The sequence below is a fragment of the Vibrio sp. 10N.261.52.C2 genome (assembly GCF_041471425.1).
Classification (GTDB): Bacteria; Pseudomonadota; Gammaproteobacteria; order Enterobacterales; family Vibrionaceae; genus Vibrio; species Vibrio crassostreae_C.
Genome location: NZ_JBFROH010000016.1, coordinates 35449 through 150791, shown reverse-complemented (window position 1 = coordinate 150791; position 115343 = coordinate 35449). Strand labels below are relative to the sequence as shown.

General features: G+C 44.8%; 94 protein-coding genes, 1 tRNA gene, 1 other RNA gene, 2 pseudogenes and 1 riboswitch (1 of these 99 running past the window's edge). Of the genes and pseudogenes, 45 read left to right on the top strand and 53 right to left on the bottom strand.

Annotated features, from left to right (window positions below):
* The 4 genes from AB4307_RS06355 to AB4307_RS06340 form a co-directional block, all read left to right on the top strand.
* Positions 1 to 746, top strand: partial view of a M15 family metallopeptidase gene (locus tag AB4307_RS06355; RefSeq protein WP_372131449.1) — the 3' portion only. The gene continues 64 nt to the left of window position 1, outside the view; only the last 746 of its 810 coding nucleotides appear in the window; its start codon lies off the left edge, out of view; the stop codon is at positions 744 to 746.
* A gap of 305 nt (positions 747 to 1051) precedes the next feature.
* The gene (locus AB4307_RS06350; RefSeq protein WP_372131447.1) at positions 1052 to 2932 is read left to right on the top strand and encodes an ATP-dependent zinc protease family protein; all 1881 of its coding nucleotides are present in this window, start codon (positions 1052 to 1054) and stop codon (positions 2930 to 2932) included.
* Positions 2933 to 3169: 237 nt separating this feature from the next.
* Positions 3170 to 4234 carry an HlyD family secretion protein gene (locus AB4307_RS06345; protein WP_017059741.1) on the top strand — a complete coding sequence of 355 codons (1065 nt, stop codon included), beginning with the start codon at positions 3170 to 3172 and terminating at the stop codon, positions 4232 to 4234.
* Positions 4224 to 5237 carry a DUF2955 domain-containing protein gene (locus AB4307_RS06340; RefSeq protein WP_017059742.1) on the top strand — a complete coding sequence of 338 codons (1014 nt, stop codon included), beginning with the start codon at positions 4224 to 4226 and terminating at the stop codon, positions 5235 to 5237. Before AB4307_RS06345 ends, AB4307_RS06340 begins: the two co-directional genes overlap by 11 nt.
* Positions 5238 to 5350: 113 nt before the next feature.
* Here the strand turns inward: AB4307_RS06340 and AB4307_RS06335 are convergent, their stop codons facing one another.
* Together AB4307_RS06335 and yfcC are read right to left on the bottom strand one after the other, a co-directional pair.
* Entirely contained in the window at positions 5351 to 6358 is a 1008-nt protein-coding gene (locus AB4307_RS06335; protein ID WP_017059743.1) for a succinylglutamate desuccinylase/aspartoacylase family protein, read from the bottom strand.
* A 128-nt stretch (positions 6359 to 6486) separates the two neighbouring features.
* A complete protein-coding gene (gene yfcC, locus AB4307_RS06330; RefSeq protein ID WP_017059744.1) occupies positions 6487 to 7965 on the bottom strand; it encodes a putative basic amino acid antiporter YfcC in 1479 nt (492 codons plus the stop codon).
* 398 nt (positions 7966 to 8363) lie between these two features.
* On the opposite strand from yfcC, the gene AB4307_RS06325 reads away from it, so the two are divergent.
* Complete coding sequence (locus tag AB4307_RS06325; RefSeq protein ID WP_372131445.1) at positions 8364 to 8906, top strand: recombinase family protein; 543 nt, start codon at positions 8364 to 8366, stop codon at positions 8904 to 8906.
* A 7-nt stretch (positions 8907 to 8913) separates the two neighbouring features.
* Here the strand turns inward: AB4307_RS06325 and AB4307_RS06320 are convergent, their stop codons facing one another.
* Positions 8914 to 9831: a DUF6236 family protein gene (locus tag AB4307_RS06320; RefSeq protein WP_372131443.1), complete on the bottom strand. Its 918-nt coding sequence runs from the start codon at positions 9829 to 9831 to the stop codon at positions 8914 to 8916.
* A gap of 537 nt (positions 9832 to 10368) precedes the next feature.
* Between AB4307_RS06320 and AB4307_RS06315 the strand changes: the two genes are divergently transcribed.
* Positions 10369 to 11190: a hypothetical protein gene (locus AB4307_RS06315; protein ID WP_372105065.1), complete on the top strand. Its 822-nt coding sequence runs from the start codon at positions 10369 to 10371 to the stop codon at positions 11188 to 11190.
* 319 nt (positions 11191 to 11509) lie between these two features.
* Here AB4307_RS06315 and AB4307_RS06310 read toward each other — a convergent pair whose 3' ends face one another.
* The 5 genes from AB4307_RS06310 to smpB all read right to left on the bottom strand — a co-directional run bounded on the left by AB4307_RS06310 (position 11510) and on the right by smpB (position 14447).
* The gene (locus tag AB4307_RS06310; RefSeq protein ID WP_065583807.1) at positions 11510 to 11809 is read right to left on the bottom strand and encodes a hypothetical protein; all 300 of its coding nucleotides are present in this window, start codon (positions 11807 to 11809) and stop codon (positions 11510 to 11512) included.
* Between the two features lie 326 nt (positions 11810 to 12135).
* Entirely contained in the window at positions 12136 to 12633 is a 498-nt protein-coding gene (locus tag AB4307_RS06305) for a site-specific integrase (RefSeq protein WP_372131441.1), read from the bottom strand.
* Positions 12572 to 13432, bottom strand: coding sequence for a DUF6538 domain-containing protein (locus AB4307_RS06300; RefSeq protein WP_372131439.1), 861 nt, complete (start codon positions 13430 to 13432; stop codon positions 12572 to 12574). The genes AB4307_RS06305 and AB4307_RS06300 overlap by 62 nt, the downstream gene beginning before the upstream one ends.
* A 96-nt stretch (positions 13433 to 13528) precedes the next feature.
* Positions 13529 to 13895: a transfer-messenger RNA gene (ssrA, locus tag AB4307_RS06295) on the bottom strand.
* A 66-nt stretch (positions 13896 to 13961) separates the two neighbouring features.
* A complete protein-coding gene (gene smpB / locus AB4307_RS06290) occupies positions 13962 to 14447 on the bottom strand; it encodes an SsrA-binding protein SmpB (RefSeq protein ID WP_004735156.1) in 486 nt (161 codons plus the stop codon).
* A gap of 119 nt (positions 14448 to 14566) precedes the next feature.
* Here smpB and AB4307_RS06285 point away from each other — a divergent pair, with 119 nt between their 5' ends.
* Together AB4307_RS06285 and AB4307_RS06280 are read left to right on the top strand one after the other, a co-directional pair.
* Positions 14567 to 14995, top strand: coding sequence for an SRPBCC family protein (locus AB4307_RS06285; protein ID WP_010438915.1), 429 nt, complete (start codon positions 14567 to 14569; stop codon positions 14993 to 14995).
* 3 nt (positions 14996 to 14998) lie between these two features.
* Complete coding sequence (locus AB4307_RS06280) at positions 14999 to 15307, top strand: RnfH family protein (RefSeq protein WP_016796754.1); 309 nt, start codon at positions 14999 to 15001, stop codon at positions 15305 to 15307.
* 171 nt (positions 15308 to 15478) lie between these two features.
* Here AB4307_RS06280 and bamE read toward each other — a convergent pair whose 3' ends face one another.
* From bamE to nadK, 3 genes are all read right to left on the bottom strand, one after another.
* Positions 15479 to 15838: an outer membrane protein assembly factor BamE gene (gene bamE / locus AB4307_RS06275; RefSeq protein ID WP_010438918.1), complete on the bottom strand. Its 360-nt coding sequence runs from the start codon at positions 15836 to 15838 to the stop codon at positions 15479 to 15481.
* A 167-nt stretch (positions 15839 to 16005) separates the two neighbouring features.
* Entirely contained in the window at positions 16006 to 17670 is a 1665-nt protein-coding gene (recN, locus tag AB4307_RS06270; protein WP_017059862.1) for a DNA repair protein RecN, read from the bottom strand.
* 292 nt (positions 17671 to 17962) lie between these two features.
* Positions 17963 to 18847, bottom strand: coding sequence for an NAD(+) kinase (gene nadK / locus AB4307_RS06265; protein WP_017066747.1), 885 nt, complete (start codon positions 18845 to 18847; stop codon positions 17963 to 17965).
* 143 nt (positions 18848 to 18990) lie between these two features.
* Between nadK and grpE the strand changes: the two genes are divergently transcribed.
* From grpE to dnaJ, 5 genes are all read left to right on the top strand, one after another.
* Complete coding sequence (grpE, locus tag AB4307_RS06260; protein WP_017069543.1) at positions 18991 to 19572, top strand: nucleotide exchange factor GrpE; 582 nt, start codon at positions 18991 to 18993, stop codon at positions 19570 to 19572.
* A 388-nt stretch (positions 19573 to 19960) separates the two neighbouring features.
* Positions 19961 to 21235: a dicarboxylate/amino acid:cation symporter gene (locus tag AB4307_RS06255; protein WP_019823920.1), complete on the top strand. Its 1275-nt coding sequence runs from the start codon at positions 19961 to 19963 to the stop codon at positions 21233 to 21235.
* Between the two features lie 256 nt (positions 21236 to 21491).
* Positions 21492 to 22529: a polysaccharide lyase family 7 protein gene (locus AB4307_RS06250; RefSeq protein ID WP_017059866.1), complete on the top strand. Its 1038-nt coding sequence runs from the start codon at positions 21492 to 21494 to the stop codon at positions 22527 to 22529.
* A gap of 389 nt (positions 22530 to 22918) precedes the next feature.
* Positions 22919 to 24832 carry a molecular chaperone DnaK gene (gene dnaK, locus AB4307_RS06245; RefSeq protein ID WP_017059868.1) on the top strand — a complete coding sequence of 638 codons (1914 nt, stop codon included), beginning with the start codon at positions 22919 to 22921 and terminating at the stop codon, positions 24830 to 24832.
* 284 nt (positions 24833 to 25116) lie between these two features.
* Positions 25117 to 26265 carry a molecular chaperone DnaJ gene (dnaJ, locus tag AB4307_RS06240; protein WP_136975828.1) on the top strand — a complete coding sequence of 383 codons (1149 nt, stop codon included), beginning with the start codon at positions 25117 to 25119 and terminating at the stop codon, positions 26263 to 26265.
* Positions 26266 to 26395: 130 nt separating this feature from the next.
* Here dnaJ and AB4307_RS06235 read toward each other — a convergent pair whose 3' ends face one another.
* Positions 26396 to 26833, bottom strand: a complete 438-nt coding sequence (locus AB4307_RS06235) for a type IV pilin protein (protein WP_017059870.1) — start codon at positions 26831 to 26833, stop codon at positions 26396 to 26398.
* 102 nt (positions 26834 to 26935) lie between these two features.
* Here AB4307_RS06235 and AB4307_RS06230 point away from each other — a divergent pair, with 102 nt between their 5' ends.
* From AB4307_RS06230 to tadA, 7 genes and pseudogenes are all read left to right on the top strand, one after another.
* The gene (locus AB4307_RS06230) at positions 26936 to 27484 is read left to right on the top strand and encodes a GspH/FimT family pseudopilin (protein WP_017059871.1); all 549 of its coding nucleotides are present in this window, start codon (positions 26936 to 26938) and stop codon (positions 27482 to 27484) included.
* 28 nt (positions 27485 to 27512) lie between these two features.
* Positions 27513 to 28094 carry a PilW family protein gene (locus AB4307_RS06225; RefSeq protein WP_372131475.1) on the top strand — a complete coding sequence of 194 codons (582 nt, stop codon included), beginning with the start codon at positions 27513 to 27515 and terminating at the stop codon, positions 28092 to 28094.
* Positions 28091 to 29401 (top strand): hypothetical protein, encoded by a 1311-nt coding sequence (locus AB4307_RS06220; RefSeq protein ID WP_017059873.1) that lies wholly within the window; start codon positions 28091 to 28093, stop codon positions 29399 to 29401. The genes AB4307_RS06225 and AB4307_RS06220 overlap by 4 nt, the downstream gene beginning before the upstream one ends.
* Positions 29391 to 29840, top strand: a complete 450-nt coding sequence (locus AB4307_RS06215; protein ID WP_372131437.1) for a type IV pilus modification PilV family protein — start codon at positions 29391 to 29393, stop codon at positions 29838 to 29840. Before AB4307_RS06220 ends, AB4307_RS06215 begins: the two co-directional genes overlap by 11 nt.
* 298 nt (positions 29841 to 30138) lie before the next feature.
* A complete protein-coding gene (locus tag AB4307_RS06210) occupies positions 30139 to 31701 on the top strand; it encodes an AbgT family transporter (protein WP_017059875.1) in 1563 nt (520 codons plus the stop codon).
* Positions 31702 to 31931: 230 nt separating this feature from the next.
* Positions 31932 to 33221: a hemolysin family protein gene (locus AB4307_RS06205; RefSeq protein WP_017067641.1), complete on the top strand. Its 1290-nt coding sequence runs from the start codon at positions 31932 to 31934 to the stop codon at positions 33219 to 33221.
* 79 nt (positions 33222 to 33300) lie between these two features.
* A pseudogene (tadA, locus tag AB4307_RS06200) lies at positions 33301 to 33905 on the top strand (tRNA adenosine(34) deaminase TadA).
* 50 nt (positions 33906 to 33955) lie between these two features.
* Here tadA and AB4307_RS06195 read toward each other — a convergent pair.
* The gene (locus tag AB4307_RS06195) at positions 33956 to 34087 is read right to left on the bottom strand and encodes a hypothetical protein (RefSeq protein ID WP_017059878.1); all 132 of its coding nucleotides are present in this window, start codon (positions 34085 to 34087) and stop codon (positions 33956 to 33958) included.
* A gap of 316 nt (positions 34088 to 34403) precedes the next feature.
* Complete coding sequence (mltF, locus tag AB4307_RS06190; protein ID WP_017059879.1) at positions 34404 to 35972, bottom strand: membrane-bound lytic murein transglycosylase MltF; 1569 nt, start codon at positions 35970 to 35972, stop codon at positions 34404 to 34406.
* Positions 35973 to 36301: 329 nt separating this feature from the next.
* Here mltF and purL point away from each other — a divergent pair, with 329 nt between their 5' ends.
* The gene (gene purL / locus AB4307_RS06185) at positions 36302 to 40210 is read left to right on the top strand and encodes a phosphoribosylformylglycinamidine synthase (protein WP_017068539.1); all 3909 of its coding nucleotides are present in this window, start codon (positions 36302 to 36304) and stop codon (positions 40208 to 40210) included.
* Positions 40211 to 40582: 372 nt separating this feature from the next.
* On the opposite strand, the gene AB4307_RS06180 is transcribed toward purL, so the two are convergent.
* From AB4307_RS06180 to AB4307_RS06140, 9 genes and pseudogenes are all read right to left on the bottom strand, one after another.
* Positions 40583 to 43687, bottom strand: a complete 3105-nt coding sequence (locus AB4307_RS06180; RefSeq protein ID WP_372131435.1) for an efflux RND transporter permease subunit — start codon at positions 43685 to 43687, stop codon at positions 40583 to 40585.
* Positions 43684 to 45006 carry an efflux RND transporter periplasmic adaptor subunit gene (locus AB4307_RS06175; RefSeq protein ID WP_032545691.1) on the bottom strand — a complete coding sequence of 441 codons (1323 nt, stop codon included), beginning with the start codon at positions 45004 to 45006 and terminating at the stop codon, positions 43684 to 43686. Before AB4307_RS06175 ends, AB4307_RS06180 begins: the two co-directional genes overlap by 4 nt.
* Before the next feature lie 124 nt (positions 45007 to 45130).
* Positions 45131 to 45481, bottom strand: a complete 351-nt coding sequence (locus AB4307_RS06170; RefSeq protein ID WP_017059884.1) for an EF-hand domain-containing protein — start codon at positions 45479 to 45481, stop codon at positions 45131 to 45133.
* A gap of 516 nt (positions 45482 to 45997) precedes the next feature.
* Positions 45998 to 47029 carry a 2,3,4,5-tetrahydropyridine-2,6-dicarboxylate N-succinyltransferase gene (gene dapD / locus AB4307_RS06165; protein ID WP_017059885.1) on the bottom strand — a complete coding sequence of 344 codons (1032 nt, stop codon included), beginning with the start codon at positions 47027 to 47029 and terminating at the stop codon, positions 45998 to 46000.
* A gap of 258 nt (positions 47030 to 47287) precedes the next feature.
* Positions 47288 to 47920, bottom strand: a pseudogene (locus AB4307_RS06160) (MarC family protein).
* A 228-nt stretch (positions 47921 to 48148) separates the two neighbouring features.
* The gene (locus AB4307_RS06155; RefSeq protein WP_372131433.1) at positions 48149 to 49138 is read right to left on the bottom strand and encodes a GGGtGRT protein; all 990 of its coding nucleotides are present in this window, start codon (positions 49136 to 49138) and stop codon (positions 48149 to 48151) included.
* Positions 49139 to 49161: 23 nt separating this feature from the next.
* Entirely contained in the window at positions 49162 to 49854 is a 693-nt protein-coding gene (locus tag AB4307_RS06150; protein ID WP_372131431.1) for an iron-sulfur cluster assembly scaffold protein, read from the bottom strand.
* 194 nt (positions 49855 to 50048) lie between these two features.
* Positions 50049 to 50133, bottom strand: a riboswitch (Fluoride riboswitch).
* A 155-nt stretch (positions 50134 to 50288) separates the two neighbouring features.
* Complete coding sequence (locus AB4307_RS06145) at positions 50289 to 50582, bottom strand: YebG family protein (RefSeq protein ID WP_008223840.1); 294 nt, start codon at positions 50580 to 50582, stop codon at positions 50289 to 50291.
* Between the two features lie 88 nt (positions 50583 to 50670).
* Positions 50671 to 51567, bottom strand: coding sequence for a LysR family transcriptional regulator (locus tag AB4307_RS06140; RefSeq protein WP_017059889.1), 897 nt, complete (start codon positions 51565 to 51567; stop codon positions 50671 to 50673).
* A gap of 163 nt (positions 51568 to 51730) precedes the next feature.
* Between AB4307_RS06140 and AB4307_RS06135 the strand changes: the two genes are divergently transcribed.
* The 4 genes from AB4307_RS06135 (at position 51731) to recD (ending at position 62624) form a co-directional block, all read left to right on the top strand.
* Positions 51731 to 52726, top strand: coding sequence for a TDT family transporter (locus AB4307_RS06135; protein ID WP_524540945.1), 996 nt, complete (start codon positions 51731 to 51733; stop codon positions 52724 to 52726).
* Between the two features lie 127 nt (positions 52727 to 52853).
* Entirely contained in the window at positions 52854 to 56330 is a 3477-nt protein-coding gene (gene recC, locus AB4307_RS06130) for an exodeoxyribonuclease V subunit gamma (RefSeq protein WP_372131429.1), read from the top strand.
* 409 nt (positions 56331 to 56739) lie between these two features.
* Positions 56740 to 60414 carry an exodeoxyribonuclease V subunit beta gene (gene recB, locus AB4307_RS06125; protein WP_372131427.1) on the top strand — a complete coding sequence of 1225 codons (3675 nt, stop codon included), beginning with the start codon at positions 56740 to 56742 and terminating at the stop codon, positions 60412 to 60414.
* Positions 60414 to 62624, top strand: a complete 2211-nt coding sequence (recD, locus tag AB4307_RS06120; protein WP_372131425.1) for an exodeoxyribonuclease V subunit alpha — start codon at positions 60414 to 60416, stop codon at positions 62622 to 62624. The genes recB and recD overlap by 1 nt, the downstream gene beginning before the upstream one ends.
* A gap of 81 nt (positions 62625 to 62705) precedes the next feature.
* Here recD and AB4307_RS06115 read toward each other — a convergent pair whose 3' ends face one another.
* Both AB4307_RS06115 and argA read right to left on the bottom strand, forming a co-directional pair.
* Positions 62706 to 62897 (bottom strand): hypothetical protein, encoded by a 192-nt coding sequence (locus tag AB4307_RS06115; protein ID WP_046224581.1) that lies wholly within the window; start codon positions 62895 to 62897, stop codon positions 62706 to 62708.
* A gap of 283 nt (positions 62898 to 63180) precedes the next feature.
* On the bottom strand, positions 63181 to 64518 hold the full coding sequence (gene argA / locus AB4307_RS06110; RefSeq protein ID WP_017064194.1) for an amino-acid N-acetyltransferase: 1338 nt from the start codon (positions 64516 to 64518) through the stop codon (positions 63181 to 63183).
* 161 nt (positions 64519 to 64679) lie between these two features.
* Between argA and AB4307_RS06105 the strand changes: the two genes are divergently transcribed.
* The 4 genes from AB4307_RS06105 to csdE all read left to right on the top strand — a co-directional run bounded on the left by AB4307_RS06105 (position 64680) and on the right by csdE (position 67739).
* Complete coding sequence (locus AB4307_RS06105; RefSeq protein ID WP_017064193.1) at positions 64680 to 65153, top strand: DUF2850 domain-containing protein; 474 nt, start codon at positions 64680 to 64682, stop codon at positions 65151 to 65153.
* An 81-nt stretch (positions 65154 to 65234) separates the two neighbouring features.
* A complete protein-coding gene (mltA, locus tag AB4307_RS06100; RefSeq protein ID WP_372131423.1) occupies positions 65235 to 66347 on the top strand; it encodes a murein transglycosylase A in 1113 nt (370 codons plus the stop codon).
* 113 nt (positions 66348 to 66460) lie between these two features.
* Positions 66461 to 67270, top strand: a complete 810-nt coding sequence (gene tcdA, locus AB4307_RS06095; protein WP_017059899.1) for a tRNA cyclic N6-threonylcarbamoyladenosine(37) synthase TcdA — start codon at positions 66461 to 66463, stop codon at positions 67268 to 67270.
* Positions 67271 to 67307: 37 nt separating this feature from the next.
* Complete coding sequence (gene csdE / locus AB4307_RS06090) at positions 67308 to 67739, top strand: cysteine desulfurase sulfur acceptor subunit CsdE (protein ID WP_372131421.1); 432 nt, start codon at positions 67308 to 67310, stop codon at positions 67737 to 67739.
* 332 nt (positions 67740 to 68071) lie between these two features.
* Here csdE and csdA read toward each other — a convergent pair whose 3' ends face one another.
* From csdA to AB4307_RS06075, 3 genes are all read right to left on the bottom strand, one after another.
* Entirely contained in the window at positions 68072 to 69283 is a 1212-nt protein-coding gene (csdA, locus tag AB4307_RS06085) for a cysteine desulfurase CsdA (protein WP_372131419.1), read from the bottom strand.
* Between the two features lie 87 nt (positions 69284 to 69370).
* Positions 69371 to 70264: a 2-dehydropantoate 2-reductase gene (panE, locus tag AB4307_RS06080; protein ID WP_372131418.1), complete on the bottom strand. Its 894-nt coding sequence runs from the start codon at positions 70262 to 70264 to the stop codon at positions 69371 to 69373.
* A gap of 110 nt (positions 70265 to 70374) precedes the next feature.
* Entirely contained in the window at positions 70375 to 71199 is an 825-nt protein-coding gene (locus tag AB4307_RS06075) for a nucleoside-specific channel-forming Tsx family protein (protein ID WP_372131416.1), read from the bottom strand.
* A 585-nt stretch (positions 71200 to 71784) separates the two neighbouring features.
* Here AB4307_RS06075 and AB4307_RS06070 point away from each other — a divergent pair.
* Positions 71785 to 73131: a DUF4397 domain-containing protein gene (locus AB4307_RS06070; RefSeq protein WP_372131414.1), complete on the top strand. Its 1347-nt coding sequence runs from the start codon at positions 71785 to 71787 to the stop codon at positions 73129 to 73131.
* A gap of 66 nt (positions 73132 to 73197) precedes the next feature.
* On the opposite strand, the gene AB4307_RS06065 is transcribed toward AB4307_RS06070, so the two are convergent.
* The 4 genes from AB4307_RS06065 to AB4307_RS06050 all read right to left on the bottom strand — a co-directional run bounded on the left by AB4307_RS06065 (position 73198) and on the right by AB4307_RS06050 (position 76945).
* Positions 73198 to 74556, bottom strand: a complete 1359-nt coding sequence (locus tag AB4307_RS06065; RefSeq protein WP_372131412.1) for an AmpG family muropeptide MFS transporter — start codon at positions 74554 to 74556, stop codon at positions 73198 to 73200.
* A 53-nt stretch (positions 74557 to 74609) separates the two neighbouring features.
* A complete protein-coding gene (locus AB4307_RS06060) occupies positions 74610 to 75158 on the bottom strand; it encodes a peptidylprolyl isomerase (RefSeq protein ID WP_017059906.1) in 549 nt (182 codons plus the stop codon).
* A complete protein-coding gene (locus AB4307_RS06055) occupies positions 75158 to 75727 on the bottom strand; it encodes a YajG family lipoprotein (RefSeq protein WP_017059907.1) in 570 nt (189 codons plus the stop codon). Before AB4307_RS06055 ends, AB4307_RS06060 begins: the two co-directional genes overlap by 1 nt.
* A gap of 66 nt (positions 75728 to 75793) precedes the next feature.
* Positions 75794 to 76945, bottom strand: a complete 1152-nt coding sequence (locus tag AB4307_RS06050) for a methyltransferase (protein WP_372131411.1) — start codon at positions 76943 to 76945, stop codon at positions 75794 to 75796.
* Between the two features lie 174 nt (positions 76946 to 77119).
* Between AB4307_RS06050 and bolA the strand changes: the two genes are divergently transcribed.
* The 9 genes from bolA (at position 77120) to nqrM (ending at position 85239) form a co-directional block, all read left to right on the top strand.
* Positions 77120 to 77428, top strand: a complete 309-nt coding sequence (gene bolA / locus AB4307_RS06045) for a transcriptional regulator BolA (protein ID WP_017064186.1) — start codon at positions 77120 to 77122, stop codon at positions 77426 to 77428.
* Positions 77429 to 77949: 521 nt separating this feature from the next.
* Positions 77950 to 79290 (top strand): Na(+)-translocating NADH-quinone reductase subunit A, encoded by a 1341-nt coding sequence (locus AB4307_RS06040; protein WP_032545690.1) that lies wholly within the window; start codon positions 77950 to 77952, stop codon positions 79288 to 79290.
* A gap of 5 nt (positions 79291 to 79295) precedes the next feature.
* The gene (locus tag AB4307_RS06035) at positions 79296 to 80540 is read left to right on the top strand and encodes an NADH:ubiquinone reductase (Na(+)-transporting) subunit B (RefSeq protein ID WP_010439046.1); all 1245 of its coding nucleotides are present in this window, start codon (positions 79296 to 79298) and stop codon (positions 80538 to 80540) included.
* The gene (locus AB4307_RS06030) at positions 80530 to 81297 is read left to right on the top strand and encodes a Na(+)-translocating NADH-quinone reductase subunit C (protein ID WP_017059911.1); all 768 of its coding nucleotides are present in this window, start codon (positions 80530 to 80532) and stop codon (positions 81295 to 81297) included. The genes AB4307_RS06035 and AB4307_RS06030 overlap by 11 nt, the downstream gene beginning before the upstream one ends.
* Positions 81297 to 81929 carry an NADH:ubiquinone reductase (Na(+)-transporting) subunit D gene (locus tag AB4307_RS06025; RefSeq protein WP_008223083.1) on the top strand — a complete coding sequence of 211 codons (633 nt, stop codon included), beginning with the start codon at positions 81297 to 81299 and terminating at the stop codon, positions 81927 to 81929. Before AB4307_RS06030 ends, AB4307_RS06025 begins: the two co-directional genes overlap by 1 nt.
* A gap of 7 nt (positions 81930 to 81936) precedes the next feature.
* Complete coding sequence (gene nqrE, locus AB4307_RS06020; RefSeq protein WP_009848375.1) at positions 81937 to 82533, top strand: NADH:ubiquinone reductase (Na(+)-transporting) subunit E; 597 nt, start codon at positions 81937 to 81939, stop codon at positions 82531 to 82533.
* A 29-nt stretch (positions 82534 to 82562) separates the two neighbouring features.
* Complete coding sequence (nqrF, locus tag AB4307_RS06015) at positions 82563 to 83789, top strand: NADH:ubiquinone reductase (Na(+)-transporting) subunit F (RefSeq protein ID WP_017059912.1); 1227 nt, start codon at positions 82563 to 82565, stop codon at positions 83787 to 83789.
* Between the two features lie 174 nt (positions 83790 to 83963).
* The gene (locus AB4307_RS06010; RefSeq protein ID WP_017059913.1) at positions 83964 to 84968 is read left to right on the top strand and encodes an FAD:protein FMN transferase; all 1005 of its coding nucleotides are present in this window, start codon (positions 83964 to 83966) and stop codon (positions 84966 to 84968) included.
* A gap of 16 nt (positions 84969 to 84984) precedes the next feature.
* The gene (gene nqrM, locus AB4307_RS06005; protein WP_009848378.1) at positions 84985 to 85239 is read left to right on the top strand and encodes a (Na+)-NQR maturation NqrM; all 255 of its coding nucleotides are present in this window, start codon (positions 84985 to 84987) and stop codon (positions 85237 to 85239) included.
* 135 nt (positions 85240 to 85374) lie between these two features.
* Here the strand turns inward: nqrM and AB4307_RS06000 are convergent, their stop codons facing one another.
* On the bottom strand, positions 85375 to 86613 hold the full coding sequence (locus AB4307_RS06000) for a GGDEF domain-containing response regulator (protein ID WP_102333772.1): 1239 nt from the start codon (positions 86611 to 86613) through the stop codon (positions 85375 to 85377).
* 163 nt (positions 86614 to 86776) lie between these two features.
* Here AB4307_RS06000 and dinB point away from each other — a divergent pair, with 163 nt between their 5' ends.
* A complete protein-coding gene (dinB, locus tag AB4307_RS05995; protein WP_029235195.1) occupies positions 86777 to 87853 on the top strand; it encodes a DNA polymerase IV in 1077 nt (358 codons plus the stop codon).
* Positions 87854 to 87917: 64 nt separating this feature from the next.
* On the opposite strand, the gene AB4307_RS05990 is transcribed toward dinB, so the two are convergent.
* Complete coding sequence (locus AB4307_RS05990) at positions 87918 to 89852, bottom strand: RecQ family ATP-dependent DNA helicase (RefSeq protein WP_017059916.1); 1935 nt, start codon at positions 89850 to 89852, stop codon at positions 87918 to 87920.
* A 145-nt stretch (positions 89853 to 89997) separates the two neighbouring features.
* Here AB4307_RS05990 and AB4307_RS05985 point away from each other — a divergent pair, with 145 nt between their 5' ends.
* The 3 genes from AB4307_RS05985 to AB4307_RS05975 all read left to right on the top strand — a co-directional run bounded on the left by AB4307_RS05985 (position 89998) and on the right by AB4307_RS05975 (position 92969).
* Positions 89998 to 90471, top strand: coding sequence for a GreA/GreB family elongation factor (locus AB4307_RS05985; RefSeq protein WP_017059917.1), 474 nt, complete (start codon positions 89998 to 90000; stop codon positions 90469 to 90471).
* An 88-nt stretch (positions 90472 to 90559) separates the two neighbouring features.
* Complete coding sequence (locus AB4307_RS05980; protein ID WP_372131409.1) at positions 90560 to 91318, top strand: YggN family protein; 759 nt, start codon at positions 90560 to 90562, stop codon at positions 91316 to 91318.
* Positions 91319 to 91607: 289 nt separating this feature from the next.
* The gene (locus AB4307_RS05975) at positions 91608 to 92969 is read left to right on the top strand and encodes a sodium-dependent transporter (RefSeq protein WP_372131407.1); all 1362 of its coding nucleotides are present in this window, start codon (positions 91608 to 91610) and stop codon (positions 92967 to 92969) included.
* 204 nt (positions 92970 to 93173) lie between these two features.
* Here the strand turns inward: AB4307_RS05975 and lipA are convergent, their stop codons facing one another.
* The 12 genes from lipA to leuS form a co-directional block, all read right to left on the bottom strand.
* Entirely contained in the window at positions 93174 to 94139 is a 966-nt protein-coding gene (gene lipA, locus AB4307_RS05970; protein ID WP_017064177.1) for a lipoyl synthase, read from the bottom strand.
* 4 nt (positions 94140 to 94143) lie between these two features.
* Positions 94144 to 94803 carry a lipoyl(octanoyl) transferase LipB gene (gene lipB / locus AB4307_RS05965; protein ID WP_004737632.1) on the bottom strand — a complete coding sequence of 220 codons (660 nt, stop codon included), beginning with the start codon at positions 94801 to 94803 and terminating at the stop codon, positions 94144 to 94146.
* Between the two features lie 195 nt (positions 94804 to 94998).
* On the bottom strand, positions 94999 to 95277 hold the full coding sequence (gene ybeD / locus AB4307_RS05960) for a DUF493 family protein YbeD (RefSeq protein WP_026084358.1): 279 nt from the start codon (positions 95275 to 95277) through the stop codon (positions 94999 to 95001).
* A gap of 232 nt (positions 95278 to 95509) precedes the next feature.
* Positions 95510 to 96691, bottom strand: a complete 1182-nt coding sequence (locus AB4307_RS05955) for a serine hydrolase (RefSeq protein ID WP_017068508.1) — start codon at positions 96689 to 96691, stop codon at positions 95510 to 95512.
* Between the two features lie 93 nt (positions 96692 to 96784).
* The gene (locus tag AB4307_RS05950; protein WP_372131405.1) at positions 96785 to 97624 is read right to left on the bottom strand and encodes a septal ring lytic transglycosylase RlpA family protein; all 840 of its coding nucleotides are present in this window, start codon (positions 97622 to 97624) and stop codon (positions 96785 to 96787) included.
* Positions 97625 to 97627: 3 nt separating this feature from the next.
* Positions 97628 to 98749 carry a rod shape-determining protein RodA gene (gene rodA, locus AB4307_RS05945; RefSeq protein WP_017062334.1) on the bottom strand — a complete coding sequence of 374 codons (1122 nt, stop codon included), beginning with the start codon at positions 98747 to 98749 and terminating at the stop codon, positions 97628 to 97630.
* Positions 98749 to 100641: a penicillin-binding protein 2 gene (mrdA, locus tag AB4307_RS05940; protein ID WP_017068507.1), complete on the bottom strand. Its 1893-nt coding sequence runs from the start codon at positions 100639 to 100641 to the stop codon at positions 98749 to 98751. Before mrdA ends, rodA begins: the two co-directional genes overlap by 1 nt.
* Before the next feature lie 6 nt (positions 100642 to 100647).
* Positions 100648 to 101118 carry a 23S rRNA (pseudouridine(1915)-N(3))-methyltransferase RlmH gene (gene rlmH / locus AB4307_RS05935; RefSeq protein WP_017068506.1) on the bottom strand — a complete coding sequence of 157 codons (471 nt, stop codon included), beginning with the start codon at positions 101116 to 101118 and terminating at the stop codon, positions 100648 to 100650.
* 3 nt (positions 101119 to 101121) lie between these two features.
* Positions 101122 to 101439 (bottom strand): ribosome silencing factor, encoded by a 318-nt coding sequence (gene rsfS, locus AB4307_RS05930; RefSeq protein WP_004735247.1) that lies wholly within the window; start codon positions 101437 to 101439, stop codon positions 101122 to 101124.
* 66 nt (positions 101440 to 101505) lie between these two features.
* The gene (gene holA, locus AB4307_RS05925) at positions 101506 to 102531 is read right to left on the bottom strand and encodes a DNA polymerase III subunit delta (protein WP_017068505.1); all 1026 of its coding nucleotides are present in this window, start codon (positions 102529 to 102531) and stop codon (positions 101506 to 101508) included.
* Between the two features lie 12 nt (positions 102532 to 102543).
* Entirely contained in the window at positions 102544 to 103182 is a 639-nt protein-coding gene (locus AB4307_RS05920; RefSeq protein WP_017068504.1) for an LPS-assembly lipoprotein LptE, read from the bottom strand.
* A 179-nt stretch (positions 103183 to 103361) separates the two neighbouring features.
* Positions 103362 to 105938 (bottom strand): leucine--tRNA ligase, encoded by a 2577-nt coding sequence (gene leuS / locus AB4307_RS05915; RefSeq protein WP_048614215.1) that lies wholly within the window; start codon positions 105936 to 105938, stop codon positions 103362 to 103364.
* A gap of 263 nt (positions 105939 to 106201) precedes the next feature.
* Between leuS and AB4307_RS05910 the strand changes: the two genes are divergently transcribed.
* The gene (locus AB4307_RS05910) at positions 106202 to 106672 is read left to right on the top strand and encodes a zinc ribbon-containing protein (protein WP_372131403.1); all 471 of its coding nucleotides are present in this window, start codon (positions 106202 to 106204) and stop codon (positions 106670 to 106672) included.
* A gap of 90 nt (positions 106673 to 106762) precedes the next feature.
* Here AB4307_RS05910 and lnt read toward each other — a convergent pair whose 3' ends face one another.
* The 5 genes from lnt to miaB form a co-directional block, all read right to left on the bottom strand.
* Complete coding sequence (lnt, locus tag AB4307_RS05905) at positions 106763 to 108280, bottom strand: apolipoprotein N-acyltransferase (RefSeq protein ID WP_017064170.1); 1518 nt, start codon at positions 108278 to 108280, stop codon at positions 106763 to 106765.
* A gap of 32 nt (positions 108281 to 108312) precedes the next feature.
* Positions 108313 to 109203, bottom strand: coding sequence for a CNNM family magnesium/cobalt transport protein CorC (gene corC / locus AB4307_RS05900; RefSeq protein ID WP_012603382.1), 891 nt, complete (start codon positions 109201 to 109203; stop codon positions 108313 to 108315).
* Positions 109204 to 109323: 120 nt separating this feature from the next.
* Positions 109324 to 109785, bottom strand: a complete 462-nt coding sequence (gene ybeY / locus AB4307_RS05895) for an rRNA maturation RNase YbeY (protein WP_012603383.1) — start codon at positions 109783 to 109785, stop codon at positions 109324 to 109326.
* Positions 109786 to 110907, bottom strand: a complete 1122-nt coding sequence (locus tag AB4307_RS05890) for a PhoH family protein (RefSeq protein WP_372131401.1) — start codon at positions 110905 to 110907, stop codon at positions 109786 to 109788.
* Positions 110908 to 111070: 163 nt separating this feature from the next.
* On the bottom strand, positions 111071 to 112495 hold the full coding sequence (gene miaB, locus AB4307_RS05885) for a tRNA (N6-isopentenyl adenosine(37)-C2)-methylthiotransferase MiaB (protein WP_065584439.1): 1425 nt from the start codon (positions 112493 to 112495) through the stop codon (positions 111071 to 111073).
* Between the two features lie 308 nt (positions 112496 to 112803).
* On the opposite strand from miaB, the gene AB4307_RS05880 reads away from it, so the two are divergent.
* Positions 112804 to 113979: a 2-octaprenyl-3-methyl-6-methoxy-1,4-benzoquinol hydroxylase gene (locus AB4307_RS05880; RefSeq protein WP_371725104.1), complete on the top strand. Its 1176-nt coding sequence runs from the start codon at positions 112804 to 112806 to the stop codon at positions 113977 to 113979.
* Between the two features lie 68 nt (positions 113980 to 114047).
* On the opposite strand, the gene AB4307_RS05875 is transcribed toward AB4307_RS05880, so the two are convergent.
* On the bottom strand, positions 114048 to 115094 hold the full coding sequence (locus AB4307_RS05875; RefSeq protein WP_372131399.1) for a lactonase family protein: 1047 nt from the start codon (positions 115092 to 115094) through the stop codon (positions 114048 to 114050).
* Positions 115095 to 115252: 158 nt separating this feature from the next.
* Positions 115253 to 115337, bottom strand: a tRNA-Leu gene (locus AB4307_RS05870).
* Between the last annotated feature and the right edge of the window lie 6 nt (positions 115338 to 115343).

Sequence of the window (115343 nt, the reverse complement as noted above, 5' to 3'; positions counted from 1 at the left end):
CCCCTATATCTCAATGGCAATGCGACATGATGAAAAAGAACAATGTCTTGAGTAGTGGTGCGCCCGTTGGTTGTGAGCGACTATCCAAAGTGGATTTCGATTTCATTAGTTTCAAAGGGGAAACGCAACAGGGCAATATGATCGTGCTTGATGTTATTGCGCCTGCTGTTGAACAAATCTTTTCAGAGCTCAAACAGCGCAATTTTCCTCTTCATTCCGCTCGCCTAATGCGTGAATTCAGAGGTGATGATAGCGCCTCAATGGATGCGAACAACAGCAGCGCCTTTAACGCTCGTCCTATTACAGGCGGAGGAGGTTGGTCGAAACATGCCTATGGTGTGGCAATCGACATCAACCCAGTTCAAAACCCTTTCTTAGAGTTTGATAGCAACGGAAGAATCACGGTAAAGCCTTCACAATCTGCGACTCGTTATGTGAACCGTACTCGTTTTCGTGCTCGTGATGAAATTGAACGCCGCGGCATGGCTGAAGATGTGGTGGAGCTGTTTGCCCATCACGGATTTATGATCTGGGGAGGGGATTGGAATAGCCCAATCGATACTCAGCATTTTGAGGTTGGATCAAGAAAGTTCGTTAACCAACTGCTCTCTAAACCACAACCTGAAGCCGAGGTGTTATTTGAGCGCTACGTCAAATCTTATCGACAGTGCTATCTCAAAAATAAAGGTGAGGACGCAGAAAAAGCTCGAGCTATCTGTGCAAAGAAAACAGTCGGGACTTTTTAGTGCTATGTTTATCTAGAACCGTTTGTGTTTTAGCAAGTTAAACTCGCTTCAGGTGTGTTTTGAATAGCTAAGGTCAGCGCTCGTCGTTGGCCTTTTTTGTATTCATTTCTTCAATAGAACACCGAGCATTGAAAAGGTTATTGGGTATCCATTAGTCAATAATCGATAAGCGAATGCAGCGCAAAGTCATCGGTTTGTCATTTAAAAACTCATAGCGTTAACGTTATGTGAGAACCATTGCTGGTGGGGGAACTCTTCGCGCAAACGCCAGTATTATTAGTGAACTGATCACAACGGACCAACTAATGAAAAAGATACCTTTGGCTCTAACTCTTTTAAGCACTCTACTTTTTTCACAATACACTTTGGCTACTGACACTTCACCTACCACTCAAAATCCCACTTACGAACTCGATGGTAAGGCGGTATTAGGCCGTACAGAGAACGTGTACCTCTCTAGTGTTCAAGGGCTTAAAGACGTTCCTTTCATTGGTAAAATTGATACCGGTGCGGAAACCACTTCTATGCATGCTGAAGACATTCATGTGAAGAGCTCTAATCCCGATTACCAAAATCTCAAAGACCAAGAGTTGATGGCGGCGTTAACCGAAGACCTGTTGAACAATTCCGATGTTGATTACGATGATTGGGATGGCAGTACCTTTGCGAAATATGAGGCTGTGGTGTCTTTTAAGGTTCAAAACCCGCGGACGGGAGACATGGTATTAATCGAAGCGCCTTTAGAGCGTGTCAGCATGATACGCAGCCGCACCAGCAGCACGCCTTTGCATCGCCCTACCGTAAAAATGTCGCTCACCATTGCAGACCAAGAGCTAAAAACCGACGTTAACCTGACCGACAGAAGCCACTTCTCTGCGCCAGTGCTGATTGGTAAAACCTTCCTTGCGGATAACGCGCTGGTGTTTGCAGGTTATGACTATTTACAAGAGCAAGAGAACGCGACCGTTGTTGGCCGAAAAGAGGTGGTGTCTATCTCTGGAATGGCGATGAACGCGACCTTCTCATTAAAAAATCGCTACAGCATCCTTCATGCAAAAGACATCGATATAGATAAGAAGAACAGTGAAGTGACGTTTGATATGTTCGACAACGACGGCAAGCAAAAAGAGATGACATTGCCGTTGGTTCGTATGTTAAGCGTGAGCGGTAAGAAGAGACCTTTGGTGTATGTGCCTGTTCAACTCGATGAAAACACGACTAAAGACGTTCTGGTGTACCTACGTGAGCGCTCGAGTAGTGAGTCGCAGTTGAGATTTGGAACCAACACCGCCAGCGAACTCTTCATGATTGACACCAGTGCTGAGAATATTTTATTAGAAGGTTCAGAGAACTTTAGTGATGTGGCTGAGTCTGGTGAGCCTATGATTATCTCGCCGGAAGAGGACATCACCCTAGATGACTTCCCGCTTAAGGCTGTGGCTTCTTTCACTGTCAATACACCTTTGCTGAAGGTCGACAGTTTTGAAATGACAGGTAAAGGCAAAGATGCTTCCGTTGAATTTTATCTTACGGATGTAAATGGTGAGAAGCAGAAGGTGACCAAGCCAATTATTAAGAAGCTTAAAGTCGGGGATGATACTCGCCCTGTTGTAAGTGGTGAGTTTGCGGTGTCTGGAAAAGTGCGTACGCAAGAGTTCGCCATCGACGTGCTCAATACAAATGAGAAAGAAGCGTACTTTATTTTAGGCAAGAAGATGGCAAAAGAGGGCGTTTACGTTAATACGCGTTCTGATTACCTTCTGAAAGCCGAACCACTGTTTAAAGTTGGGCATATTGAAGTAGTAGAAGTGAACGGCATGAAGTTCCCGGCCAAGCTCGACACTGGTGCGGATGTAAGCTCAATGAACGCAGTCAACATCAAACGATTTAAGAAAGATGGGCAAGACATGGTGAGCTTTACCTATCAAAACAACCAAGGCGATAAGCAAGATTTCACCAAGCCAGTGATTGATGTAATGCGTATCAAAGCCAAGAAAGGCGAGAAGGTGAACATTCGCCCTGTGGTAGAAATGAAGGTTAAGCTCGGAGACCTAGAGAAAGAGGTGAGGGTAAACCTTCAAGACCGTTCTCGCTTCGAATACAGCATGATCCTAGGTAAGAACTTCTTGAAGCACGGCGCAGTAGTGAGCAGCGATGAAGATTACTTGTTAGGTGATATGGAGTAACCCCTAAACTTATCTAAGTTCGTAGCAGAACAGATCTAAACAGCCACACATTTCATTAATGGGATGTGTGGCTTTTTGTTGATTGTTAATTGTTGCCGTGACAATATTTCAAGTAATCGTTTGTTTTTACTCAAGAGACAGATCGACTAGACTACAATGAAGTGGAATTCACTTTAATTTTTAAAACATCGTATTCGGCAGGCGAGTAAATCGTGCTGTCGGATCGAGAGAGAGAGCATGTCAAAAGCAGAAAAATCTTCGCGTAAGCTTAGTTTAATTATTATTTCGGTTATTTTAGTAGTGTGGCTTTACAGTTTGTGGGCCGACCGCGTCACACCAATGACGGGGATCGCCCGTGTTCACTCTTATATTGTGCGTATTGCTCCTGAAGTTTCTGGCAATATCACGTCTGTGCAAACTGAAAATAATCAGGTCGTTGAAACGAACCAAGTGTTGTTTGAAATTGATGCTCGAAACTATCAGATCAGTTTGCGTTCCGCTGAAGCGAATCTTGCTCAAGTAGGCCAAAATATTGGCGCAAGCACAGCGGCGGTTAACGTTGCACAAGCGAAAGTGACCGAGGCGGTTGCGGCTCGGGATAATTCTCGAGAGCAAGCGAGTCGAGTGAGTGAACTCGCCAGTAAAGGGCTGGTTAGCCGCTCTGAATTAGACAACGCCATAGAGAATCGTGATCGTGCTGAAGCGTCATTGAAAGCCGCAGAAGCCTCTTTGGTTCAGGCAAAACAAGCGTTAGGGCCAGAAGGGAGTGATAATCCACAAGTGTTGGCGGCGATTGCAGCCCTTGAGCAGGCTCAGCTCAACTTACAGAAAACCCAAGTGATGGCTCCTTCTCATGGCGTGGTGAGTAACCTACAACTGACGGTAGGCCAGCGAGCAACCGCAGGCTCACCTGTTTTGACCTTTGTTGATCCGCGAGAGGTGTGGATATCTGCGTTATACAGAGAAAACTCGCTAGAGCATATACAAGTCGGGCAAAGAGTTGAGATCGTATTGGATGCGTTACCGGGGCGAGTGCTATACGGCACGGTTGATAGCATTGGTTGGGGAACGGGTGGCAGCAATAGCACTGACCAAGAGACTGGCTTTTTAAATTCAGACACCAATTCTATTGCCGCGCAGCGCTACCCAGTCAATATTGTGTTTGATCATGGTGAGGTTCCAAGCAACATTCGTTTTGGTTCACAAGCCACAGTGGCTGTCATGACAGAGCAAAGTACCCCAGGTGAGTGGCTTGCTCAGCTTTGGATGAGAATTCTAAGCGTGTGGACTTATGTTTCATAGCTCAGCTAACTCCATTATTCGATTGGTGTTACTGCCGCTTTCGCTATTGTTCTACCATCAACAAAGTGGGCAGATGCTCGCTGTTTTGTCGCCCATATTTGTTGTGATGTTCATGACATTGATGCCATCCAAACCACCGATTAATTTAATATTAAAGGTGATTGTTGCATTAATCTTAATCAGCTTTGGTGTGGTGTTTTTTGGTAGTGTATTGGTCGATTCGCCAACCGGTTTTGTCCTCTATTGCTGGCTATTGCTGTTCTGGAGTTATCAGCGTAGCCATCAGAATACAAAAGATATCATCGCGACACTGACCATTATCGTGGTCATCGTGATGGTGGTGGTCAACAAGCAGATGCATCTCCCAATGGCGGGATTGCCCCTATTGTTCTTTGAAAAGCTGGTGATAGCTTTGATCGTCACTTACTTGGGGTTCTGGTTGTTCCCGGGGGATGAAGTGAATGTCCTTCCGACTGCGGCCGTTTCCGATGCGCCCACTACTGGTGACTATATCATGGTTGCATTTAAAGCGACCGCGGTTGTGGTTGTGCTGGCGATTTTGGTAGGAAATTCGGTGTCACAAACGATGTTGATTGCGATTACGCTTGGCAGTATGTTGAAAAGCCCATCGAATCACGACCACCGTACATTCAGCCGAAACAAGCTTGTCACCACTGGCGTTGGCATTCTGTTTACGTTACCTGTGATGATCATGATGGTGTCAGGCGCTCCAATCTTGGTTATTTATGGCGTGAGTTTGGTGTGTGGTTTGCAACTTGCGTGTTTTGCTATCAGGCGGCAGGCGAATCTGACGATTTATCAGCTCTTGTTTACTAATTTTACGACCTTGGCTTATCAGATCATCAGCCACCCAGGATCTGCGTCCCTCTCGGCACAAATGACACGTCTATTTGCCATTGTTTGTGCAGTCATGGTTGGCGCAGTGGTACTGGGCTTTCTCAGCAGTAATACTAATCATAGTCATACCGATCACAGTAAGTGATTAATATTTATAAGTAATAATAAGGGGATAGCTCTGCCGAGTTATCCCCTTTTCACAATATGGGTTAACGACTCAAATGCCATCAGTAAAGAGCCATTTGATGAAGTGACGTGTTACTTCAATAGTCTGACTAACAAAGCGCCCGGTTCACGCATCGGATCTTGATTGACACTGAGTACATAGCCATCAGCAGGGGCGTAATAACGTTGTTTCTCAGAACCAAAACTATCATATTGAATTGAAATCAATTGTTTTGATTGTACTGATTCACTGACCTTAACTTGAGGGAGAGCGAAACCACCGACATTGGCTCTAATGGTCACCGTTTCTTTGCCTTCAAAGCAGGCATAGTGAGGCTGATCTATCTTTGTAGAGATGATATTTTCCGAGTGCAGGATATTCATCACGCCATTCACTGAACGCTCAATGAGGTCGGGTTGTAAAACCTTTCCAGAACCAACCTCGACGGTGATAGCGGGCGTACCACTTTTATTGAGCTGCGTTTCTAAAACGCCATCATCACCTGGATCATCAAAAATACAGTCAGGATTGATCAATCGAGCCATTTTGATTGCTGCGGGGATTCGATAATCGGCAAAGACATACAAAGGATACTCTGCTCCGCGAGTTTGGGTATGCAGATCGATAGCAAGATCCGCATTATGGCTGAGTAGGTTCTGCCAAATTGAATGTGTAAAACGTTGTGAGGCATCACCGTTCGGGTTTCCAGGGAATATACGGTTAAGGTTTGCTGGGGATGCATCCGGATCCGATGAAATAAAATCTCGGCTGTGCATCAACATACCTGACACATTAATCATCGGAATAATGATGACTGTGCCGTGTATCTCCTCGTTTACGAGCTTTTGAATGACCTTCTGTGCGGTAATAACTCCATTTAATTCATCACCATGAACGCCTGCCGTTACCATTATTTTGCGAGCATTTTGACTTTGCTCACCGCGATAGACGACCACAGGTAAATGATGATTTTGACCAACACCGTTAGTTTGTGCCTCAAACCAGAAACGATGGCATCCCATCGGTAAGTCATCAACATTGAGTTGAGATATTACAGGGTGTCCATTTAGAACATCATTGGTATAAGTAGTTTTTCTCACACTAGTTTCCTTTGTCTCTGGTTCACAATCTATTCTGAGTCTGTGTTGGATGATTGTTATTGAAAGCTGTGATTAAAAATGGGCAGTAAACTGCCCATTGAGATACACGTAAATATTGAAAGGCGCTGTTATGCAAAACCCAGCAGGTGAGCCGCAACAATAATAACGCTCGACAAGCAGAATAGCAGCACGATAAAGCGCCAGCAGAATTTTGCCCAATCACCCCAGTCAATGCGGCATACACCTAGTGTTGCCATCAAAGAAGCTGATGTTGGGACGATGATATTGGTAAAGCCATCACCTAGCTGGAATGCTAAAACTGCGACTTGACGAGTCACACCTGCTAAATCGGCGAGTGGCGCCATTAATGGCATCGTTAGAGCTGCCTGCCCTGATCCTGACGTTACAAAGAAGTTGAAAATAGCTTGGAAGGCGAACATCAGCCAAGCAGCCATCGCTTCTGGCAATGCACTAATCACACCGCCCGCACTGCTTAAGATTGAATTCAGTACGCTTGGCTCGGTTGCATCGCTGCCGCCGCCTAAAATCAGCAAGATACCTTTAGCACTACCCACAAGAATAGCGGGCGCTAGCATCACACTTGCGCCTTCCTTAAATGAATCGGCCATGTCGTTGATGGTCATATCATTTAATCGGAAAATAACACCGATTAAGCCAGCAACAAATCCCATAGTGAAAAACTGAGAGGCAATTTCAGGAATGTACCATGCGTGAACCACTACACCCCAAATAACCCAGGTCATGCTCGCTATCACGGTGAGAATCACCAACGTATCGCCGATATTCCAACGTGATTGAGTCAAGTCTCCTTGTTGCTTCTTGAAGTAAACATCACCAGCTTTACTGTAAGATTTCGAAGGGTCTTTCTTTACCGAATTCGCATACCACATCGTAAAAGCGATGCCGAGCGCGGTGAAGAAAACCCATAGAGCGATACGCACCGATGCCCCAGATAAGACAGGTACACCAGCAATGCCTTGGGCAACAGCAACAGAAAATGGGTTCATCCAAGAAGCAGCAAAACCAATCTGAGTCGCTACGTACGTCACCATTACCGTAGTAATACCATCATAGCCAATACGTACCATTAGCGGCGCGATAATAATGGCAAAGGCGACGGCTTCTTCACCCATACCAAATACAGCCCCACCGAGCGAGAACAGTGCAAATAATACTGGAATGAAAAGCGATTGACTGCCCTTGGTTTTGTCTATGAGACGCAAGATACCGTTATCAATAGTACCTGTGCGCATCACAATGCCGAAAGCACCGCCAATCACAAGCATAAACATGATAACGCCGATTGCTGAACCCCACTTAGATCCAGACACTAAACCTTCAAATACGAAGTTCATTAAGCCGATATCACCACCGCTGGCGAATAGTCCGACAGTATTGTAAATCGGGTTGCCTTGGGGGTCGGTGTGATAGGCAAATGAAGCTGGATCTAGAACGGTACGAGTTTTCTCTGCACCATCAGAAACATAGCTGATGTCTTGTGTTTCAAACATGCCTGCAGGTATGACATATGTCATTGCAGTCGCAAGCAACGCGATAAAGAAAATTAGCACCAGAGTATCTGGCATTTTCCATGTCTTATTTTGGATGGTATCCGATGTTGTGGTTGTCGTGCTCATTGTCAGTTTTTAGCTATAATTAAGATTGGCATAAAATATCACTAATTAAGCATATAATGTCAATTTTAAGTTGGTTTTTGGCTTGTTTGGTGGTGTTATGTTCTTGTTTTTGCGTGGCATGATGGTTTTTATTTTTAACTTGTTATTGCCTGGTTTTATTTAGAGGTAAAAAGTCCTAGCTCAGGTGCTTTTTAAGCAGTGCGGTAAGTTTCATAGAGCGACTCTGGATATATAAAAAACTATACCTTATGAGACTGTATCTAAGGTTGTCTCAAAAGCATTGAATTAGAGTTTTGATACATGCAATCCTGTAAGTGTTAAGAGGTTTTGAGACACTAGGAGTAAGCATGGCGAACGTAGGTTACATTCGAGTTAGTACAGCAGAGCAGTCCACCAGCAGACAGTTAGCAGATGTGAAACTGGATAAGGTGTTCGAGGAAAAGGTATCAGCTAAGACAGTAGACAGACCGCAGTTACAGGCATGCTTGGATTATGTCAGGGATGGAGATGTACTACATGTTCACAGTCTAGACCGTATCTGTCGTAGCGGTGCAGGTGATGCTGTTGGGCTGGTGGAGCAGATGAATAAGAAAGGTGTCTCGGTTCAATTCCATAAAGAGGGTATGAGATTCGATGGTGCTATGAGTGCAGCACAGAAAGGCGTACTGGGAATACTGGCTGCCGTTGCTCAAATGGAACGTGAGCTAATCAAAGAGCGTCAAGCGGAAGGCATAGCAGCAGCCAAGGCAGCAGGTAAACACATCGGCAGACCGAAAGCGCAAGTCACTAGGGATGATGTCCAGAAGCTATTAGATAACGGTGTACCAAAAGCTAAAGCAGCCAAAGAGCTAGGTATAAGTAGGGCTACGCTGTACAGGCTCTTTGACTAGAGTAATGCTATCGGAAGTTGCTGCGTAAGCTCTTTAGGTACGTCAGGTCGTTCTTGGTAGTGCCCTTTGATTGAGGAATCATCTTTGTACCAGCAATCACAGCAGCACTAGCTAAACCAGCTACTAATGGGGGTACCCCAAAAGAGGCTGCCGCTACAGTACCGCCTACAGCTAAACCTGTGCCAACGATGCCATCAAGACCTGACAGGACAGACCGTAAGGAATCAGGGAAGACTCTTATCCTAGATTCACGCATTGTTCTATCCACGTCTCTGACAGCTTGCTCTAGCCTGTTTAGCTGGCTGTTACGCGCGCTCGGTATGTCAGCAGCACCAATAATCTGTTGATACATTTCATCTAGATAACACCTAAACGCTACTAGTTCATCGTGGTGCTGAAGTTTGAATTCTAGTATGTCTTCCAGAGGTGTGTTGGCACTAGGTACTGGAAGCATGTTGTACAGTTCTATCTCGATAGCTGGCTTGTCTTCTGGGTCGAATGACAGGAGGGATGTAGAAACTTGAGCCTTTGACCATTGCCCCGGCTCTTTACCTGATTGCAAAAGGTAGACATCCTCATGCGCCTGTAGGATTTGGTCACCACAAGACCTGTTTAAAGTCATGTTGGTACAATCGTTAATGCGAGCTGACATTGCATTGCCAAGATAGAGTTGCCTGACGTTGGAAAGGTCAACAGCTCGGAATGATTGAGGGCTGCCATAAGGAGTGCGAATCAGGTGACCAGAAGACTCTAGGGTTCTGAATTGTTGGCAATCAAATTCGATGAATGAACTTTTAGGAATGTCTATTTTATCCCAATACGTGAGGTACTTGCGCAGCTCGAAGTCATCTACCGCCGACTTAAAGAGAACTTGCCCCGTGGGTAAGTACGAGAACTGGGGTGATAATACAACGCCTCTTTCCATTGGCAAGCACCTATTAATCAGATAGTTAGATAACCATGATAATGCAAGGTGTTGAATAGGAGAAGGGGAGAGTTTAGACTTTATGAGGTGTGGCACTTTAGTGTGGCACTCATACAAAAACAGCGCTATCCCAAAAGGCGCTAACCTATTGAAATAACGCTGTTTCCAAACGTTTGGTGGAGCTGGCGGGAGTCGCCTTCAACTGCCTTAAAAAACAGTGACTTCAATAGCTTAGGGCGCTTGTGATTTTTGAGAATAACCCTTTAGTACCTCATCTTAGTACCATATGAAGCAAGTATCAAGAAGGAAGCCTATTTTCTTAAATAAGGATGTCAGTTCAGCTTTGCTTGTGAGTTGCGGCGTGTTTTCAATTTTGTTAGTTGATCTACCTCAAGCTAATTTATTCTTTAGAAACAAATATTTGCAAATTTATTTTTGTGTCACTGTGTAACTATAAATTAATATACACCCAATGTTTAATTCTAATAGTTGGTATCAAATTATTAGGTGTCCGCAACATACATTGAAAGGTAAAAAATGAAAAAGTACATCCTCTTATTATTAAGCTGTATAGTCATTTCTGGCTGCGACGACGATGATAAGGAAAAAACACTTTCAGAATCAGAAATCTCAGCACTTGTTGAGTGCACTAACCTAGCAGAAGGCTATCCTTGTACTAGAAACGTATATGGCTCTTGGGGTTATCTTATTTCAGATGATTATAGAGAATTTTGCAGCTCCAAGTTTTGTTTTGCTGATGGCAGTGCATCACCAGAATACCCTGCTCTAACTAGGTTTAGAGATACTGGTGAGCTTATACCTGTTTATTATTTAGACGCAAAAGACCCTCGCTTTGAGTACGCCTTAAACAAAGCTGAAGAGATCATTGGGTATCAAATATTTGATAGAAAAGGAATTGTCTCACTTGAAATAGAAAGAGATGATCCATTTTTTGAGATCGACTACTCAGATATGCCTACAGATTGGGGATTCATTTGGAGCCAAGGAACAGTATTAGGAAGCTGTAGTGCGGGGACAGTTTCAAACGCGCCATACAGTAACAGCCTTGCTTCTTATGCTGTAGGCAACGATTATGGTATAGATAAAACCAAGTGGAATGGGGGGTATGCATGGATAAGTATTGATAGTGAATCCCCTGCTGATCCGGGTTGTACGACAATCGCGAGTAATGACGTGAGTTTACATGAGCTTGCGCATGCTCTGGGAATGGGTAATCACTTTGACGGGTTCGGAAACGGCCCTGCGTTTGATAAAAATGCAGAGCGAGTTTTACGCACTATGTACAGTAAGCAAAATCCCGCTGGCCAACCATTTGATTCGTTGAATATTGAACCATAGTTATAAACAACTATTTTGTTTAAGTAACAACGCTAATTAGGGAAGGCTATTGTCGACCGAAAGGTCACAGCAGCCTCCTTTCTAAAGCCACTCACACTTTGTCATCTTAGCTTGGGATGTGTTTTCTTAGCTGATACCTGTATGTTCTTATCTAACAGCTCAAAAATAGCCTCTGAATTAAGCATGTTGGAGAGTTCTTCCTCTACAGTGAGTTGATAGTCATAGATTAGCTGCGCTCTAGTCGGTTCCTCTAACTTACACTCAGTTAACTGGATTCAGCTCCCTGTTTGGGAGTTGAACCGAAGTTTGAACTTTACATTTACACCTTCTTTTTCTTCTGTCGAGCAACACGCTCAGCCATTGCCACTTGAAATTTTTTGGTTTTCTCGACTCTTGCTATAAGAGTGCGTTTATAAGCTTTAATTTTCCCTGCATCTTGTTCTTTTCCTTCAAGGAAGTTTTTTATCATAGAGTCAGTCCAGTTGTGGCACTGCTTTAATCCAGTTTTTGAAATCCATGTTTTGTGCCAGATTTGGCTAAGGTGTTCACGCTGTTGGCGACCATAGTCACGTCGTTCTGATTCCGAGTAGCGGTGCCACTTTCCGTTGTAATAAGGCATAAGTTCTATTTTATTATTTGTTTTATTTTACTTAATTGCTCTTGCCCGATTACTTCGTTTGAGGCTGAGGCTGAAGTTGCTATAGACATTATTTATCCTTTTTTACTTAATTAATGCGTCTTCAATTAATGTAAGTAAAAGGGGGGATGGCTGTAAATGCCGCACTTATTCACTGTAAGTTGTTGTTTTTCATTGGGAAAACATAAATCAAGAAATATTCCCTTTACTGATTTTGTTAACTATCTGTTTTGTAAGGATTTTGTGGTGAAATTTGGGCGTGAAATCACGCCCAAAACTAAGGCTTTTTTACGATTTACCCGATTTTCTTAGGTTGGTGGCGTTATATTGAGCAATTTTACAATTGCTTCTATCTCAATCAGGTTAATTACCTCTTGAAGCTGACTAACATCTAGCTCTTTTCCGTAATGATCGTAGGTAATGTTGTTTAAGGTGTGGCCTAAGATTGCACCAGCGGCAATATGTGAAACCTGCTTTCGTTTGAACTGCGTAGCAACGGTATGCCTAAAAGAATGGAAATCATGGCCTCTACTAAAGCCGAGCTTGGTTTTAAATCGGCCATACCACTTAGAGGCGGCGCCACCAAAACCATCTCGTGAGTCCTTCAGCTCAGGAAAAACACGTTCGTGTTTAACTGAATGCAGGTAATCAATGAAGCCTAGTTCTATTAATTGTCGGTGAATTGGAATCACACGACGGCTCGTTAAGTTTTTGAGTTTCTGCCCTTCGTACTTGTCATCGATTTCAATAACCCATATCCCATCGCCATTGGCGAACGTCCGATTTGTAAAGCTGGCAGAGTTCATTCAGTCTGGCACCCGTTAGACTTGCAAGAAGTGGTAGCCAATAGTAGTAGGGGTGTTTGAACTGTCGCTTAGTATGAATCTCGGAACTAAAGATTTTTTGTAAGTCTGTTTTCGTATATGCGTTTTTGGCTTCACTGTCTTTGCGCTGTTTTCGAAAGCGGATTGCTTTGAATGGGTTGATATCGGTGAGTTCGTTTAAGAGACACCACTCGAAGAAGCCTGACATTTTTTGGCAGTAATCTTTTACGGACTCTTCGCTCAGTGTCGGCATATCAAGGCTCTTATTGAGTTCAATCGCTCCCTTTGCCGTTAGCCCCTTAAATTGGGCGTGCTTTCTCATATTGACGGGATACATTCGTAAGAGGCGCACTGCATCCTCGGCATTACCTCTCCGTATATCGGTAAGGCTTGCCTTTCCTATTAACCCTAGAGCGGTTTGGCACTTAGCTTTCAGCATTCCGACGGCCTTTGGCGATATATGTTGGGCTTTGTAGAGACAAAAGCGTTCCAGTATCTTTTCAGGAGACAGCGTTTTAGTTTGTTTGGCTTTCGTTGCGGTGTGTGTTTTATCTTGGTTGAGAGGTTTTACTTGAGGTGATGTTGCGTTGGTAGTTGGCGCTAAAATGGTACGACGAACCTGTATCTCTAGCTCTAACGCCAAAAGAATAGCTTTGTCTTTGTTGGATGTTTTCAGCGAGCGCTTGATCTCATGGAATCCATTAAACCGATGTCGATGCTCAGAGGGGATCTGATATCGGAACTGCCAAATACCGGATTTCGAGATAGATAAATAGTGCATGCTTTAGTACCAAAACGTAGTACAAACAGCCTAATATCGAAGTTTTAGATACAAAAAGGGCGGTAAATCAGTGACTTACCGCCCTTTCCAAACGTTTGGTGGAGCTGGCGGGAGTTGAACCCGCGTCCAAAAATCATTCATCATTGGTACTACATGCTTAGTCGATCTTTAATTTCACCAGCAACCTGCGAACCGACACGCTAGTTAAAGGCTAACCTGAATTATAATTCGCGCTTTTCCTCTCAGGTGGGAGAAGCCACGCTAGCTAGTTTGGGTTTGATCTCTTATTGGTCCCCGTCTTACGAGCGGAAGCTAGGGTAAGAGAGCTCTGAGCAGGTTATTAAGCTGCTAGTGCGTAGTTTTCGTCGTTTGCGACTATTTTTTTGCGGCTTTTAACGTGGCCAACCGCCCCACGGCATGCACCTCAGACTTCAAAATTCCTGTCGAATCCTAAATCAGCCCCAAGTGTTATTTGCATAGTACCAGAAAAGCTTACCCTGTCTAGCACTGTGCGTTTAAGTGCTTAAAATTAACGCAAATTACTCTTCATAATTCGTGCTTTATCTCTCGCCCAATCTTTTTCTTTCATATCAGTACGTTTATCGTGCAGCTTTTTACCTTTCGCTACGCCAACTTTAATCTTCGCCCAAGAGCGAGACCAGTAAAGTGCGGTTGCGACAAGCGTCATGCCTTCACGGTTAATACGACCGATAAGGTTGTCGAGTTCTTTTCTCGACATTAATAGTTTACGGATACGTGTTGGGTTCGCCACGATATGAGTACTCGCTTGAGTTAGCGGAGTAATCGTCATACCACTGATGAATGCTTCGCCATCTCGGATGTATACGTAGCTTTCTGCGATATTGGTTTTGCCTTCACGTAGGGATTTTACTTCCCAGCCTTGTAGCTCAAGCCCCGCTTCTATCTCATCATCGATGAAATATTCGTGGCGAGCTTTCTTATTAAGCGCAATGGTATTACTACCGGCTTTTGATTTTGATTTATTCTTTGCCATAATGGCCTCATTATACGGAATGCGCCCTAGATGGGGAATCCTTTTTATTTGCGCTCTGGCCCAATACAATTAAAATTGCAGTTTGTGTTAATGTAACGCTGTCTTTAACAGGAGTCTATATGCCAAAGGTTACTCGTTCAGCATTAGTGTCTTTTAGTGCCGACCAGATGTTCAGCTTGGTCAATGATGTTGCTCGTTATCCTGAGTTTTTGCCAGGATGTTCTGGTTCTCGTGTGATCGAATCTTCAGATTCCGCGATGGTGGCTTCGGTTGATGTCTCTAAAGCTGGTATCAGTAAAACATTCACTACGTCGAATCGAATGGCGGATGGTGCTGAAATTTTAATGGAGCTGGTAGATGGCCCGTTTAAGAAGCTGGAGGGGGGCTGGTATTTCACTCCTCTAGACGACCAAGCATGTAAGGTTGAACTTAAACTAGAGTTTGAATTTTCTAGTCGAATGATTGAAATGGCATTTGGCAAGATTTTCAATGAACTGACAAGCAATATGGTCAGTGCTTTTACTCAACGAGCGAAACAGGTTTACTAAGCCATGACTATTGAATCAGATATGATCCACGTAGAAGTTGTGTTTGCGCTTCCACATGAGCAGCGTGTATTTACCTTAGTGGTAAATAAGAACGCGACCGTTGAAGAGATTATTGCGCAGTCTGGTGTTTTAGAGTTGTATCCAGAAATCGACTTGGCGAAAAATAAAGTTGGCGTATACAGCCGCAACGTTAAGTTAGATGCAACCGTTCGAGATAAAGATCGTATCGAAATTTATCGAGCACTGTTAGCCGATCCAAAAGAAATTCGCCGTAAGCGTGCTGAACAAGCGAAAGCGGCGGCTAAATCGTAATACCAAACAAATTTGAATGATAAAGAAGCTCGCATTAGCGAGCTTTTTTTCATCTGTTTGTTAGACAATACAGTCTACAGTCTCATTTGTTAGCAGATATTAAAAAGCCTGCTCATATGAGCAGGCTTTTGCGATTCTTGCTTTTGACTGGAAAGCTTTGTTAGTTGAAAGCTAGCGAAGGCTTTCGAAGAATTCATCACTGGCTTCAAAATCACCATTGATCGTCACTAAGGTGCCCGTTGCATCAAAGTTAACAACAAGATTTTTTTGAATCGAGTCTTCATGGCCTTTTGTGTGGTGGTAAATGTAGTACCACGTATCTGGGTAGCCATTTTCGATAAGCATAGGTGAGCCCATAACGTAACGAACTTGTGTTTTTGTCATGCCAAACTTGAGCTGATCGACAGCTTCCTGTTCAACATAGTTACCCTGATTGATGTCAATTCGATAAACCAACTTCTCTAGTAGAGAGCAACCGGTCAACATTGTTAGTGCAAGTGGAACTGCAACTAACCACTTTTTAATTCGCATAGTTTGAGATCTTTCTTCGCTAAAATACTGCCTGATAATAAACAAGCTCCAGCAAGAAGTAAAAAGCTCCTTGCGCTTTGAGCTTGTTATGACTGGCAATTTTGAATTAAGTTGCAAAATTGCCAAGAATTTTCGGTAAATTATCAGAAAGTTGCTGAATATGTAACCTATGCTGCGATTAATAACTCTTTTGCATTGGCAAGCGTCGATTCGGTAATCTGGCTGCCACCAAGCAGTCGAGCAAGCTCTGAAACGCGTTGTTGCTCATCAAGCGTGTGCATTTGAGTCTCGGTTTTACCTGATTTCGTGTTCTTCGCTACAAAAAGTTGTTGGTGACCGCAACCGGCAACTTGAGGTAAGTGAGTCACGCACATAACTTGTGTCGATTCGCCCAGCTTACGTAGCATTTTTCCGACAACCGCAGCGGTTGGTCCACTGATACCCACATCGACTTCATCGAAAATCAGGCTTGGTGTATCCACTTTTTGCGCTGTGATCACCTGAATCGCCAGTGAGATTCGTGATAACTCACCACCAGAGGCCACTTTCGCAATCGGCTGCATTGGTTGGCCTGGGTTGGTCGAAACAATGAAGGTCACGTTATCCATACCCAATGGAGAAGGGTGTGTGTTGGTGTTGTTCACTTCAATGGCAAACTGCGCTTTTTCCATGCTCAGTTCGTGCATGCTTTGCGTGATCAGCTTGTTGAGCTCTTTTGCGTAACGAGTTCGAGATTTATGAAGCTTTTCTGATTTAGCAACGAACGATTGGTATTGGTTTTCCACCTCGTTGGCTAATTCTTCTAATTTTTCATCAGAGCAATCAAGCGCTTCAACTTGTTGTAGTAAGTCTTGATGGTGCTTATACAGCTCTTCAGGTAACACGTGGTGTTTACGAGACATCGACATCACTTTAGAGAAACGCTCCTCAACGTAAGCCATACGACCGGGATCAACATCAATGCTGTCTAGGTATGTTCTTAACTCGTTGTTGGTTTCTTCAATCTGAATAATGGCTTCGGAAAGCAAGTTTGGTAACTCGGCTAATCTTTCATCTAGCTCAGCTAGCTGAATTAAGGAGTTATTGGCCGATTGCAGAATACCAAGCGCATTAACTTCTTCGCCTTCATAAATAAGCTCGATAGCTTGCTGACAGGTTGTGGCCAGTTCTCCGCTATTGGAGAGGCGCTTATGCTCTTGTTCGAGGTCTTCATATTCTTCCTCCCCAATAGACAGCTCATTTAACTCTTTGATTTGGTATTCAAGAAGTTGTTTTTGAGCTTGGTTTTGCTGGCTATTTTCACGTAACTCTTTTAAGTGGTTATCTGCTTGTCGCCACGCTTGATAAGCATTACGTGTCGATTTCAATAGGTTCAAGTGACCTGCGTATTGATCAAGCATGGCCATTTGGTAATCGCTTTTCATTAACTGGTGATGCGCGTGTTGACCATGGATGTTGATCAGCAGTTGTCCAAGTGATTTCAATTGCGAAAGAGGGACAGGGCTACCGTTGATGAATGCACGAGAACGACCTTCTTTTGAGATGGTTCTGCGCAGGATGCACTCACTGCCATCAAGCAATTCGTTGTCTTCTAACCAGCGGGTAGCATGCAGATTGTTCTCAAGTAAAAAAGCGGCACTGACTTCGGTTTTTTCTTCACCTTGTCGAACCATTCCTGCATCGGATCTTCCTCCAAGGCACAGGCCTAAAGCATCGATAGCGATAGATTTACCCGCACCAGTTTCCCCGGTGATTGTTGTCATGCCTTTAGAGAGTTCTAGCTGTAAAGACTTAACAATAGCGAAATTATTAACACTTAAATGAGCCAGCATTTTTATTTACCTGTATAACTGAACAATACTGTATATAAGTTCAGTATATACTGTTTCTTTATACAGTAAAGTCGACAGGTGAAAATTTTTTGCGACCGTTATCAGAATTGAGGTTGTTCGTAGATCACTGAAACCGCTATAGATTCCCAACTCAGTCGTTCCTCCCTCTTGGGAGTGGAGGTATAAGGAACTGCAGAGAAGCTAGAGCCGACGGGCTTTTACTGGCAATAAAAAGGCTGACGAATGTCGTCAGCCTTTCAAATTTTCGGTTACCACTGGAGCGTTTATTCTTTTAGAACAGCTTACTCGACCAACCTAGTTTGTTACGTAGAACATGGTAGTAGTTGTAGTCTTTAGGATGGATCAACTTAAGTACATTCGGGCTTTGGTAAATGTGGATCTCATCACCAGGAGAAACAGGCAGTGAGATTTGACCATCACAGCTCACTTCCTGAGTTCCACGGTTATCAGGCGATACGATAAGCTTAATACGACGCTTGCCATCCACCACTAATGGGCGGCTTGAAAGGGTGTGCGGGAACATTGGCACGAGTGAGATAGCATTTAGGCTTGATGACAGGATAGGGCCGCCGCCGGAAAGCGAGTAGGCGGTAGAACCTGTCGGTGTTGAGACGATTAAGCCATCAGAGCGCTGTGAGAAGGCGAAGCTGTCATCGATATACACTTCGAACTCGATCATGTGAGCAACTTGGCCGGGGTGCAGTACAGCCTCATTAAGGGCTGCATTGTGGCTTTTTATCTGGCCGTGACGATGAATTTCAGTTTCAAGTAAGAAGCGCTCTTCTTCCATGAACTCGCCTTTGAGAACATCAGTCAACGCGCTCTGGAAGTTTTCAGGGTTGAGATCGGTTAGGAAACCAAGATTACCTCGGTTAACACCAATCACTGAAATGTCGAAACGTGACAAGATTCTAGCGGCACCGAGCATGTTTCCGTCACCACCGACCACAATGGCGAGATCGGCGCGTTTACCTAATTCAATCAGGCTAGAAAAATGTTCTTTTGGGATGTCGTCTAAAATAGTGGCGAGTCTGTCATCAACAAACACTTGATAACCCTCAGCACTTAACCACTGATAGAGCTCTCTATGAGTCTGAATTGCTTGCTGATCTCGAGGTTTACCGATAATGGCGATGACTTCAAATGGCTTTTTCATAACGTTTCCAAACGAATTAGGCTTGAATCAAAATTCTTCATCCCCATAATAAAGGCAAGTTGAACGTCTATGCGAGTGTTTTATATCAATTTGGGGTGCAAACACGCCTGTCACTTGCATTGAAAACGAATTCTGGAGATATCATGAGCAACGAAGAAAACAAAGTAACCGAAGCAGAGCTAGATCAGATCATCGCTGAAGCTGAGAAAGTTGAAGAAGCAGAACTGAATGAAGACGCTGCTGATGAGCAGGAAGCAAAAATCGCTCAACTGGAAGCTGCACTGCTTTCTAGTGAATCTAAAGTGAAAGAGCAGCAAGATTCTGTTCTTCGCGCGAAAGCTGAAGTTGAAAACATGCGTCGCCGTAGCGAACAAGAAATTGATAAAGCGCGTAAATTCGCTTTGAACAAGTTTGCTGAAGGTCTGCTTCCTGTAATCGACAACCTAGAGCGTGCAATGCAAGCAGCAGACGCTGAAAACGAAGTGGTTAAGCCACTGTATGAAGGTGTTGAGCTAACGCACAAAACGTTCGTAGACACAGTTGCTAAGTTTGGTCTTAAAGAGATCAACCCTGAAGGTGAAGCGTTCAACCCTGAATTCCACCAAGCGATGTCTATTCAAGAAAGCCCAGATCACGAATCGAACACGGTTATGTTTGTGATGCAAAAAGGCTACGAACTAAACGGTCGTGTGGTTCGCCCAGCGATGGTTATGGTTGCTAAGTAATGACGAATTACGTTGCCAAGTGATTGACTGGTGCATTGACTGAGTTAGTCGCAGCGACAAAATAAATCACTGGTTTGCGTAAAATAAAAAGAGAGGTATAGGCCTCTCTTTTTTTGTGCCTATAACTTGAGAGTCCACGTAAATAAGCATCAAAACCGCATTAAGAATGTCGTTCTTTTTATTTCATTCAGATCAGCGATTTAGAGTTTTGTGTTATGAAACTTGTTGTGATTGAGTAAATGTTTTGATGTCACATTTGTGATGTTTTTGTAAATAAATACTTTTAATTGTTATCTTTGTATGTAAAATCCACTGCCATATAGCGATTTTGGTCGCATATATAACTATAAAAGTACAAATTTCAAACACAACAAACTGGAGAAGAACGATGGATAAATCGCTCTCAAGTAAAATTTTTGTAGGCTTGTTCGCCGGTCTACTTATTGGTACTGCTATTCAGTACCTATTCAGCGGTATTGCTATTTTTGATACGTATCTACTTGGCGCTGCCGAAGGTGCTGGTGGTATGTTCGTATCACTTATCAAATTGCTTGTAGTTCCTCTTGTTTACGTATCTATTGTTTGCGGTATTGTTGAGCTAAAAGATATTCGTTCATTTGGTCGTCTTGGTGGTAAAACCTTTGGTCTTTACATTATTAACACCATCATCGCGATTTCAGCAGCGCTAACGATTGGTCTTATTTTCCAACCAGGTGCAGGTGCGAACCTTGCGGGTACGGTTTCTGAGACAATTGCGCTTACAACAACTGAAACACCAGACATCTTCTCTCTTGTTGTTAACATCGTTCCTAGCAACCCTGTAGAAGCGTTCGCAAGCGGCGACATGCTACAAATCATCTTCATGGCAATTTTGACAGGTCTTGCTATTCAAGCGCTTGATTCTCGTGGTGGTCCAGCTATCAAGACATTCAAGATGGCTAACGAAATCATGATGAAGCTTATCGGCCTAGTAATGAGCTTGGCGCCTTACGGTGTATTTGCTCTGATGATTCAACTGGGCGCAACACTGGATGCAGACACGCTAATGTCAGTTGCTGGCTATGTGGCGCTTGTGGTTGCAATGCTTGTGTTCTGGATTTTCTTCTTCTATCCAATGATGGTTGGTTCATTCACTGGTATTTCTCCAAAGCAGTTCCTACGTGCAACTCGTGAGCAAGTTCTATTCTCACTATCTACAGCAAGTTCGAACGCAACAATCCCAGTAACAATGCGTACTCTTACTGACAAACTAAACGTATCTAAGTCAGTAGCAGGTTTCGGTGTACCACTGGGTGCAACAATGAACATGTCTGGTGTATCTATCTACATTGCACTCGCAACTATGTTCGTAGCAAACGCGTTTGGTCAGCCAATCAATACTGCTGATATCTTCACTCTTGGTCTAACTATCCTGCTACTGTCTATCGGTGCTGGTGGTGTTCCTGGTGGCGGTGTTGTGATGGTAGGTGTTCTATTGCATCAACTAGGTTTACCACCAGAAGGTCTAGCGATTGTTGCTGCTGTTGACCGTATCTGTGACATGTTCTGTACTTCTTCAAACGTAGTGGGTGACACAGCGGTGAACACTATCGTTGCTAAATCTGAAAACGAAATTGGCGTTGAAGCTAACGAAGAAGCTGAGCTGCAAAAAGCAGAAGCTTAATTCTTAATTAAGATTCGATAATTAGAAGCCCCGCTCAATGAGAGCGGGGCTTTTTTGTTTCTGATGATAAGTGCTTTGGGCTATCTGATAACTTAGCTAAAAAGATCTTTGATTGGTGTTAAGTCTCATTTTTTCTTTTTACTCGTGCCGAATTGGCCATCAGTTTTCAATCTTTAATATAGATCACATATAATAATACAATATTATTTTATTGTTCTGACAACCTACATTATGACGACATAAAGGAAACCCAATAATGAAGCTGTCTTACCTTAGCCTACTGACTGCCAGCCTTTTAGCCGCTCCCGCTCTTGCTTCTAATCACGATATTGGTCAACAGTTCAATCTTGACCCTGCAAAAGCACCAGCACAAAACTTCGATTTATCTAAATGGAAAATTAACTTACCGGAGCTGACGACTGAAGGGTCTAGAAAAGGTAAAACGCTGGAGATTGGTAAAAAGGAACTGTCGAATGTAGACACGCCTTACGTTCACCCTAAATGGTTCTACACGGATGCTGAATCTGGTGCGATGGTGTTTGTGGCTCCGAATACAGCTCCAACGACGCCAAACAGTAAAAACACGCGTAGTGAGCTAAGAGCGATGCTAGCGGATAGCTACTCTGCGCCGAGCAACAACTTCGCGATTTCAAGCCATAAGAACGCGGAAGAGTTTGGCTCTATCGGTGGCCAGATGACGGCAACACTTTCTGTTGATCAGGTGAGCACCAGCGGTAATTATAAGAAAACCGGTGCATTCTCTGTGGTTATTGGTCAAATCCATGGGTCGGATAATGAGCCACTGAAAATTGTTTACCGCAAGTTGCCAGAACATGAGCATGGTTCGTTAACGTGGAACTATGAGTTAAACCCGCCGACAGAGATGAAAAACGCGAAGGATGAAAACGGAAAGAAACTTCGTAAAGACATTCGCCATGATGTATTTGGTCAATACAATCTGAAAAAAGGCAGCTCGGACCCTGCTGATGGCATCAAGCTAGGTGAAGTGTTCTCATACGATGTGAATATCAAAGATAACATCATGCACTTAACCTTTACTAAGAATCCAAACTCAGCCGATCCTATTGTGAAGACGTATGATGTTGATTTGGCCAAGGGTAAGTATCAGGGGCATGATATCGACCTTGGTTATGGACAGGACTGGATGTACTTCAAGGCGGGCGCATACAATCAATGCAACACTAAGAAGTCGAGCTCAGCCTGTGAATGGCGTGGTATGGAAGCGGGTGATTACACTCAAGCGAGCTTCTACCAGTTAGTGCTCAACCAATAATATGGCTGAATCAGTCACCATTTGAACAATATTTAACTGATTAATATCTATTTGAAAAAGACCTTCCACATGAAGGTCTTTTTTTATGGCATCTGGAATAGGGTTGAGGTTTCAATGTGGCGACAAATGCGAGAGTTTCTCAACATTGGAGCCTTAATTGGCAAGGGATCGGTCACTTTTTACCTTTATGTAAAAAGATACGGGAAAAAATAGATTTTTTTTACTTATTCCCTTGAAAACCAGTTTGCAGCCCTTATCTATGGTGCATACGAAAGCAAATTACATTTGCACTTAAATTTTGTGTATTAGGGTTGAATCCCTGATTACCGCCCCCCACATATGTGGGTATAGCAAAAAACTAATATAGATTATATTTCGGAGATAGCCTGATGGGTCGAATCATTGGTATTGATTTAGGTACTACTAACTCTTGTGTTGCTGTTTTAGACGGCGACAAACCACGCGTACTAGAAAATGCTGAAGGCGAACGCACAACAGCATCGGTAATCGCATACACTGACGGCGAGACGCTAGTTGGTCAACCTGCGAAACGTCAAGCAGTTACTAACCCTCAAAACACGCTATACGCAATTAAGCGTCTAATCGGTCGTCGTTTTGAAGATGAAGAAGTTCAACGCGATATCGAAATCATGCCTTTCAACATTGTTAAGGCTGACAACGGTGATGCATGGGTTGAAGCGCAAGGCCAAAAAATGGCTGCTCCTCAAGTATCTGCTGAAGTTCTTAAGAAAATGAAGAAAACAGCTGAAGACTTCCTAGGCGAAGAAGTAACTGGCGCAGTAGTAACTGTTCCTGCTTACTTCAACGATGCTCAACGTCAAGCAACGAAAGATGCTGGCCGTATCGCTGGTCTAGATGTTAAACGTATCATCAACGAACCAACTGCTGCTGCTCTAGCTTACGGCCTAGACAAGCAAGGTGGTGATCGCACTATCGCTGTATACGACCTTGGTGGTGGTACATTCGATATCTCTATCATCGAAATCGATGAAGTAGAAGGCGAGAAGACTTTCGAAGTTCTTTCAACTAACGGTGACACTCACCTTGGTGGTGAAGATTTCGATAACCGCATGATCAACTACCTAGTAGATGAGTTCAAGAAAGAGCAAGGTATCGACCTTAAAGCTGATCCACTAGCAATGCAGCGTGTTAAAGAAGCAGCAGAAAAAGCGAAAATCGAGCTTTCTTCTACTACTCAAACTGACGTAAACCTACCTTACGTTACTGCTGATGCGACTGGTCCTAAGCACATGAACATCAAAGTGACTCGTGCGAAGCTTGAGTCTCTAGTTGAAGACCTAGTTCAACGTTCTCTTGAGCCACTAAAAGTTGCTCTAGCGGATGCTGACCTATCTGTAGGCGAAATCACTGACGTTATCCTAGTTGGTGGTCAAACTCGTATGCCTATGGTTCAAGCTAAAGTAACTGAATTCTTCGGTAAAGAGCCACGTAAAGACGTGAACCCTGACGAAGCTGTTGCAATGGGTGCTGCTGTTCAAGGTGGTGTACTAGCTGGTGACGTTAAAGACGTTCTACTACTAGACGTTACTCCTCTATCTTTCGGTATCGAAACGATGGGCGGCGTGATGACTAAGCTTATCGAGAAAAACACAACTATCCCTACTAAAGCGGATCAAGTGTTCTCTACAGCTGAAGACAACCAAAACGCAGTAACTATCCACGTTCTTCAAGGTGAGCGTAAGCAAGCGACTTACAACAAGTCTCTTGGTCAGTTCAACCTAGAAGGTATCCAACCAGCACCACGTGGCATGCCACAAATCGAAGTAACATTCGACCTAGATGCTGATGGTATCCTGAACGTATCTGCTAAAGATAAAGCAACAGGTAAAGAGCAGAAGATCACTATCCAAGCATCAGGCGGCCTGTCTGAGGAAGAGATCGAAGCAATGGTACAAGAAGCAGAAGCTAACAAAGAAGCGGACAAAAAGTTCGAAGAGCTAGTAACTGCACGTAACCAAGCTGACCAAATGATTCACGGCACTAAGAAGCAAGTAGAAGAAGCTGGTGAAGCTTTACCTGCAGACGAGAAAGCTAAAATCGAAGCGGCTATCACTGCACTAGAAGAAGTTAAGTCTGGTAACGATAAAGAAGCTATCGACGCTAAAGTTCAAGAACTTATGCAAGCAGCTCAAAAGCTAATGGAAATTGCTCAACAGAAAGCTCAAGCTGAACAAGCTGGTGCTGACGCTGGTGAACAACCTAAGCAAGACGACGATGTTGTAGACGCTGAGTTTGAAGAAGTTAAAGAAGACAAAAAATAATTTCGTCGCAGAGTAGCCTGATTTCGTTATCGGAAGTGTCCACCTACTAACGTAGGCTCCGCGCTTCCACTTAGGACTCAAGCTATCTGCTTAGAAATTTGTCTCAAAGACTTATTATTGCGGGCGTCAGAGGTAACTCTCACGCCCGTAAATTTGTATTTAGACTTGTCGATCTAGATAATAGCTTTATTCGGCATTTCAGCCGGCAGAACTTTTATCTAGATTGATACACAGACTACTGAAGTGATCATTCGGTAGTAGCAATTATTTTGGTGACCTAGAACATGTCAAAACGTGATTTTTACGAAGTATTAGGCGTAAGCCGCGATGCATCAGAGCGCGATATTAAAAAAGCGTACAAACGCTTAGCGATGAAATTCCACCCGGACCGTAACCAGGGTGATGAGACCGCAGCAGATAAGTTTAAAGAAGTAAAAGTAGCGTACGAGATCCTAACCGATTCTCAAAAGAAAGCAGCTTACGACCAATACGGTCATGCAGCCTTTGAACAAGGTGGCATGGGCGGCGGCGGTGGTTTCGGCGGCGGTGGCCAAGGTGACTTCGGCGATATCTTCGGTGACGTATTTGGCGACATCTTCGGCGGCGGTCGTCGTGGTGGCGGTCAACAGCGTGCACAACGTGGTTCAGATCTACGTTACAACATGGAACTTTCTCTAGAAGAAGCGGTTCGTGGTGTTTCTAAAGAAATCGAAGTACCAACACTTGTAGAGTGTGATACTTGTGACGGCAGCGGCGCGAAAGCGGGTTCTTCTGCACAAACGTGTGGCACTTGTCATGGCCACGGCCAAGTACAAATGCGCCAAGGTTTCTTTGCGGTTCAACAGACTTGTCCTACTTGTAACGGTAAAGGCAAGATCATCAAAGACCCATGTAACTCATGTCATGGTCAAGGTCGCAAACAGAAGACGAAAACACTTAACGTTAAGATCCCTGCTGGTGTTGATACTGGCGATCGTATTCGTCTATCTGGCGAAGGCGAAGCGGGAGAGCACGGCGCTCCAGCTGGCGATCTGTACGTACAAGTACACGTAAAAGAGCACAACATCTTCGAACGTGACGGCAACAACCTTTACTGCGAAGTACCAGTAAGCTTCTCTATGGCTGCTCTAGGCGGTGAAGTTGAAGTTCCAACACTGGATGGTCGTGTAAACCTTAAGGTACCAGAAGAGACACAAACGGGCCGTATGTTCCGTATGCGTGGCAAGGGCGTGAAAGGCGTTCGTGGTGGCGGTGTGGGTGATCTAATCGTTAAGCTAGTGGTTGAGACTCCAGTTAAGCTAAGCTCTCGCCAGAAAGAACTACTGCGTGAATTCGAAGAAACATGTTGTGGTGAAGCGGCAAGCAAGCACAAGCCAAAGTCTGAAGGTTTCTTCAGCGGTGTTAAAAACTTCTTCGATGACCTAACTAAGTAATTAGATTGTTGATACTTTAAGTTGTTGATAAAATTAAAAAACCTGCTCATGTAGCAGGTTTTTTTTGTATCTCAAACCTGGTTCTTTCTCTTTCTCTTTCTCTTTCTCTTCACCTGAAACCCTCATCACACTACATCCAGCAGGCTTCTGGGTATTCGACATTAGCACTGTCGAGAGTGAGCACTTTATGGTTTTGTCCATCGAAGCAGTTGTCTTTATCTTGACCTACTCCCGACTGAGGTGTTGCTGTAATCGTATAGGCAGCAGAAGCCGAACTGGTGACACTGAAAACAAAACGACTCGCTTCGGTATCGCAGATCAAACAATCGCTTCCCGAAACAATACCACTCCAGTCATAACCGCTGTCATAGGCTGCTTCTAGTTCTAATTGAATTCGAGCTATGTCAGCGAGTGCGCTAGTTCGATGTCCAGTCACTACGTGGTTGGTATAGCTCGGATAGGCGATAGCCCCCAAAATCCCAATGATGGCAACCACAATCAATAACTCGATCAATGTCATCCCTTTTACGCGCGTGTTGTTGCTGTTGCATTTATTTTTTCGAATCATCACGAGGACTTCCTTTTCACTTATCTGGCTATTTTTCCTTAGTGTTAGCATGTGCGCAAGGTTGAGTACGGTTGCTCAAGTTATTACATAGGAATTTGGGAAATGACTCGCGGGTTTACGCTATTAGAGCTGCTGATTACTGTAGTGGTGCTTTCAGTGCTACTGGCTGCGGCTGCCCCTAGTTTTAGTTCTTTGTTGGCTTCTTCTAAACTGCAGCGCTTAGCCCCTGAGGTTCATAGTTTTCTTATTACTGCCCGATCAGAAGCGGTCACTCGTAACCAAGAGCTTTATGTTTTGTTCTTGGTTTCAGGTGCCTTAGGTGGAACCGAAAGTTCTGATGGTGATTGGGATATGGTGTTGAGCAGTTCAACATTTTACGTTTCTGATAATGTACTTATGCATCTTGATGGTTCGGCATATAGAGGTATAAAAGTAGACTTTAATTTCTCCAATAGTACTTCAATTGCGATCGATAACGTCAGGGGACGTTTTCGAGACGGTAATGTTTCACTCGCCTCCACGAATGCGCTGTCGGATGTACTTTCAATCATCGCATCGAAAACGACAGGGCGGATCCGAATTTGCAGCAGTGACCCAAACAGCGATGGGCGCAATAGCATAGGTCATTATGGTTATGAGATCTGTGGCTAGGAGTGTTCAAGGTAGTACCTTGGTCGAAATGTTAGTGGCCTCTGTGATCGGTGTGATTGTTATCGGTACTATCGGCTCGGTATTTGTTACCAACCAACGTTTGAGTTCAGAAAAGAGCTTGGAGCTGCTCTTATCTCAGAACCTATTCGCTACTACTCAAATGATGAAAGAGGAGCTCTGGCGAGCCGGTTATGATGCAGACTCTGGACAATCAGTGAAGCTATCGGGCGCTGCCAATACGATTTATACCTTTCAATCCAGTGCCAGTGAATCTTACGTTGGTTTTGTTTATCGACAAAACAGCGCATCTTCGGCCTATCGAAACATTGTCTATCAATTTAAGGGTAATAAGCTGAACTATTGCCAAGAAGAATCTTCTTATTTATTAGATATCACTCAGATTACGTCATCTGGTTTGGGAGCAATGACATGTGAAAGTTTGTTTTTCGAAAAGCAAGTAGAAGTAGAACTTTTTTTGGTTTCTGTAACTGAGTTATCTAACAGTCTGGCAACCTCGCAAAGAGTCGATATCGCTCTAGAAGCTTCTCTTGTGAATGCAGATGAAAGTCAGAGAGTAGTGACTTCAGTGGTACAAAGGAATTGGCAATGATGCGATTAAAGCAAAATGGAGCGGTAACACTACTTCTAGTCAGTATTCTATTGATTGGTGTGCTGATCGTTTCTCTTGGTAGCTTTAAAACCACTTTTTACCAAATAAAGCGTGCTCAAAACGAGGTTCAAGCTCGCAAAGAACATTGGACCGCCGAGGGGGGATTGGAGTGTGGTCTAAGCGTTATTATTGAAAACAGCAGTACCGCGATCCCAGGTGATCTCCTGGATTCCTGTAGCAACAAGCTTTCTTCATTAGATAAATCATCCGATAACGCTAATATCCTTGTCTCAACCGCCAACAGAACATCGATTAATAAAGAAATTCGATTTTCTAATGATTCGGGTTTGGGGGCCATACAAGCAATATCGGCTCTCGAAATTATTTCCGAGGACATCATGGATATCGACCCTGAACTCAGTGAAACCAGTAACAACGGTGTATATGAGTGTGTGGCAGTTCGGTTTTTCGACTCTGTTATACACACCAAAGGTACAGGGGGGAGCTTAACCACCGTTTCTAATCCTGAGAATGCACCTGCAGATTTTAGCGCTTGTAAAGATGCGGTAACTGACTTGAGTGAGAGCGCAACGATTACCGCATCGGGTAGTGATCCTAGCGGTGCTTTTATGAGTGATTACGTTCATGACACCAATCTAAATGGTTTCGAAAACTACTTCGGGGTAAAGAAAACAACGGACAATATCAACGCCCTTAAAAGTAATGAATATGAGGTAATAAACCTATTAGAGACGGATTCTCACGGGAATACCGTGCATGTAGATTTCGATTCAAACACAAATAAATACGTGGGCAAGGAGTGCAGTACTCGAATCAATGATGCCTTTTCAGCTGGTAAAACTAAGGTGTGGGTCATTGGGGACTGTGTAGTTTGGCACCCAGCCATTAATATTGTGGATAGTGCAGGAACGATCACACCACGATCTTTAGTGGTCGAAAATGGGATTTTCGCAAATGGAAACGCCAGTGTACTTGATGGTGCTTTTTATCACTTGAATGACATGAGTGTCTTCAAGGACGCTTCAGGTGCTGAAAACAACACGGACTTTCTTGCTGATAGTTGGGATAAGTTACCAGCAACGATGGATTACTCTTTATTGGTTAAAGAAAATAGTACCTATATAGCTAACGCTTCCTTCTTCCCTAAAGGAGGCATATTTTTGGATTCAATCGGGGGGCTTTCTACGATTAAAGGCTCGATGAATCTAGATTATCGAGGAGAATACAACCCGCATGATGAACCTGTCGAAATACAGTGGAAAAAGGGCTCATGGAGTGATTTCTAACCAGCGTGGTTTTAGTTTACTTGAAGTACTTATCTCTTTTCTACTGGTGGGCGTGGCCGCGTTAGGCATGGTCAAGCTGCAGACCTACACTGAGCAGAAAGCCGACTATGCGATTCAGAGTATCGAAGCGCTGCATTTTGCAGAAAGGCAGATGGAGTATTATCGAACTCGGGCGTCTAATGCGAGTGGGGCGGTAGGTTTAATTCCTTTTTCGGAACTAAATCAGGCGAGTCATTGTCTCAACATAGCAAGTTCAGATCCTTTATCCGGTTTGTCGGGTTCTGCCTATGCCATGACCTGTGAAGTGACTAATGCAAACGGTGCTCTGTCTAGCGCATTAAAAAGCATTACTGTCACAATTGCATGGCAAGATCGTATGAACCACGCACAAAGTATTTACCTCGAAACTATGCTCTCCAAATACAGTGAGTTTGATTGACCCTCAAGCAAACGTTTACTGCATGCCAAGGCTCATGCTACCCCTTTTACTGATAATTTTCACTCCTCGGACATTGTTTACGTGCTAGTTAAAACTCTGTATATGGAATGGTGTTTTTTGTGTTTTTATATTGTTGTGGTTGTATGGTATTTTTGCAAAATATGTCTCCATTTATGGAAAATCAGGTGGAATCTTGTGCTTTTTAATAACGACTTTAATAGAATATGTGCTGTACCAATAGGCCGTGGTCAAAACTTATATTAGGCCTAAACAAAACAACATCACATATGGAGTTACCATGAGTAACCAAGCCGTAAAAAAAGCACCATCGACTGAGAAGATCAGTGGTATGGACCGCTTTCTAAACTTCATTGAACGCGCCGGCAACAAAATTCCAGATCCAGCAATCCTGTTCTTCTGGGCTCTAGTTATTGTATGGGTAGCATCTGCACTTTTATCGAATCTTTCATTCGACTTAATCAACCCTCAAACGGGTGCTGCTCTTGAAGTAAACAACCTACTAACTGGTGAAGCGCTTGCTAGCTTCCTAGCGAATATGGTTACCACGTTCACAGGCTTCGCACCTCTAGGCATCGTACTTGTTGCTATGCTAGGTGTTGGCGTTGCAGACTCTTCAGGCTTCATTACGACTGGCCTTAAGAAGATGCTTAACTTCACGCCAGCTAAGCTACTAACGCCGATGCTAATCTTGGTTGCTATCGTGTCTCACACAGCAGCTGATGCAGGTTACGTTCTAGTAATCCCTCTTGGCGGTATCATCTTCCACGCTGCGGGTCGTCACCCTCTAGCGGGTATTGCAGCAGCGTTTGCTGGTGTATCAGGTGGTTTCTCAGCGAACTTTATCCCTTCAGGTATTGATCCGCTACTAGCTGGTTTCACTCAAACAGCGGCAAACGTTCTTGACCCTGCATATGTGATCAACCCTCTAGCGAACATCTTCTTTACTGGTTTGTCTTCAATTCTAATTGTGGCAATTGGTTGGTACGTTACAGAGAAAATTATCGAGCCTCGTCTTGCTAATACGCCTGTAGATGAAGATGCAGAACAAGCACCTGATCTAGGTACGTTCACAGCCATTGAATCTAAAGCATTCAAATTCGCTGGTTGGGCAATGGTTGCCGGTATTGGTCTGCTTATCGCGGCTCTAATGCCTGAAAACTCAGCACTTCGTTCACCTGAAGGCGAATTAACGGCGTTCTCAGCACCAGTAATGAAGTCTATCGTTCCTCTGATCTTCATCTTGTTTATTATTCCGGGTATCGTCTACGGCCGTGTAGCGGGTACATTCAAGAATAGTAATGATGTTATCAAAGCAATGTCTGAGACGATGGCAACGATGGGCGCATACATTGTAATGTCGTTCTTCTGTGCTCAGTTCCTATCTGCATTCGCTCAATCAAACATCGGTACTATGCTGGCACTTTACGGTGCTGAAGGCTTGAAAGCGATGGACCTTCCAGGTGAAGCAACGGTTGTTGGTATGATTCTACTAACGGCTGCAGTTAACCTTCTTGTTGGTTCTGCTTCAGCTAAGTGGGCACTGATTGGTCCTATCCTAGTTCCAATGCTAATGGTTGTGGGTATCTCTCCTGAGCTATCTCAAGCGGCTTACCGTGTAGGTGACTCAGTGTCTAACATCATCTCTCCACTAATGGTGTTCTTCCCACTGGTTGTTGTTTACTGTCAGCGCTACGTTAAGTCGACAGGTATCGGTACTCTAGCTTCTCTAATGATGCCATTCTCGATTGCGATGTTAATCGGTTGGTCTATCTTCTTGCTAGCTTACTGGGCTCTTGGTATCCCACTAGGTATCCAAGCACCTTACACTTACACAATGTAAGATTGAACTAAGCAAAACTAAGCTTTATTCATTGCTAAGCCCGCACCGAAATGTGCGGGCTTTTTTTCGCTATTTTTTCCGTTTTTTATATCCAAGGTTTTTATATCCATAACTTTCTATATCCAAAACTTTTTATATTCAAAACTTTTTATATTCAAAATAAAGGCACTCAGCTTATACTCCGGATTACGGCTAATTGTTGGCCGGTAAATTTAGGAAATCCAAGCCACATGAAAATTCTGCTTTTAGTAGGGTTAATTGTTTTAAATGGTCTGTTTGCCATGTCTGAGATTGCATTGGTAGCAGCAAAAAATAGTCGGCTGAAACGCTTAGCCGAAAAACACCGCTCCGCTCAGGTTGCTCTTGATCTCAAAGAAAACCCAACCCGCTTCCTCTCTACAATCCAAATCGGTATCACGGTAATCGGCCTACTCAGCGGGATTGTGGGTGAGGCGACGCTATCGGCTCCACTAGCCGTTCAACTTGAACTGTGGGGACTAGACCCAACACAAGCGAACATCTTGTCTACTGCGGTTGTGGTGGTAGGTATTACTTATTTCGCTATCGTTGTCGGTGAGTTGGTACCAAAGCGTTTTGCTCAGTCTCAAGCTGAAAACATTGCTGTGTTAGTCGCGCTGCCAATCTTCTGGTTATCTAAAATCGCGACGCCGTTTGTGTTTGCGTTGTCGGCTTCAACGGAAGGTATTCTTAAGTTGATGGGCCGAGGCGGTGAAGAAGATAGCGTTACCGAAGATGATATCCATGCACTTGTGAAAGAGGGCTCAGAATCGGGTGTGATTGAACGCGGCGAACAAGAGATGATTCGTAATATCTTGCAGCTTGATGATCGTCTTGTGAGCTCATTGATGACTCCGCGTCGAGACATCGACTTTCTGGATGTCGACCAACCCGTTGAGCAGATATTAAAGAAACTGCGTTCATCAAAACACAGTGTGTTTCCATTGTGCCAAGATCACCTCAATAAAGTGGTGGGTACAGTGTCAGCCAAAGCCTTGCTGAATCAGGCGGGCAATCTAAGCATTCAAGTGATCATGGGGCTGTCTCGCTCGCCGATCTATGTTCCAGAATCGATGAAAGCTCTGCGTCTACTTGGCTACTTTAAAGAGTCGGGCACCGAGATGGCATTCATTGTCGACGAGTATGGCGATGTTCAAGGTCTTGTGACTCATTACGATATTCTTGAGGCGATTGCTGGCGAGCTATCGAATAATCCGAACGATCTTTGGACCGAGCAAGTGGAAGACGGTTTGTTGGTGGATGGATTGATTCCTATCAGTGAACTGAAAAACCGTTTAGAGCTATCGGATTTTGAGGGCGAAAGCGAGAGCTTCCAAACGCTGAATGGCCTTGTGACATGGTTAATAGGGCGCTTACCGGATGCAGGCGAAGTTGTTCAATACCAGCAGTGGCAGTTTGAAATTATCTCTGTTGAGAACAATCGCATTGTGAGTATCAAAGCGACGCCAATAGCCGATGACATAGAAGACGCTAATAGCTAACAGTTCGACCAACCAGCAATGGTTCATTGTCTGTTGTTGTCTATTACCTCTTTATTGTTCATTATCTCTAAGATTAGGTATGCTTCACCGCATACCTATTTTCGTTTTTATCCTTTGTTTCTGGAGTTCCCTTTGTCAGACCATCAATTCACCCCTCAAGATGAAATCTTCATGCGACGCGCCATCGAGGTGGCTACGCAAGCAGAGAGCGAGGGAGAGGTTCCTGTTGGTGCAGTATTAGTAAAAGATGGGGAGATTATCTCTGAAGGATGGAACCGTTCGATTGGCAGCCACGATGCTACGGCACACGCAGAAATTGAAACCTTGCGTAAAGCCGGTCAAACCTTAGAAAACTATCGGCTACTCGATACCACTTTATACGTTACGCTAGAGCCTTGCCCAATGTGCGCAGGTGCCTTGCTACACAGCCGAGTAAAGCGCATTGTGTTTGGTGCTCCAGACTTAAAAGCAGGCGCTGCAGGTACAGTGTTGAATTTGTTTGAAAGCCAGGCCTCATACCACTATGCCGACGTTGAACATGGTTTGTTAGAGGAAGAGTGCCGTGAGCAATTACAAGCGTTTTTCAAGCGTCGTAGAAAAGAGATAAAAGAGAAGCGAAAGCAAGAACGTCTGTTGGAAGAGCAGCGTTTAGAAGCAGAGATGAAGGCTGGCAATAAGAAATAGCAGCGTACTTTCGGGCAAGAGTGCCAAGCAAACTGACTGAGTAACTACATTTACTCAGCAATCATCTGCATGAAAGCGCGATTGCGCCAAATGATCTTCTTCTTATTATTTGAAAGCATACGCTTACGACGGTTTGCAGCAACGGTCTTATCAAGGCGTTTCGATTTCAGTTTCTTCATCATTTCAATGATTTCCTATTTGTCGTCTGACTTTTTAGTTTGGACTAACGATTTAATTATAGTGTTATTCGTTTGTTTGGCCTGTCGCACGCTTGGCTTAAATAGAAGAGCAGTTCTAGTCTAAAGCCAGCATTGCAGTGCAACAGAGCATAATCTTGATTGTGGTGTGCCGTTATAAGGTTCGATTGTTACTGCAATATGACACTCTAGATCTCATCATCATTTTCTTGCCTGCTTCCCTTATCCCTTAGTGACGAAAGAAGAGTCGAAAAAAGACAATAAAAAAGAGCAATGCTAGATGGCATTGCTCTTTTGGGTTTTACTGTGAAGGCTCAGAACTGCTTACTGTCGACTGAGCTGCGCTGATACTCGATTCAGCACCTGAGGTTTCTAAAGGTGGGATCACCACCAAACCTTCAAGGGTCGCTTCTTGTTCTTTATTGCGCTTATTTACATGGCCAATAATGCTTTGGTAATAACGGCGAATGTTTTCAACGTAATTTCTAGCTTCATCACCACGCGCATAGCCGTAGCGAGTTTGGCTGTAGTACTTCTTCTGTCTTAACAGAGGTAATCTGTCTTTCACATCGCCCCAAGCATCAGGATCTCCTCCTTGTGCCTTCGTGAGGCGACGCGCGTCCATCATGTGCCCGTAACCGACATTGTATGAAGCAAGTGCAAACCAGATCTTTTCGTGTTGAGTGATTGAATCTGGTACTCGGTTCACGATACGACGCAGGTACTCAACACCGCCTTGTACCGACTGGTTCGGGTCGAGACGGTTGGTTACCCCAACACTCTTCGCGGTGGGCAGTGTCAACATCATCATGCCACGAACACCCGTTGGTGAGCGCGCAACAGGGTTCCAGTGTGATTCTTGGTAGGCCAAAGCGGCAATCAAGCGCCAATCAAATTCTTGAGAGTACCTTTGAAATAGCGGCGACCATTTTGGCAACTTGCTGTCCAGTGCGCGGATAAAGGCACGAGTATCAACGTAGTCAAAAGTGCCGATGTGGCCGATGTATTTCTCTTCTAGTGAAGCCAGTTCACCAGACTGTTTTAGGTTACCGAAGAACTCAATCAGCAAAGCATACAGGCTTTCATCTTCCGATCTATTTAGGTACCAAGAGATAGGTTGGTCTTCTGTCAGCTCAAATGCCAAGGCAACATCTGGGTACAAACGTTGCGCCAGTGATAGCTCGATAGAGTCGGCCACTGTGAATAAACGTTCGCCTGTTGATACTTCTTTTAGCAGGTCATTGATGTCTGCATTGCCAACCGCGTCATAGATGAAGTCATCGTGCGTTTTCTGCAGCAGTTTGAGTGTTGGTTCAAAGTGCGAGTCTTTCACCACAACCAAAGAGGGCGTCAGCGTCTCGCTTGATACCGCAGCTTCTGATTCAGCTTGTGCTTTTACAAACTCAGCCTGACGCTCATTCTCAAAATTGATCAATTGCTCAAGGTTTCTTGGGCGCCATTGGCCCTTTTTGTACACGACCTGTTGGCTTACATAGTAATAAGCAGGCGCGGCGCGGTAAGCGCGTGTCAGTTTGTTATTTTGCGTTAAGCCGGTCGCGATAAGGTCGATCTCGCCTTTCTTCAACGCAGGGAATAAGCCTGACAAACGGTAAGCGGGTTTAACCTCAAGCTTTACACCAAGCTCCTGCGCAAATTCACGAGCTAATTCGTAATCCAAGCCTGCAGGGCCATCAGGACCAATGTAATAAGAGAGTTGGTTATTTAGGGTGCCGACACGAAGAACACCGCGATCTCGTATCTGCTCAAGGACACTTTTAGGTTCAGATTCAATCTGGCATCCAGCCAACCCAAATAGGGCGATGGCGAGCAGAAGGAACTTAGACGAAAAGATGAGCGTAAATTTAGGCATCAAAATGAAATCTCGAAAAGTGGAAGCTCCTTTATACCAAACCCCGCAAGGCTGGCAAAGCAGGTTTAATTAAACAGTTGTAAAAGTGGTGATAAATGCAGCAAAAGTACCATTTACGCAGAAAGATAAAAAAAATCACGCAAACGGTTGCTTTTGGTGTTACGTCACAAAAAGAAATGCTTTATAATGCGCTCGCATTGAAGAGGTGGGATCGGCATAGGTTTTTAAACCTTCGGGAATAGCTTCGAAGAAAACAGTTAGGTTTTTCCTTTAACCCACTGAATTTATTCCAATACTACCTTAATCAACTGCATAAGAGACGTAAGCACATGAGAATTTTGCGTGGCTCCCCAGCTCTATCTGAGTTTCGTGTTAACAAGCTTTTAGAGCTTTGTCGTGAATTAAGCTTACCTGTAACAGGTATTTACGCTGAGTTTGCCCACTTTGCTGATCTAACGGCAGACCTAGATGAGTCTGAAGTTGAGAAGCTAGAAAAGCTACTGACTTACGGTCCAACGATTGAAGAGCATGAACCTGAAGGTTTACTGCTGCTTGCAACGCCACGCCCAGGCACTATCTCGCCTTGGTCTTCAAAATCAACAGATATCGCACACAACTGCGGACTGGCTAAAGTGTCACGTCTAGAGCGCGGTACTGCTTTCTACATTGAAACCTCTGCTGAACTTTCTGAACTTCAACTTGTTGAGCTGAAAGCAATCCTGCACGACCGTATGATGGAAGTGGTTTTCACTGACTTCGAATCAGCGGCGGCACTATTTACCGTTGCTGAGCCTGCTCCTTATGCGGAAGTTGACCTACTAACTGGTGGACGTAAAGCGCTTGAAAAAGCAAACGTTACCCTAGGTCTTGCACTTGCAGAAGATGAGATTGATTACCTTCTTGAAAGCTTCACTGAGAAGCTAGGTCGTAACCCGACGGACATCGAGCTAATGATGTTTGCACAAGCGAACTCAGAGCACTGTCGTCATAAGATCTTTAACGCTGATTGGACTATCGATGGCGTTAAGCAAGAAAAATCATTGTTCAAGATGATTAAGAACACCTTTGAAACGACACCAGAACATGTTCTGTCTGCTTATAAAGATAACGCAGCGGTAATGACAGGTTCTGAAGTTGGTCGTTTCTTCCCAGATCCAGAAACTCGCCAGTACAGCTACCACCAAGAAAAAACACACATCTTGATGAAAGTTGAAACGCACAACCACCCAACGGCAATCTCACCGTGGCCAGGCGCATCGACAGGTTCAGGCGGTGAAATCCGTGATGAAGGCGCAACCGGTATTGGTGGTAAGCCAAAAGCGGGTCTTGTTGCTTTCTCTGTATCTAACCTTAAGATCCCGAACTTCGTTCAACCTTGGGAAACTGACTTTGGTAAGCCAAGCCGTATCGTTACTGCTCTGGATATCATGCTTGAAGGTCCTCTTGGTGGCGCGGCATTCAACAACGAATTTGGTCGTCCAAACCTACTTGGCTACTTCCGTACTTACGAAGAGAAAGTAAACTCTCACGCAGGTGAAGAAGTGCGTGGTTACCACAAACCAATCATGCTAGCTGGTGGTCTTGGCAACATCCGTGATGAGCACGTTCAGAAGAAAGAGATCCCGGTAGGTGCAAGCCTAATCGTTCTAGGTGGTCCTGCGATGAACATCGGCCTTGGCGGCGGTGCGGCATCTTCAATGGATTCTGGTTCTTCTTCTGAAGATCTTGATTTCGCTTCTGTACAACGTGAAAACCCAGAGATGGAGCGTCGTTGTCAGGAAGTTATCGACCGTTGTTGGCAGCTTGGTGATGCGAACCCAATCGCATTTATCCACGATGTGGGCGCGGGCGGTATCTCGAATGCTCTTCCTGAGCTAGTCGACGATGGTGAGCGTGGCGGTATCTTTAATCTACGTGACGTGCCAAACGATGAGCCGGGCATGAGCCCACTTGAGATCTGGTGTAACGAATCTCAAGAGCGTTATGTAATGGCGGTTGCTGATAAAGACATGGCAACGTTCGACGCGATTTGTAAGCGTGAACGTGCACCGTACGCAGTGGTTGGTAAAGCAACTGAAGAACGTGATCTGAAATTAGAAGATTCACACTTCGACAACACGCCAATCGACATGCCAATGGACATCCTATTAGGTAAAACACCTAAGATGCACCGTGACGCGAAAACGCTAAAAGCTAACAACCCTGCGATTGACCGTTCTGGCATCGAGATGAACGAAGCGGTTGACCGTGTTCTTCGCTTGCCAACAGTCGCTGAGAAAACATTCCTTATCACCATCGGTGACCGCTCGGTAACAGGCCTTGTAGCTCGTGACCAAATGGTTGGTCCATGGCAGGTTCCTGTTGCTAACTGCGCAGTAACAGCGGCAAGCTACGACTCTTACCACGGTGAGGCTATGTCTCTTGGTGAGCGTACGCCAGTGGCACTTCTAGACTTCGGCGCATCGGCTCGTCTAGCGGTTGGTGAAGCAATTACTAACATCGCAGCGACCAACATCGGCGATATCAAACACATTAAACTGTCGGCTAACTGGATGTCTCCAGCAGGTCACCCAGGTGAAGATGCAGGTCTTTACGAAGCGGTTAAAGCGGTTGGTGAAGAACTATGTCCAGCTCTGGGTCTAACTATCCCAGTGGGTAAAGACTCAATGTCGATGAAGACTAAGTGGGAAGAGAATGGCGAGCAGAAAGAAGTAACGTCTCCGCTATCTCTTGTTATCACTGCGTTTGCACGTGTTGAAGATGTTCGTAAGACGATTACTCCTCAGCTTCGCACTGACAAAGGTAATACAAGCCTCGTTCTTATCGACCTAGGTAACGGCAAAAACCGTATGGGTGCAACAGCACTTGCACAGGTTTACAAGCAGCTTGGTGACAAGCCAGCAGACGTAGACAACGCAGCGCAACTAAAAGGTTTCTACGAAGGCGTTCAAGCACTTGTAGCGAACGACCAAGTTGTCGCTTACCACGATAAAGGCGATGGTGGTCTATTCGTAACGCTAGCAGAAATGGCATTCGCAGGTCACTGTGGTGTTAATGCAAACATTGAAGCGTTAGGTGAAGACACGCTAGCAGCACTGTTCAACGAAGAGCTAGGTGCAGTAATCCAAGTCCGTAACGACGACCTAGACGCAGTACTTTCTACTCTTGCAGCTAACGGTCTAGAAGCATGTTCTCATGTGATTGGCAGCGTTGTTGGTGAAGGGGAAGCATCAGATGAACTAGTGATTAAGTCTGGCGAGTCTGTAGTGATTGAACGTAACCGTACTGAACTACGTACTATCTGGGCTGAGACAACGCACAAGATGCAAGGTCTGCGTGATAACCCAGTATGTGCTGACCAAGAACATGAAGCGAAGAAAGACAACTCGGACCCAGGTCTGAACGTGAAACTGAGCTTTGACGTAAACGAAGACATCGCAGCACCGTTCATCAACACAGGTGCTAAGCCTAAGATGGCGATTCTACGTGAGCAGGGTGTTAACTCTCACGTTGAGATGGCAGCAGCATTCGACCGTGCAGGCTTCGAAGCAACTGATATTCACATGAGCGACATCCTAACAGGTCAAGCGGTACTAGAAGAATACAACGGCCTTGTGGCATGTGGTGGCTTCTCTTACGGTGATGTACTAGGTGCTGGTGAAGGTTGGGCGAAGTCGGTTTTGTTTAATGACTCTACTCGTGACCAGTTTGAAAACTTCTTCAAGCGTGAAGATACCTTCTCTCTAGGTGTGTGTAACGGTTGTCAGATGCTGTCGAATCTACGTGAACTTATCCCAGGTGCGGAGTACTGGCCACGTTTCGTTCGCAACGAATCTGAGCGCTTTGAAGCACGTTTCAGCCTAGTAGAAGTTCAGAAGTCAGATTCTGTATTCTTCAACGGCATGGAAGGTTCTCGTATGCCAATCGCTGTTTCTCACGGTGAAGGCCGCGTAGAAGTACGTGATAACGACCACCTAAACGCGATTGAAAACTCAGGTACGGTTGCTCTACGTTACGTTGATAACAACGGTAACCAAACGCAGCAATACCCGAATAACCCGAATGGTTCGCCAAACGCTATCACAGGTTTAACAACGACTGACGGCCGCGTGACAATTATGATGCCTCACCCAGAGCGTGTATTCCGTACGGTTGCAAACTCTTGGTCTCCGGAAGGTTGGGGCGAGAATGGCGCTTGGATGCGTATGTTCCAAAACGCACGTAAGAACGTGGGTTAATTGAAAACGATTTAAACAGTGTTATCGGGACAATAACCACAAGCGCAGATCGAAAGGTCTGCGCTTTTTTTGGTGGTGAGTGTGGTGTAGGGATCACCGTATAGTGGATGTGTGTATAACAAACTTTTGGACAAAAATGAGTTTTGGAAAATCAAACATTAGCAAATGACTAATAACTTCAGGTATGACAAATAACTAAACCTGATAGAAAAACTGCCACCAAAGAGCAAAAGACAAGACCTGACCCTATTGTTTTTTGTACGCAAAAAAACAGCAGTCAGTGATAGGGTTTAATCGCCAAATAAATTCTACGCAAACTACCATTTTCATGCCGGGCTAAATGACATGGTTCAGCATGCACTCCCAAGGGCCTCAAAGGGAAGATTGAGCACCTTCTGCCCATTTGGTCAGCTTTAAATCGTCCAAAATAAGCAGCACGCAAGGCACAACAATTGACGCTAGTAACGTAGCCGAGACTAAGCCAAACGCAATACTGGCAATTAACGGGATCAGAAATTGCGCTTGCGTACTGGTTTCGATTAACAGTGGAAGCAATCCTGCAAATGTGGTTAACGAGGTGATAAATATCGCTCTAAATCGGTCACGTACCGCCTCTCGACAAGCGTCTATCAAGCGCTCGCCTTGGGCGATATTCTTCTTAATAAAATTGACCAACAGAATGTTATCGTTAACGACGATACCCGCTAAGGTAGCAAAGCCAACCAAGCTTGGAATAGTCAAATCGAACCCCATGCCCAAGTGCCCCCATACCACACCAATCCAGCCCATAGGGATTGCCAGCAGCACAGCAATCGGTTGAGTGTAGCTTTGTAACAGGAACACTAAAATAAGATAAATCCCCACCACGCCAAGAGCAAAGAAGGTCGCCAGCGAGGAGCCCGTATCTGAGCTTTCTTTATCCTGACCTTGCGAGGTGAAGGTGATGTCTGGGAATTTGTGTTGAGTTTGCGAGACAAATTCGCTATTGAACTGCAGCATGATTTCACGCGCATTGGCAACCCGCGTATCGATATTGCCTTGCACAACCACAGTGTTCATCCCATTAATGCGGTGAATTCGCGAGAAGGCTTGTTTTCTGTCAAACGTCGCAACACTTGATAATGGAACTAGGGTTCCATTGCCTGCCGTCACCATCAAGTTATTCAACTCATACAGGCTAGCTTGGTGCGTAAACTCATCCAGTCTCACACTAATATCCACCAGCTCGCCTTGTTGGAAAACCGTCAGATCAGTACTGCCTTTTACCGCGCTGCGCAGCGTTTGAGCAATGTTGGAAGCATTAACTCCCATCACGCCAGCTTCATCTTTAAGGTTAACGTGAAATTCGGTTCTGCCCTCACGCAGATCGGTGGAGAGGTTATAGACACCGTCAAATCCCTTCAACCATTTCACCAGCGAGCGGCTGACTTGATTGAGCTCTTGTAACGACTCACCCTGAACCCGAATATCAATGCCATTGCCAGCAATGCCCCGTTCTTTATCGGTAAACTTGAGTGAAACCACATCCGCCGTAGGGCCTACTTTTTGTTTCCAATCTTGGATCAGATCTTTAATGCTCTGCTGCCTAAATTGCGCTGGCAATAGATCGGCACTGACGGTTGCCATATGCGGCCCCGACTCATTAGCATCAGCATTTGAGTTGAACATGATCGTGGTGCTCGCGACCAAAGGTTTTGAGCTTGGGTATTTCTCTGCGTATTCTTGGTTGAGTTCATCAAGCGCGTTTGAAACCTTCTCCACCACCGCCTCTGTCTGGCTCAGTAAACTGCCTTGAGGGAGCAAGATACGCGCCTGCAGCACATCACTTTCCAAGGCAGGCATGGCTTTGAATTTCAGCCAACCTGACAAAATGGAAGCGGTTGAAATCATCACCACCATCACCAATATCCCTACTGAAAGATAAGGTGCATTCATCGCCTTGACACTCACTGGCACAAAGAATCTGTCTCTGATGTTTTCAAAACCGGCAATGAACTTGTCCCGTATAGGATTGGAGCGAGATTCAGTATGGCTATGTGCCAAATGAGACGGCAAGATCAAGAAAGCTTCTATCAGACTAACAAGCAAGGTAATCAATAACACGATGGGAATATAGCGTAGTACTTCGCCCATCTTGCCTGTGAGAAACATCAGCGGCCCTATCACCATGATGGTGGTAGCAAACGATGCAATCACACCTGGGAAGACTTGTTTGGTACCTTCAACTGCAGCGTCAAACGCGGGTAGCCCTTGTTGCCTCTTGGCAGCGATGTTTTCTGCAATGATCAACGAGTCGTCCATTAGCAGACCAATCGCGACAATCAGCCCGACCAGCGTCATCATATTCAGGGTATAACCGAGAAGTTGTATCGCAAAAATGGCGCCAAGGAATGAAACCGGCAGCCCCATGGTGACCCAAAAGCTAAAGCGAATATTAAAAAACGCCCACAACATCAAAAATGCCAGTGCTAATCCCTGTGCGCCATTGCTGGTGAGGATTCTCAGACGCTCAATAATATTGGTGCTGGAATCTTGGGTGATGGTTAAAGCGACGCCTTCAGGGGCTCTCGCCTGTTCTTTTTCAACGATGCTGACGATCGCATCTTTGACCGTTAAGGTATCTTGAAATTGCGTTTTGGACACCTGAAGCAAAGCGGCACGCTGACCATTGAACAGGATTTGATTTTCATCGCTAGTGAACTTCTGCTGAATAACGGCAACATCACCGAGGCGAACCTGAGTCCCCGTCTCACTGGATTTAATCACGATATTTTCGAAGTCTCTGACGTTGCTGCCTAAGTGGTCGAAGCGGACGCTGATCTCTTCCAAGTCATTACTAAATACGCCAGCAGGAGTGCTGATACTTTGCTGTTGTACTAGATTGGACAAGTCGGACACACTCAGGCCGTACTGCTGCAACTTCCACTGCGATACGCGAATTTCTATTTCTTGATCCGCAAAACCGCTCACGGTCACCTGAGCGATCAATGGGCTCTCTTTTAACTTGTGCTTAATTTGTTGGGCATAGAGATATAAGTCCCTATCTGACATATTGCCGGTAATCGCGACACTGGCCACCGTTGCCACTCGGTCCAGTTTCGACACCGTGATCTGCTCAACTCGATCCGGAAAATCACTGATGGCGTTAACCTGCTGTTGAATATCGCTGGTTAAAGTGTCAATGTCTTCATCATCGCCGATTTCCACATTGGCGATGACCAAACTCTCTCGGGCATCACAGCTTAACTCTTTAATTCCACTCAGCTTATCGAGAGAATCTTCCAACGGGTAACACACTTCTTCCATCATCTCAAAAGGTGACGCGCCCGGATAAACGATCCGAACCTCAATATTTTTGGTCGGCGTCAACGGAAAAGTGTCTTTCTGCAGTTTGGGCAAGGCAAAAGCCCCTAACAGCAGTACCGCCATCATCAGGACATTGGCGCCAGTGGTGTGCCGAGCAAAAAAAGCGATCATAATTTGCCCTCTTTCTGAATCGCGTTTAGGGCTTTAAATCCGCTCTGCGTATCCAACCAAAGGCCGATTTTCTCATCCGGTTGCGGTTGTAAAGCCATCCCCTCAACGGCGGGTGAAAGTTTACTTAGCACAACCACATCACCGAATTCCACGCCAGATTTGATCACCGCAACCTGCCCTTGGACGAAATCTATCCTGACAGGTTTGCTTTTCAGTTTACCTTCAGAGACAGTGTAAACTTTACCATCATGGATGGCGTTTATCGGTAGCAAGACTTGTTGCTCCATCATTGGTGCTTTAATCGTGACTTTAACGAAAGTCCCACGAATAAGTGGTGGCTTCTCCCCGGGAATGGCTTGCTGATAGGGCTGATTTACTTGTGCAACCAGGCTTTGGCTTTGAGTCTGAGCATCGATTTCACCGCCGGAGCGGCTGATCTCGGCAGGCCAAGTAATTACTTTATCGCCTGCTTGGAGCTCGACTGTCGCGCTCAAGTTGCTATGAACATCTTCGTCAAGCGAGTCAAAGCGATTGGAATTTCTTAGCGGACGCATTTTACCAAGCGGAAACTGCGCGCGAACCTCAACGGCATCGATGTCATCCGCTTTGAGCAGCAATTCCCCCTTGTTGACATACTCGGCGAGTCCAACCAAGGTTTCGACAATGCGAATATCAAATGGGGCTTTAATTACGGTTTGTTCGAGATCTCGGTTTGCAAGTGCTAGTTCCGTTTGCAAAACCTTTTGCTGCGCTTGATTAATTGCCAGTTGGTTTTTCTGTGTCTGGAGCTGTTGCTGGCTGCTGAGCAAGTCTTTGGTCGCGCGGTCTTTCTCTGTTTTGGAGATATGCCCGGTTTCACTCAATTTGATTGAGCGGGCATATTCTGACTGTTGTACCTCAAACTCTTTCTCTGCAATCTTGAGCGAATCGATAATGGTCTGATTCGTTAGCATTAGCACTTCAAGCTCAGCTTGCAAACGGGCAATAGTAAGTTGATAAGCGGTGGGGTCAATTCTAAGGAGTTCGCTGTCTTTGCGGATAATAGCGCCCGTTTTGTATTGCTCAGAAACCCACACAACCGCGCCGTCAAGTTCAGACTGTGCCTGCCAGTCTTGAACAGACTCGGTATGTCCATATCCGATGGCAGAAGGTTGGATATTTCGCGGCTCGACTTTCAACACCCGAACCACCTTTTTAGCAGCCGTATTACTCGCATTAGGCGGTTCAGCCTTCATCCCTGGTGCGATCACCAATAACGCGATGCCCAACAAAACAGGAGGAACAAACAGAGCCCTTTGTAACCAGCTATACCTAGTCATAGCGATTCCCTTACTATATATTAGCTTTTCCTTAAGCAAAAGGTAGCACACCAACATAAGCGGATTTGCTTCCTTGATCTCAAAATAAGTCAGGCCTCACAAATGGAGGCCTGATTGAATTGAGCTACTGATTGTTTTTGCCTTTGCCCATGGTATTTTTGGGGTTCACCATGCCTTGATGAGCATTAAACTCTTGTTGAGAGATAGCGCGATCCGCGTTGCTATCTAACGAAGCAAAACTGTGGCTTTGATTGATATTTTTCAACGTACGTCCCTCTTCTGCTCGCTGGGCAATACGTTCTGAGCGTGCTTGATTGAACTCGGCTTCGGTTATCTTGCCATCACCATCGAGATCAAACTGTGAAAATACTGGGCGTGACATATTGTTATTCATGCCTTTATTCATTCCACCAGCCATTGCTCCGAAGGCAATAACGATACCGAGTAACGCGATTATCGTGCTTTTGATTTTCATGACGTTTTCCTTCTCTTTGTTTCACTACTTAAGAATATACTAATGTAAGTAAGATAACGTCATGTGATGTAAAGGTATGTAAAGATGGCTAAGTAGATATCGATTTATGTTCTTATCGGTTTGTAAGCGCAGCGCAACAGAAATTATGAAACTTCTGCCGCTAGTACTCTGGTAAGAGTACAGGCATAGCTATGTCCAAATGGTTTTCAAATTATCCCAAACTTTCAGCCACCGAAACCGAAACCGAAAAGCCAATGATATAAAATCCCTAGTTTCGAAAAATATGGCGATTTTTAGACATTCAGAGTGTTTTCGAACTTTTGCCCAGCAGTTTGCCTTGCAAATATCCAACAGACAAGGGATTACTTTTAGTAGGGCAAATACATGTTAACATTCTGTTAACTCTGACTGGTAGTGGGGCAATAATGATTCCCAGAACATACAAAAAAGCCGCTGGATTGAACCCCAGCGGCTTATTATTTTCTAGCATCTAGCATCTAGCATCTAGTGCTTAGATTAGTTGTTGCTGTGCAGCTCGCTGTTTAGCTCAACCGCAGACTTGTTCGCTAGGCACTCGATTTGGCCTGTGATTGAGTTGCGACGGAACAGAAGATCAGACACGCCAGCAAGATCGCGAGCTTTAATGATTTCTACTTCATTGCCTTCTTTATCTAGCATGCGAACCTTAGTACCCGCAGTCACGTAAAGACCAGACTCAACTGTACAACGGTCACCCATAGGGAAGCCAAGACCCGCGTTTGCGCCTAGTAGGCAGTTTTCGCCGATAGAGATAACCATCGTACCGCCACCAGACAGAGTACCCATGATAGAAGCGCCGCCGCCGATGTCTGAACCGTTACCTACAACAACACCCGCAGAGATACGACCTTCAACCATGCTCACGCCAGTTGTACCAGCATTGAAGTTGATGAAACCTTCGTGCATTACTGTTGTGCCTTCGCCTACGTGTGCGCCAAGACGAACACGAGAAGTGTCAGCAATACGAATACCTGTTGGTACTACGTAGTCCACCATTTTAGGGAACTTGTCTACGCAATCTACAGACAGAGCACGACCTGCAAGGCGAGCTTCGATTTGACGCTCAGCCAGCTCAGGTAGGTCGATAGGGCCTTCGTTTGTCCATGCGATGTTGTGCAGTAGACCGAAGATGCCGTCCAGTACCGTACCGTGTGGTTGTACTAGGCGGTTAGAGATAAGTTGTAGCTTTAGGAAGCCTTCAGCAACTGATGCTGGCTTCTCGTCAGTAGCAAGAACAACAAGAACAAGTGGCTGTTCAGACGCTGCCGCTTTTTCTGCGAAAGATGCGTTAGCTGCATCATCGTTTGCTGCGAATGCTTTCGCCAGTTCTGCGCTTTGTGCAGCAGAGATTTCGATAGCTTGGTTGCCTTCAGCGTAACCTGACACTTCAGCTACAGCTGCTACAAGAGCGTCGCTTGGGTTTAGAAGCGGGTTAGGGAAGAACGCTTCAATGATTTTATTGTCGCGATTTTTGGTTGCCGTACCGAAGGCTAGTGAAAAATAAGCCATGTTGAATCTCCATGTGTTGAGTCTTGATTTTGCTATTCCAAAACAACGGCTCGAATAACAAGCGCTGCCGTTAGCAAAGTTAATTTAATTGCGTTCATCATAAAGAGAGCGCCCTCGTTATGAAAGGGCGTATCGGGATAAAGTCTGTAAAATGATATTGCTTGTCTTTTGAGAGATAGTTTTCTGCAATGAGAAAACACTGCAGATCAACACAAATTGATTGGTGCGTTAATCAACATTCTCCTGTGAATCCCCTCTTTAGATAAACAGTGCCTTATAAGCTTGCTCAATCCCTTCAATCAACATCTGCATACCGATTACCGCGAGTATCAACCCCATCATTCGAGTAATCACGTTCAGTGCGCTTGGTCCAACGGCTTTAACGAAGCGCTCGCCAAATACAAACAATACGTAGGTTAAGGCGCATAGTAGGCCAAAGGCGACGATGGTTTCGTAGATGCCTTCGGTGCTGGCAAAGTTCATCGCGGTGGCAATGGTGCCCGGTCCGGCTAATATTGGCATTGCCAGTGGCGAGACGGCGATACTGAGCGCCGCATCTTGTTGAGCGTCTGAGTTGACCTTCTCTTTTGCTTTAGAGTGTGTTGAGTCACCTTGCAGCATATGAAAGCCAATCAAGAACACGAGGATCCCGCTGGTGATACGAAGCGCGTAAAGCGTGATACCAAAGAGGTCGAAGATGAGTTTACCCGAGACAGCAAAGGTGCTGACGATGATGAAGGCGATGAACACTGAGCGGAAAGCGATAGACTTGACCGTTTCCCTATCATTATCACCTGTTAATCAAAGAAAGATCGGTGTGTTGGCGATAGGGTTCATGATGGCAAAAAAGCCCATGAACACGGTAATGGTATGAATGATGAGCTCTTTCATATTATTCCTTTGAAAATATGTAGTTAAATACGACAGCAGAATGTATTTAATCTTAGATACAAATAATTATTAGAAATAGATAGTAGAGCAAGTGTGAATAAAAAACAGCCAGCATAAGGCTGGCTGTTTGGTTTTAGTGATAGGTGTAGAGTTTTAGTCGTCCGTTATTGCTTGATTCTCAACTAACAGACTCTACATAACAGGCAGATTGTGGGACTCACTTTGTCGTTATGCGTGTTGAGATTCACTCACTGCCACAGCCAATGCAACCGTCGATCCGACCATTGGGTTGTTGCCCATGCCGATGAAGCCCATCATCGCCACGTGAGCAGGAACTGAAGAGCTACCTGCGAACTGAGCATCAGCGTGCATTCTGCCCATGGTATCGGTCATGCCGTAAGACGCTGGGCCTGCTGCTACGTTATCTGGGTGCAATGTTCGACCTGTACCGCCACCTGAAGCAACTGAGAAGTATGGCAAACCTTGGCGAGTGCGTTCTGCTTTGTAGATACCAGCAACAGGGTGTTGGAAGCGTGTTGGGTTGGTTGAGTTACCCGTGATACTCACATCCACTTCTTCTCTGTGCATGATCGCCACACCTTCACGAACATCATCAGCGCCGTAACACAAGATGTCGCCGCGAGGGCCTTGTGAGAAACGGCGACGTTCTGTTTCAACAAGTTCACCTGTTTGGTAATCGTATTGAGTGCGCACGTAAGTGAAGCCGTTGATGCGTGAGATAAGATAAGCGGCATCTTTACCTAGGCCATTTAAGATCACTTTCAATGGGTTTTGACGTGATTTGTTGACGTTTAGTGCGATTTTGATCGCACCTTCTGCTGCAGCAAAAGATTCGTGACCCGCAAGGAAGGCGAAGCAGTGACTTTCTTCATTGAGAAGACGAGCGGCTAGCGCGCCATGTCCAATACCAACTTGGCGTTGTTCAGCAACACTGCCAGGTTTGGTGAATGCTTGAAGACCTTCACCAATAATATTAGCGGCTTGTTCTGCGCTGGTGGCTTTACGAAATAGCGCCAGTGCTGAGCCTAGGATATAAGCATCGGCAGCGCTTTCAAAAGCGATAGGTTGGGTGTCCATCACTAATGCTTTTGGGTCGACATTATGTGATAAACAGTATTGGTTTGCTTGCTCCAACGAGTCGAAGTTCATTTCTGCCAATACGCGAGTTACTGATTCATTAAATTGAGTGTTCATCATATCTTTCCTCTAAATTGGCAAAATTACTGTTGGCGTGGGTTAATAGTGGTCACGGCTTCATCGAAGCGGCCATAGGTCCCTATCGCAAGGTCGGCCGCTTCATTCGTTGGCACGCCTTGGTTAATCGCCTTCATCATTTTGCCGAGGTTGAGATATTCGTAGCCAATCACTTCGCTGTGATCATCAAGTGCAAGCTTGGTTACGTAACCTTCTGCAAGCTCTAGGTAACGAACGCCTTTTGCTGCGGTTGAGTAGCTGGTGCCAACTTGGCTGCGCTGTGTTTGACCTAAGTCTTCTAGTGCTGCGCCGATCTCTAGGCCACCTTCAGAGAAAGCCGACTGAGTTCGACCGTAAACAAACTGCAGGAAGATTTCGCGCATCGCTACGTTGATCGCGTCACATACTAAGTCAGTATTCAGCGCTTCTAGAATGGTTTTTCCGGTGAGGATTTCCGCAGCCATCGCGGCAGATTGAGTCATACCTGAACAACCAATCGTTTCGATGAGTGCTTCTTCGATGATGCCGTTTTTTACGTTAAGAGTCAGTTTTGCAGCACCTTGTTGTGGTGCACAAGTGCCAACACCGTGGCTTAAGCCAGAAATAGCGATGACATCTTTTGGGCTAACCATTGCGCCTTCAACTGGAATTGGAGCTGAATTGTGAAGATCACCCCTTTGAATAGGGCACATTGATTGAATTTCTGAAGAGTAGTGCATAATGTTTTCTCACTTATAGAGCCATTTAAGGCCTAGGGCGTTGAGAAAACAGGACGTGTTGGAAGAGGTGCGGCTAATTCACTACAGATCTTGAGTATCGATAATCCAAAGGTGTCATGGAACTTGGTCTTAATAGACTAAGTCCATTTCAAAATGGAGGAATAGCGATACGTCCAACAGTATTACCTGTTTTCGATTCTGTAGGAGTCATTAGCACTGTTCGGAAAGAACGGGCGGTTGAAGCAAAAGCTTAGGTGGAACCCCATCACCTGATGGCTATAGATTAGATCTTCCTCACACTTTCATGCAAGCGAATGTTTAGAGCGATTTCGACTATAAACAAGCTTCATTATATTTCGATAAGTATAAAAAAACGCCAATAACGAACTCTGATTAGAGGCGTCATTGACGTTTTTTAGAAAGGTATCAGCTAGTTAAGCTGCATCTTCTTCTGCGTCTTCAACAGCTTCAAGCTTCTTAGCTTTTTTCGGAGCTGGCTTACGCTTAGCACCTAATGCGTAAAGAACTTCTTCTTTGTTCTTCGCTAGGTACATTGCAAGTTCTTCTTGCTTGCCTTCATCTTCAACTAAATCGCTTTTGCCTAACAGTTCAAAAAGCTCATCAGCCATATCCAGCATTTTGTCGTATGCGTCAGCTTCGGCTTTAGAGGTAAAAGTCATTTTCTCTTCTCCGTTGCGTTCCACCACGTACTTGACGATAACAGCCATGGTTAATCCTCTAAGTTTGATAAATTTTACTGGCTTTTTATACAGTTTCTGATGTTAAAAGTCCAGTTGGAGCCCGTACTATGCGGCCTCAATCTTGATGTGCCGCCCAGTCTTCACAATAACTCATGAAAGATTTCAGCAGTGGGCTTTGATATTTGTCTTTATGGACCAGCATCCAGAATCGGCGTTTCATATCAAGTGGCACATTAAGCGCTTTTACTCGGCCTGAATCGATCGCTCGCTGAGCAGCTAAACGAGACAAACAGGCAAAGCCAAGACCGGCAGAAACAGAGTTGATGATTGCTTCTGTGGTGTTGAGTTCAAAAGATTCATACCAATGTTCGATGCGCGGTGCGACGGCACGAAGGAAAAACTCGCGAGTCCCTGAGCCTGATTCACGTAAAATCCAATGGCTGTCTTCTAAATCGCTTAAAATCACTTTTTCTTTGGCAACGAGAGGATGTTGATTACTAACAATAATGCACATTTCATCGCTGCTAAACTGACTCGAAATGAGTTCAGGGTGTAATGTTTTTCCTTCAATTAGCGCGATATCCAGTTCATAATCCACCAACTTTTGGCAGATCAGTGCACTGTTTGAAATGAACAAGCTTTGATCCTGATGTTGAGTTCGTTCGCGAAAGCCTGACAAAATAAACGGTGCGACCTGATTACCAATCGTGTCACTCGCGCCGACCTTTAGATTGCCACTTAAAGGCTGATCATCACGGAACAAAACATCAATACCAGCAGCACGATGTAATATTTCATCCGCCAATGGAAGTAACTTATGTCCCTCTTGGTTGAGAATTAATCGGTTGTTGACCCGGTCAAATAGAGAGTGGCCGAGTTGTTTCTCCATTTCGCCTAGTGCCATGCTGACCGCAGCTTTAGACAGAAACAGAGCCTCAGAGGCAGCAGTCAATGTCGAGTGCTGAGTAATAGTGACGAACACTTTGAGCTGTTTTATTGAAATATTAGCCATCAGATTCCTAGTTTTACTCTGCTGGTGAAAATGGATTCTGTTCAGTATTGATGAACACTTGTTATATATAATTGGATATTGTTTAACGAAGCGCAAGCGTATTATGGCTTCAACAAGCTGATGAGTTCACAAGTTTAGTGAATTAGGTTTAAGAGAGGCTGACATGATTCAACGTATTAAATATAGATTAACAGGAGCTCCAACACCCATGGCAGGGTTAGCACTCGCAATTGCAAGCTTAGGCTGGTGTTGGGATGGTGTTCTAGTCGCACAAGGTATCTTACACACACCGGGTTTGGTGCAGTGGATCAGTGCTGGCATTGCGGCGGTATTACTTCTTGTTTTAGCTGTGAAATTTTTGATTCATGGTCACCTATTGCGTGAAGATCTTGCTCACCCTGTTGTCGGCAGTGTGGTACCAACATTTGCAATGGGGTGCATGGTGGTGTCAGCGTCTTTGGCGCCAATCTCTCAATTCTTACAAGAAGCTATGTGGTTGGCTTCTGTGGCTTTGCATGTTGTGTTTCTAACGAGCTTTTTGTACTACAGAGCTAAAAACTTTGAGATTCACCACATGGTGCCAAGCTGGTTTGTGCCGCCAATCGGTATCATTGTGGCAGACGTTTCTTTTTCTGGTAATCCAGTTTTAGAGCCAGTAGCGAACGCGACTTTGGTATTCGGCTTATTGGTTTACGCAGTAATGCTACCAATCATGGTTTACCGTTTGATCTTCTCTCACGAAGTGCCAGATGCTGCAAAACCAACGATTGCGATTATGGCAGCACCGGCAAGCCTATCTTTGGCGGGTTACTTAACCGTTACTGCTAACCCTTCACCTGTGATCATTGGTTTACTATTTGGTATTGCAGTGTTGATGACGTTCATTATCTATATGGCGTTTTTCAAACTACTTCGTCTTCCATTTAGCCCTGGTTATGCAGCGTTTACCTTCCCAATCGTGATTGGTGCAACAGCCTTGTTCAAACTGGCTGCGTGGATGCAAGCACAAGGTATTGAAGCGCATTACATCAATCAAGTGTTTGGCCTAGCGTATCTAGAATTGATTGTGGCAACGTTTGTAGTGGGTTATGTGGCGGTTCGTTATTACATGAATTACAAACCTCACCGTGTGTTAAGTGCGGTAGCGGGCAGATTGTAAAGGGCAATAGTTCAAAAGATAAACGGACCTTAAGCTTTCGGTATTTCATAAGCTTATATTCCTCATCCAAACACGGCACTTATGCTAATCTGGCTTTATATTGTGGCAAGATTAGCGTGAGTGCACTTTGTTTACTGTTTACCATTCCAATAAAGTCGATACTTTAAAAATCCTTCTCGTTCATTTAATCAAAAGTGATCCTTTAGCCAACCCTTTCGAAAAAGAGCAGATCTTGGTTCAGAGCCCAGGTATGTCTCAATGGCTTAAGATGGAACTCGCCAAAGAGTTTGGTGTAGCAGCAAATATAGACTTTCCTCTTCCAGCAACCTTCATTTGGGATATGTTTACCCAAGTGCTTCCTGATGTACCTAAACGCAGTGCTTTTAACAAGGAAGCGATGACATGGAAGCTGATGAGTTTGTTACCCGCTAAGCTTGACCACCCTGATTTTTTACCTCTACAACGCTACCTTGAAAACGACGAAGATGATTCGAAGTTGTACCAATTGGCAGAGAAAATTGCCGACATCTTCGATGGCTACTTGGTGTATCGACCTGAGTGGATGGCGATGTGGGAAGCGGGAGAACCCGTTGCAGAATTGATTGATAGTGAAGGGCAACAAGAGCACCCTTGGCAACCGATTTTGTGGAAGGCACTCTACGAGCAAACGCTCTCTCAAGGCCAATCGAAATATCACCGTGGTAACTTGTATCACGACTTCATTGAAGCGTTAGCTAATCAACAAGGCCAGTTACAACACCTGCCGAAACGTCTGTTTGTGTTTGGTATTTCGTCACTGCCTCCTCGTTATATGGACGCATTGAAAGCGCTTGGCGAGCAGATTGATGTCCACCTGATGTTTACCAACCCTTGCCAACATTACTGGGGCGATATTCGTGACCGTAAATACTTGGCGAGAGTGGAAGCGCAGCGTCGTAAGCAGTTTGCTTTGGTTGATGGTTTACCTCAGCTAGAAGGCGAAGTCTCACCATTAAAAGATGGCATTGAAGCCAATATTGAAGACGAACTGCATACCAGCCAAGCGGTCGGTAATAGCTTACTGGCGTCTATGGGTAAACTGGGCAGAGATAACCTGTTCTTGCTGTCTCAATCAGACAGCGAAGAGCATGAGTTCTTTATTGATGTCGAGAGAGACAGCCTGCTGCATCAACTGCAAGCCGATATTCTTGAGTTAGAAGAGCACCAAGACGATCACATCTTAGACTCCAGCAACCACAAACAAGTGGTTGAGCTGGGCGATCGTTCGTTGACGGTACACGCTTGTCACAGCCCAATGCGCGAGGTGGAGGTTCTCCATGACCAGTTGTTAGCGATGTTTGATGCTGATCCAAGCTTAAAACCACGCGATATCATTGTGATGGTGGCAGACATCAATGCTTACAGCCCTGCTATTCAGGCGGTATTTGGTAATGCTCCGGGTGAGCGTTATATCCCTTACTCGATCTCGGATAGAACGGCAGACCAAGAGAGCCCAATTCTGACCGCGTTCATGCAGTTGGTCGCGTTACCGAACACGCGTTGTCTAGCTTCTGAACTTCTAGAGCTATTAGAAATCCCAGCGATGATGGCACGCTTCGGTATTGATGAATTTCAATTTGAACAAGCTAAGCAGTGGGTTGAAGAAGCGGGTATCCGCTGGGGCGTCGATTCTTCTACGGCAACAGAGTTTGATTTGCCTGCCACCGAGCAAAATACTTGGCTATTTGGTATCCAGCGTATGTTACTGGGTTATGCGATGTCGGATTCCGCAGGTTTGTTTGAAACTGGACACTCTCCAATTGCAGCTTATAACGAAGTTCAGGGCATTAACGCCGAACTTGCTGGTAAGTTAGCGCACTTTATTGATCGTATTGCCCATTACCGTCAACGCCTTGATGAGACGCAATCCATCGATATGTGGCGTGAAACCTTGCTGCAAATGATTGATGATTTCTTCGCCGTTGAGCTAGAAGGCGAGGTGGTGCTTAAGTCGATTCGTGATGCACTTTCTCAACTGAATGAACAGCTTGATGATGCCTTGTTCGAACAAGAACTATCGCTAAGCATTATCTATCAGTACTTAAACAATAAACTGTCGGGTGCGCGTATCAGTCAGCGTTTCTTAGCGGGGCAAGTGAACTTTTGTACCCTGATGCCGATGCGTTCTATCCCGTTCAAAACTGTTTGTCTATTAGGCATGAATGACGGTGTTTACCCACGCTCAATGCCGCCGGAAGGTTTTGATTTGATGAACGGACGCACTCGTCCGGGAGATCGTTCTCGTCGTGATGATGACCGTTACCTATTCTTAGAAGCGATGTTGTCGGCGCAAGAGTGTTTATACATCAGTTATGTCGGCCGCTCGATTCAAGATAATACTGAGCGAGTACCGTCGGTATTGGTTTCTGAGTTGATTGAGTACTGCCACCAGAACTACTGCCTAAGTGCAGATCAAGCGTTACCAAGTGATGATTCTGGTATCAAACTGACTCAAGCAATCAGCTTTGAACACACCATGACACCATTTAGCCCAGCAGCCTTTACGCAAGGTGATGCAGGTCATGTATTGAGCTACGCCAAAGAATGGCTTCCTGCGGCAAATCGTTCTGGTGAGCGCAGTGGTGAATTCAATCGTGCATTGGATGACTATTTGTTGGGGGCAACGTACCCGTTGGAATTGGACCTGGTTGAGTTACAGCGTTTTTGGCGTTTGCCAGTGCAGTACTTCTTTAATCGCCGTCTCAAAGTGGTGTTTGAACCGCCACTTCCTGTAATGGAAGACGATGAGCCATTCGTACTCAATGGACTAGAGAGCTTCCAGCTTAAAGATGCGCTGCTGCAAGTGTTGCTGGACCACCCAGAAGGTGCAGACGAAGCGGTGCGACTGTTTGTCTCTGAGCAAAAAGCCCAAGGTCGATTACCGGTCGGCGCCTTTGGTGACATCGAATTTGAAACCAACCGTGTTCAAGCGGAAGACTTAGCCAAAGAGATTAGATTTGTGAGCGGATCACCGCAGCAAGATCTCGAAGTGAATATCGAGTTTGACGTGTTAGGCGAAGGTAAGCCTGTTCGCTTGATGGGGTGGTTAACTCAAAACTATCAATCAGGTCTAGTGCGTTTCCGTAGCGGCAAAATACGCTCTCAAGATTACTTGGCTGCGTGGATTGATCATCTATCCTGCGCTGTTATGGGACACGGAAAAACGACCCATATTATTGGCTATGACAGAAAAGAGGGCGTGGTTCACCAAACGCTACAACCTATCGGCGATGCGCAGCAAGCGAAGAGTATATTAGCTCAGTTAGTACGACTGTTTTATCAAGGTATGACTGCACCATTGCCATACTTCCCGAAAACGGCATTAGCTGGTGTTGAAGCGGGCTTTAGCCGTGGTAAGTGGGTCGATGATGAAGAAAAGTCACTCAAGAAAATGGCCGATACCTTTAATGACAGCTTCGCCTTCACGGGCGAGGGTAGAGATACCTACATCTCGCGAATCTGGTCTAAATGGGACGATGAATTGGCTACTGAGTCGCGTATGTATTCAACGCTTGTGCTACAGGCGGCAAGGTTGGCTGCTGCCGATCTGGAAGATCAGGAGTAGGTGGCTGTGATCGACAAGATCAATAGCGAGTGCGCTGAATTAATGAAAGACAAAAGAGAGTCGCTGGTAAGCGTTTGGTACGCTTGCTTTCAAGATGAAGGGAATCAAGGTGAATAGAAGCAAGGTACAGGAAATAAAGTGGCCGCCAGTAAATCATTATTAGTGTAGGGCGTTCGCTGTACGGCCACAGGTCAGAGGGACCATTATTCTGTGGTTCAAAGTAACGCCGTAAAGTACAAAACTCGTACGCGCTCCTGAACTCGTGGGCGCATAGTAGCGAGGCGATCCGAATTGATCCGTGAGAGAGATCGCACTAACTATTAACAAATCAGCGTAGGACGTAAATTGAATGACGTTTTCCACGCTAGGTCACATTTGTAACAACATATTTATCAGAAGGCAGTAAGGCATGACGACCACAAGCAGTGTTCAGGTAATCGCTCCACAGACACTCGATACCATGACGTTTCCACTTCATGGCGCGCGTTTAATTGAAGCATCAGCGGGTACAGGTAAAACATTTACCATCGCTGGCTTGTACTTACGCCTACTGCTCGGGCATGGCACGGCCGCTCCACAAGGTGATCTGACTGAAGCCACTCGACACCATGAGCCGCTAACCGTAGACCAAATTCTGGTGGTGACCTTTACTGAAGCAGCTACGGCTGAGCTGCGAGATCGTATTCGTGCTCGTATTCATGATGCACGCATTGCGTTTACACGTGGGCAAAGTGACGACCCAGTGATTGCGCCTTTGTTACAAGCCATCGATGATCATGCTGGCGCGGCTAAAACTCTGCTTAACGCTGAAAGACAAATGGATGAGGCTGCGGTATACACCATTCACGGTTTCTGTCAGCGAATGTTGACTCAAAATGCTTTTGAGTCTGGAAGCCGCTTTGATAACGAATTTGTGACCGATGAAAGCCACCTAAAAGCACAAGTAGTTGCTGACTATTGGCGTAAACAGTTTTACCCGCTGCCCATTCAACTGGCTGGTGAGGTTCGTAATATCTGGGGTTCACCGGCTGCATTATTAGCAGACGTAAATCGTTATCTGACAGGATCTCCGCTGAAATTGACGGTAGATGCGATGTCGGGCGACTTGCAAACTCTGCACAACCAAAACCTAGATAAAGTGAAGCAACTTAAAGCGCTGTGGTGTGAATCCGAAGCGGACTTTTTGGCTTTGATCTCTGCTTCGGATGTGAACAAGCGTAGCTACACTAAGAAATCTCTGCCGACATGGTTAGAAGCTGTGACAGCATGGGCGCAGAGCGACACTCATGATTACCAGTTTCCAGATAAACTAGAGAAGTTCTCACAAGCAACGTTAATTGAAAAAACACCAAAAGGCGTCGCACCTCAGCATGCCGTTTTCGAAGCGATTGAAGATTTCTTAAATCACCCAGCCGACTTGAAAGCTCCATTGCTGGCACATGCGATTACCCATTGTCGAACTATGCTAGCAAAGGCGAAACAGCAAAAGCAGTGGTTATCATTTGATGATTTGTTGACTCAGTTATCTGCGTCGATTGATGTCGATGAGCAGTCCTTGCTGGTGGAAAGAATTCGCACACTCTACCCAGTTGCAATGATCGATGAATTCCAAGATACCGATCCACTGCAATACAGTATTTTTAGCCGAATCTATCTTGATAATCCGCAGTGCGGCTTGTTTATGATCGGTGACCCAAAGCAGGCGATTTATGGCTTCCGTGGCGCAGATATCTTTACCTATATCAAGGCGAGAAACCAAGTTAGTGCTCACTACACCTTAGGCACTAACTGGCGCTCAAGTGCCGATATGGTCAGTGCAGTAAACCAAGTGTTTATGAATTCGGACAGCCCGTTTATCTACGATCAAGACATTCCATTTTTGCCCGTTGCTGCCAGTCCATCAGCCGACAAACGCCAATGGGTGATGAACGGAGAAACTCAGCACGCACTTACCTTTTGGCTGCAAGAGGCTGAAGATAAGCCATTGCCGAAAGGTGAATATCACAAGGCAATGGCAGAAGCGACAGCGAGTCAAATTCAAACTATTCTGACCGCTTCTCAAAATCAACAAGCCTATTTTGATAACGGCAAAAAACAACATGCCGTGAATGCGGGTGATATTGCTGTTTTGGTTCGAACCGGTAGTGAAGGTCGTCTGATTAAGAACGCGTTGTCGGAACAAGGCATTGCGAGCGTGTATTTATCCAACCGAGACAGTGTGTTCACCAGCTTGGTCGCACAAGATATTCAACGTTTGTTGCAGGCGGTGCTGACACCTGAAAATGACCGAGCATTACGCGCCAGTTTAGCGTCGGAGTTGTTTGCTCTGGATGCCGCATCATTGGATGAACTCAACAACGATGAAGTGGTGTGGGAAAACGTCGTTAACGAGTTTAGAGAATATCGTAAGTTGTGGCTTCAGCGCGGCGTGTTGCCAATGCTTCGCAGCGTGATCAGTAAACGACATCTCGCGGAACGCTTACTGGAAGAAGAAAATGGTGAGCGCTCACTCACTGATTTAATGCACATTGGCGAATTGTTGCAACAAGCAAGACAAGAACTCGACAGTGACTATGGCTTGTTGCGTTGGCTGGCTGAAGCAATCTCAGATGCACAAAATGGTTTAGGTGGCAGTGACGACGACATTCAACGCCTTGAATCAGAAAGAAACTTGGTTCAAATCGTTACCATTCATAAATCGAAAGGCTTGGAATATGACTTAGTATTTTTGCCGTTCGTTGCAAGCTATCGTGAAGCGAGTGAAGGTAAGTTCTACGACCATGATTCAGACACCACAGTACTCGATATTACTGGCAGCGACAGTGCCTTAGCGCAAGCCGATAAAGAACGACTAGCGGAAGATTTGCGCCTGGTTTATGTAGCGCTGACTCGTGCGGTTTATGGCTGTTTTATTGGTATAGCGCCACTGCGTAAAGGGCGTTCAACCAAAGAACCGACAGGCGTGCATTTGAGTGCGATGGGCTACTTGGTTCAAAACGGACAAGAGCAGGGTATTGCCGAATTGCATCAAGCTCTAACGGCAATTGAAGGCAAAAATTCAAGTGTGCTGTTAGCCGAAACACCAACCGCTCATGAACAGGTGTTTGTACAAACAGAGCAAGTGAGTGACGACTTACATGCTAATGAACTCAAGGCTTCAATCGACCGAGCTTGGCGTATCACCAGTTACTCGGGGCTTGTAAAGCAAGGCAGTCACGGCGCGAGCCATGACGCGACCATTGAGGTGTCTGGTTTTGATATTGACTCGGCTGATGAGCAGGATGAGTCTGAGTTGATTGAGCCTGAACGCTCTATCTTTACGTTCCCTCGTGGTGCTCGCCCAGGTACTTTCTTACACACCTTGTTTGAGGAGGTTGAATTTACCGAGCCAGCAACCAGTGAACATAACACGCAAGTAATCACTCACTTATTAGAATCAGAGCAATATGAATTAGAGTGGCTACCTGTGCTTCAGCAACTGGTCGATACAGTGCTGAACACCGCATTAGACGGCAAGAACTTAAAGCTAAGCGAGAAAGACTCGACGCAACGTTTAGTTGAGATGGAATTCTTACTGCCGATCGAAGTATTGGCTGCATCTGAACTGAATCAAACCATTCAATATCACGATCCATTGTCAGCCAAAGCGGGCGATCTAGGTTTCCAAACCGTGCAAGGTATGTTGAAAGGCTTCATCGATTTGGTGTTTGAGCACCAAGGTAAATACTATGTACTCGACTGGAAATCGAATCACTTAGGAGATGATGTTGCTGTCTACCATGGCGAGGCATTGAAATCGGCGATGGCCGACCATCGCTATGATTTGCAATATCAAATCTATGCATTGGCGTTGCACCGTTTCTTACGCAGCCGCGTTGCCAATTACAGCTACGAACAACATTTTGGTGGCGTGTACTACTTGTTCTTACGAGGAATGGACGGCCAATCTCAGCAAGGTATTTTCTCGGCGAAACCAACACTGGCTTTACTTGATGAAATGGATCAATTGATTGACGGTAAAGTGATAGACAGACGTTCGGCACAATTGAATGACGATGAAACTGGACAGATGGGGCTTTTATAATGACAACAACGACCACTAATACCGGCATAGATACTGCGAACACAGCAAAGCCAGTTTCACTTATTCCTGAGCAACTGATGGATGTACTCCAGTTTCTTGCGGATAAGGGTTCTATTCGTCAGTTGGATTATCAATTTGCCCGTTTTCTTGCTCAGCAAGCCACGAGCTACCCTCAAGAGATCGGCTTTCTCGCGGGGGTAGTGAGCCATGAATTAGGCAAAGGACACATTTGTACTCAGCTTATACAGCAGCATACGACAGGCCCTGAACTAGCGGCAGATCTTGCTCAGTTACTTGGGTTATACGGTGAAACTGCACTGCAATTGAACCAAAAACTGTTGGGTATTGATTGGGTGGCTGTGCTTCAATCATCAAACTTAGTGGGAACGACCAACGATTGTGTTAAGCCTCTAATGTTCGATGGGCAGCGTGTCTATTTACAGCGTTATTGGAACTACGAAGTTGTGTTGGCTGAGACCTTAAACCGTTTAAGTAAGCCGGTAGAGTTCAATACTGAGCAGAAAAAAGCGCTGACTGAAACGCTCAATCTGCTTTTTGCACGTAGCTATCATTTTCTGTTTAACGCCTTAGCCAGGGCTGAAGCAAATCAGCAGACGTCTCAGGTATTACGCCAACAATTGGTGTGTGACCATCTTGATATTGTGAATGAGCAGGCTTTAGATTGGGGATCAATCGACCAAGCGATTGTACAAGCTAAGCAGGTGACGGACTTAGATGTGTTGGACGACTTGGTGCCGTTATCGGCATGTTTGAACTGGCAAAAAGTCGCGGCAGCGGTGGCGCTGAGTCGTCGTTTTGCGGTGATTTCTGGTGGGCCGGGTACTGGTAAAACAACCACGGTAACCAAATTACTGTCGGCGATGGTCGAGCAATCTCTCAGCCAAGGTAAAACACCAACGATTAAGCTAGTGGCACCAACGGGTAAAGCGGCGGCGCGTTTAACCGAGTCGATCGGTAAAGCAATTGAACAGCTGCCATTAGCGCCTGAAGTGAAAGCCAACATACCGACCGAATCGAGCACCTTACACAGATTACTCGGCGCGATTCCTAACCGTGCTGAGTTTAGGCATAACCGACGCAATCCACTCCACCTTGATATCTTGGTAGTGGATGAAGCTTCAATGGTTGATCTGTCGATGATGTATAAGCTGATGGATGCACTTCCTGAGCACGCAAGGCTCATCTTATTGGGTGATAAAGACCAACTCGCTTCAGTAGAGGCAGGTGCTGTGCTCGGTGATATCTGTTCATTCAACTCTGCAGGGTACAGCACAGCGCAAGGCAATTTGATTGCAGAGATGACAGGTTTTGATGCGATAGCTAAACCAAGACAAGACAAAGCTGGAGCGGTGAATCCGCCTGCGATTGCGGATAGCTTGTGTATGCTGCAGAAGAGTTATCGTTTCGATGCGCGCTCCGGTATCGGTCAGCTGGCAAAAGCAATCAATAATGGTTCTGCGAATCAAGTAGACCAAGTGTTTGCCAAAGGTTTTGGCGATATCGAAAACCACCCTCTGTCGAGTGACAGCTATAACCTGATGCTGCGTACTTTGGTTAACGAGTATGGTGCGTACCTCAATAGAATGAATGTGCCGTTGGAAGAGTTAGAAACTCAAGAAGCGAGAGCGAAATCGGTACTCGATTTGTTCAGCCAATGCCGACTGTTGTGTTCCATTCGTGAAGGGGATTTTGGTGTTAAAGGCCTCAACCACAGAATTGAAAGAGCACTGGCCGCAAGGCGTTTGGTGAGCCCTCATAATGATGAGCTGTGGTATCACGGACGTCCTGTTATGGTGACGCGAAATGATCATGGCTTGGGTTTGTACAATGGTGATATTGGTATCTGTATGCTTGAGGCGGGTTCTAGTCAACCTGACTTAACCCCTCGTTTGAAGGTCTATTTTGAGTTGCCCGATGGCAGCGTAAAAGCTGTGCTACCAAGCCGAGTGCCCGATCATGAAACGGCTTATGCAATGACTATACACAAATCTCAGGGTAGTGAATTTGATCTGACCTTAATGATCTTGCCGCCAGATTTCAGCCCTATTTTAACGCGGGAGCTTATCTATACAGGTATTACACGTGCGAAGAAACGACTGATGATGTTCAGCGATACAAATGTGTTGAAGCGTGGGATTAAGGTGAAAACAGAGCGAGTGAGTGGTTTAGGCAGTCGCTTAACGAATTAGTCGTTATGGACGGCTAGAGAAGGTTTTGAACTTAGGGCTAGACAAACACAAAGCAACCATCCTTGGTTGCTTTGAGCGTTATTAGGAATCAGAGCCTAAAAACGCTCGAGTAAACGATATGTGGTTTATCTTGTACTTTGCTTGGCAATTCAAAATAAACTCTTTTAGATTCTCGCTAACAGGGAACACGCAGTGTACGTCTAGCCCTTCTAAGAATTGGTTATCAGCCATATCCCAAAAACTTTGCAGCGAGTTACAAACAATGGTTCTCATATCAATATTGCTCTTTTTGCTGTTTATATTAACGAGCAGAGCTAATGTTAGCGTGCTGGCCGTCAACGGGTATAGCAATCCGTGCAGTGACCACCTCAATGAGTTCGACATGACTATCGAGATGGCAATTCCAATAAAAACATTTGTTAAGATTATTAAAGCGTCTAAATTCTATACAATTATACGTGTGAGTGAAAGTGCATAGTTAATAAATCTCATATAGAAAACGATTACATTTGCAATTATTTTTCCTTTGAAGTGAGATTTTAGTCCAAAACTTTATTTACACATTTAACGCTAAGATTTTTGAGTTACGTTGATAGTTGTACAGCCCCTGTTTTTCCATCGGTAGCTCATCAACTCCGATCTCGTAAAACCCTTGTTCACGGAACCAATGCAGGCTATGTGTGGTTAAAACGAAAATTTGGTCGATATCACGAGACTTCGATTGATGACGCATGTAGTCCAGTAATATTTGCCCGCGGTTGCCATCACGATAATCAGGATGAATAGCCACGCACGCCATCTCCGCCATATGATCTTCCGGGTATGCGTAAAGCGCTGCGCAACCGATAATCAGCCCGTCTTTTTCAATAATGGTAAATCGGTGGATTTCTTGCTCTAGCTGTTCTCGAGAGCGGCGCACTAAGATGCCTTGTTCTTCAAGAGGGCGAATAAGGTCAAAGATGCCGCCAATATCGTCGATCTGAGCTTGTCTTACTTGCTCGGCGCTCGCCATCACTACTTGGGTTCCAATACCATCGAAAGAGAACAACTCTTGGATTAATGCGCCATCTACCTTGTAGCTGATTAGATGACAACGAGGCACACCAGCTCGACAAGCGGAGATCGCTCCTTTCAAGAAGCGCAGTGTTCCTGTGCTCATGTCTTCGGCAGGATTTTGAGATTCCGTTAATCGTTCTAGAATTTGCTTGGCATCTTTAGGGAAGAGTTCGGCGAGCACGTTACCGCGTTCATCTGTTACCCCTTGTTCGGAGCAGAAGCCAATCAGCTTGTCGGCCTTTAGACGAATAGCAACTTGGGTAGCGACCTCTTCAGAAAGTAGGTTAAAGCTTTCGCCTGTCACGGAGCTGGCAATAGGGCCAAGCAGTACAATTGAACCTTGGTCAAGCGTGCGATTGATCCCTTCGATATCGATTCGACGAATACGCCCGCTGTGGCAATAATCCGTACCGTCATCCACGCCAAGCGGTTGAGCCGTAATGAAGTTACCACTCATAACATTGAGTTGAGTGCCTGCCATCGGCGTGTTGTTTAAGCTCATTGAGAGGCGTGCGGTGATGGCAAGTTGAAGCTGTCCAGCAGCCTGCATAGCGACGCCCAAAGAATATTCATCAGTGACCCTAATATTCTTGTGATAAGGCGTATGGCAATCTTGCTTGGCGAGCAATTGGTTGATCTGCGGTCTTGCCCCGTGAACGAGAACAATCTTTACTCCAAGGCTGTGGAGCAAGGCTATATCACTAATAATGTTACCAAAGTTCCTGTCGGCAACGGCTTCGCCTCCCAGCATAATGACCATGGTTTTGCCACGGTGAGCATTTACGTAAGGGGTTGATTGTCTGAAACCTTTTACTAGCGCTGTACTTCTTAATTTCACAGAACAAGTCCATTTTGTTTATTTATTCGATAATTTAGCATTTAAATTCAAATGTAAACAACACCTTTTTGGAATAAAGCGCAAACTATTCTTATCTAGGCTTCAATATATAAACTGTCTCAGTGTAGAATGCGCATAGCATCCTTATGAGTAGTCACCGAATGCAACAAGCTCCAGCAACAAAGAACAAAATCGATGAGATAACCAAAGGTCTCTACAGCGAAGCTGATCAGCGCAATCAATCTAAGTTGAAGCGTAAGATCATTGAACGCTGTTTAATGGTTCTAGCCTTAGTGGGTTCGTTTGCGGTGGTTTCTTTGTTCGGCGATGTGCTTTCCCGAGTGCAAAATGCGGCGACGCCCGACAATCTGATATACGGCACTTGGATAGAGCAAGATGTTGCACATTATGCGACCGATGAGTTTGTTCTGAATGCTAATGGTGTGTCAGTTCGTGGGTCTGTTGTTTCGACGAGCTTTGACTTTGATGGAAACTACTTTGAATACAAGGCGGGTGATAAAACCTATCGCTTCCGCATGACCAATTCTGACAATACAGAAATGGTGCTCGATTCTGACAGTCACTACAATCCCATTTTCCGCCTTAAGGGCCATATCGATAACTCCGTCCGATAGGTTATCTTCTTGTAAACTCTTACAATCTAAGATTGTGTTATCTGACTGTTTTTGTCATCCTCGATGCATAGAATTTTTAGGATGACTCTTGTGATTAAAAAATGGCTTCCCCTTGTCGCTGCCTCTTTGTTATTTGGCTGTGCTCAACCCACTGATCTTGCTCAGCAACACCTTGATGACGAATTTCCTCGCACCTTGAATAAGGTCGATCAGGTTGAATCCAATAAACCAAGAGACTACACCGCATTTGCAGAACAAGCTGAGATGGTGGTTTCTAAATCCCCTTCGATGGCTAAAATCTATGAGCCGCTTTATCAACAACTCAATGAGTGGGCGATGCTGAGTGGAGATCCAAGCGAGCTAGCGAATTTTGGCGTTCAAACCGCTCAACTAGGTGGTGGTGATAAACAAGGCAATGTTTTGTTCACGGGCTACTTTTCTCCTGTGATGGAGCTGCGCCACGAAGCGAATGAAGAATATCGTTACCCTGTTTACGGGCTTCCTGAGTGTGGCAAAGAGTGTCCAACACGCGAAGAGATTTACAACGGCGCATTAGAAGGTCAAGGCCTTGAGTTAGGTTATTCAGCAAACCGCATCGACCCATTTATGATGGAAGTGCAGGGCAGTGGATTTGTGCACTTCGGTGATGATGACACGCTGCAGTATTTCGCCTACGCGGGTAAGAATAATAAAGCTTATGTGAGCATTGGCCGTGTTCTGATTGAACGAGGCTTAGTTCCACGCGAAAAAATGTCGCTAAAAGCAATCAAAGAGTGGGTATTGGCAAACGATCCTGAAGTAGTGAAAGAGCTGCTTGAGCAAAACCCTTCTTTCGTTTTCTTTGAAGCGAGAGACGACCTATCGGTAATGGGCAGCGCGGGCATTCCTCTATTACCGATGGCGGCGGTAGCGGGCGATCGCTCTATCTTACCTATGGGAACACCGATTCTTGCTGAGGTTCCACTACTGAATGCTGATGGTACTTGGAGCGGCGCTCATCAACTAAGACTGCTATTGGTTTTGGATACGGGCGGCGCGGTTAAGCAAAACCATTTGGACCTTTACCACGGCATGGGCCCTCGAGCGGGTACAGAAGCGGGCCATTACAAGCACTTTGGTCGTGTATGGAAACTTGGCCTAGATGGCTCTGCAACCGAAACGCCTTGGGCTTTGCCTCCTGAGAAGGTTGAGTAAACGACGATAAAATAGAGCATTGAAAGCGAATCGCTAATCCCCTAGACTTTTAATTCAAGAGTGCGTATAAAACGCACTCTTTTCTTTTTCTCAGAAATAAATTGGCGGCAATAATGCGTGAATTGACCACACCAGCTTCAGAAAACTATGACCAACGATTTGGTGGCACTCGCCGTCTGTATGGCAATAGTGAAGTCGACATACTTAGAGCGGCACATGTGTGTGTGATCGGTATTGGTGGCGTCGGTTCATGGGCGGTTGAAGCGCTTGCACGTACTGGTTTAGGTGAGCTAACGTTGATCGATATGGATGACGTGTGCGTGACTAACATTAACCGTCAGATCCACGCTATGTCGGGTACGGTTGGCAAGAGCAAAATCGAAGTGATGGCTGAGCGCGTTAAGTTGATTAACCCTGAGTGTAAAGTGAACCTGATTGATGACTTTATTGGTCCAGACAATCAGGCTGAATACCTGTCGAAAGAGTTCGACTTTGTATTAGATGCGATTGATAGCATGAAAGCTAAGGCTTCACTGTTGGCATATTGTCGTAGCAACAAAATTAAGGTGATCACCACTGGTGGTGCGGGTGGTCAAATCGATCCGACTCAAATCAAAGTGGCTGATCTGACGAAGACGATTCAAGATCCGCTCGCGAAGAAGCTAAAAGATACCCTTCGTCGTCATCATAATTTCCCTAAGAATCCAGCACGTAAGTTTGGTATCGATTGTGTGTTCTCAACTGAACAGCTGAAATACCCTCAAGCTGACGGCAGTGTCTGTGCTGCGAAAGCGACAGCAGAAGGTCCAAAACGTATGGATTGTGCGACGGGTTTTGGTGCGGCAACGGTTGTAACGGCGACGTTTGGTTTTGTAGCTGTTTCGCGTATCGTTGAAAAGCTGATTCAAAAGCACGCTAAGTAACGTCTTTTACTCAATTAACAATCGACTGGATATTAAAATGACCACATTCCCAAGCTCTCCATTCGGCACTGAAATTACCAGTGATGATATCGTCGCGAAGATGCAGACATTCAGCGGCTGGGAAGACCGTTATCGCCAAGTGATTCAATGGGGTAAGAAACTGCCAACGATGCCTGATGAACTGAAAAGTGAGCAGGTGATTGTCTCTGGCTGTGAAAGCCAAGTGTGGTTGGTTTCTCAGAATATCGATGGTGTTTGGCACTTTTGTGCTGATTCTGATGCGCGTATCGTTCGCGGTCTGATTGCTTTGGTGATGGCTGCGTATGATGGAAAAACATCAGAGCAGGTTCAAGCGTTCGATATTGATGGCTACTTTGAACAAATCGGTTTAATTACCCACCTTAGCCCATCTCGCGGTAATGGATTAAAAGCGATCATTGAGCAAATCAAGAACCTCGCTAACTCGTAATTGTCTCCACACATTTTTATCGTAGTGCTTTAAAGAGATTCCAGATACTTCGTTCCTCAGTTCTGGAATGACGATTTCTAACTGTATTTCGTCATTCCCTAAAGCGACGAAGGAGCGTAATAGGGAATCTCGTTTGGATAGTTTACTATTAGAGATTCCAGATATTTCGTTCCTCAGTTCTGGAATGTCGAATTCTAACTGTGTTTCGTCATTCCCTAAAGCGACGAAGGAGCGTAATAGGGAATCTCGTTTGGATTATCTGCTATTAGACATTCCAGATACTTCGTTTCTCAGTTTTGGAATGATGACTTTTAACTGAATCTTGCCACTCCCTAAAGCATATCAACGGCTTTTTCTATCGCCGCTACGAGCTTTTCAACATCATCCATGTTGTTGTAAATACCAAATGAAATTCGAACCGTTCCTTTCACATTAAGTGCATCCATTAATGGGTGAGCACAATGATGTCCTGCACGTACCGCGATGCCCTGCTGATCCAGTAGGGTCGCTATATCTTGATGGTGAACACCATCCATCACAAAAGTAATCACACTTACGTTGGGTTGATATCCCAATATCTGAATATCATCCAGTTTACTGAGTGCACGGTAGGTTTCGTGCTGAAGCTGGTGGATATGATTTTCGACATCTTGCTGTGCAAAACCACGTAACCATTCTATTGCAGTGCTTAATGCTATCGCTCCGGCCACATTTGGCGTGCCCGCTTCAAATTTCCCTGGTAACTGTGAAAAAGTAGTGCCAGAAAAAGAGACGCGCTCAACCATTTTTCCACCACCGTGCCAAGGTGGCATCGCTTCGAGCAATTCAAGTTTGCCATAAAGTACACCTATACCCGCAGGGGCATAGAGCTTGTGCCCTGAGAATACGTAGAAATCCGCCCCTAAAGCAGCAACATCAACTGGCTCATGAACGATGCCTTGTGCGCCATCGACGACGACCACGGCATTCATCTTATGTGTTTTCTCGATAACTTGTTCAATAGGTTGGCGAGACCCAGTCACATTGGTTATCTGAGCCAATGCAACAATCTTGGTTCGTTCATTTAAAAGCGTATCAAACGCGACTAGGTCAAATTCGCAGTCAGATGTCATTGGGATTTTGATGATATTAGCACCGGTTTGTTCTGCCACAATTTGCCAAGGGACAATGTTGGCGTGGTGCTCCATTTCGCTCACCAGGATTTCATCGCCCGGTTGGAGGGTACTTCTAGCGTAAGTTTGAGCAATTAAATTGAGCGCCTCGGTGGCACCACGAGTCCAGATGATCTCTTTTGAAGAGCTTGCACCGATAAACTGAGCGACCTTATCTCTGGCTGCTTCAAACTGACTGGTCGCGTTCGCTGTTAAACTATGGCTACCGCGGTGAACATTGGCATTTTGCTTGGAGTAATACTGGCTAATGGCATCAATAACTACCTGAGGTTTTTGTGTCGTTGCCGCGCTGTCTAAGTAAATCAATGGTTGTTGATTGATGGTTTGTGATAGCGCAGGGAACTGCTCTCGGATGTGATTGATATCAAGCATCTATTCTTACCTAAAATCTTGGAAATTGGTGCCAGCGTTATGCTTAGCGGTATTGTTATTTTATCGCGACTTGTTGACCGTTGCTGACTAATCTTGATGATTCCAGCTATTTTCTTGCTCTTTGACCTGATCGAACAGTTTTTGGTTAACGGGAACTTCTATCTGATGCTTAAGCGCTGTTTTTATTAGGTGTCCAGTGATGAAGTCGATCTCTGTCTTACGTTGGTAAAACATATCCTGCTTCATGGATGAGTTGTTTTGAGCCGTAGCGTGGATAACCTTGTTGACACTTGCTTCTAATCCGTCGAATGAACAAGCTATCTCTTCGGCCTGCATAACTTGTGTGAGCTCTTCAACGATAGAACTTAAAATACCCTCAAACCTTTGGTCTGCAAGTTCACCATTCTTGATTTGTTCCAACCCAGTAAGTGGGTTGATAGCACAATTGATGGCGAGTTTAGTCCAGAGCGCGGTTTTTATTTGTGGGTTCCAACTAACAGCGGGGAGAGCATGATCCAACACATCAACTAAAAACGTGCACTGCTGACCCGTTTGGTTAAAAGCACCCAATTGAGTTTGGCCTATTCCTGTGTGAGATACACTATTACGATCAGGTTTGAATGCTGCTTGGGTCGTGGTTGTCAATACTATCGGGTGAGCATTAATTTGGGTGGCGATGTTGTCGACCGCTCCCATTCCGTTATGCATGAACATGAGAGTAGTGTCAGAGTCGAGATATTGAAGTAACGGAGTAGTGGCTTCTTCTACTTGCCAAGCCTTGACCGTGAAAATCACTAAGTCACTCGCTGATAGCTTTTCGATATTGTTGTTACTGAAGTGAAGTGAAGTTTGCTCATCAAGTGATAGGTCAATTGAGGTTTCAGGGGAGCGGCTCCACAAAGAGACATTATGACCAGCTTGAAGTAGTTTTATTGCCCATAAAGAGCCAATTGCTCCAGGTCCAACAATCGTGATGTTCACAGCAATACCAAGATAAGAAAGTGATGCTGCAAGGATAGCGAGGCATTAAATGAAAGCAATAAAAAATGGCACCCGAGGGTGCCATTTGGGAAACTTTCTTAGAAGTTCGATTAGAACTTGTAAGTTACTGCGAAGTAATGACCTACACCAGAAGAGTCAGCTTTCGTTGTGTTTCCTGGGTATAAAGTGCTTGGAACTTCACCATCAGCGAAACCATATACATCGTTGAATAATTTCAGACCGTAACCTACTGCAAAACGCTCTGAGTGCCAGTAGATACCGTTGTACATTGCTCCACCAGTTGAAGAACGACCAGCAACACCATCATCCATACCAAATTGGTAATCTAGGTAACCTTGGTAAGAGATGAATGAACCATTGTCAAAGAAGTAGAAAGGTTTGAACCAGTTAGTAGAAAGTTGGAAACCATTCCAATCTTTGTCGCTCATCTCGTAAACACCGTAAAGGTTTAGGCCCATTTTACCAAACCATGGAACCATTACGTCAGAGCCAAGACCCCATTTCTGTTGACCTTCACCAGAACCACCGTAGAAGATCATTTCAGATGCAACGTAAACTTCTTGAACAGGACCGAAAGAAAGGTCTTTACCAGTTAGACCGTCAATAGACATACGTGGAGCTACTTTTGCGAATAGCTTGTCTTGACCTGCTTTGTCACTACTTGTATCGCCAGTAGGGTTAAAGAAATCAACGTAACCGTATAGATCGAAGATACCAGAGCGACCACCAAACTCCATTTCAATGTAATCGTGGCTAGATGCTTCACCTGGACCACGCTCATCAACTGCGTACATGTAGTTAAACTGCATCCAGCTAAAGTCATTTTTGTGAGTATCGCCGTCAGAATAATCTGCTGCCATTACTGGAGCAGAAGTTGCTGCAAGTAGGCCAAGAGTTAAAAGTGATTTACGCATAATGGAACTCTCTATGTTTAAAATAAGTAACCCGCTAATCCGTGCGTGTTTGTGTGTCCGAATGCCGAGCATCATAGCGATTTTGTTCTCAAATAAAAGTGAGACAGAGTGAAAATTGCAATTATTAATTTGAAGTGGATCACACTAATGATCTAAATGATGGAACTTTAAGGTGGCAATGCATCTTGATGCACCTCTAATTCTATTGATTTTGTGAAATTAGATTATTTTGTAGATAAATTGGTGAATTGATGCTCTAAGCAAACGATTATACTAAATAGAGTGATATGCATATCAAAATCAACAGTATTCTTTTCTAAGCGTTTTCTCTTAAAAAATGACTCATTCAAACCACCTCTTAATCTCGTCTTTGATCTATTTTTGACCAACAGCGTAGTGGAGTTGGAATCAATTGATGGACAACTCATGTGATGACTGCCTAGGGATTTGAACCTAGCTACTTTTTGAATCACGGAGAATTAAAGACAGTTCACTGCACTAGATTTTGAAATACTTTTTAAAGATTAGTTATTGGACTAATCATTTGTGTGACGAACTGGTCTAACTTTTTTGGAGAGAAGACCGATGAAATATTCACCTATACTCGCTGTAGCGATATCAGCCCTTTTCATTGTTGGGTGTGATGATGACGATGAACCAACAACTCAACTACAAGCTGTACATGCATCGCCAGATGCGCCTTTAGCTAACGTTTTAGTCAATAGCCAGGCTCGTTGGAGCGGTGTCGATTATGCTCAGGCATCCGGATACGCCTCAGTAGATCAAGGACAGACAACTCTTCAAGTCGATGTTCAACTCCCAGGTGACGCTGTTGCTACTGTTATTTCTCCAAGCCAATTCGATTTGAGCGGTGAATTAGATTACACCGTGATGGTGGTCGGTGACGCTGACGGTTCTAATAACCCGGTTGAGGCTTTAGTTGTGACGCGACCTTCTGAGGGAACGGCAACGAGTTCAAGTTTAGATGTGCAAGTTGTTCACGCGGCAACAGGGGTTGGAGATGTGAACTTATACGTAACGGCGCCGAATGATCCATTGGGTGCTCCGCTTGGCACTCTCGGTTATAAAGACTTTACTGACGTACTCAATATTCCAGCAGGGCAATACCGAGTGAGATTAGAAACCGTGAGCGGCAATGCTATTGCTTTTGATTCTGGAGAGATAACTCTGTCTGGCGGTAGCGAGCTAACGATCGCGGCTGTGCCAAGAGCTGACTCCAATAGCACTTCCCCAGTAAAATTGATGGTAATGGACGGTTCGGGCTCATCTTTAATCTACGACATGGCAGAAACTGCAGAAGTAAGAGTCGGTCATCTCGTTGATGGCGCCCCAGATGTAGATGTTTTTGTCAACGGAGCTGCATTTTCACCTCTTGCTGATTTGATGTTTAAAGAGATCCGCGGTTTTATCGATTTAGCCGCAGGAAGTTATGACATTGACATCTTTGCTGATGGCACTACAACCAATGCACTGATTGATGCAGATGGAGTCGCGGTATTTGCTGGTATGGATTACAGCATCTATGCAGTAGGGACGGTAACTCCACTGAGTTTGGAACCATTGGTTATTCCTGAAAACCGTCGTCCGGTTGCGACCAGCGCGGTGCTAAACATTACCCACGCCGCTGCTAACCCAATAGCGGCTTCGGTGGATATTTACTTAACAGAAAACGCGGGGATCTCTGGTAGCACTCCAGCGCTAAGTGATGTGAAGTTCAAAGATTATGCGAATGGCATTTATGTTGCGGCGGGGTCTTACTTTGTGACGATTACTGTAGCGGGTCAGTCGTCAGTTGTGGCTATCGACTCTGCGCCCGCAACCTTAGCTGATGGTGTGGTGTATCAAGTCGTGGCGATTGATGATTCGATGGGTACGGGTTTTAACCTAATTGTCAGTGAAACAACAGACTAGATCTGAAGACAGAATGTAGAAGAGGGTAGATCAATGCTACCCTCTTCTTATTTGTTTTCTTTGACTCTATTCTTGGTTAGTTTTGGCTTTCTCTAATAAATCCGTGAAAAAGTGGCGTAACGAGTAGAGCATGATCAAACTTGGAATCACCATAAGTGCGGTCAGTATAAAGAAGGTTGACCAATCATTGAGGTAATCGACCAATTCACCACTAAATGAAGCCAGTGTTGTTCGACCGAAGTTACCCAAGGATGCGAGTAATGCATATTGGGTTGCAGAGAAGGCCTGCCCGGTTAATAGTGTTAAGAAAGAGACAAACGCTACGGTTGAAAACGCAGTTGTAAAGTTATCGACAATGATGGTTGCCAAGAACAAGGTTTCACTCGGGCCAGTGTGAGCGATCCACGCAAACATTAGATTACTGGCCGCCATTGCCACACCGCCGATCATCAGTCCGCGTACAATACCGAATTTCACATTGAAGACACTGCCTACCAAAGTGAAGAATATCGTCGCACCCCAACCAATTAACTTGGAGTAGTGGCCGATTTGTTCATTGCTAAAGCCGATCTCTTTATAGAAGGGAATCGACATTCTGCCTAAGAAGGCCTCACCTATCTTAAACAGGAATACGAACAGCAGTAGGGTGATGGCAACTTGAACTCCGTTTCGTTTGAAGAAGTCATAAAACGGTTCTAACACGGTAACACTGAACCAAGCCACGACTTTCGAACCGACAACCTTATTGTGGCGTTGCTGAGCCTGTTCTTGCAGGGCTTCGCGTTGTGTATTTGGCTCTCCGACAAAAAGAGTAAACAGCATTAGTACGATAACGACGCCTGCCATTCCGTAATACACGCCATTCCAACCGATTGAGTCTGCGTTAATAAAGGCAAGGTAGCCTGGTAGAGAATACCCCGTCCACCAACCAATTACGGCCATTGCAGAAGCTTGCGGCAGTTTTGATGCTTCGGATTTTGGGAAGGTATCAATACGAAATGCATCAATCGCGATGTCTTGCGTGGCTGAGGCAATGGCAATAGCGAGCGCCAACATTGAAGTAAACGCCAAGTTCTCTGCGGGATTGACGCCTGCGATGAATAAGGTACCGATTAAAACAATGGATTGGCAGAAAAAGATCCAACTGCGTCGCTGGCCGAGTATTGCGTGAAGCACCGGCAGTTTTACTCGGTCTACCAATGGTGCCCATAGAAAGTTAATCGCATACACGGCAAACACACTGCCAAAGTAGCCGATGGCAGCACGCGTTAAACCTGCATCTTTTAGCCAACCAGACATATTGGATCCAATAAGAACCCATGGGAAGCCACTCGAACAGCCGAGCATAAACACCCAAAGTAGGCGTTTATCTAGGTAGCTGCGGAAAGTCTGCATCCAAGAAAGAGAGGGAGTGCCTGATGACATAGGGCGTCCTTGTGTAGAAAAACGCCCTTAAGAAATAAGGGCGTTAGATTGGGTTACTTAAGAAGGGTCACTTTAGTGATGACGATTGGGTCAACTGGGATGTCTGACATGCGGCCCATTCGCTTGGTTGGAATCGTTGCCATCTTTTGAACAACATCAAAACCTTCAGTTACTTTGCCGAATACAGCGTAGCCTGGGTTGCTACCTTTTGCGTTCAAGAAGTCATTATCAGAGAAGTTAATGAAGAACTGACGAGTTGCAGAATCTGGCGCATTAGTACGAGCCATCGCGATTGTTGCTGTATCGTTCTTCAAGCCATTGCTGCCTTCATTCTTGATAGGAGCGTAAGTTGCTTGTTGATTCATCTCTTGATCGAAGCCGCCACCTTGAGCCATAAAGCCAGGAATAACACGGTGGAAGATAGTGCCTTCGTAGCTGCCGTCAGCAACGTATTTTAGGAAGTTCTCCGCACTAACCGGTGCTTGTTCTTGGTTAAGCTCAATAGTGAAGTCGCCTAATGTTGTTTCCACGTTTACTTTAGGACCAGCCCAAACGCTCACGCTCACTAGCATTAATGCGATAGAAGATAAAATACGACCCATTAGAAACGTTCCTTCATGTAAGTTTGTAGCTCTTGGTCGTTAGCGATCTCAGTAAGAACCAAGTTGATCACGTCATTAAGAACCATAGAGATGTCGTCGTTAGATGCACTCAATGCACCAGTGCGTGTTGCAGTGCCGTTGAATGTTTTAACTAGTTTGCCTTCAGGCGTTTCAGCGGTAACTTCAAGCGTTACTTTACCGTCCATTTTGTTTTCCATAATGGTGTGCTCTACGGTAACGAGTGCTTCTTGAATCTCTAAAACAATCGAGTTTTCACTGTTTACGCTCGCACGAAAACCTTGAGACTCTAACTGCTGTGCAACAGCATTTTCTAGAGAAATACGCATGTTTTGCTTAGCGTGAATTGGCTGAATGTTTGAACGGCCACTATCAACCAATGCAACATATTGAGCGGCACGAACATCTTTACTGGTTAGTGTGTATGTTTTGCCTTGTACAAGGTTGCTTGAGCTTAGTGAAGCTTCTGGCATTACATTGATCTGTTCTTGCTGAGGGGCTGAACATGCTGTCAAAGCCATAATAGAAGCAGCCAAAATCAGTTTTTTCATTCCTTTATCCTTTCTAAATTCACACTAGAAGCTCGGTATCTTAAATTCTTGTGAAGTCGTTTCTGCTTATTTATTAAAATTCGCAGGTTCTCTTGTTGCTTGTAATATCTCAAATTTTTGGTTTAGTTCAAGCGTTTCAACGTTAGCTTCACCAAATAGTCTTGCTAGTTTGACATCGTATCCGAGGTGTCGGTTGCCAATAACAATTAATTTGCCTCCATTGCTTAGAACATGCTTTGCATCACAGAACATTTGCCACGCAATGTGATCCGTAATCGCTTGTTGCTGATGGAATGGAGGATTACACATCACTAAGTAGGTGCTGTTTTTCTTGAAGCCATCTAAACAGTTGTTGGCGATGAACTGGAAGTTGCCTTCTTCACCAAGGTTATCTTTGACGTTTTGGCGCGCCGATTCCACCGCCATAAAGCTTTCATCCACACAGGTGATACGGGCTTGTGGGTTCAATTGCCCTGCTTTTACACTCAATACACCGTTGCCACAACCAAGATCGATGATATGACGTAGCTCAGGATCTTGAGGGATGTGCTCTAGCATATAGCGAGCGCCTTGATCGAGTGCTTCCCCTGAGTAAACATTTGGTAAATTTTTCAGGCGGATATCTTCACCGTCTACATCCCATTCAACAAAAGGCTCTACCGTTTGAATTGGCTGGCAGTTTGGAGATGAGAAGACTAAGCGGTGTTTTTTCTTCGCTAGTGATGTTTTGGTTTCGCCTAGGTATTTTTCGAACAGGTTAAGCGTAGAGGTGTGAATCTCTTTTACCTTGTTGACGCCGATCACTTGGCAGCCTTCAGGCAATGCTTGGCGTAGCTGGCTCAATTGCCAGATTAGGTGACGATTTGTTTTTGGCAGCTGCATGATCACAAGATCGATACCGTGTGGGATATCATCCATCGTGTTCAAGAAGTTCACTCGGTTACTTTGATTGCGCTGCAAGTTTTTCAAGGCACCACGGTGAGAGATAAATGAGTCGCTCATCATAGTGACATCATGATCTTTCGAGAACCAAGTCGATAGGGCACCGAAGCTGTCGTTCATGATCAGGATGTGTTTACCAGGTTCAAGGTTCACCTCTTCAACATGGCTAATAATGTATTCGTCGCCCGCATCCCAAGCTTGAAGGGTTTCATTTGAACGTTTCGGGAAACGATGTAAGGTCAAAGTTCTGTCGTGAAGGGTAAGTTCGGTTTTCATTGCTTGAGATACTTATGTAAGAAATAACAAAGATATTGTCTCAAATGCAGGCTGAACAAGATAGAAAAAACTCAACCAAACCTATGCCATTCGCTATGAAATACTCAGACACTCGACCTGTTAGGGTTTATACTCAGCCCACGGATAATGCCAATACGTTATTAAGGAATCACAATGATCCAAGAAGTTATCGAAACAAAATTGCACAATGAGTTTTCACCAAGTCATTTAAACGTGGTCAATGAGAGCTATATGCACAATGTTCCGGCCGGTTCTGAGAGTCATTTTAAAGTGATTGTTGTCAGTGATGTGTTTGAAGGTTTGCGTCTTATTGCTCGTCATCGAGCGGTAAATAAAGCTCTTTCAGAAGAGCTAGCGAATAATATTCACGCACTGTCCATTCACACTTATACAAAAGATGAATGGATGAAGCAGCTCGATAACGTGCCAGACAGCCCTATGTGTATGGGTGGTGGCAAGTAACACAGCGAGCATATTGACAAAAGGTGGTGATGCCGCCTTTTTTGTCGCCAAACCTATGTGTTTTTCGTTGTTATATCACTCAAACTGATGGCAATTTGAACGACTAAAAATACCTACAATGAGTAATGTTTTTATTAACAGTGTTTCAACATAACTCGTAAAATATTAGTTTGTGACAGAGTATTAATCTCTTGTTTAAAACACGATTCAAAAGCCAATCTATCTGTGCGGCTCGTCAAATTTATACATATTTGAGAGTCCATATGCTTCAAATCTCACCAAATAAACGCGGTATTCAAGTTATTGGTCATGGCATCAAGTTGTCAAAAAATGCTAGAATACGGCACCTGATAAATCTCACATAATATTTGTGATGAGTTTATTAATGTAATGTTGCGATTTTGGTATCTCAAATTTACCAAAACCGGACACTGTAATGTCGTGTCTAAGGGCGATTTTAAAACGTCCTGAATTTACGCAATTAAAAGAATCTTTTTCCCGATAAAGTAGTGCAAGTGCGTATGATTACAATAAAGAAGGGTTTGGATCTTCCTATCGCAGGAACTCCATCCCAGGTGATTAATGATGGTAAGTCCATCACTAAAGTCGCCTTGCTTGGCGAAGAGTACGTTGGTATGCGTCCTACGATGCATGCTCGCGTTGGTGATGAAGTGAAGAAAGGCCAAGTTCTTTTTGCAGATAAAAAGAACCCAGGTGTTGTATTTACTTCTCCAGCAAGCGGTAAAGTTATTGAAGTGAACCGTGGTGCTAAGCGTGTTCTTCAATCAGTAGTGATTGAAGTAGCAGGCAATGAGCAAATCACGTTCAATAGCTATGAAGCTAACCAACTAGCAAGTCTTGACCGTGAAACGGTTAAAGCTCAGTTAGTTGAGTCTGGCGCATGGACCGCTTTGCGAACTCGTCCGTTCAGCAAGGTTCCAGCAGTTGATTCTGAAACTCAGGCTATTTTCGTTACTGCTATGGATACTAATCCGCTAGCAGCTGAGCCAGAATTAATCATTAACGAGCAGTCTGATGCTTTCGTTGCTGGTTTAGATCTTCTTTCAACTCTGACTAACGGTAAAGTGTACGTTTGTAAAAAAGGTACTAGCTTACCTCGTTCAGCTCAGTCTAACGTTGAAGAACATGTTTTTGATGGCCCACACCCTGCAGGTCTTGCAGGCACGCATATGCATTACCTATACCCGGTAAATGCACAAAATGTAGCGTGGAGCATTAACTACCAAGACGTTATCGCATTCGGTAAGTTGTTCCTTACTGGTGAGATTTACTCTGAGCGTGTTGTTTCTCTGGCTGGTCCAGTAGTTAATAACCCACGCCTAGTTCGTACTCAAATTGGTGCTAGCCTTGAAGAGTTGACGGACAGCGAGTTGATGCCAGGTGAAGTTCGCCTGATCTCAGGTTCAGTATTATCTGGTGTTCACGCTTCAGGTCCACATGCTTACCTTGGCCGTTACCATCAACAGGTCTCGGTTCTTCGTGAAGGTCGTGATAAAGAGCTATTTGGCTGGGCTATGCCTGGTAAGAACAAGTTCTCTGTTACTCGTTCATTCCTTGGTCACGTGTTTAAAGGTCAGTTGTTCAACATGACAACGACAACAAACGGTAGTGATCGCTCTATGGTTCCAATTGGTAACTACGAGAAAGTAATGCCATTAGATATGGAGCCTACTTTGCTGCTTCGCGATCTATGTGCTGGCGACGTTGATAGTGCACAAGCACTTGGTGCGCTAGAGCTAGATGAAGAAGATTTAGCACTGTGTACCTTTGTATGTCCTGGTAAGTACGAGTACGGTCAGTTACTTCGTGAATGCCTAGATACAATTGTGAAGGAAGGGTAATTTTCATGGGCCTTAAAAAGTTTATTGAAGACATCGAGCATCATTTTGAACCAGGTGGTAAACACGAAACGTGGTTTGCGCTTTACGAAGCTGCAGCAACACTTTTCTACACACCAGGTACAGTTACAAAGAAAAGCTCGCATGTCCGTGATAGCGTTGACTTAAAACGTATCATGATCATGGTTTGGCTTGCGGTATTCCCAGCAATGTTCTGGGGTATGTACAACGCAGGTGGTCAAGCTATTGCAGCACTAAACCACATGTATTCAGGTGCAGAACTAGTTTCTATCATTGATGGTAACTGGCACTACTGGCTAACCGAAATGCTTGGAGCCTCCTTAGGAGCCGATGCAGGTTGGGGCAGTAAGATGCTCTTGGGTGCGACTTACTTCTTACCTATCTACGCGACGGTCTTTATCGTTGGTGGTTTCTGGGAAGTACTGTTCTGTATGGTGCGTAAGCACGAAGTTAACGAAGGTTTCTTTGTTACTTCTATCTTGTTCGCGCTTATTGTTCCGCCAACACTTCCTCTATGGCAAGCTGCACTAGGTATTACCTTCGGTGTTGTTGTTGCTAAAGAGATTTTTGGTGGTACGGGTCGTAACTTCCTAAACCCTGCACTTGCTGGCCGTGCGTTCCTATTCTTTGCATACCCTGCTCAGATTTCTGGTGACGTAGTTTGGACTGCAGCTGATGGTTTCTCTGGTGCAACAGCGCTTAGCCAATGGGCTCAAGGCGGTGGTAGCGCGCTAATGAACACGGTATCTGGTGAGACGATCACTTGGATGGACGCATTCATTGGTAACATTCCAGGTTCTATCGGTGAAGTATCAACGCTTGCACTTATGATCGGTGCTGCAATGATCGTATACATGGGCATTGCTTCATGGCGCATCATTGCTGGTGTTATGATCGGTATGATTGCTGTATCAACATTGTTTAATGTGATCGGTTCTGACACTAACGCAATGTTCAGCATGCCTTGGCACTGGCACCTAGTTCTAGGTGGCTTCGCATTTGGTATGTTCTTCATGGCAACAGACCCTGTATCAGCGTCATTTACCAATGGTGGTAAGTGGTGGTACGGCATCCTAATCGGCGCAATGTGTGTAATGATTCGTGTAGTTAACCCTGCATACCCAGAAGGCATGATGCTTGCGATTCTATTCGCAAACCTATTTGCTCCTCTGTTTGACCACGTTGTAATCGAGAAGAACATTAAGCGGAGACTAGCGCGCTATGGCAAGTAATAACGATAGCATTAAAAAGACGCTGTTTGTTGTTATCGCATTGAGCCTAGTGTGCTCAATCATCGTTTCAACAGCTGCAGTTGTTCTTAAACCTAAGCAACAAGCTAACGCGGTTCTAGATCAGCAAACTAAGATCCTTGAAGTTGCGGGCATTGAACTTGCGGGTAATATCCCTGAACTGTACGCAGAGAACATTGAACCTCGTCTAGTTGATTTCGCTACTGGCGATTTCGTTGACGGCGATGCTGCTGCATACGACCAACGTAAAGCGGCAAAAGATCCAGCTCAGTCAATCAAGCTTTCAGCTGAAGATGACATCGCTAAGATCCTTCGTCGTGCTAACACGGGTACTGTATACCTTGTGAAAGATGGCGCTGAAACTTCTAAAGTTATCATCCCTGTTCACGGTAACGGTCTATGGTCAATGATGTACGCATTCGTTGCGGTAGAAACTGATGGCAACACAGTTTCTGGTATCACTTACTACGAGCAAGGTGAAACTCCTGGACTTGGTGGTGAAGTTGAGAACCCATCTTGGCGCGCTCAATTCGTTGGTAAGAAATTATTCGACGAAAACCACAAACCTGCTATTCAGGTTGTTAAAGGTGGCGCTCCTCAAGGTTCTGAGCACGGTGTAGATGGCCTTTCTGGTGCAACACTGACTAGCGTTGGTGTTCAACATACATTTGACTTCTGGTTAGGTGATATGGGCTTTGGTCCGTTCCTAGCAAAAGTTCGTGACGGAGGTCTGAACTAATGTCTAGTGCAAAAGAAATTAAAAAGAGCATCTTAGCGCCGGTGTTGGACAACAACCCAATCGCGCTACAGGTTCTTGGTGTGTGTTCTGCTCTTGCGGTAACCACTAAGCTAGAAACAGCATTTGTTATGACTATCGCGGTAATGTTCGTTACTGCTCTGTCTAACTTCTTCGTTTCTTTGATCCGTAACCACATTCCTAACAGTGTGCGTATCATCGTTCAGATGGCAATTATCGCATCACTAGTAATCGTGGTAGACCAAGTGCTTAAAGCATACCTATACGATATCTCTAAGCAGCTATCTGTATTCGTAGGCCTAATCATTACTAACTGTATTGTAATGGGTCGTGCTGAAGCATTCGCAATGAAGTCTGCGCCAATCCCATCTCTAATCGATGGTCTTGGTAACGGTCTTGGTTACGGTTTCGTTCTTATCACTGTTGGTTTCTTCCGTGAGCTTCTAGGCTCTGGCAAACTATTTGGTATGGAAGTACTACCTCTAGTGAGCAACGGTGGTTGGTATCAGCCAAACGGCTTGATGCTTCTAGCACCTTCTGCATTCTTCCTAATTGGTTTCTTGATTTGGGCAATTCGTGTGTTCAAACCAGAACAAGTAGAAGCGAAGGGGTAAGGTAGTCATGGAACATTATATTAGTCTGCTAGTTAAATCGATTTTCATCGAAAACATGGCGCTTTCTTTCTTCCTAGGTATGTGTACATTCCTAGCGGTATCTAAGAAAGTTAAAACTTCTTTTGGTCTTGGTGTTGCGGTAGTTGTAGTACTTACAATCGCTGTTCCTGTAAACAACCTTGTTTACACACACATCCTGAAAGAAAACGCGCTTGTTGAAGGTGTCGATTTAAGTTTCCTTAACTTCATCGCATTCATCGGTGTTATCGCGGCACTTGTACAAATCCTAGAGATGGTTCTAGACCGTTTCTTCCCACCTTTGTACAACGCACTAGGTATCTTCCTTCCACTGATCACAGTTAACTGTGCAATCTTTGGTGGTGTATCTTTCATGGTAACTCGTGACTACAACTTTGCTGAATCTGTTGTTTACGGCTTTGGTTCTGGTGTGGGTTGGATGTTAGCTATCGTTGCTCTTGCGGGTATCCGTGAGAAGATGAAGTACTCTGACGTACCTCCAGGTCTTCGTGGCCTTGGTATCACGTTCATTACTGTTGGTCTGATGGCGTTAGGCTTTATGTCTTTCTCTGGTGTTCAACTGTAGGGTAAGCACCCAGTAATAAGGAATAACAAATGTTTAGTATTATTCTTGGCGTAGCGATGTTTACCATTATTGTACTGGCTCTAGTACTAGTGATTCTTTTCGCTAAGTCTAAGTTAGTACCATCAGGTGACATCACTATTTCAGTAAACGGCGACCCTGAAAAGGCGATCGTTACTCAACCTGGTAGCAAGCTACTTGGTGCCCTGGCTGGCGCTGGTATCTTCGTATCTTCTGCTTGTGGTGGCGGTGGCTCTTGTGGTCAGTGTCGTGTAAAAGTTAAGTCTGGTGGTGGCGACATCTTACCTACTGAACTTGATCACATCACAAAAGGTGAAGCTCGCGAAGGCGAACGTCTTGCATGTCAAGTTGCTATGAAAACTGACATGGAGATTGAACTAGACGAAGATATCTTTGGTGTTAAAAAGTGGGAATGTACTGTTATCTCGAATAACAACGAAGCTACTTTCATCAAAGAACTTGCGCTAGCAATCCCTGAAGGTGAAGAAGTACCGTTCCGCGCGGGTGGTTACATTCAGATTGAAGCTGAACCACATCACGTGAAATACGCAGATTACGATATTCCTGAGGAATACCGTGGTGACTGGGATAAGTTCAACCTATTCCGTTACGAGTCTATCGTTAAAGAACATTCAATCCGTGCTTACTCAATGGCTTCATACCCAGAAGAGAAAGGCATCATCAAGTTGAACGTTCGTATCGCGACTCCGCCGCCAAACAACCCTGATGTTGCTCCTGGTGTGATGTCTTCATACATCTGGTCTCTTAAAGAAGGCGACAAGTGTACTATTTCTGGTCCATTTGGTGAGTTCTTTGCTAAAGACACAGACAATGAAATGGTATTCATCGGTGGTGGTGCAGGTATGGCGCCTATGCGTTCTCATATCTTCGACCAACTTAAGCGTCTTAAGTCTACTCGTAAGATGTCTTACTGGTATGGCGCACGTTCTAAGCGTGAGATGTTCTACATTGAAGATTTCGATGGCCTAGCGGCTGCAAACGAAAACTTCGTGTGGCACTGTGCACTGTCTGATCCTCAACCAGAGGACAACTGGGACGGTTACACTGGTTTCATCCACAATGTACTGTACGAAAACTACCTGAAGGATCACGAAGCTCCTGAAGATTGTGAGTACTACATGTGTGGTCCACCGATGATGAACGCTGCTGTTATCGGCATGCTGAAAGATCTTGGTGTAGAAGATGAAAACATCCTACTAGATGACTTCGGTGGTTAATCCACTTAAGTGATTGATATTATGGCTGACTCCTACGAGTCAGCCATTTGTTTTTCTAAGACAGCTTTTGACAACATACTGGCTTATATAAGAAAGAGTAAGGCATTCAAAATACCTATTTTTTACTCTTATTTTTCCTTATATAAATCCTCAACATTAGACAGGAGTAAGCAAGTGAGAATTTGGCTTGTTGCATTAACTTCTTTGATTTTTCTTGCGGGCTGTGAGCAGTCAAGAGAGCAAGTGCATTTGAGTGGCCCAACGATGGGCACGAGTTACAATATTAAATACATCAATGGTGATGAATTTCCTGAGTCTAATGAAGTTCATACAGAGATCGATCGTCTACTTGAAGAAGTAAACGACCAGATGTCGACTTACCGTGAAGATTCCGAATTAAGCCGTTTCAACCAGCATAAAGGTGCGGATGCGTTCGAAGTATCTGAGCAAACAGCGACGGTTGTGAAAGAAGCGATTCGTTTGAACGGTCTTACTGAAGGAGCTCTGGATGTAACGGTTGGTCCGTTAGTTAACTTATGGGGTTTTGGTCCTGAAGCTCGTCCTGAAGTTGTGCCATCAGATGAAGAGCTGGCGGCTCGCAAGGCTAAGATTGGTATCCATCATCTTAGTGTTGAAGGCAACATGTTGAAGAAAGACCTACCTAACCTGTATGTCGATCTATCCACGATTGCAAAAGGTTGGGGTGTTGACGTCGTCGCTGACTACCTTGATTCTATCGGTATTCACAACTACATGGTTGAAGTCGGTGGCGAAATTCGTCTGAAAGGTTTAAACCGTGAGAACGTGGGCTGGCGTATCGCGATTGAGAAACCAAGCGTTGATGAGCGTAATATCCAAGAGATCATCGAGCCGGGTGATATGGCTATCGCAACCTCTGGTGATTACCGTAACTATTTTGAACGTGATGGTGTTCGTTACTCACACATCATCAACCCTGAAACAGGAAAGCCTCTTCACCATAAAGTGGTTTCTGTGACTGTTTTAAACCCGTCTTCAATGACTGCAGACGGCTTATCTACGGGCCTTATGGTCTTAGGTGAGGAAAAAGGAATGGAAGTCGCAAACCAACATAACATCCCAGTGTTCATGGTGGTAAAAACAGCAGATGGCTTTAAAGAAATTGCTTCTGAAGCATTTAAGCCATACTTAGGTAAATAAGGTAAGCGAGATAATTATGAATACATTTCTGATTACATTTGGTGTTTTTCTTGCAGTAATCGCAGCGATGTCAATTGGCTACATTATCCAAAAGAAAGTTGTGAAAGGTAGCTGTGGCGGTTTGGGTGCTGTTGGTATTGATAAAGTATGTAACTGCCCTGAACCTTGTGACGCGCGTAAGAAGCGTGAAGCACGTGAAGCTTACCGTGAAGAGAAGCTGGCTGAGCGTCAACAAAAAGAAGCGGCTTGGAGTAAAGACCGTATCGCTTAATTGGTGACAGTCATAGGGGATAGAGTTATCTATGCCCTCAAATTGAAAAGCTCAAGATTATCGTCTTGAGCTTTTTTAGTTTTGAGGTCTAGCAATTAATCTTGGTATACCAAAAATGGAAACAGAGGCGAATGACTATTGTTCGATTTGCATGCTGTTACGCGCAAACACTAGTTGGTTTCTACCTTGCTCTTTTGCCGTATAAAGAAGCTCATCAGCGGCTTTGATCTGCTCATCTAGCTTCGCGTCTAAATCGGTTACGCCGATACTGATACTGACCTTGATTCTTTGAGAGTCATGCTCAACAACATGGCTTTCAATGGCTTCTCTCATGGACTCTAAGTTGTCAACAAAGCTCTCAAACGAACCACACGACTGAATACAAAATTCTTCGCCACCGAAGCGTACAGCAACATCATCTTTAAAATGGTCTTTGATGATCTTGCCGACTTCCACGAGGACTGCATCACCACCATCGTGACCGTAGGTGTCGTTCACTTTCTTGAAGAAGTCGATATCCATCATGGCTATACTGCGCTGCTCACAACCTTTACATGTTTGATTGAACAGGTAACGACGGTTCCATAAGCCAGTAAGAGCATCCTCGTTGGCATGTCGAAATAGCTCGTTGGCCGCTTCTTTCATATCAAGCAGTTGATGGATACGGCAAAAAAATTCTTCTTGGTTAAAAGGCTTGTAAAGGAAGTCGTTAGCCCCCGCTTTAAGGAATCGAGCTGTCATGGTGCGATCATCGCTGCCTGATAACCCTAGAATAGCCAACTGGTTTCTGTCGTGATCGCGTCGTATCTCACGGATCATCGCTATACCGTCTTTCTTCGGCATATCATGGTCTGTAACAACGAACGTAATATCGGGATCGTTATGAAGGAGCTTTAATGCTTGTTCGCCATCTTCGGCTTGGATAGTTTGGATATATTGGTGTTCTAGAAGTTGAGCTATGTAACGGCGAACGACCGCTGAATCATCGACAACCAATGCTTTGTGATGGCGATTATTCGAAATTCTTTGAACCAGGGGAAGTAGGTAGCTTACTGATGACATACTGTCTTTAAGTATGTAATCGATAACGCCTTTGGCTAGGACTTGCTCTCGCAGTTGATTGTCGAACATCCCGGTCAGGACAATGATTTTCTGTTGATAGCCTAAGACGAGATCAATGATCTCGCCGTCTTGGCCGTCAGGTAAACAGTAGTCGAGGACTGCACACAAGAAATCCGTTTCTTGCTCTAAGATCGCTTTGGCTTCTTCTACAGATTCCGCCAACGCAACTTCATAGCCATCGTTCTTAAATTGTTGGTAAAGATAGTTTCTGAATGCGCGACTATCCTCTACCACTAGTATTTTTTCACTCAAAAGCTATCCCTACTTATAGACTAAATACTCGTTAACAATAGTATCAGAAGAGCTCATGGCTATTGAAGAGAAACCTCTTTAGCTGGACTCCAGATCATTTTAAATCTGAGAATAATTGATTATACTGTTCATAGATACAGTTGTAAGGTTGAGTTATTTCCAAATGTGCAGCTCGGACCAAGAGAAAGTCAGAAAAATAATCCATGTCGATATGGATTGTTTTTACGCGGCTGTAGAAATGCGTGATAACCCTGCTTACCGAAATCGCCCGTTAGCTGTTGGTGGGCATGAAAAGCAACGCGGCGTTTTGAGCACCTGTAATTATGAAGCCCGCAAGTTTGGTGTTCGCTCTGCAATGCCTACCGGAAAGGCCCTACAGCTTTGTCCTAATCTATTGGTTGTGCCGGGAAGAATGTCGGTCTATGTCGAGATATCTAAAAAGATCCGTGAAATCTTCTCTCGATACACATCAATCATTGAACCACTTTCCTTGGATGAAGCTTTCCTTGATGTCACCGATTCTAAGCGGTGTCACGGTTCAGCAACACTTATTGCCGAGTCTATTCGCCGTGATATTTGGAACGAACTGAACCTGACAGCTTCTGCAGGAATTGCACCGATTAAATTCTTGGCGAAAGTGGCCTCAGATCTGAATAAGCCCAATGGTCAGTTTGTTATCCCTCCACAAGACGTGCAATCAGTGATCGATGAGCTACCACTTGAAAAGATTCCCGGTGTCGGCAAAGTGAGCATAGAAAAGCTGCACCAAGCGGGTTTCTTTACTTGTAAGGATATCAAAGAGTCTGACTATCGAGACCTGCTACTCAAGTTTGGCCGTCAAGGTGCATCACTCTGGAAGCGCAGTCATGGCATTGATGATCGAGAAGTTATCATCGAGCGCGAGCGAAAATCGGTAGGTGTAGAGCGCACCTTTACCCAAAACATTTCAAGCTACGCAGAATGTTGGCAGGTAATCGAAGATAAGCTATTTCCTGAACTCGAGACTCGCTTAGAAAAGGCTAGCCCAAGCAAAGCGATCATCAAGCAGGGCATTAAGCTCAAGTTCGCCGACTTTCAACAAACCACGATTGAACACATCCATGCCTCTCTCGATCGTGAACACTTCAAAGAGCTGCTTAGTGAAATACTGAAAAGACAACAGGGGCGAGAAATACGCCTGCTTGGTTTAAGCGTAATGCTGCAACCTAAAGACCAAATGCGTCAGTTGAGCTTCTTTTAAAGATAATGAGTGAGATGAATACCGACTACGCTTCATAGCCTAGTCGGTTTTTTATAAGTAAGAATTACCTAGGAAGTTGTTTTACTCGCGCTAAGGTATCACTGAACGGTTGCTGCTCTAGCTTGCCGTAACCGACCATTTTACTGGCTTTGAGTTTGGTTGAAAGCGGGGTGGCGATTCCACATAAGAAGCGAGTAATTGCCTCGTCGGTAATCAGTTGTTGGCTAGCCGAAATAAACTCATGTATCCATGTCATCACCGTCTCATCATCGATAGGTTCAACATCAACGGTTGGTAAGATTGCCACTTCTCCTCGACATACAGAGCAGTGACCGCAGTTTGTTGGTGCTTTATCATCGGCAAAATAACTCGCAAGGCGTGAGCTTAGGCAAGTATCCGCCTCAAAGAAATTCAGCATTTGGTTAAGGCGGTTTATCTCGCTGTTTTCTTTTGCTTTAAACAACTCAGTTAGACGCTCTGACAGTTGCATCATATCTTCAGAAGTATTGTGGATCGCGTAGACATCGGTGATCTGCTTGCTTTCTAGTTCAATCCAACCTTGTTCATTGAAGTAGTCGATAGCCGCAATCACACGCTGACGATCGGCTTGGAAGTGTGTCCAAAGCGCATCGAAGTCGACTTGGCACCACACTCTTGCTTGAGGAGAGCATTGGAAAATCGCTTCGACAAATTGACGACGTTCACTTTGAAATTGCTCTGTGATCTGCTGTTTCGGACGAATGAACTTAAATTTGTAGTCTGCGAAGTAGCTGTACTTGGGCTCAATCACACCTTCAATTTCGAGATACACCAGTAGTGTTTTTAGCGGTAACTGACGAATGTTGGATTCACGTGATAGTTGATTAAGCATGATCTCCCATTGATTCGAGCCAGAAGCGCCAATGTTTTGATTTTCGTAGATCTCTTTTAATACCGCTTGGATCGATATGTTGTCTGGCGTATCACCAAAAACGAAGTTCTCGAGTGTACTTAAACCGTGTTTGTTAGCCAGTAAAATACATTCAGACGCTTGCCCATCTCGACCAGCTCTGCCGATCTCTTGTGAGTAGTTTTCGATCGATTTTGGTAAGTCAAAGTGAATCACTCGGCGAATGTTGGACTTATCCACGCCCATACCAAACGCGATAGTTGCGACGATACAGCTCACGTCATCATTCATGAATTGGTGTTGAATAGCATCTCTATTTTCAGGCTTAAGACCCGCATGGTAAGCCACTGCATTAACGCCAGCATTGCGAAGCTGCTGAGCCACCATCTCTGCCGTTTGTTGAAGGGTGACATAAACAATAGTCGGAGCGAGAGAAGCTTGGTTAACCACATTGCACAAGGTTTCTAGCTTACTGGTTTGTTCACAAGGTTGAATCGACAGATCGAGATTTTGACGATAGAAACCCGTAACCACAACGCGCTCCTCATCAATTTCAAACTTTGACTTCATATCTTGGATAACCGCTGTAGTCGCAGTGGCTGTCAGTAGTAGAACCTGAGGAATATTGAGCTGTTTTTGGTATTGAGGAAGCTTCAGGTAGTCGGGTCTGAAGTTGTGTCCCCATTCTGAAATACAGTGCGCTTCATCGACCACAAGCAGTGAGATCGACACTTGGGAGATAAACTGACGAAAGCGTTCGTTCTTCAAGCGCTCGACGGAGATCATGAGGATCTTGGTGTCACCGTTACGCACTGACTGCATAACCTGTTGTGTGGTTTGTCGGTCTTGGCTTGATTCGATTGCCGCTGCGCTAATGCCTTTACTGTGCAGGAAAGCGAGTTGGTCTTTCATCAAGGCTAACAGTGGCGATATCACCAAGGTTAAGTGCGGTAACTCTAATGCTGGTAATTGATAGCACAGCGATTTACCTGAGCCTGTCGGGAATATCGCGGCAGTCGAGTGACCAGATAGAACGTTATCAATGACTTGCTTTTGCCCATTGCGCAGTGAGTCGAATCCGAATACTTGTTTTAGCTTCTGCTCAATCATTTATGTTCTACCTGAGTTATTAAGTGTCGTATTGATGCTAAAGCGGGCGCCTATTCATGATAGCGTCGCTTGATGAATCAAATGTCTTGCACCTGATTGTACCTAATTCTATTCTGTAGCTCCTATAGAAAAGCACCCCAATAGTATGAATAAGTCTGAGCTTCGCCAAATAATCATAGAGCAACTCGAATCCCGATTACGTATCGCACAATCTGCGACTCAGCGTGCGATTGATGCTGCGACCGATGAAGAGACTGTGCCTGAACATAAGTACGATACATTGGCATTAGAAGCTTCGTATCTCGCCCATGGTCAAGCGGTGAGGGTACAAGAGTGTGAAGACGATATTCAGTGTTATCGTAACTTAGTGTTGCGTGATAGTGAGAAGGTTACGGTGAGCAGTTACGTTGTGGTCATTGACGAGCATGATCAATATAAACATTTCTTTATGGGGCCGAGAGTCGGCGGACTTTCTGTCACGTGGAATGAGAATGAGATTGCCATTGTGACGGCAAATGCACCTTTTGGCCAGGCTCTAATGGGTAAAGAAGTTGGTGATGAGATTGAGTTTAAGGTCGCAGATAAACAGTTTTGCTACGAAGTTATCTCTATCGACTAACTAACTGACTAATAGATATAAAACGTTTCTCTGACAAAGGAGCATATACCAAGGGTATAGTAATCTGTCAGATTGATGAGAGGATGTTATGAAAAACAATGTATTAATTGCATCACTAACAGCGGTTATCGCTGTTGTGAGCTTGCCAACGTTTGCTGCTCAGTGTCGAGTTGATTTGAAGAATGAACTACGAATTGATGACCAAAAAGTCGAAATCCATCAAGTGAATGGTGATACGGCCGTTTTTGATGATAACAACGACCTCTATATTCATGGTGAGAAGGTTGAGCTTGATGCCGACCAACAAGCGGCGATTGAGAAATATCGCGAAAACATGAGTGAGTACTTACCTCGAGCGAAACAAATGGCCAACGATAGCTTAGCGTTAGCCAATGACGTGATTGATGATATCGCGGCTAGCCTGGATTCACCTGAGTCATTTGATAATGTAAAAGAATCAATGAAAACCTACTTTGCAGAACTGGAAGCGCGTTATTACAAAGATGGCGAATTAGTGTTGCCTGCAGAAAGCTTTGATTCGATGGCCAATGGCTGGTCTGAATATTTCGAGAAGGCGAAAGAAATCTTTAACCAAGAATTTATCTCTAGCGCTTTTAATGCGATGTCAGAAAAAATGAAACAAGACGGTGGCCTAAACCTGACTGAACTGGCTGACAGTATGGCTGAATTAAAGCTGAAAGTTGAAGAGCGAATGAAAGAACACTCTCAACAAGTACAGGAGGAAGCGAATGAGTTCTGTGATTCACTTGATGAGATGGCAGAACAAGAGCAAGAACTGCATGAAATCATTCCGAACTTAAAAGATTACCAAGTCTTCACAATTTAATTCGAGTCTAGTGATGAATAGTAAGAGCACCGGTCGGTGCTCTTTTTGTTTGTATAAATGGAACCACACGGCGAGTATTTATCTCAATTCAATCCATTTCCTTCTTAAGCCTACTGCTTCGCTTTGTTGCTTATAATTGAACGATAAGACTGGTTTTTTGTTAATTTTGTTGTTCTAAATAGCGCATTGATTGTAAAAATCAGAGAATTGTTCATTTATTGGTTGTGCCTATCATTGCTTTTTATTACTGTACTTCTCAACTAGTTCACTGATTTTTAATGCGGGCGATATGGACCAACAATCTTCCTCTTCAAGAGAGCACTTTAGCTCTCGTTTAGGTTTTATTTTAGCAGCGGCTGGTGCAGCGGTTGGCTTGGGTAATATTTGGGGTTTCCCGACTCAAGTTGCTAGCAACGGTGGTGGCGCTTTCCTTTTAGTCTATTTGATCATGATCTTCGTGGTTGCTTTCCCTATGTTGGTGGTTGAGATGGCTATAGGCCGTCACGGCCAAGCAAACCCAGTTGATAGCATGCGATCTTTGACGACAAACCCTTTGGGTAAGAAAGTCGGTGAGTTTGTCGGTTGGGTTGGACTGAGTGTACCAAGCGCAGTGTTGGCGTTTTACAGTATTGTTGGTGGCTGGTTGATCTGTTTCCTAATTGGTGCGGTCGCGGATCTTATCGGCCTAGAAGCGATTGCTGATTGGTTTAAGGGCTTCAGTGTTGAGCGCAACGTATTTGGTACCGTCGTGTTCTATGTACTGACTATCTTGATTGTGCAGGGCGGTGTTAAGCAAGGCATCGAGAAATGGTCGACTCGTTTGATGCCTGCGCTGTTTGTTTTATTTGGCTTATTGTTTGTTTACATCATGACGCAATCTGGCGCGATGGAAGGCCTAAAACATTACCTTATTCCAGACTTTGAGAAAGTGTGGGATAGAAAACTGATTCTGGCGGCAATGGGACAGGGGTTCTTCTCACTCACTATTGGCGGTTGCTCGATGTTGGTTTATGGCTCTTACTTAAGCAAGAAAGAGAACCTACCAAAAATGGCGATGAACGTAACTCTGGTGGATACTGCTGTCGCTTTTATTGCTGGATTAGTGGTGATGCCAGCAATGTTTGTTGCGATGCAAAAAGGCGTTCAAATCTACGCTGAAGACGGCTCACTATTAAGCTCTGACACTCTAGTATTCACGGTTTTGCCGTTGATGTTTGATAGTTTAGGTGTGCTTGGACAGATCTTTGCGATTGTGTTCTTTTTACTACTAACGATTGCTGCACTGACTTCTTCGATTTCGATGCTTGAAGGCCCGGTTGCGCTAGTGAGTGAGCGTTTCAATACTAGACGAACGCCAACAAGCTGGGTGATTGGTGGTGCTATCGCGCTGTTTAGTGTGGTGATTGTTTACAACTTTGCTGCGATGTTTGGCATGGTAGCGATGATTGCAACTCAGTATCTTCAACCAGTCGCTGCACTGATGTTCTGTGTGTTTGGTGGTTGGGTATGGAGCCGAGCTTCAAAAGTGAAAGAGCTTGAACAAGGCAGTCCTGATTTTCAACTTGGTTGGTTTGGTAAGGTTTGGCCAATGTATGTGAAGTTTGTGTGCCCAATTTTGGTAGCAACGGTTATCTGGGCATCTTTCGGTTAATGCAGAACCCTATCTGGGCTTTTTGAAATTACCTCCTCTGAACTTGAAATATTAAGCACAAAGCCACTCATAAAGAGTGGCTTTGTTGTTTTTATATAAAGCTTAGTGGCACGAAATATAAAGCTATAGCGGCACGAACAAGATAGAAAAAAGGCGCTGAACATAATATTCAGCGCCTTTGCATTGTTCGTTAAGCAATCGTGATTACTTAATTTCCATACCTTGAGCTTGCAAGTCCGCATGGTAAGAAGAACGTACAAACGGGCCACACGCTGCGTGAGTAAAGCCTAGCTCTAGAGCAATCTCTTTCAGCTCATCGAACTCAGAAGGCGGCACGTAGCGTTCTACTGGTAAGTGGTGACGGCTTGGTGCTAGGTATTGGCCTAGTGTCAGCATAGTCACACCATGTTCACGAAGGTCTTTCAGTACTTGAACGATCTCTTCTTTTGTCTCACCAAGACCCATCATCACACCTGATTTTGTTGGGATATCAGGGTGCTGCTCTTTGAATTTCTTCAGTAGATCAAGAGACCACTTGTAATTCGCACCTGGACGCGCTTTACGGTATAGACGTGGCGCTGTCTCTAGGTTGTGGTTGAAAACATCTGGCGGGTTGTCTTTCATTAGATCAAGTGCAACGTCCATACGACCACGGAAGTCTGGAACCAGTGTTTCGATACGAATATTTGGGTTGAGTTCGCGAATCTCACGGTTACAGTCAGCAAAGTGCTGAGCACCGCCATCACGCAAGTCATCACGGTCAACTGAAGTGATTACAACGTACTTCAGTTTCATGTCTTGAATTGTTTTAGCTAGTTTCTTCGGCTCTTCAGCTTCAGGAGCAACAGGACGACCATGGGCAACATCACAGAACGGGCAGCGACGAGTACAGATAGCGCCAAGAATCATAAACGTTGCCGTACCGTGGTTGAAACACTCGGCTAGGTTAGGACAAGACGCTTCTTCACAAACTGAGTGCAGGTTGTTTTTGCGCATTGCTGATTTGATTTCTTGAATACGATGGCTGTCTGAAGGAAGTTTAATCTTCATCCATTCAGGCTTACGTAGAACTTCTTTCTGTTCAGCAGGCATATTCTTTACGGGAATTAATGCCATTTTGTCAGCGTCACGATATTTAACGCCTTTTTCCATTTGGATTGGTTTGCTCATGATTTTATGCTTCTGCTGTAATGTTACTGGTGGCTTGAATGTCTACTTGGTCATAGCCGAGTAGCTCTACGAGCTCTTGTATTAACTGTTGCTCAACGTTTTCTAGTTCACTTGGTCCGCCGAGTTGGCTTACCTGCGCCATTTCCATACCTTGGTAACCACATGGGTTAATACGTAGGAATGGAGACAGGTCCATATCGACGTTGAGTGCTAGCCCGTGGAACGAGCAGCCACGTCGAATACGTAATCCGAGTGAACAGATTTTCTTGCCATCGACATAAACACCAGGAGCGTCAGGTCGGGCAGCTGAATCTATATTGTAAGCTTTCAGAGTATTGATTACGAGGTTCTCTATATGAGTAACCAAATCACGTACTCCGAATTTCTTGCGGCGGATGTTAATCAGAAAGTAAGCCACTAATTGGCCTGGGCCGTGATAAGTCACTTGGCCACCGCGATCGCTTTGTATTACAGGGATATCACCAGCATTTAATACATGCTCAGCTTTGCCTGCTTGTCCTTGAGTGAAGACAGGGTTGTGTTCAACCAACCAAACTTGGTCTACGTCTTCTTCCGTGCGTTCGTCTGTGAACTTATGCATGGCTTTCCATACAGGTTCGTAATCCTGACGGCCTAATTTTTTTACGATTAGCTTATTTTGCAAAGCTGCACTCCCTCAAGGATTAATAAAGTGAACGCATTATAAACGCGAAACATGATTCTAACTACAGACGGACTGCAAGGTTTTTCAACTTTCTTTGTATTTATTGAAAATTAAGTTGAATGAATTTGAGCTAGATAGGGTGCTTTAAACAAAAACAGCGGCAATAAGCCGCTGTTTTTCATGTGTAATCGGAGATTACAGAACCATACGAACGATTTCGATCTCGCCCAGTTCTTTATAAAGAGTTTCTACTTGCTCAATTGAAGTCGCAGTAATATTGATAGAAACAGAGTGGTAGTTACCTTTCGCACTTGGTTTTAGCGTTGGGCTGTAGTCACCAGGAGCATGACGCTGGATCACTTCTAGTACTAGCTCAGTCAGTTCTGGCTTAGCGTGGCCCATTACTTTGTAAGTGAATGAACAAGGGAACTCTAAGAGGTCTTTTAGTTTTGCATCAGAATTGATGTTCATGATTAGCTCCAAAAGGCTAGACTCTCGCAAATTGGCGAAATGTCGATAAAAAGCGTGTTCGGTCAACAGACACGAGTAATAATGCGGAATATTACGTGTAAATATCGCCGAACTCAAGATCAACAAAAGCCGCACATGGCGGCTTTTGGTTCGCTAATGAGTAAATCATGAACTTACTCATTAGGTTAACTATACAACAAGCTTAGGTTTTACCTAGAACAAACCTTTGGCTTGTTTAGAATAAACCCTTGAACAGAAGAACTAGGTAGTCCCATAGACGGCTGAATAGGCTGCCTTGGTCTACATCTTCAAGTGCTAGTAGTGGGTATTCAGCAACGTCTTCACCGTCTACTTGGTAGAATAGTTTACCAACCACATCGCCTTTGCTGATTGGCGCTTCTAGTTCTTTCTCAAGAACGAAGCTTGCCTTCAGGTTCTTAGCTTGACCACGAGGTAGCGTTACGAAAGTATCTTCGTCGACACCCAGTGCAACTGTGTCCTTGCTACCCATCCAGATCTTCTCTTCTACGAAGGTTTCACCGGCTGTGTGTGGTGCCACTGTTTCAAAGAAGCGGAAGCCGTAGCTAAGCAGTTTTTTGCTTTCTGTTTTACGAGCATTCGCATTCTTGGTGCCCATAACTACAGCCACTAGGCGCATTTTGCCTTCTGTCGCTGAGCTTACTAGGCTGTAACCTGCATTGCTTGTGTGGCCCGTTTTGATGCCATCAACGTTCATGCTCTTATCCCATAACAGACCGTTACGGTTGTATTGGGTGATGCCGTTGTATGTGAATTTCTTCTCTGAGTAGATACGGTACTCGTCTGGTACGTCGCGAATCAGCGCCTGACCAAGTAGCGCCATATCGTAAGGCGTTGAGTATAGGTTCGGGTTGTCTAGACCGTGCACGTTAGCAAAGTGCGTGTCTTTCATGCCGATAGAGCTTGCCCAAGCGTTCATTAGGTCAACGAATGCATCTTCAGAGCCAGCGATGTGTTCAGCCATAGCAACACATGCGTCGTTACCTGATTGAATGATGATACCGCGGTTTAATTCTTCAACTTTAACCGTAGTGCCCACTTCAACGAACATCTTAGATGAATCTGGGAAGTTTTTAGCCCAAGCATTTTCACTGATTACAACATCGTCGTTTAGGTTGATGTTGCCACGGTCGAGCTCTTGGCCGATCACGTAGCTCGTCATCATCTTGGTTAAACTTGCTGGAGAAAGCTGAGTATTCATCTCTTTCTCTGCTAGTACTTTGCCTGAATGGTAATCCATCAGAACAAAACCTTTAGCGGCGATTTGAGGTGCATCAGGAACAACAATAGGAGCGGCGAATGACGATGTAGCTATCGTTGCAGAAAGAGCAACAGAAGTAGCAAAAATCGATTTAACAAGTTTATTAGATTTAATCATTTTGAATGCAATTATTTGGTGAACTATTCATATATTAACAGAATCACTCTGTCACACCAGAGCGCTGATTACCAGAAGTAACTGTTAGATTAATTAGCGAGTTAGGGTGTGTTTTTTTATATAAGCTGACGGGTAACCCATTAGCTTAACTTGTTCTAATTTCTCTTGAGTCAGAGCATAGTCATGAAATGGCCCAATCATCAGACGGTATTTGTCATCATTTGGCTGCAAGAACGTTGCTACTTCTAGCTTTTCGGCTAGATCTTTCGCTAACTTTTCGGTCCTATCTTCATGTGGAGATGTTGCGACTTGAATAATAAATTGCGGTAAAGCAGCCTTTTTATTTGCGTCGGTTGGCATAGCCACAGTAATGACTTCAATCTCAACATTTGCCGTGCCGGTTCTCAACACATCGAGCTTGTAAGCTGCCGCATAACTAAGGTCAATGATTCGGCCTTCATGGAATGGGCCGCGGTCATTGATACGAACAATTGTCGTTTTGTTGTTGTCAGTATTCGTCACTTTTACATAGCTTGGAATTGGCAATGTTTTGTGCGCCGCAGACATCGAATACATGTCGTAGATCTCGCCGTTCGACGTTAAGTGGCCATGAAATTTCTTACCGTACCAAGAGGCTTTGCCTTTCTCAGTAAAACCTTCGGTTTTCTTTACGATCTTGTAGTCTTCGCCACGCAAAGTGTAATCCGTATTACCACCTAAACTATAAGGTTCATACTGAGGGTGAGCATCCTCGAGATGCTCTACTGAGATCGGTGCGTCTGGTGCAATATCTGAATCAATATCGTAGCGCCCTGTTGGCTGCTTTGAAGAACAACCATTGATTAAAATCGCTAGCCCCAAGATAGAGACTATTTTTTTGATTGGCAGCTCTTCAACCAAGGATGCTTTGTTTTGAAACGTTGTAATAGACATCGATTAGGTCGCCTTTGAGAATGCTTTTCTGTGTGTATGTATCGACATTAAAATACCAAAACCAGCCATGAGGGTAACCATTGAAGTACCGCCATAACTGACTAGAGGAAGAGGAACACCAACCACAGGTAGAATGCCACTTACCATGCCAATGTTTACAAAAATATAAACGAAGAAGCTCAGTACAATACTGCCGCCCATCATTCGACCGAATGCGGTTTGAGCTTGGCTCGCAAGCACTAAGCCACGTCCAATAATGAACAAGTAGATAGCAAGCAAGAACAATATACCAATCATGCCCCACTCTTCGGCAATGACCGCAAAAATGAAGTCGGTATGACGCTCTGGAATAAACTCTAGTTGAGATTGAGTGCCTTGCAGCCAACCTTTTCCTGAAATACCACCAGAGCCTATCGCAATCTTACTTTGAATGATGTGGTAACCCGCACCTAATGGATCTGATTCAGGATCAAAGAGGGTTCTTACACGTACCTTTTGATATTCACGCATCAAGAAGAACCATAAGATTGGAATAAATGCCCCTAACGCGATTGCCGCGCTAGCAATGATTTTCCAACTGATACCTGCCAGGAATATCACGAAGATACCTGATGCGGCGATAAGGATAGATGTACCTAGGTCAGGCTGCTTTGCGATTAGAATCGTCGGTACAAACACCATCACTAGCGAGATCGCTAATGTTTGGAATGTTGGTGGAAGTGAGCGCTTACCGATAAATCGTGCCAGCATCAAAGGCACCGCGAGCTTTAATAGCTCTGACGGTTGGAATCGAACAAAGCCGAAGTTTAACCAACGCTGGGCGCCTTTAGAGGCTTCACCAAAGAACAACACGCCCAATAGCAAGATGACACCACCTACAAATAGCAGTGGTGCCAAGGTTTCATAAGTGCGAGGTGAGATTTGCGCTAGGAAGATCATCACACCTAAAGACAGAGCCATGCGCATCGCCTGGCGATCCATCATCGCAAGGCTTTGTCCGCTTGCGCTGTACATGATCAGTAGGGCAAAGCCCATTAAAACCAGAATGCCGAGCAATAGCGGCAGGTCGATATGCAGCCTTTCGAATAGGGCTCTATTTCGTCCAGTTGAAGGATCAAGTTTCATTATTTAATTGGCTCACTTTGATAATCTTCTGCAAGGATAATATGGTCTAAAATCCTTCTTACTACTGGGCCGCCGTTAGAAGAACCGCCACCTGCGTTCTCTAGAACGATAGTCACGACGGCTTCAGGATCTTCAAAAGGCGCGTAACCCGTAAAGAGGGCGTGATCGCGTAAGTGCTCTGCGATTTCATCCGCGTTGTACTCTTCATCTTCTTTTAAGCCGAATACCTGCGCGGTACCCGATTTACCAGCGGTTTGGTAAGACATTTTCTGGAATGAACGTCTTGCCGTGCCTTTTTTACCGTGGTTAGCCAGCCTCATACCTTCCTGAGCGATATCCCAATACTTCTTCTTAACCCCGGTTAGCGGTGGGTAAGTTTCAATGTCCGACATGATTTGTTCATCGAATGGACGACCGTTATCAATGGTTGAACGAAGTAGGTGAGGTGCGGTTACTTCACCTTCATTGACCAAAACTGATGTGGCTTTTGCAATCTGCATGGGTGTTGCAGTCCAGTAGCCCTGTCCAATACCAACTGGAATAGTATCACCTTGATACCAAGGCACACGGTGTCTGGCCATCTTCCAATCACGAGTTGGCATATTGGCTTTGCTTTCTTCGTAGATATCGATGCCAGTATAATCACCAAAGCCGAACATCATCATCCATTTGGATATGCGATCAATGCCGAGATCATAAGCAATTTGGTAAAAGAAGGTATCCACCGACTCTTCAATCGCTTTTTCTATATCCACGACACCGTGTCCCCAACGCAACCAGTCACGGAATGGTCTCGTTTTTGAGTTTGGTATCTTCCAATAGCCTGGGTCATTGCGCGTAGTGTTTGGTGTAATAACACCTTCTTGCAGAGCAGCAACAGCAATGAAGGGTTTGATCGTCGATGCTGGTGGGTAAATCCCTAGCGTGGCACGGTTAACCAAAGGGCGGTTTTTGTCTTGAAGTAGCGCGTTATAGCCTTTAGACGAGATACCATGCACGAATGCGTTTGGGTCGTAGCTTGGGCTCGATACCATGGCTAACACGCCATTGTCTTTCGGATCGAGAACGATAGCTGAACCACGGCGGCCATCAAGTAACTTATGTACGTATAGCTGTAGCTTGATATCTAAGTTAAGTACGATATCTTTGCCTGGAACCGAAGGGACAAATTTGAGGGTACGAATCACTCGTCCACGACTGTTAACTTCGACTTCTTGGTAGCCAGCTGTACCGTGCAACATATCTTCGTAATAACGCTCAATACCCAACTTACCGATATCACGTGTAGCTTGGTAATTGGCGTCTTTTTCTTCTCGCATCAAGCGCTGCATATCACGGTCATTGATGCGCGATACATAGCCTATTACGTGAGTGAGCACATCACCGTAAGGGTAGAAACGCTTCAAAGTTCCCGTAACTTCAACACCTGGGAATTTGTGTTGGTTTACAGAGAAGACGGCAACTTGTTCTTCAGACAGTTGATTAAGAATAGGTACTGATTTAAAGCGTCGTGAATTACGACGATCACGATTAAAGCGCTCGATACGCTCTGGCGGGATCTCAATTAATGCTTGCAGACGAGCAAGCGTGTCATCCATATCTTTAATTTTTTCGGGTATGATTTCTAGATTGAAAACAGGACGGTTTTCGGCAAGAAGTATACCGTTGCGATCGTAAATCAAACCACGGTTAGGGGCGATCGGAACGACCTTGATACGGTTGTCGTTAGAACGAGTTTTATAGTCTTGGTATTGATTGACCTGAATGTTGTACAGGTTAACAACCAACATCGACATCATGACAATGATCCCCGCAAACGCAACAAAAGCACGGCTAGTAAATAGTCGTGCTTCTGCTTTGTAATCGCGGATTTGGCTACGTTTACGTAACATTAACGCTTATTCTCGATGATAAGGGTGGTTAGCAGTGATGCTCCAAGCTCGATACAAGCTTTCAGCCATGATAACGCGTACTAATGGGTGAGGGAGAGTAAGCGCAGACAGAGACCAACTTTGGTCTGCAGCCGCTTTACATGCAGGTGCTAATCCTTCAGGCCCGCCGATAAGGATAGAAACGTCACGTCCATCCAGCTTCCAACTTTCTAATTGCTCAGCAAGTTGAGGTGTATCCCACTTTCTACCTGGGATATCGAGCGTGACAATACGGTTGCCTTTTGGAACTGCAGCCAGCATCGCTTCACCTTCTTTTTGAAGAATGCGTGCAATATCTGCATTTTTACCGCGCTTTCCTGCAGTAATTTCAATGAGCTCTAATGGCATATCGTGAGGGAAGCGGCGTTTGTATTCTTGAAACCCTTCTTCAACCCACTTTGGCATTTTTGTGCCAACTGCGATTAACTGGATCTTCAAAGCTTAGCCCCAAAGTTTTTCTAGTTGGTACAGCTCACGATGCTCTTCTTGCATAACGTGAAGCATGCTTGTGCCCATATCTAGAACAACCCATTCACCTTCTTGCTGACCGTCCATACCTAGAGGTTGCATACCCGCTTTACGCACTTCATCAGCAACATGCTGTGCAATAGAGGCAACATGGCGTTTAGAGGTGCCAGTACAAACAATCATGTAATCAGTAACGCTTGATTTGCCTTCTACATCGATAGTTACAATCGATTCTGCTTTCATGTCGTCGGCTTTGTCTGCAAGAAAATCTTTTAGTTCTTCACGTAACACTGGGTGTTCCTTTAATCTGAATTTAGCTTTGTTTAGGGCTTGTTGACCCTAGAATATAACACGCTTTTATGCGTGGAATGGTATTGAAGCTGAAGGGATACAAAACTCTACGCTTAACTGATGAATTAGTGGCCAAGGCGACTGCTCATATTGAGTTTTTGTCATCAATTCAGCTTGAGTGAGCAACGCGAACAAAGAGTGTAATTGAGAAATCGAAACTCTTGTTAGCGCGGCGTTATAAAGAGGCTTTTTAGATTGCCAGATACGGTGTTTTTCGAAGACCTGACCAATCGGCATCTGTTTCATTTGTTGCTGCATTTGTAATAGCAGAGCAAGCTCTCGTTGTATGCTACGTAATAAAATGACGGGTTCGACACCTTCAGCTTCTAGCTGACGCAGGATTCGTTGTGCTCGGTTACCTTTGCCTGCCAATAACGCATCACTCCAATGGAATGGAGTAAAATGGTTGTGTCGACTCAGCGATTCTTCTAAGCGTACTAACGTGAGTTTTCCATCTGGGTATTGGAGAGCCAGTTTTTCTAGGCTTTGGGTGAGAGCAAATAGATTACCCTCATGCCATTGCGCCAGCATTTGAATCGCTTCAGGGTCTGGCGTTAAACCGATTTGACGGCAACGCGCTTGGACAAACTGAGGTAACCGACTGACATCTGGCGTTAGGCAACTGACCCAGTGACCCTGATTCGAAAGAGCCTTAAACCACTTAGCGCTTTCTTGAGCTTTGGTGAGCTTAGTGCCCACCAAGATTAACAAGATATCACTGTGGATATGCTCGGAGATTGCGAGTAGCTCTTTCGCTATTGCGGCATTGACGCCTGACTCTGGCAGTTCAAGCTCGATGACCTGACGGCTAGAGAATAGGCTCAGTGCTTGAGTGCAGTCGTAGACTTGATTCCAGTCGAGACTGCTATCAATCGCAAAGCGGTGACGTTCTTCAAAGCCTTGCTGTTTTGCAGCCTTTTGAATCGCTTCTCGGCTCTCTTGCAACAGTAGCGGTTCGTTACCAAAAATTAGGTAAACATTACTCAACTGTTTAATAAGTTGCTCTGATAAGCGGTCAGCAAAAATACGCATCAAATAAACCTATTACTCAGCCGAATCGCTAAGTGTTGGTTGTTCTTCTGAAGCTGGTACGATCTCAACATTCTTGATGTTGTATTGCTTTTCGAGTTCTTTCACTTGAACGTGCTCTAGTGCATCTAGGTCCATGCTATCAGCTGCAATGTTCGCTTTTAGTCGAGCCATCTGACGAAGGATTTGGCTTGTTGCCAACTTACGCATCTCATCTTCGATCATGTCTCGTTCAACCGACTTCGCAAGTGCAGTTAGCGGGTTATCTAGGTAACTACGGGTTACGCTGGTTGAGAACGTCTTTGAGCCTAGATCCGGGACAGTTACGCGGTATGAAGCGCGGAATGTCAGTTCTTTCTCTGCTGCACGAGTGTTTTGGTATAGAGACAGAGTTCGCTCACCTACGCTCTCACTAATAATATGCAGGTTAGGTGTATTCTCAGCCGGTGGCACAATTTCTACATCATTCATACGCAGTTGACCTTTCATCATACGTGTAAACGTACTGTATTGGTCGTAACTGGTTACGGAGATCTTGTTGAGTTCTTCTGGTACGGAGTAATCACCACGTAGGTGGAAACCACACGCACTTAATAGGCTGACGGTTAAAACAACAACAGTAACTTTCAATGAAGATAGTGAAATCAGGCGCATTATTTGATGGCTCTCATGAAGGTAGAATACTTATTTAAAGGCTTTAGTTCGTTTGAGTGGTTAGGCTCAAGTCTAAAGCGCTTAAATAAGTAGACAGGGCAATTAGCTACCCTGTCTACAGACTGCTTTTGATGAATTAAGTTCGTTAATTCTTTAGCAATTGCATTGTGCTAACGAAATTAGTTAGCAACGATGTTTAGAAGCTTACCTGGTACGAAGATAACTTTACGGATAGTTAAGCCATCTAGGAACTTCTTAGCGTTCTCATCGTTTAGACCAAGCTCACGAACTTGCTCTTCTGTTGCATCAGCAGCAACGGTTAGTTTCGCACGTAGCTTACCGTTGATCATAACAACGATAGTTTTCTCGTCTTCAACTAGCGCTTTCTCATCGAAAGTTGGCCATGTTGCTGAGTCTACGTTTGATTCACCAAGTGCAATCCACATTTCGTAAGAGATGTGTGGAGTCATTGGGTAAAGCATGCGTACTACCGCTTTTAGCGCTTCGTCAAGGATTGCACGGTCTTGTGCAGATTCTTGAGGTGCTTTCGCCAGCTTGTTCATCAGTTCCATGATTGCAGCGATTGCCGTGTTGAACGTTTGGCGACGGCCAATATCGTCCGTTACTTTCGCGATAGTTTTATGGATATCACGACGAAGTGCTTTTTGGTCGCCAGATAGCGCAGAAGCATCAACAGATTCAGCAGCACCCTTAGAAGAGTGAGCGTGAACCAATTTCCAAACACGTTTAAGGAAGCGGTTAGCCCCTTCAACGCCAGACTCTTGCCACTCAAGCGTCATGTCTGCAGGTGATGCAAACATCATGAATAGACGTACTGTATCAGCGCCGTACTTGTCTACCATCTCTTGTGGGTCGATACCGTTGTTCTTAGACTTAGACATTTTGATCATGCCTGAGTGTTCAACTTCACGACCTTGATCGTCGACTGCTTTTTCGATGCGACCTTTACCGTCACGTTCAACCGTTACGTCAGTCGGTGCAATCCACTCTTTGGTGCCTTTTTCGTTTTCGTGATAGAACGCGTCAGCCAGAACCATGCCTTGACATAGTAGTTGCTTGAACGGTTCATCAGACGTCACGTAGCCAGCATCACGTAGAAGCTTATGGAAGAAACGAGAGTAAAGCAGGTGCATACAAGCGTGCTCGATACCACCAACGTATTGGTCAACTGGTAGCCAGTAGTTTGCTTTCTCTGGATCTAGAATGTCGTCTGCTTGCGGTGAACAGTAACGTGCGTAGTACCAAGAAGACTCCATAAACGTATCGAACGTGTCAGTCTCACGTAGAGCGGGTTCGCCGTTGAATGTTGTTTCAGCCCAAGACTTGTCAGCCTTGATTGGGCTCGTTACGCCATCCATTACTACATCTTCAGGAAGAATGACTGGCAGTTGGTCTGCTGGTACTGGGTGAACTTCACCGTCTTCAGTGGTTACCATTGGGATTGGAGCGCCCCAGTAACGTTGACGAGATACACCCCAGTCACGTAGACGGAAGTTTACTGTCTTCTTACCTTTGCCTTCAGCTTCAAGCTTCGCAGCAATTGCATCGAATGCTTCTTGGAACGCAAGACCATCGAATTCACCAGAATCAAACAGTACACCTTTTTCAGTGTAAGCCGCTTCAGACACGTCTAGTTCAGAACCATCTTCAGGTTTGATTACTGGGATGATATCGATGCCGTACTTAGTTGCGAACTCGTAGTCACGTTGATCGTGAGCAGGAACCGCCATTACCGCACCTGTGCCGTAATCCATAAGTACGAAGTTTGCTACGTATACAGGAACAACACGACCGTTAAGAGGGTGGATAGCCGTTAGGCCAGTATCCATACCTTTCTTTTCCATCGTTGCGAGTTCAGCTTCAGCAACTTTAGTGTTACGACACTCTTCAACGAATGCAGCAAGCTCTGGGTTGTTCTTCGATGCTTTCTCTGCAAGAGGGTGACCTGCAGCGATACCAACGTAAGAAACACCCATTAGTGTATCTGGACGTGTTGTGTACACTTCTAATGGTGCTTCTTCGCCGTTAACAGCGAAAGATAGCTCAACACCTTCAGAGCGGCCGATCCAGTTGCGCTGCATGGTCTTAACCATTTCAGGCCAACCTTCAAGGTTGTCTAGATCGTCTAGTAGCTCTTGAGCGTACTCAGTGATTTTAATAAACCACTGTGGAATTTTCTTTTGCTCTACTGGAGTGTCACAACGCCAGCAACAACCGTCTTCTACTTGCTCATTTGCCAGTACTGTTTGGTCGTTTGGACACCAGTTCACTGAAGATGTCTTCTTGTAAACCAGGCCTTTTTCGTAAAGCTTAGTGAAGAACTCTTGTTCCCAACGGTAGTACTCTGGAGTACACGTTGCGAATTCACGGTTCCAGTCGTAACCAAAACCTAGAAGCTTAAGCTGGTTCTTCATGTACTCAATGTTTTCGTAAGTCCATGGTGCAGGTGCTGTATTGTTTTTAACAGCGGCGTTTTCTGCAGGTAGGCCGAATGCATCCCAACCAATTGGCTGCATTACGTTTTTGCCTTGTAGACGTTGGAAACGAGATACCACATCACCGATGGTGTAGTTACGCACGTGACCCATGTGCAGTCGGCCACTTGGGTAAGGGAACATAGAAAGACAGTAGAATTTTTCTTTGTTTGGGTCTTCACTTACAACGAAAGTCTCGCTGTTATCCCAGTGTTGTTGAACCTTTTGTTCAATCTCTTGCGGGTTATATTGTTCTTGCATCGATGGTATCCGGTTATCTTGGAATTTGTGAGTTCGGTTAGAACAGAATCTTACAGATCGTCATAGAATACCTAAAGGAGCTGAGTACAACAATAGTTATACCCTTCATACTTGCAGTTGCCGCTTAGTAGATTGTGTAATTTTCACTGAATTTCGCAGGGCAACTATACTTAAGAGTATGAATTGCATTTGTTTGTAAGCGGGAGTGCATTGCAGCGCATCCGTTTGCTCACTAAAAGGTTGGTTATCTTAAGGAGGTTGTTATGCCGAAGAAAAAAGCGCTCTATGAAGAAGTCGTCGCAGAGGTGATTGAAACGCTGAAGCATAGCCCTGAAGAGCTCAACAACAAAATCGAAACGTCGGGCAAGTTTGCGAAAGCAGCTAATGATATGACTAAAGATGAGCTTTCATTGATCTCTGCCTACGTGAAGTCGGACTTAAAAGAGTTTTCCGAAAGCTATGAAGAGAGTAAAAGCGGTCCATTCTATTTGATGATTGCGGACTCTATTTGGCAAGGGCTGTTGGATATTACTGATCGTACTAAGGTGGAATGGGTTGAACTGTTCCAAGACTTAGAACACCAAGGCTTGTATCAAGCGGGTGAAGTCATTGGCTTGGGAACCTTAGTATGTGACGAGTGTGGTCACCAAACCGAATATAACCACCCAACCAATATCATTCCATGCATTAAATGTGGTTCTAAAGGGTTTAGTCGTAAAGCCCTTAAACCGTAAGCTTCTGAACCATAGCGTATCAACGCAAAACCACAGCAATGAAAAAGGGTTGACCCGATCAGTCAACCCTCAAATCACTTTTCGTCGAATCTAGCTTTTTGGCTTTCTAATTACCCAACCAATCACCAAACTGAGCATCGCCCAGATATACAGTGGCCAAGTACCTACTGTGTGATAAGGCGTTTGACCATCCGTTGAAATGAGTTCAGCTTTTAACACTGCCGTTTCAAACTGAGGCACTTGCTTGATTATATTGCCTTTGTAATCAGTAACTGCCGTCACACCGTTGTTGGTCGAGCGAATAACCGGCTTACCAAGCTCCAGAGCACGCATCTGTGCAATTTCCATATGTTGAAGAGGGCCAATCGAACGACCAAACCACGCATCGTTAGAGAGCGTTAAAATAAAGTCAGTCTCGTCGGTTACGTTCTGTCTAACTTGATCATTAAAGATGATCTCATAACACAGTGCCGGCGCTAAGTGACGACCATTTGCCACTATGTTTGGTTGAACAAAGTCGCCACGGCTAAATGATGACATTGGCAAGTTAAAGAAAGGTGCTAATGGACGCAAGATATCTTCAAACGGCACAAACTCACCAAATGGTAACAGGTGGTGTTTATGGTAGCGTTCGTCTGGATCGTAGCTGTACTCACCGTATGGATTCACACCGAGAGAAAGAACACTGTTGTAGTATTTCTTATCTTCAGACTGATTCAGCACACCGGTAATGATCGAACTGTTGTTCATCTTCGCTGCGCTATCCAAGTTACGTAGGAAAGATGGGATCTCAACTTCGAATGCTGGAATAGCCGCTTCAGGCCAGATGATGATATCCGCTCCCCAGTTTTCTCTGCTTAGGTCGGTGTACTTCATCATGGTTGGCCAGCGATGACTCGGTAGCCATTTACTGTCTTGATCGACGTTGCCTTGTATCAAGACGACTGACGTGGTTTTTTCAGGGTTCGGCGTGACCCAGTCGATGTTGCGAATACCAAAGCCTGCACTAAATACGACGGCGGGAATGAGAGCGATGCTCCAAGCCCGGTTAACAATCGCATAAGTGAATGCAGAGGCTGAAACAATGATCGCTAAAGTTACTAGCTCTACGCCGCCAATCGGTGCAAATGAACCCAATGGCGAATCGATTTGGCTGTAGCCTAACCAAAGCCAAGGGAAGCCCGTCATTACCCAGCCACGCAGCCAATCACAGACTAGCCAGAATGCAGGAGCTGCAAGGAAAAAGCGGCTTAGGTTATTGGCAGGGAAGAATTTATTCAAACCCCAGGTAAATAGCCCTGAATAAACGGCTAGGTAGCCAACAAGCAATGCCATCAAAAATAGGTTGGCTGCCAGTGGCATGCCGCCAAAACCATCAATGCTGACGTATACCCAGCTGATACCTGTGGTGAATTGACCTAAACCCCATGCGTAGCCAATCCAAAGCGCACTTTTAGGAGAGCGGTTGTGGATCAGTAACAGCAGCAAAGCTGGGCTGAGAATAGCAAGAGGCCATATAGAGTATGGAGCGAATGAAAGGGTGGTTATAGCGCCAACAAAAACGGCCGCAAGCGGCCGTAATAGGCGATGAATAAAGGTATTAGTCATCTAATTTCTGTCATCTCTTTAGAGAGAAGTTGTTATTCTTCGATAGTCGGAAGAGGCTGTTCGTCAGGAATGGTTACCTGTAGCTGAATCACACGACGGTTATCTGCTGATGTTATTTTGAAATGGTAGTTTTCGATTTCTACAATTTCGCCACGAACCGGCAGGTGGCCGAGTGCTGTCATAACCATGCCGCCTACCGTATCCACTTCGTCGTCACTAAAGGCAGTGTTAAACGTATCGTTGAACTCTTCAATAGTGGTTAAAGCTTTTACAGAGAAGGTATGCTTACTCAGCTTACGAATATCTAGCTCTTCTTCATCGTCGAACTCGTCTTCAATTTCACCAACGATTTCTTCGAGGATATCTTCAATGGTTACCAGGCCAGAAACTCCACCAAACTCATCGACAACGATAGACATGTGGTAACGCTCTTCTTGGAACTCCTTAAGCAGGCGATCAACTCGCTTACTTTCAGGAACAACCACGACAGGGCGAATCACTTGTTCGATATCAAATGGAGCACTTTCTGAACCCAAATACTTAAGTAGGTCCTTCGCTAATAGAATGCCTTCAACATGGTCTTTATCTTCACTGATCACTGGGTAGCGAGAGTGTTGAGCATCAGTAATGAGCGCAATCAATGTATCTAGATCATCTGTGCGTTCAACTGTAACCATTTGAGAGCGAGGCAGCATGATATCGCGTACTCGCATCTCTGAAATTTCCATAACACCCTCGAGCATGTCGCGTGTGTCGTGGTCAATTAGGTCATTAATTTCTGAGTCGCGGATTACATCTACGAGCTCTTGGCGATCTTTTACTTCACCTTGAAATAGTTGGCCTAGGCGTTCAAAGAAGGACTTTCTACTCGGACCTTCAGATTTTTTACTTCCCTCAGAAGTGGGGGGGTTACCTTCGTTCATGATTTCTCAAAAAATAACGCTATCAGAAGTGTGATAGCACACGTTACAACTCAGATTCCTGTGAAAATCACAGGTTCGATGAGTTATTGTTTCTCTGCAACCTACTTTACTAGAATCAATTTACTTTTCTAGAATGTAAGGGTCTTCAAACCCCATAGATTGCATGATTTCTGTCTCGAGTGACTCCATCTCTTCAGCTTCATCATCTTCGATATGATCATAACCTAGCAGATGCAGACTGCCATGTACAACCATATGAGCCCAGTGTGCTAGCAGAGGCTTACTTTGCTCTTCTGCTTCTTTTTCGACAACTTGGCGGCAGATAATGAGGTCGCCCAGTAGATCTAACTCGATCCCTGGAGGAGCCTCGAATGGAAAAGACAACACGTTAGTTGGCTTATCTTTGCCACGATATTCATGATTGAGCTGGTGGCTTTCTTGTGTATCAACGATACGAACCGTCAACTCAGCGTTCTCTTGAAACTGAGGAATTGTCTTGTCCAACCAAAGCTGAATATCTTGCTCAGTTGGAAGACCTTGCTCATTTTCGACCGCTAATTGCAGGTCTAGTTCAATAGACATCTATTTATCACCTTGTTCTGCAATTACAGAGCTATTTTGTGTTGCTAATTGTGTCGTAACTACCTGCTGAGCCTCAAGAAGTTTGGCTTCACGCTCTTCACGTTTACGCTTTTCAAACTCTTTGCGCTCTTTCTGGTCTTTTGCTTCCCACTTCTCGTATGCGTTGACGATACGAGCAACTACAGGGTGACGAACGACGTCTTCAGACATGAAGAAGTTAAAGCTAATGTCGTCGACCTCATTGAGCACTTCAGTCGCATGGCGTAAGCCTGATTTTGCACCACGAGGTAAATCGATTTGCGTAATATCACCTGTGATCACAGCGCGTGAGTTAAAACCGATACGGGTTAAGAACATCTTCATCTGTTCTACCGTGGTGTTTTGGCTCTCATCAAGAATGATAAACGCATCATTCAATGTACGACCACGCATGTAAGCCAGTGGCGCGACTTCAATTACGTTACGTTCAATCAGCTTCTCAACTCGCTCAAAGCCAAGCATCTCAAACAGCGCATCGTAAAGTGGACGTAAATATGGGTCTACTTTTTGGCTTAAATCACCCGGTAGGAAACCAAGCTTCTCACCGGCTTCAACAGCAGGGCGCGTCAATAGAATGCGACGAATCTCTTGGCGTTCAAGTGCATCAACTGCTGCAGCAACGGCTAAGTAGGTTTTACCTGTACCTGCTGGCCCAATACCAAAGGTGATGTCATGAGTCACCATGTTCATTAGGTACTGTGCTTGGTTTGGCGTTCGAGGTTTGATGACGCCTTTTTTAGTCTTAATGGTCATTTCTTTGCCGTAGTCAATTTCAGACTCGACGTGTTGCTCCAAAATGCCTGACTCGGTGATCGCCAGATGTATTTGCTCTGGTTCGATATCGATTATGTTGCCTTTAACTGGAGCCGTTTCAACATAGAGGTGTTTGATGATGTCTAAAGCTGCGGCTGTAGTGTGAGGCTTACCGACAATGGTGAAAAAGTTGCTACGGTAATTAATCTCAACGCCCAGACGACGCTCAAGATGCTTGATGTTGTCGTCAAATGGTCCGCATAAACTTGCCAAGCGCTTGTTGTCTGCTGGTTCTAGATTTATCTCTAAGGTAACGATTTTATTGCTCAAATTAGCCTCTCATTTTGTGCCACTCACTCTTAAATAAAACAAAGAGCAAAAAGCCCGATTTAGACCGGGCTTCTGATGGTGATATCCCTATTTCTAAGATGGTCACTTAGTTAGGTAATTTCAAGCTTTGTGTTTGCGCTTTGTGCTCAAACAGTTGTATTGCCTATGGCGTAAATGTCGCTACACCTAGCTCGTCTTCACGTTTTGTTTTTTCCATCATTTCTGCTGGAGTCATAACAACGCGTAGACCCATGTCTTTTTCTGTGCGAACTAGCTCACCACGTAGTGAGTTGGTGTAAACCTCAGTGATCTTCACATCTACGAATTGACCGATTAGGTCTGCAGAACCTTCGAAGTTCACAACACGGCTGTTTTCTGTACGGCCGCGAAGTTCCATTAGGTTCTTTCTTGATGGGCCTTCAACAAGGATACGTTGCTCTGTGCCTAACATTAGACGAGAGAAACGCATAGCTTGTGTGTTTACCGTTTGCTGCAGTTCGTACAGACGATCTTTCTTCTCTTGTGCTGGTACATCACATGGGTAATCTGCCGCTGGCGTACCTGGACGTGGAGAGAAAACAAAGCTGAAGCTCATATCGAAATCAACGTCTTTAATTAGCTTCATTGTATCTTGGAAGTCTTGCTTAGACTCACCAGGGAAACCAACAATAAAGTCAGAGCTGATTTGAATGTCAGGGCGAGCTTTACGCAGTTTACGGATAATAGATTTGTACTCGATAGCCGTATGTGGGCGCTTCATCATCGTAAGAATACGGTCACTACCACTTTGTACTGGTAGGTGAAGGAAGCTCACTAGCTCTGGTGTGTCTTTGTAAACTTCAATGATGTCGTCACCAAACTCAAGCGGGTGGCTTGTTGTGAAACGAATACGGTCGATACCGTCGATAGAAGCAACAAGACGAAGCAGTTCTGCGAATGAACAGATATCGCCTTCGTGTGTTGGACCGCGGTATGCGTTTACGTTTTGACCTAGCAGGTTAACTTCACGTACGCCTTGCTCTGCAAGTTGAGCAACTTCGAAAAGTACATCATCCATTGGACGGCTAACTTCTTCGCCACGTGTGTATGGTACAACGCAGTAAGTACAGTATTTAGAACAACCTTCCATGATAGAAACGAACGCCGTCGCGCCTTCAGCTTTTGGCTCTGGCAGGTTATCGAACTTTTCGATCTCTGGGAAAGAGATATCCATTACTGGCTTTTCGTTAGACAGTGATGATTTAATCATCTCTGGCAAACGGTGTAATGTTTGTGGGCCAAAGATAACGTCTACGTAAGGCGCACGTTGACGAATGTGATCACCTTCTTGAGTCGCTACACAGCCACCCACACCGATCACCACACCTTCTTTTTTATCTTTAAGCGTTTTCCAACGACCAAGCTGGTGGAATACTTTTTCTTGCGCTTTTTCGCGGATAGAACAAGTATTCAATAGTAGTACGTCTGCTTCCTCAGGTACTTCAGTTAGCTCATAGCCATTTGCAGCGTTAAGCAGGTCGGCCATTTTTGATGAATCGTATTCATTCATCTGACAGCCCCAAGTTTTAATTAGCAGTTTCTTACTCATTATATGTTCGCTCGATCGTTAGTTTAATTTAAGGGAGCAAATCGCCCATTATTCATCCGCTAGCCCCGTTTGTCATAATTCGGTATTCAATTTTATGACAGGCTCTAGCGGCAAGCGGCGTATTGTACTGGTTTCAAAACCGACTGACTAGTAGTCTGAACAAATCTCTTATGTAGTGGTTTTTATTATCGTTAACGCCATATACCATAAGGGATAACCCTTTTTTCGAATAAGGTTTTTGGTTACAAGTTAGTTATGAAAAAGTACAATCAAAAACAGTCAAAGAATCAAACTGATAAGTACGAAATATGAACAGTTACGATATTGTAGTAGTCGGTGGCGGCATGGTTGGCGCAGCAACAGCAATCGGTTTTGCAAAGCAAGGTCTGAGTGTTGCGGTGATCGAAGGTTTTGCCCCACAAGCATTTGATGAGTCGCAAGCGATGGATATTCGAGTGTCAGCGATTTCTCAGGCGTCAGTCGATTTACTTGACGATCTTGGTGCATGGCAGAACATAGCAGCAATGCGAGTTTGCTCTTACAAGCGCTTAGAGACTTGGGAACACCCAGAATGTCGTACTCGATTTGATGCTGCCTCACTAGACCTTCCTCGTTTGGGCTATATCGTTGAGAACAGACTCATTCAATTAGGTTTATGGTCTCAATTTGATGCCTACGACAATCTCGAACTGTTATGCCCAGAAAAGCTCGATGTGATTGAGTTTGGTGAAATCAATATCGTAAAGCTTCAATCAGGGGCTGAGTTGTCTGCGAAGTGGGTGGTTGGTGCTGATGGTGCGAATTCAGCCGTTCGCCAACAAGCTGGAATTGGCATCACGGCTTGGGATTATCGACAACACTGTATGCTTATCAATGTAGAAACAGAACAACCTCAGCAAGATATTACTTGGCAGCAATTTCTACCAAGTGGCCCTCGTTCATTTTTGCCTTTGTGTTCTCTAACCTCTGACGGTCAAGAAGTCGGGCTGGGCTCGTTAGTTTGGTATGATTCTCCACTGCGTATTAAGCAACTGTCAGCAATGGCCCCTGAAAAACTACGTAACGAAGTACTTACTCACTTTCCTAAAGAGTTAGGTGATATCAAAGTCTTGAATTCGGGTTCTTTTCCTCTGACACGACGTCATGCTCAATCATACTCGAAGAATAACTGTATTTTGGTCGGAGACTCTGCGCATACCATCAACCCTTTGGCTGGGCAGGGTGTTAACTTAGGCTTCAAAGATGTATCAGTACTGCTGGATGTCACCAAAGAAAAGGGTGAATTGAACCAGTCTGTAGCAAGACGCTACGAGGTGATGAGAAGAGGTGACAACCTAGTGATGCAAAGCGGTATGGATTTCTTCTATAAGACATTCAGCAACGACATTGGTCCACTTAAGTTTGTGCGTAATGCTGCACTCAAGCTAGCAGAGAACTCAGGGCCGATTAAAGCTCAAGTGTTGAAGTATGCCCTGGGCCTTTAATTGAGTATTACAGACACTTTATAAAGAGAAGGAGAGCGAATGCTCTCCTTTTTTGTATCAGATGACTACTATCGCTGTTGCGTCACACAAACCGGTGCATCGATCTCTAAAGAGTACCCTGTATAAACCAAAGACCCATCTTCATTATCTCGCTTGAATGAGGTGATGTTGTTGGAGTGCTGGTTGGCGGCGATAAGCCATTTCCCATCGTTCGTTATATGGAAGTCTCTTGGGAATTTGCCTTCAGTGTCGTAGTTATCAATGAAAGTCAGCCTTTGAGTCTCAGAGTCGATTTTGAAGCTACTGATTCTTGATTGGTGTCGACATGACACATAAAGGAATTGCTCATCAGGCGATAGCTTAATCGCAGCTGCGGCTTCTCCCTTCTCCATATTAGGCAATGCATCAATCTCTTCCACTACATTCCAAATGCCTAAAACCTTTTCCAAAGTCAGCAACGTTTCAGAGAGTTCACAGACCACATAGGCTCTGTCTTCAGCTTTGTTAAAGATTAAATGGCGAGGTCCATTGCCGGCGGGCACCTTAATAGACAGCATTGGTTCATCAAGGAACTCTTCTTGCTCTTCATCAAAGCAATAGAAGTTGATGCGATCGGTGCCGAGATCGACAGTCACAAACTGTGGTGAGTTTTGTAAGAACAGGCATTGATGGGCGTGTGGGCTAGTTTGTCTCTCTTTGTTTGGCCCGGAACCAACCATCTGGATTGTTTTGAGTCGTTTATCGATGCTGCCGTTGATACTTAAGCTAAAAATATCGAATGTGCCTGATGAGTATTGCGACGTGATAGCAAACTTATTGTGTGGATCTATCGCGACGTGACAAGGGTGATCTCCCGAGATGAGGCTTGTATTGTGTGTTAGCTGTGAATCAACATTAGGTATATGAATGAGCTGGGGCTGTTTTTGCTGGTCCACTTCCGATGCAGTATAGATCCCAGTCTTTGTTACAGTAATAAAAGAGGGGTTAGTACATTTGATGATCAGCTCTAGAGGTAATAGTTTTCCTGTTTCTAGATCTAACTGAGTTTGATAAACACCTTGGCTTTTACTTGGTGTATCTGTGTAGCAACCGATCGTTAAGGGGAGGGGGTTCATAGGCTAGTCGTACTCAATTAGAAAATGGAGCTGACATTGTCTTATAAAATCGTATTAAAAGTGAGGTTATAGAAGAGAATACTTGGTGACTTGGCTAGCAGATTTGCATATTCCAGATAAAACAAAACCCAGCTAAAAAGCTGGGTTCTATTTAATGATGGTGCGGTCGGAGAGACTTGAACTCTCACACCTCTCGGCGCCAGAACCTAAATCTGGTGCGTCTACCAATTCCGCCACGACCGCAGCAAA

What these genes read in the sequence shown, in the direction of transcription:
- AB4307_RS06350 (WP_372131447.1), top strand. Translation starts at nt 1,052, where the DNA reads ATGAAAAAGATACCTTTGGCTCTAACTCTTTTAAGCACTCTACTTTTT.
- AB4307_RS06345 (WP_017059741.1), top strand. Translation starts at nt 3,170, where the DNA reads ATGTCAAAAGCAGAAAAATCTTCGCGTAAGCTTAGTTTAATTATTATT.
- AB4307_RS06340 (WP_017059742.1), top strand. Translation starts at nt 4,224, where the DNA reads ATGTTTCATAGCTCAGCTAACTCCATTATTCGATTGGTGTTACTGCCG.
- yfcC (WP_017059744.1), bottom strand. Translation starts at nt 7,965, where the DNA reads ATGCCAGATACTCTGGTGCTAATTTTCTTTATCGCGTTGCTTGCGACT.
- AB4307_RS06325 (WP_372131445.1), top strand. Translation starts at nt 8,364, where the DNA reads ATGGCGAACGTAGGTTACATTCGAGTTAGTACAGCAGAGCAGTCCACC.
- AB4307_RS06320 (WP_372131443.1), bottom strand. Translation starts at nt 9,831, where the DNA reads ATGGAAAGAGGCGTTGTATTATCACCCCAGTTCTCGTACTTACCCACG.
- AB4307_RS06315 (WP_372105065.1), top strand. Translation starts at nt 10,369, where the DNA reads ATGAAAAAGTACATCCTCTTATTATTAAGCTGTATAGTCATTTCTGGC.
- AB4307_RS06310 (WP_065583807.1), bottom strand. Translation starts at nt 11,809, where the DNA reads ATGCCTTATTACAACGGAAAGTGGCACCGCTACTCGGAATCAGAACGA.
- AB4307_RS06305 (WP_372131441.1), bottom strand. Translation starts at nt 12,633, where the DNA reads ATGAACTCTGCCAGCTTTACAAATCGGACGTTCGCCAATGGCGATGGG.
- AB4307_RS06300 (WP_372131439.1), bottom strand. Translation starts at nt 13,432, where the DNA reads ATGCACTATTTATCTATCTCGAAATCCGGTATTTGGCAGTTCCGATAT.
- smpB (WP_004735156.1), bottom strand. Translation starts at nt 14,447, where the DNA reads ATGGCAAAGAATAAATCAAAATCAAAAGCCGGTAGTAATACCATTGCG.
- AB4307_RS06285 (WP_010438915.1), top strand. Translation starts at nt 14,567, where the DNA reads ATGCCAAAGGTTACTCGTTCAGCATTAGTGTCTTTTAGTGCCGACCAG.
- AB4307_RS06280 (WP_016796754.1), top strand. Translation starts at nt 14,999, where the DNA reads ATGACTATTGAATCAGATATGATCCACGTAGAAGTTGTGTTTGCGCTT.
- bamE (WP_010438918.1), bottom strand. Translation starts at nt 15,838, where the DNA reads ATGCGAATTAAAAAGTGGTTAGTTGCAGTTCCACTTGCACTAACAATG.
- recN (WP_017059862.1), bottom strand. Translation starts at nt 17,670, where the DNA reads ATGCTGGCTCATTTAAGTGTTAATAATTTCGCTATTGTTAAGTCTTTA.
- nadK (WP_017066747.1), bottom strand. Translation starts at nt 18,847, where the DNA reads ATGAAAAAGCCATTTGAAGTCATCGCCATTATCGGTAAACCTCGAGAT.
- grpE (WP_017069543.1), top strand. Translation starts at nt 18,991, where the DNA reads ATGAGCAACGAAGAAAACAAAGTAACCGAAGCAGAGCTAGATCAGATC.
- AB4307_RS06255 (WP_019823920.1), top strand. Translation starts at nt 19,961, where the DNA reads ATGGATAAATCGCTCTCAAGTAAAATTTTTGTAGGCTTGTTCGCCGGT.
- AB4307_RS06250 (WP_017059866.1), top strand. Translation starts at nt 21,492, where the DNA reads ATGAAGCTGTCTTACCTTAGCCTACTGACTGCCAGCCTTTTAGCCGCT.
- dnaK (WP_017059868.1), top strand. Translation starts at nt 22,919, where the DNA reads ATGGGTCGAATCATTGGTATTGATTTAGGTACTACTAACTCTTGTGTT.
- dnaJ (WP_136975828.1), top strand. Translation starts at nt 25,117, where the DNA reads ATGTCAAAACGTGATTTTTACGAAGTATTAGGCGTAAGCCGCGATGCA.
- AB4307_RS06235 (WP_017059870.1), bottom strand. Translation starts at nt 26,833, where the DNA reads ATGATTCGAAAAAATAAATGCAACAGCAACAACACGCGCGTAAAAGGG.
- AB4307_RS06230 (WP_017059871.1), top strand. Translation starts at nt 26,936, where the DNA reads ATGACTCGCGGGTTTACGCTATTAGAGCTGCTGATTACTGTAGTGGTG.
- AB4307_RS06225 (WP_372131475.1), top strand. Translation starts at nt 27,513, where the DNA reads ATGTTAGTGGCCTCTGTGATCGGTGTGATTGTTATCGGTACTATCGGC.
- AB4307_RS06220 (WP_017059873.1), top strand. Translation starts at nt 28,091, where the DNA reads ATGATGCGATTAAAGCAAAATGGAGCGGTAACACTACTTCTAGTCAGT.
- AB4307_RS06210 (WP_017059875.1), top strand. Translation starts at nt 30,139, where the DNA reads ATGAGTAACCAAGCCGTAAAAAAAGCACCATCGACTGAGAAGATCAGT.
- AB4307_RS06205 (WP_017067641.1), top strand. Translation starts at nt 31,932, where the DNA reads ATGAAAATTCTGCTTTTAGTAGGGTTAATTGTTTTAAATGGTCTGTTT.
- AB4307_RS06195 (WP_017059878.1), bottom strand. Translation starts at nt 34,087, where the DNA reads ATGATGAAGAAACTGAAATCGAAACGCCTTGATAAGACCGTTGCTGCA.
- mltF (WP_017059879.1), bottom strand. Translation starts at nt 35,972, where the DNA reads ATGCCTAAATTTACGCTCATCTTTTCGTCTAAGTTCCTTCTGCTCGCC.
- purL (WP_017068539.1), top strand. Translation starts at nt 36,302, where the DNA reads ATGAGAATTTTGCGTGGCTCCCCAGCTCTATCTGAGTTTCGTGTTAAC.
- AB4307_RS06180 (WP_372131435.1), bottom strand. Translation starts at nt 43,687, where the DNA reads ATGATCGCTTTTTTTGCTCGGCACACCACTGGCGCCAATGTCCTGATG.
- AB4307_RS06175 (WP_032545691.1), bottom strand. Translation starts at nt 45,006, where the DNA reads ATGACTAGGTATAGCTGGTTACAAAGGGCTCTGTTTGTTCCTCCTGTT.
- AB4307_RS06170 (WP_017059884.1), bottom strand. Translation starts at nt 45,481, where the DNA reads ATGAAAATCAAAAGCACGATAATCGCGTTACTCGGTATCGTTATTGCC.
- dapD (WP_017059885.1), bottom strand. Translation starts at nt 47,029, where the DNA reads ATGGCTTATTTTTCACTAGCCTTCGGTACGGCAACCAAAAATCGCGAC.
- AB4307_RS06155 (WP_372131433.1), bottom strand. Translation starts at nt 49,138, where the DNA reads ATGATGAACACTCAATTTAATGAATCAGTAACTCGCGTATTGGCAGAA.
- AB4307_RS06150 (WP_372131431.1), bottom strand. Translation starts at nt 49,854, where the DNA reads ATGCACTACTCTTCAGAAATTCAATCAATGTGCCCTATTCAAAGGGGT.
- AB4307_RS06145 (WP_008223840.1), bottom strand. Translation starts at nt 50,582, where the DNA reads ATGGCTGTTATCGTCAAGTACGTGGTGGAACGCAACGGAGAAGAGAAA.
- AB4307_RS06140 (WP_017059889.1), bottom strand. Translation starts at nt 51,567, where the DNA reads ATGGCTAATATTTCAATAAAACAGCTCAAAGTGTTCGTCACTATTACT.
- AB4307_RS06135 (WP_524540945.1), top strand. Translation starts at nt 51,731, where the DNA reads ATGATTCAACGTATTAAATATAGATTAACAGGAGCTCCAACACCCATG.
- recB (WP_372131427.1), top strand. Translation starts at nt 56,740, where the DNA reads ATGACGACCACAAGCAGTGTTCAGGTAATCGCTCCACAGACACTCGAT.
- recD (WP_372131425.1), top strand. Translation starts at nt 60,414, where the DNA reads ATGACAACAACGACCACTAATACCGGCATAGATACTGCGAACACAGCA.
- AB4307_RS06115 (WP_046224581.1), bottom strand. Translation starts at nt 62,897, where the DNA reads ATGAGAACCATTGTTTGTAACTCGCTGCAAAGTTTTTGGGATATGGCT.
- AB4307_RS06105 (WP_017064193.1), top strand. Translation starts at nt 64,680, where the DNA reads ATGCAACAAGCTCCAGCAACAAAGAACAAAATCGATGAGATAACCAAA.
- mltA (WP_372131423.1), top strand. Translation starts at nt 65,235, where the DNA reads ATGACTCTTGTGATTAAAAAATGGCTTCCCCTTGTCGCTGCCTCTTTG.
- tcdA (WP_017059899.1), top strand. Translation starts at nt 66,461, where the DNA reads ATGCGTGAATTGACCACACCAGCTTCAGAAAACTATGACCAACGATTT.
- csdE (WP_372131421.1), top strand. Translation starts at nt 67,308, where the DNA reads ATGACCACATTCCCAAGCTCTCCATTCGGCACTGAAATTACCAGTGAT.
- csdA (WP_372131419.1), bottom strand. Translation starts at nt 69,283, where the DNA reads ATGCTTGATATCAATCACATCCGAGAGCAGTTCCCTGCGCTATCACAA.
- AB4307_RS06075 (WP_372131416.1), bottom strand. Translation starts at nt 71,199, where the DNA reads ATGCGTAAATCACTTTTAACTCTTGGCCTACTTGCAGCAACTTCTGCT.
- AB4307_RS06070 (WP_372131414.1), top strand. Translation starts at nt 71,785, where the DNA reads ATGAAATATTCACCTATACTCGCTGTAGCGATATCAGCCCTTTTCATT.
- AB4307_RS06065 (WP_372131412.1), bottom strand. Translation starts at nt 74,556, where the DNA reads ATGTCATCAGGCACTCCCTCTCTTTCTTGGATGCAGACTTTCCGCAGC.
- AB4307_RS06060 (WP_017059906.1), bottom strand. Translation starts at nt 75,158, where the DNA reads ATGGGTCGTATTTTATCTTCTATCGCATTAATGCTAGTGAGCGTGAGC.
- AB4307_RS06055 (WP_017059907.1), bottom strand. Translation starts at nt 75,727, where the DNA reads ATGAAAAAACTGATTTTGGCTGCTTCTATTATGGCTTTGACAGCATGT.
- AB4307_RS06050 (WP_372131411.1), bottom strand. Translation starts at nt 76,945, where the DNA reads ATGAAAACCGAACTTACCCTTCACGACAGAACTTTGACCTTACATCGT.
- bolA (WP_017064186.1), top strand. Translation starts at nt 77,120, where the DNA reads ATGATCCAAGAAGTTATCGAAACAAAATTGCACAATGAGTTTTCACCA.
- AB4307_RS06040 (WP_032545690.1), top strand. Translation starts at nt 77,950, where the DNA reads ATGATTACAATAAAGAAGGGTTTGGATCTTCCTATCGCAGGAACTCCA.
- AB4307_RS06035 (WP_010439046.1), top strand. Translation starts at nt 79,296, where the DNA reads ATGGGCCTTAAAAAGTTTATTGAAGACATCGAGCATCATTTTGAACCA.
- AB4307_RS06030 (WP_017059911.1), top strand. Translation starts at nt 80,530, where the DNA reads ATGGCAAGTAATAACGATAGCATTAAAAAGACGCTGTTTGTTGTTATC.
- AB4307_RS06025 (WP_008223083.1), top strand. Translation starts at nt 81,297, where the DNA reads ATGTCTAGTGCAAAAGAAATTAAAAAGAGCATCTTAGCGCCGGTGTTG.
- nqrE (WP_009848375.1), top strand. Translation starts at nt 81,937, where the DNA reads ATGGAACATTATATTAGTCTGCTAGTTAAATCGATTTTCATCGAAAAC.
- nqrF (WP_017059912.1), top strand. Translation starts at nt 82,563, where the DNA reads ATGTTTAGTATTATTCTTGGCGTAGCGATGTTTACCATTATTGTACTG.
- nqrM (WP_009848378.1), top strand. Translation starts at nt 84,985, where the DNA reads ATGAATACATTTCTGATTACATTTGGTGTTTTTCTTGCAGTAATCGCA.
- dinB (WP_029235195.1), top strand. Translation starts at nt 86,777, where the DNA reads ATGTGCAGCTCGGACCAAGAGAAAGTCAGAAAAATAATCCATGTCGAT.
- AB4307_RS05990 (WP_017059916.1), bottom strand. Translation starts at nt 89,852, where the DNA reads ATGATTGAGCAGAAGCTAAAACAAGTATTCGGATTCGACTCACTGCGC.
- AB4307_RS05985 (WP_017059917.1), top strand. Translation starts at nt 89,998, where the DNA reads ATGAATAAGTCTGAGCTTCGCCAAATAATCATAGAGCAACTCGAATCC.
- AB4307_RS05980 (WP_372131409.1), top strand. Translation starts at nt 90,560, where the DNA reads ATGAAAAACAATGTATTAATTGCATCACTAACAGCGGTTATCGCTGTT.
- AB4307_RS05975 (WP_372131407.1), top strand. Translation starts at nt 91,608, where the DNA reads ATGGACCAACAATCTTCCTCTTCAAGAGAGCACTTTAGCTCTCGTTTA.
- lipA (WP_017064177.1), bottom strand. Translation starts at nt 94,139, where the DNA reads ATGAGCAAACCAATCCAAATGGAAAAAGGCGTTAAATATCGTGACGCT.
- AB4307_RS05955 (WP_017068508.1), bottom strand. Translation starts at nt 96,691, where the DNA reads ATGATTAAATCTAATAAACTTGTTAAATCGATTTTTGCTACTTCTGTT.
- AB4307_RS05950 (WP_372131405.1), bottom strand. Translation starts at nt 97,624, where the DNA reads ATGTCTATTACAACGTTTCAAAACAAAGCATCCTTGGTTGAAGAGCTG.
- rodA (WP_017062334.1), bottom strand. Translation starts at nt 98,749, where the DNA reads ATGAAACTTGATCCTTCAACTGGACGAAATAGAGCCCTATTCGAAAGG.
- mrdA (WP_017068507.1), bottom strand. Translation starts at nt 100,641, where the DNA reads ATGTTACGTAAACGTAGCCAAATCCGCGATTACAAAGCAGAAGCACGA.
- holA (WP_017068505.1), bottom strand. Translation starts at nt 102,531, where the DNA reads ATGCGTATTTTTGCTGACCGCTTATCAGAGCAACTTATTAAACAGTTG.
- AB4307_RS05920 (WP_017068504.1), bottom strand. Translation starts at nt 103,182, where the DNA reads ATGCGCCTGATTTCACTATCTTCATTGAAAGTTACTGTTGTTGTTTTA.
- leuS (WP_048614215.1), bottom strand. Translation starts at nt 105,938, where the DNA reads ATGCAAGAACAATATAACCCGCAAGAGATTGAACAAAAGGTTCAACAA.
- AB4307_RS05910 (WP_372131403.1), top strand. Translation starts at nt 106,202, where the DNA reads ATGCCGAAGAAAAAAGCGCTCTATGAAGAAGTCGTCGCAGAGGTGATT.
- lnt (WP_017064170.1), bottom strand. Translation starts at nt 108,280, where the DNA reads ATGACTAATACCTTTATTCATCGCCTATTACGGCCGCTTGCGGCCGTT.
- corC (WP_012603382.1), bottom strand. Translation starts at nt 109,203, where the DNA reads ATGAACGAAGGTAACCCCCCCACTTCTGAGGGAAGTAAAAAATCTGAA.
- ybeY (WP_012603383.1), bottom strand. Translation starts at nt 109,785, where the DNA reads ATGTCTATTGAACTAGACCTGCAATTAGCGGTCGAAAATGAGCAAGGT.
- miaB (WP_065584439.1), bottom strand. Translation starts at nt 112,495, where the DNA reads ATGAGTAAGAAACTGCTAATTAAAACTTGGGGCTGTCAGATGAATGAA.
- AB4307_RS05880 (WP_371725104.1), top strand. Translation starts at nt 112,804, where the DNA reads ATGAACAGTTACGATATTGTAGTAGTCGGTGGCGGCATGGTTGGCGCA.
- AB4307_RS05875 (WP_372131399.1), bottom strand. Translation starts at nt 115,094, where the DNA reads ATGAACCCCCTCCCCTTAACGATCGGTTGCTACACAGATACACCAAGT.